General features: G+C 72.7%; 93 protein-coding genes, 4 tRNA genes and 1 pseudogene (1 of these 98 only partly in view). 46 read left to right on the top strand and 52 right to left on the bottom strand.

Features of this window, described 5'->3' with window-relative positions:
* Positions 1-23 precede the first annotated feature (23 nt).
* Positions 24-1,202 (top strand): WxL protein peptidoglycan domain-containing protein, encoded by a 1,179-nt coding sequence (locus ACFWTC_RS07015; RefSeq protein WP_384074090.1) that lies wholly within the window; start codon positions 24-26, stop codon positions 1,200-1,202.
* Between the two features lie 156 nt (positions 1,203-1,358).
* Here the strand turns inward: ACFWTC_RS07015 and ACFWTC_RS07010 are convergent, their stop codons facing one another.
* The 4 genes from ACFWTC_RS07010 to iolC are packed head-to-tail and all read right to left on the bottom strand — an operon-like array spanning position 1,359 to position 6,682.
* Positions 1,359-2,858 carry a CoA-acylating methylmalonate-semialdehyde dehydrogenase gene (locus tag ACFWTC_RS07010; protein WP_383917243.1) on the bottom strand — a complete coding sequence of 500 codons (1,500 nt, stop codon included), beginning with the start codon at positions 2,856-2,858 and terminating at the stop codon, positions 1,359-1,361.
* An 11-nt stretch (positions 2,859-2,869) separates the two neighbouring features.
* Complete coding sequence (gene iolD, locus ACFWTC_RS07005) at positions 2,870-4,744, bottom strand: 3D-(3,5/4)-trihydroxycyclohexane-1,2-dione acylhydrolase (decyclizing) (RefSeq protein ID WP_383917240.1); 1,875 nt, start codon at positions 4,742-4,744, stop codon at positions 2,870-2,872.
* Positions 4,741-5,775, bottom strand: a complete 1,035-nt coding sequence (gene iolB / locus ACFWTC_RS07000; protein ID WP_384027954.1) for a 5-deoxy-glucuronate isomerase — start codon at positions 5,773-5,775, stop codon at positions 4,741-4,743. Before iolB ends, iolD begins: the two co-directional genes overlap by 4 nt.
* Positions 5,759-6,682 (bottom strand): 5-dehydro-2-deoxygluconokinase, encoded by a 924-nt coding sequence (iolC, locus tag ACFWTC_RS06995; RefSeq protein WP_383917324.1) that lies wholly within the window; start codon positions 6,680-6,682, stop codon positions 5,759-5,761. Before iolC ends, iolB begins: the two co-directional genes overlap by 17 nt.
* 309 nt (positions 6,683-6,991) lie before the next feature.
* Here iolC and ACFWTC_RS06990 point away from each other — a divergent pair, with 309 nt between their 5' ends.
* The 3 genes from ACFWTC_RS06990 (at position 6,992) to ACFWTC_RS06980 (ending at position 9,470) form a co-directional block, all read left to right on the top strand.
* Positions 6,992-7,906, top strand: coding sequence for a sugar phosphate isomerase/epimerase family protein (locus ACFWTC_RS06990; protein WP_384027955.1), 915 nt, complete (start codon positions 6,992-6,994; stop codon positions 7,904-7,906).
* Positions 7,907-7,929: 23 nt separating this feature from the next.
* Complete coding sequence (locus ACFWTC_RS06985) at positions 7,930-8,940, top strand: Gfo/Idh/MocA family protein (RefSeq protein ID WP_384027956.1); 1,011 nt, start codon at positions 7,930-7,932, stop codon at positions 8,938-8,940.
* 329 nt (positions 8,941-9,269) lie between these two features.
* The gene (locus ACFWTC_RS06980; protein WP_053674774.1) at positions 9,270-9,470 is read left to right on the top strand and encodes an AlpA family transcriptional regulator; all 201 of its coding nucleotides are present in this window, start codon (positions 9,270-9,272) and stop codon (positions 9,468-9,470) included.
* 103 nt (positions 9,471-9,573) lie between these two features.
* Here the strand turns inward: ACFWTC_RS06980 and ACFWTC_RS06975 are convergent, their stop codons facing one another.
* Positions 9,574-11,859, bottom strand: a complete 2,286-nt coding sequence (locus tag ACFWTC_RS06975) for an MMPL family transporter (protein WP_384027957.1) — start codon at positions 11,857-11,859, stop codon at positions 9,574-9,576.
* Between the two features lie 130 nt (positions 11,860-11,989).
* Here ACFWTC_RS06975 and ACFWTC_RS06970 point away from each other — a divergent pair, with 130 nt between their 5' ends.
* Entirely contained in the window at positions 11,990-12,673 is a 684-nt protein-coding gene (locus ACFWTC_RS06970) for a TetR family transcriptional regulator (protein WP_384027958.1), read from the top strand.
* Here the strand turns inward: ACFWTC_RS06970 and ACFWTC_RS06965 are convergent.
* Positions 12,651-12,989, bottom strand: coding sequence for a hypothetical protein (locus ACFWTC_RS06965; RefSeq protein ID WP_384027959.1), 339 nt, complete (start codon positions 12,987-12,989; stop codon positions 12,651-12,653). The two genes, ACFWTC_RS06970 and ACFWTC_RS06965, sit on opposite strands and share 23 nt — an antisense overlap.
* A 241-nt stretch (positions 12,990-13,230) precedes the next feature.
* On the opposite strand from ACFWTC_RS06965, the gene ACFWTC_RS06960 reads away from it, so the two are divergent.
* Positions 13,231-13,470, top strand: a complete 240-nt coding sequence (locus tag ACFWTC_RS06960) for a heavy-metal-associated domain-containing protein (RefSeq protein WP_383917220.1) — start codon at positions 13,231-13,233, stop codon at positions 13,468-13,470.
* Positions 13,471-13,602: 132 nt separating this feature from the next.
* On the top strand, positions 13,603-15,876 hold the full coding sequence (locus tag ACFWTC_RS06955) for a heavy metal translocating P-type ATPase (protein ID WP_383917217.1): 2,274 nt from the start codon (positions 13,603-13,605) through the stop codon (positions 15,874-15,876).
* 390 nt (positions 15,877-16,266) lie between these two features.
* Here ACFWTC_RS06955 and ACFWTC_RS06950 read toward each other — a convergent pair whose 3' ends face one another.
* Positions 16,267-17,556: a citrate synthase gene (locus ACFWTC_RS06950; protein WP_267718657.1), complete on the bottom strand. Its 1,290-nt coding sequence runs from the start codon at positions 17,554-17,556 to the stop codon at positions 16,267-16,269.
* Between the two features lie 182 nt (positions 17,557-17,738).
* Positions 17,739-19,991: an ATP-dependent RecD-like DNA helicase gene (locus ACFWTC_RS06945; protein ID WP_384027960.1), complete on the bottom strand. Its 2,253-nt coding sequence runs from the start codon at positions 19,989-19,991 to the stop codon at positions 17,739-17,741.
* A 291-nt stretch (positions 19,992-20,282) separates the two neighbouring features.
* Between ACFWTC_RS06945 and ACFWTC_RS06940 the strand changes: the two genes are divergently transcribed.
* Positions 20,283-20,759 (top strand): DUF937 domain-containing protein, encoded by a 477-nt coding sequence (locus ACFWTC_RS06940; RefSeq protein ID WP_384027961.1) that lies wholly within the window; start codon positions 20,283-20,285, stop codon positions 20,757-20,759.
* A 156-nt stretch (positions 20,760-20,915) separates the two neighbouring features.
* Positions 20,916-21,413, top strand: a pseudogene (locus ACFWTC_RS06935) (GNAT family N-acetyltransferase); the annotation flags it as partial.
* On the opposite strand, the gene ACFWTC_RS06930 reads toward ACFWTC_RS06935, so the two are convergent.
* Positions 21,364-22,299, bottom strand: a complete 936-nt coding sequence (locus ACFWTC_RS06930) for an EamA family transporter (protein ID WP_384027962.1) — start codon at positions 22,297-22,299, stop codon at positions 21,364-21,366. The pseudogene ACFWTC_RS06935 and the gene ACFWTC_RS06930 sit on opposite strands and share 50 nt — an antisense overlap.
* A gap of 100 nt (positions 22,300-22,399) precedes the next feature.
* Here ACFWTC_RS06930 and ACFWTC_RS06925 point away from each other — a divergent pair, with 100 nt between their 5' ends.
* Positions 22,400-23,356: a LysR family transcriptional regulator gene (locus tag ACFWTC_RS06925; RefSeq protein WP_384027963.1), complete on the top strand. Its 957-nt coding sequence runs from the start codon at positions 22,400-22,402 to the stop codon at positions 23,354-23,356.
* A gap of 10 nt (positions 23,357-23,366) precedes the next feature.
* A complete protein-coding gene (locus ACFWTC_RS06920; RefSeq protein ID WP_383917201.1) occupies positions 23,367-25,190 on the top strand; it encodes a glycoside hydrolase family 3 protein in 1,824 nt (607 codons plus the stop codon).
* Positions 25,191-25,321: 131 nt separating this feature from the next.
* Here the strand turns inward: ACFWTC_RS06920 and ACFWTC_RS06915 are convergent, their stop codons facing one another.
* Together ACFWTC_RS06915 and ACFWTC_RS06910 are read right to left on the bottom strand one after the other, a co-directional pair.
* Positions 25,322-26,755, bottom strand: a complete 1,434-nt coding sequence (locus ACFWTC_RS06915) for an aminopeptidase (RefSeq protein WP_383917199.1) — start codon at positions 26,753-26,755, stop codon at positions 25,322-25,324.
* A gap of 84 nt (positions 26,756-26,839) precedes the next feature.
* Positions 26,840-27,346, bottom strand: coding sequence for a hypothetical protein (locus tag ACFWTC_RS06910; RefSeq protein ID WP_383917197.1), 507 nt, complete (start codon positions 27,344-27,346; stop codon positions 26,840-26,842).
* A 365-nt stretch (positions 27,347-27,711) separates the two neighbouring features.
* On the opposite strand from ACFWTC_RS06910, the gene ACFWTC_RS06905 reads away from it, so the two are divergent.
* The gene (locus ACFWTC_RS06905; RefSeq protein ID WP_383917194.1) at positions 27,712-28,266 is read left to right on the top strand and encodes an EF-hand domain-containing protein; all 555 of its coding nucleotides are present in this window, start codon (positions 27,712-27,714) and stop codon (positions 28,264-28,266) included.
* A 100-nt stretch (positions 28,267-28,366) separates the two neighbouring features.
* On the opposite strand, the gene ACFWTC_RS06900 is transcribed toward ACFWTC_RS06905, so the two are convergent.
* Positions 28,367-32,224 carry an ABC transporter ATP-binding protein gene (locus tag ACFWTC_RS06900; RefSeq protein WP_384027964.1) on the bottom strand — a complete coding sequence of 1,286 codons (3,858 nt, stop codon included), beginning with the start codon at positions 32,222-32,224 and terminating at the stop codon, positions 28,367-28,369.
* A 181-nt stretch (positions 32,225-32,405) separates the two neighbouring features.
* Between ACFWTC_RS06900 and ACFWTC_RS06895 the strand changes: the two genes are divergently transcribed.
* The gene (locus ACFWTC_RS06895) at positions 32,406-32,597 is read left to right on the top strand and encodes a hypothetical protein (RefSeq protein ID WP_384027965.1); all 192 of its coding nucleotides are present in this window, start codon (positions 32,406-32,408) and stop codon (positions 32,595-32,597) included.
* A gap of 13 nt (positions 32,598-32,610) precedes the next feature.
* Here ACFWTC_RS06895 and ACFWTC_RS06890 read toward each other — a convergent pair whose 3' ends face one another.
* Positions 32,611-33,372 carry a GntR family transcriptional regulator gene (locus tag ACFWTC_RS06890; protein ID WP_384027966.1) on the bottom strand — a complete coding sequence of 254 codons (762 nt, stop codon included), beginning with the start codon at positions 33,370-33,372 and terminating at the stop codon, positions 32,611-32,613.
* Positions 33,373-33,530: 158 nt separating this feature from the next.
* Between ACFWTC_RS06890 and ACFWTC_RS06885 the strand changes: the two genes are divergently transcribed.
* Positions 33,531-33,941 (top strand): ATP-binding protein, encoded by a 411-nt coding sequence (locus ACFWTC_RS06885; protein ID WP_384027967.1) that lies wholly within the window; start codon positions 33,531-33,533, stop codon positions 33,939-33,941.
* Here the strand turns inward: ACFWTC_RS06885 and ACFWTC_RS06880 are convergent.
* The 4 genes from ACFWTC_RS06880 to speB all read right to left on the bottom strand — a co-directional run bounded on the left by ACFWTC_RS06880 (position 33,931) and on the right by speB (position 37,726).
* A complete protein-coding gene (locus ACFWTC_RS06880; RefSeq protein ID WP_383917179.1) occupies positions 33,931-34,575 on the bottom strand; it encodes a hypothetical protein in 645 nt (214 codons plus the stop codon). The two genes, ACFWTC_RS06885 and ACFWTC_RS06880, sit on opposite strands and share 11 nt — an antisense overlap.
* A 1-nt stretch (position 34,576) precedes the next feature.
* Positions 34,577-34,891: a hypothetical protein gene (locus ACFWTC_RS06875; protein ID WP_383917176.1), complete on the bottom strand. Its 315-nt coding sequence runs from the start codon at positions 34,889-34,891 to the stop codon at positions 34,577-34,579.
* A 116-nt stretch (positions 34,892-35,007) separates the two neighbouring features.
* Positions 35,008-36,750, bottom strand: a complete 1,743-nt coding sequence (locus ACFWTC_RS06870; protein WP_383917173.1) for a thiamine pyrophosphate-binding protein — start codon at positions 36,748-36,750, stop codon at positions 35,008-35,010.
* A gap of 4 nt (positions 36,751-36,754) precedes the next feature.
* Entirely contained in the window at positions 36,755-37,726 is a 972-nt protein-coding gene (gene speB / locus ACFWTC_RS06865) for an agmatinase (RefSeq protein ID WP_267718673.1), read from the bottom strand.
* A gap of 116 nt (positions 37,727-37,842) precedes the next feature.
* Between speB and ACFWTC_RS06860 the strand changes: the two genes are divergently transcribed.
* The gene (locus ACFWTC_RS06860) at positions 37,843-39,477 is read left to right on the top strand and encodes a helix-turn-helix domain-containing protein (protein ID WP_383917170.1); all 1,635 of its coding nucleotides are present in this window, start codon (positions 37,843-37,845) and stop codon (positions 39,475-39,477) included.
* Between the two features lie 10 nt (positions 39,478-39,487).
* Here ACFWTC_RS06860 and ACFWTC_RS06855 read toward each other — a convergent pair whose 3' ends face one another.
* The 4 genes from ACFWTC_RS06855 to ACFWTC_RS06840 form a co-directional block, all read right to left on the bottom strand.
* Positions 39,488-40,288, bottom strand: coding sequence for a M48 family metallopeptidase (locus ACFWTC_RS06855; RefSeq protein ID WP_383917167.1), 801 nt, complete (start codon positions 40,286-40,288; stop codon positions 39,488-39,490).
* Between the two features lie 5 nt (positions 40,289-40,293).
* The gene (locus ACFWTC_RS06850) at positions 40,294-43,830 is read right to left on the bottom strand and encodes a type I restriction endonuclease subunit R (protein WP_384027968.1); all 3,537 of its coding nucleotides are present in this window, start codon (positions 43,828-43,830) and stop codon (positions 40,294-40,296) included.
* Between the two features lie 160 nt (positions 43,831-43,990).
* Positions 43,991-44,335 (bottom strand): hypothetical protein, encoded by a 345-nt coding sequence (locus ACFWTC_RS06845; protein WP_384027969.1) that lies wholly within the window; start codon positions 44,333-44,335, stop codon positions 43,991-43,993.
* The gene (locus ACFWTC_RS06840; protein ID WP_384027970.1) at positions 44,332-44,574 is read right to left on the bottom strand and encodes a hypothetical protein; all 243 of its coding nucleotides are present in this window, start codon (positions 44,572-44,574) and stop codon (positions 44,332-44,334) included. The genes ACFWTC_RS06845 and ACFWTC_RS06840 overlap by 4 nt, the downstream gene beginning before the upstream one ends.
* Positions 44,575-44,792: 218 nt before the next feature.
* On the opposite strand from ACFWTC_RS06840, the gene ACFWTC_RS06835 reads away from it, so the two are divergent.
* Both ACFWTC_RS06835 and ACFWTC_RS06830 read left to right on the top strand, forming a co-directional pair.
* The gene (locus ACFWTC_RS06835; protein ID WP_384027971.1) at positions 44,793-45,587 is read left to right on the top strand and encodes a Scr1 family TA system antitoxin-like transcriptional regulator; all 795 of its coding nucleotides are present in this window, start codon (positions 44,793-44,795) and stop codon (positions 45,585-45,587) included.
* The gene (locus ACFWTC_RS06830) at positions 45,580-45,801 is read left to right on the top strand and encodes a DUF397 domain-containing protein (protein ID WP_384027972.1); all 222 of its coding nucleotides are present in this window, start codon (positions 45,580-45,582) and stop codon (positions 45,799-45,801) included. Before ACFWTC_RS06835 ends, ACFWTC_RS06830 begins: the two co-directional genes overlap by 8 nt.
* 41 nt (positions 45,802-45,842) lie before the next feature.
* On the opposite strand, the gene ACFWTC_RS06825 is transcribed toward ACFWTC_RS06830, so the two are convergent.
* The 4 genes from ACFWTC_RS06825 to ACFWTC_RS06810 all read right to left on the bottom strand — a co-directional run bounded on the left by ACFWTC_RS06825 (position 45,843) and on the right by ACFWTC_RS06810 (position 51,684).
* A complete protein-coding gene (locus tag ACFWTC_RS06825) occupies positions 45,843-46,949 on the bottom strand; it encodes a restriction endonuclease subunit S (RefSeq protein ID WP_384028006.1) in 1,107 nt (368 codons plus the stop codon).
* A 94-nt stretch (positions 46,950-47,043) separates the two neighbouring features.
* Positions 47,044-49,647, bottom strand: a complete 2,604-nt coding sequence (locus tag ACFWTC_RS06820; RefSeq protein ID WP_384027973.1) for an N-6 DNA methylase — start codon at positions 49,645-49,647, stop codon at positions 47,044-47,046.
* A 94-nt stretch (positions 49,648-49,741) separates the two neighbouring features.
* Entirely contained in the window at positions 49,742-50,416 is a 675-nt protein-coding gene (locus tag ACFWTC_RS06815) for an RloB family protein (protein WP_383917146.1), read from the bottom strand.
* Complete coding sequence (locus ACFWTC_RS06810) at positions 50,416-51,684, bottom strand: ATP/GTP-binding protein (protein WP_384027974.1); 1,269 nt, start codon at positions 51,682-51,684, stop codon at positions 50,416-50,418. Before ACFWTC_RS06810 ends, ACFWTC_RS06815 begins: the two co-directional genes overlap by 1 nt.
* A gap of 173 nt (positions 51,685-51,857) precedes the next feature.
* On the opposite strand from ACFWTC_RS06810, the gene ACFWTC_RS06805 reads away from it, so the two are divergent.
* Positions 51,858-53,015 (top strand): acyl-CoA dehydrogenase family protein, encoded by a 1,158-nt coding sequence (locus ACFWTC_RS06805; protein WP_267718675.1) that lies wholly within the window; start codon positions 51,858-51,860, stop codon positions 53,013-53,015.
* A 27-nt stretch (positions 53,016-53,042) separates the two neighbouring features.
* Positions 53,043-53,921 carry an acyl-CoA thioesterase gene (locus ACFWTC_RS06800; protein ID WP_384027975.1) on the top strand — a complete coding sequence of 293 codons (879 nt, stop codon included), beginning with the start codon at positions 53,043-53,045 and terminating at the stop codon, positions 53,919-53,921.
* A gap of 30 nt (positions 53,922-53,951) precedes the next feature.
* Here the strand turns inward: ACFWTC_RS06800 and ACFWTC_RS06795 are convergent, their stop codons facing one another.
* The 3 genes from ACFWTC_RS06795 to ACFWTC_RS06785 all read right to left on the bottom strand — a co-directional run bounded on the left by ACFWTC_RS06795 (position 53,952) and on the right by ACFWTC_RS06785 (position 56,413).
* A complete protein-coding gene (locus ACFWTC_RS06795) occupies positions 53,952-54,812 on the bottom strand; it encodes a DUF4253 domain-containing protein (protein ID WP_384027976.1) in 861 nt (286 codons plus the stop codon).
* Between the two features lie 138 nt (positions 54,813-54,950).
* A complete protein-coding gene (locus ACFWTC_RS06790) occupies positions 54,951-55,778 on the bottom strand; it encodes a phosphatase (protein ID WP_383917135.1) in 828 nt (275 codons plus the stop codon).
* Between the two features lie 56 nt (positions 55,779-55,834).
* A complete protein-coding gene (locus ACFWTC_RS06785) occupies positions 55,835-56,413 on the bottom strand; it encodes a TetR/AcrR family transcriptional regulator (protein ID WP_383917132.1) in 579 nt (192 codons plus the stop codon).
* A 99-nt stretch (positions 56,414-56,512) separates the two neighbouring features.
* On the opposite strand from ACFWTC_RS06785, the gene ACFWTC_RS06780 reads away from it, so the two are divergent.
* The 5 genes from ACFWTC_RS06780 to ACFWTC_RS06760 all read left to right on the top strand — a co-directional run bounded on the left by ACFWTC_RS06780 (position 56,513) and on the right by ACFWTC_RS06760 (position 63,596).
* Entirely contained in the window at positions 56,513-58,129 is a 1,617-nt protein-coding gene (locus ACFWTC_RS06780) for a carboxyl transferase domain-containing protein (protein WP_383917129.1), read from the top strand.
* 26 nt (positions 58,130-58,155) lie between these two features.
* Positions 58,156-60,180, top strand: coding sequence for an acetyl/propionyl/methylcrotonyl-CoA carboxylase subunit alpha (locus tag ACFWTC_RS06775; protein WP_384027977.1), 2,025 nt, complete (start codon positions 58,156-58,158; stop codon positions 60,178-60,180).
* A gap of 11 nt (positions 60,181-60,191) precedes the next feature.
* Positions 60,192-61,109, top strand: coding sequence for a hydroxymethylglutaryl-CoA lyase (locus tag ACFWTC_RS06770; RefSeq protein WP_384028007.1), 918 nt, complete (start codon positions 60,192-60,194; stop codon positions 61,107-61,109).
* 7 nt (positions 61,110-61,116) lie between these two features.
* On the top strand, positions 61,117-62,277 hold the full coding sequence (locus tag ACFWTC_RS06765; protein WP_383917124.1) for an acyl-CoA dehydrogenase family protein: 1,161 nt from the start codon (positions 61,117-61,119) through the stop codon (positions 62,275-62,277).
* A gap of 278 nt (positions 62,278-62,555) precedes the next feature.
* Positions 62,556-63,596, top strand: coding sequence for an ABC transporter substrate-binding protein (locus ACFWTC_RS06760; RefSeq protein WP_384027978.1), 1,041 nt, complete (start codon positions 62,556-62,558; stop codon positions 63,594-63,596).
* 78 nt (positions 63,597-63,674) lie between these two features.
* Here ACFWTC_RS06760 and ACFWTC_RS06755 read toward each other — a convergent pair whose 3' ends face one another.
* Complete coding sequence (locus ACFWTC_RS06755) at positions 63,675-65,264, bottom strand: beta-N-acetylhexosaminidase (RefSeq protein ID WP_383917118.1); 1,590 nt, start codon at positions 65,262-65,264, stop codon at positions 63,675-63,677.
* 241 nt (positions 65,265-65,505) lie between these two features.
* On the opposite strand from ACFWTC_RS06755, the gene ACFWTC_RS06750 reads away from it, so the two are divergent.
* A complete protein-coding gene (locus tag ACFWTC_RS06750; RefSeq protein ID WP_383917114.1) occupies positions 65,506-65,781 on the top strand; it encodes a hypothetical protein in 276 nt (91 codons plus the stop codon).
* Positions 65,782-65,816: 35 nt separating this feature from the next.
* Positions 65,817-67,634 carry a glutamine--fructose-6-phosphate transaminase (isomerizing) gene (gene glmS, locus ACFWTC_RS06745; RefSeq protein ID WP_384027979.1) on the top strand — a complete coding sequence of 606 codons (1,818 nt, stop codon included), beginning with the start codon at positions 65,817-65,819 and terminating at the stop codon, positions 67,632-67,634.
* A 138-nt stretch (positions 67,635-67,772) separates the two neighbouring features.
* Here the strand turns inward: glmS and ACFWTC_RS06740 are convergent, their stop codons facing one another.
* Together ACFWTC_RS06740 and ACFWTC_RS06735 are read right to left on the bottom strand one after the other, a co-directional pair.
* Positions 67,773-68,348 carry a GPR1/FUN34/YaaH family transporter gene (locus ACFWTC_RS06740; protein WP_383917108.1) on the bottom strand — a complete coding sequence of 192 codons (576 nt, stop codon included), beginning with the start codon at positions 68,346-68,348 and terminating at the stop codon, positions 67,773-67,775.
* A 97-nt stretch (positions 68,349-68,445) separates the two neighbouring features.
* Positions 68,446-68,979: a universal stress protein gene (locus tag ACFWTC_RS06735; RefSeq protein WP_383917105.1), complete on the bottom strand. Its 534-nt coding sequence runs from the start codon at positions 68,977-68,979 to the stop codon at positions 68,446-68,448.
* A gap of 322 nt (positions 68,980-69,301) precedes the next feature.
* Between ACFWTC_RS06735 and ACFWTC_RS06730 the strand changes: the two genes are divergently transcribed.
* The 4 genes from ACFWTC_RS06730 (at position 69,302) to ACFWTC_RS06715 (ending at position 72,177) form a co-directional block, all read left to right on the top strand.
* Positions 69,302-69,736, top strand: a complete 435-nt coding sequence (locus ACFWTC_RS06730; protein ID WP_383917103.1) for a hypothetical protein — start codon at positions 69,302-69,304, stop codon at positions 69,734-69,736.
* 376 nt (positions 69,737-70,112) lie between these two features.
* Positions 70,113-71,285 (top strand): helix-turn-helix domain-containing protein, encoded by a 1,173-nt coding sequence (locus ACFWTC_RS06725; protein ID WP_383917100.1) that lies wholly within the window; start codon positions 70,113-70,115, stop codon positions 71,283-71,285.
* 106 nt (positions 71,286-71,391) lie between these two features.
* Complete coding sequence (gene orn, locus ACFWTC_RS06720; RefSeq protein WP_383917097.1) at positions 71,392-71,994, top strand: oligoribonuclease; 603 nt, start codon at positions 71,392-71,394, stop codon at positions 71,992-71,994.
* Positions 71,995-72,104: 110 nt separating this feature from the next.
* Positions 72,105-72,177, top strand: a tRNA-His gene (locus tag ACFWTC_RS06715).
* A 114-nt stretch (positions 72,178-72,291) separates the two neighbouring features.
* Here ACFWTC_RS06715 and ACFWTC_RS06710 read toward each other — a convergent pair.
* Positions 72,292-73,359, bottom strand: a complete 1,068-nt coding sequence (locus tag ACFWTC_RS06710) for a LacI family DNA-binding transcriptional regulator (protein WP_383917094.1) — start codon at positions 73,357-73,359, stop codon at positions 72,292-72,294.
* Between the two features lie 102 nt (positions 73,360-73,461).
* Between ACFWTC_RS06710 and ACFWTC_RS06705 the strand changes: the two genes are divergently transcribed.
* The 5 genes from ACFWTC_RS06705 to ACFWTC_RS06685 all read left to right on the top strand — a co-directional run bounded on the left by ACFWTC_RS06705 (position 73,462) and on the right by ACFWTC_RS06685 (position 78,825).
* The gene (locus ACFWTC_RS06705; RefSeq protein WP_383917092.1) at positions 73,462-74,790 is read left to right on the top strand and encodes an ABC transporter substrate-binding protein; all 1,329 of its coding nucleotides are present in this window, start codon (positions 73,462-73,464) and stop codon (positions 74,788-74,790) included.
* 7 nt (positions 74,791-74,797) lie between these two features.
* Positions 74,798-75,790 carry a carbohydrate ABC transporter permease gene (locus ACFWTC_RS06700; RefSeq protein WP_384027980.1) on the top strand — a complete coding sequence of 331 codons (993 nt, stop codon included), beginning with the start codon at positions 74,798-74,800 and terminating at the stop codon, positions 75,788-75,790.
* Positions 75,787-76,611, top strand: a complete 825-nt coding sequence (locus ACFWTC_RS06695) for a carbohydrate ABC transporter permease (protein ID WP_383920458.1) — start codon at positions 75,787-75,789, stop codon at positions 76,609-76,611. Before ACFWTC_RS06700 ends, ACFWTC_RS06695 begins: the two co-directional genes overlap by 4 nt.
* A complete protein-coding gene (locus ACFWTC_RS06690) occupies positions 76,608-77,954 on the top strand; it encodes a GH1 family beta-glucosidase (RefSeq protein WP_384027981.1) in 1,347 nt (448 codons plus the stop codon). Before ACFWTC_RS06695 ends, ACFWTC_RS06690 begins: the two co-directional genes overlap by 4 nt.
* 370 nt (positions 77,955-78,324) lie before the next feature.
* Positions 78,325-78,825, top strand: a complete 501-nt coding sequence (locus ACFWTC_RS06685; protein WP_383920464.1) for a MarR family winged helix-turn-helix transcriptional regulator — start codon at positions 78,325-78,327, stop codon at positions 78,823-78,825.
* A gap of 122 nt (positions 78,826-78,947) precedes the next feature.
* On the opposite strand, the gene ACFWTC_RS06680 is transcribed toward ACFWTC_RS06685, so the two are convergent.
* Positions 78,948-80,336 carry a sensor histidine kinase gene (locus ACFWTC_RS06680; protein WP_383920467.1) on the bottom strand — a complete coding sequence of 463 codons (1,389 nt, stop codon included), beginning with the start codon at positions 80,334-80,336 and terminating at the stop codon, positions 78,948-78,950.
* Positions 80,333-81,019, bottom strand: a complete 687-nt coding sequence (locus ACFWTC_RS06675) for a response regulator transcription factor (RefSeq protein ID WP_383920469.1) — start codon at positions 81,017-81,019, stop codon at positions 80,333-80,335. The genes ACFWTC_RS06680 and ACFWTC_RS06675 overlap by 4 nt, the downstream gene beginning before the upstream one ends.
* A 69-nt stretch (positions 81,020-81,088) precedes the next feature.
* Here ACFWTC_RS06675 and ACFWTC_RS06670 point away from each other — a divergent pair, with 69 nt between their 5' ends.
* Positions 81,089-81,646 (top strand): hypothetical protein, encoded by a 558-nt coding sequence (locus tag ACFWTC_RS06670; RefSeq protein WP_383920472.1) that lies wholly within the window; start codon positions 81,089-81,091, stop codon positions 81,644-81,646.
* Between the two features lie 9 nt (positions 81,647-81,655).
* Here the strand turns inward: ACFWTC_RS06670 and ACFWTC_RS06665 are convergent, their stop codons facing one another.
* From ACFWTC_RS06665 to ACFWTC_RS06655, 3 genes are all read right to left on the bottom strand, one after another.
* Positions 81,656-82,303, bottom strand: coding sequence for a class I SAM-dependent methyltransferase (locus ACFWTC_RS06665; protein WP_383920475.1), 648 nt, complete (start codon positions 82,301-82,303; stop codon positions 81,656-81,658).
* Positions 82,304-82,467: 164 nt separating this feature from the next.
* Positions 82,468-83,346 carry a spermidine synthase gene (locus tag ACFWTC_RS06660; RefSeq protein WP_383920477.1) on the bottom strand — a complete coding sequence of 293 codons (879 nt, stop codon included), beginning with the start codon at positions 83,344-83,346 and terminating at the stop codon, positions 82,468-82,470.
* Positions 83,347-83,380: 34 nt separating this feature from the next.
* Positions 83,381-83,788 (bottom strand): hypothetical protein, encoded by a 408-nt coding sequence (locus ACFWTC_RS06655; RefSeq protein ID WP_383920480.1) that lies wholly within the window; start codon positions 83,786-83,788, stop codon positions 83,381-83,383.
* Between the two features lie 284 nt (positions 83,789-84,072).
* Here ACFWTC_RS06655 and ACFWTC_RS06650 point away from each other — a divergent pair, with 284 nt between their 5' ends.
* Positions 84,073-85,407, top strand: coding sequence for a tetratricopeptide repeat protein (locus tag ACFWTC_RS06650; protein ID WP_384027982.1), 1,335 nt, complete (start codon positions 84,073-84,075; stop codon positions 85,405-85,407).
* 25 nt (positions 85,408-85,432) lie between these two features.
* Here the strand turns inward: ACFWTC_RS06650 and ACFWTC_RS06645 are convergent, their stop codons facing one another.
* The gene (locus ACFWTC_RS06645; protein WP_384027983.1) at positions 85,433-86,029 is read right to left on the bottom strand and encodes a histidine phosphatase family protein; all 597 of its coding nucleotides are present in this window, start codon (positions 86,027-86,029) and stop codon (positions 85,433-85,435) included.
* Positions 86,030-86,209: 180 nt separating this feature from the next.
* On the opposite strand from ACFWTC_RS06645, the gene ACFWTC_RS06640 reads away from it, so the two are divergent.
* The 6 genes from ACFWTC_RS06640 (at position 86,210) to ACFWTC_RS06615 (ending at position 92,066) form a co-directional block, all read left to right on the top strand.
* Positions 86,210-87,403: a hypothetical protein gene (locus ACFWTC_RS06640; RefSeq protein ID WP_384027984.1), complete on the top strand. Its 1,194-nt coding sequence runs from the start codon at positions 86,210-86,212 to the stop codon at positions 87,401-87,403.
* On the top strand, positions 87,400-88,977 hold the full coding sequence (locus tag ACFWTC_RS06635; RefSeq protein WP_383920491.1) for a hypothetical protein: 1,578 nt from the start codon (positions 87,400-87,402) through the stop codon (positions 88,975-88,977). Before ACFWTC_RS06640 ends, ACFWTC_RS06635 begins: the two co-directional genes overlap by 4 nt.
* On the top strand, positions 88,974-90,305 hold the full coding sequence (locus ACFWTC_RS06630) for an AAA domain-containing protein (RefSeq protein WP_383920494.1): 1,332 nt from the start codon (positions 88,974-88,976) through the stop codon (positions 90,303-90,305). Before ACFWTC_RS06635 ends, ACFWTC_RS06630 begins: the two co-directional genes overlap by 4 nt.
* 374 nt (positions 90,306-90,679) lie before the next feature.
* Complete coding sequence (locus ACFWTC_RS06625; protein ID WP_267718705.1) at positions 90,680-91,027, top strand: hypothetical protein; 348 nt, start codon at positions 90,680-90,682, stop codon at positions 91,025-91,027.
* 363 nt (positions 91,028-91,390) lie between these two features.
* A complete protein-coding gene (locus ACFWTC_RS06620; protein ID WP_384027985.1) occupies positions 91,391-92,002 on the top strand; it encodes a bifunctional DNA primase/polymerase in 612 nt (203 codons plus the stop codon).
* Positions 91,993-92,066, top strand: a tRNA-Lys gene (locus tag ACFWTC_RS06615). Before ACFWTC_RS06620 ends, ACFWTC_RS06615 begins: the two co-directional genes overlap by 10 nt.
* Before the next feature lie 62 nt (positions 92,067-92,128).
* On the opposite strand, the gene ACFWTC_RS06610 is transcribed toward ACFWTC_RS06615, so the two are convergent.
* Entirely contained in the window at positions 92,129-93,364 is a 1,236-nt protein-coding gene (locus tag ACFWTC_RS06610) for a M6 family metalloprotease domain-containing protein (RefSeq protein ID WP_383920500.1), read from the bottom strand.
* A gap of 346 nt (positions 93,365-93,710) precedes the next feature.
* Between ACFWTC_RS06610 and ACFWTC_RS06605 the strand changes: the two genes are divergently transcribed.
* Entirely contained in the window at positions 93,711-95,630 is a 1,920-nt protein-coding gene (locus tag ACFWTC_RS06605; RefSeq protein ID WP_384027986.1) for a putative bifunctional diguanylate cyclase/phosphodiesterase, read from the top strand.
* Between the two features lie 42 nt (positions 95,631-95,672).
* On the opposite strand, the gene ACFWTC_RS06600 is transcribed toward ACFWTC_RS06605, so the two are convergent.
* The 4 genes from ACFWTC_RS06600 to ACFWTC_RS06585 form a co-directional block, all read right to left on the bottom strand.
* Positions 95,673-95,933 carry a DUF397 domain-containing protein gene (locus ACFWTC_RS06600; RefSeq protein WP_383920505.1) on the bottom strand — a complete coding sequence of 87 codons (261 nt, stop codon included), beginning with the start codon at positions 95,931-95,933 and terminating at the stop codon, positions 95,673-95,675.
* Complete coding sequence (locus ACFWTC_RS06595) at positions 95,893-96,741, bottom strand: helix-turn-helix domain-containing protein (protein ID WP_383920507.1); 849 nt, start codon at positions 96,739-96,741, stop codon at positions 95,893-95,895. Before ACFWTC_RS06595 ends, ACFWTC_RS06600 begins: the two co-directional genes overlap by 41 nt.
* A gap of 166 nt (positions 96,742-96,907) precedes the next feature.
* Positions 96,908-98,614 (bottom strand): glycosyl hydrolase family 18 protein, encoded by a 1,707-nt coding sequence (locus ACFWTC_RS06590; RefSeq protein WP_383920509.1) that lies wholly within the window; start codon positions 98,612-98,614, stop codon positions 96,908-96,910.
* Between the two features lie 253 nt (positions 98,615-98,867).
* On the bottom strand, positions 98,868-99,995 hold the full coding sequence (locus ACFWTC_RS06585; protein ID WP_383920512.1) for an LLM class flavin-dependent oxidoreductase: 1,128 nt from the start codon (positions 99,993-99,995) through the stop codon (positions 98,868-98,870).
* 251 nt (positions 99,996-100,246) lie between these two features.
* Between ACFWTC_RS06585 and ACFWTC_RS06580 the strand changes: the two genes are divergently transcribed.
* On the top strand, positions 100,247-101,005 hold the full coding sequence (locus ACFWTC_RS06580) for an IclR family transcriptional regulator (protein WP_383920514.1): 759 nt from the start codon (positions 100,247-100,249) through the stop codon (positions 101,003-101,005).
* 87 nt (positions 101,006-101,092) lie between these two features.
* Here the strand turns inward: ACFWTC_RS06580 and ACFWTC_RS06575 are convergent.
* The 5 genes from ACFWTC_RS06575 to ACFWTC_RS06555 all read right to left on the bottom strand — a co-directional run bounded on the left by ACFWTC_RS06575 (position 101,093) and on the right by ACFWTC_RS06555 (position 107,696).
* Positions 101,093-101,166, bottom strand: a tRNA-Lys gene (locus ACFWTC_RS06575).
* Between the two features lie 177 nt (positions 101,167-101,343).
* Positions 101,344-103,053 (bottom strand): AMP-binding protein, encoded by a 1,710-nt coding sequence (locus ACFWTC_RS06570; protein WP_384027987.1) that lies wholly within the window; start codon positions 103,051-103,053, stop codon positions 101,344-101,346.
* A 26-nt stretch (positions 103,054-103,079) separates the two neighbouring features.
* Positions 103,080-103,673, bottom strand: coding sequence for a lytic polysaccharide monooxygenase (locus ACFWTC_RS06565; protein WP_383920655.1), 594 nt, complete (start codon positions 103,671-103,673; stop codon positions 103,080-103,082).
* 214 nt (positions 103,674-103,887) lie between these two features.
* A complete protein-coding gene (locus ACFWTC_RS06560) occupies positions 103,888-105,885 on the bottom strand; it encodes an SPFH domain-containing protein (protein ID WP_384074081.1) in 1,998 nt (665 codons plus the stop codon).
* A 482-nt stretch (positions 105,886-106,367) separates the two neighbouring features.
* Complete coding sequence (locus tag ACFWTC_RS06555; RefSeq protein ID WP_384027989.1) at positions 106,368-107,696, bottom strand: peptidoglycan-binding protein; 1,329 nt, start codon at positions 107,694-107,696, stop codon at positions 106,368-106,370.
* Between the two features lie 219 nt (positions 107,697-107,915).
* On the opposite strand from ACFWTC_RS06555, the gene ACFWTC_RS06550 reads away from it, so the two are divergent.
* Positions 107,916-107,989 (top strand) — tRNA-Lys (locus tag ACFWTC_RS06550).
* A gap of 68 nt (positions 107,990-108,057) precedes the next feature.
* Here ACFWTC_RS06550 and ACFWTC_RS06545 read toward each other — a convergent pair.
* From ACFWTC_RS06545 to ACFWTC_RS06530, 4 genes are all read right to left on the bottom strand, one after another.
* Positions 108,058-108,717: a class F sortase gene (locus tag ACFWTC_RS06545; protein ID WP_384027990.1), complete on the bottom strand. Its 660-nt coding sequence runs from the start codon at positions 108,715-108,717 to the stop codon at positions 108,058-108,060.
* Positions 108,714-109,319 carry a hypothetical protein gene (locus tag ACFWTC_RS06540; protein WP_383920529.1) on the bottom strand — a complete coding sequence of 202 codons (606 nt, stop codon included), beginning with the start codon at positions 109,317-109,319 and terminating at the stop codon, positions 108,714-108,716. Before ACFWTC_RS06540 ends, ACFWTC_RS06545 begins: the two co-directional genes overlap by 4 nt.
* 82 nt (positions 109,320-109,401) lie before the next feature.
* The gene (locus ACFWTC_RS06535; RefSeq protein ID WP_383920532.1) at positions 109,402-110,181 is read right to left on the bottom strand and encodes an HAD-IIA family hydrolase; all 780 of its coding nucleotides are present in this window, start codon (positions 110,179-110,181) and stop codon (positions 109,402-109,404) included.
* Between the two features lie 179 nt (positions 110,182-110,360).
* A protein-coding gene (locus ACFWTC_RS06530; protein ID WP_384027991.1) for an alkaline phosphatase family protein crosses the window boundary here: on the bottom strand, positions 110,361-111,184 show its 3' portion. Its footprint extends 700 nt past the window's final position; only the last 824 of its 1,524 coding nucleotides appear in the window; its start codon lies beyond the right edge, outside the window — the gene reads right to left on this strand; its stop codon occupies positions 110,361-110,363.

Genomic DNA, 111,184 nt, shown 5'->3' with positions numbered 1-111,184 from the left:
GGTTTTCTCCTGCCCCGGCTTTTATGGTCGGCCCACAAAATCGTGGTGTTTTTCACTTCCTCCTTCGCGTCACCGTACGGCCCCGCTCGCTCCTGGGTGGTGCGGCGCTCCGGCGCCGCACCACCTTCGTCCTGTCCGCCGCGACTGGAGACCCGCCCATGCGCACCCGCACCCGCACCCCTCTGTACGGTCTGCTCGTCAGCCTGCTCCTGCTGGGCGCGGGTCTGCTTCTCCCCGCCTCCGCCGCGACGGCGGCGGACAACGGCACCTGGGGGGTCTTCCCGACCCCGCCGGCCGGTGCGGCGATGACCGACCGCGCGTACTTCTTCCACCAGGGCGCGGCCGGGACGACCGTCGCCGACAGTGCGACGATCATCAACTCCTCCGACCGGGAGCTGACGTTCCAGGTCTTCGCCACGGACGCGATGAACACCCCGTCGGGCGGCGCCTTCGCGCTGCTGCCCCTGGAGACGAAGCCCAGGGACGTCGGCACCTGGATCGCCCTGCCGCCGGAGCCGGCGGGCACGGTGACGGTGCCCGCCAAGGGCCGCAAGGACGTCCCGTTCACCGTCAAGGTGCCGGCGGACGCGACGCCCGGCGACCACGTCGGCGGCATCGTGGTCCTGAACACCGCCGTGGAGGGCGTGCAGAAGGAGGGCAAGGTCCAGGTCGGGGTGAAGCGCTCGGTGGGCGCCCGGCTCTACTTCCGGGTCCCCGGGCCGGTGGCCGCGGGGCTGAGCGTGGAGGACGTGCGGGTCAGCCGGTCGGCGCCGCTGCTGCCGTGGATCCAGGACGCCCGCGCCACCGTCACGTACGCCCTGGTCAACCGGGGGAACGTCGTCGTCGAGCCGCGCGTCACGGTCTCCGCCGAGGGGTTGTTCGGGCGCGAGGTGCTGGACCGGCCGGCCCGCGATCTGAAGCTCGTCCTGCTGCCGGGGCAGCGCGTGGAGCTGACGGAGGCCTGGCCGGACGCGCCGCAGTCCGACTGGGTGACGGTCCGCGTCGCCGCGGGCGCGGCGGCCCACCCCGACCTGGCCACGGCGTCCGAGGCGGAGTTCATCGCCGTGCCCTGGCCGGCGGCGGGCGCGCTCCTGGTGCTCGCGGGAGCCGGAACCGCCCTGTGGGCGTTGCGCCGCCGCCGGGCCGCCGCCCGCGACGCGGAACTCCCCGCCTGCGCACCGGACGTGGCCCGGGTGCACTGACGGGACGAGGGACGGGAACGGGGGCTGGACCGGGAACGGGACCGGCGCCGGCGCCGGCGAGGACCGGCGCAGCGGAGACCCCCGGCCGGTGAGGGTGGGCCGGGGGTCCGCGGTTCGGGGTACTCGGTGAGGCGTCAGCGTCGGCGTCGGCTGGCGTCAGTGGTTGCGGGGGAAGCCCAGGTCCACGCCCGCCGGAGCGTCCGAGGGGTCCGGCCAGCGGGTGGTGACGACCTTGCCGCGGGTGTAGAAGTGGATGCCGTCGTTGCCGTAGATGTGGTGGTCGCCGAAGAGCGAGTCCTTCCAGCCCCCGAAGGAGTGGTAGCCCACCGGCACCGGGATCGGCACGTTGACGCCGACCATGCCCGCCTCGACCTCCAGCTGGAAGCGGCGGGCGGCGCCGCCGTCGCGGGTGAAGATCGCGGTGCCGTTGCCGAACGGCGAGGCGTTGATGAGGGCGACGCCCTCCTCGTACGTCTCGGCGCGCAGGACGCACAGGACCGGACCGAAGATCTCATCGCGGTAGGCGTCGGAGTCGGTCTTGACGTTGTCGAGCAGGGAGAGGCCGATCCAGTGGCCGTTCTCGTTGCCCTCCACCGTGTAGCCGGTGCCGTCCAGGATCACGTCCGCGCCCTGGGCGGCCGCGCCCTCGACGTACGAGGCGACCTTGTCCCGGTGGGCGGCGGTGATCAGCGGGCCCATCTCGGAGTCCGGGTCGTTGCCGGGGCCGATCTTGATCTTCTCGGCGCGCTCGCGGATCTTCTCGACGAGGGTGTCGGCGATGGAGCCGACGGCCACGACCGCGGAGATCGCCATGCAGCGCTCGCCGGCCGAGCCGTACGCGGCGGAGACCGCCGCGTCGGCGGCCGCGTCCAGGTCGGCGTCCGGGAGGACGAGCATGTGGTTCTTGGCGCCGCCCAGCGCCTGGACGCGCTTGCCGTTGGCGGAGGCGGTCGTGTGGATGTGGCGGGCGATCGGGGTGGAGCCGACGAAGGAGACGGCCGAGATGCCGGGGTGGGCGAGGAGCGCGTCGACGGCGACCTTGTCGCCGTGGACGACGTTGAGGACGCCCGCCGGCAGACCGGCCTCGGTGGCCAGCTCGGCCAGCTTGTTCGCGGCCGAGGGGTCCTTCTCGCTCGGCTTGAGGATGAAGGTGTTCCCGCAGGCCACGGCCAGCGGGAACATCCACATCGGCACCATCGCCGGGAAGTTGAAGGGGGTGATGCCCGCGACGACGCCCAGCGGCTGGCGGATCGAGGAGACGTCCACGCGGCTGGACACGGACGTCGACAGTTCGCCCTTGAGCTGCGTGGTGATGCCGCAGGCCAGCTCGACGATCTCCAGGCCGCGGGCCACCTCGCCCAGCGCGTCCGAGTGGACCTTGCCGTGCTCGGCGGTGATCAGCTCGGCGATCGCGTCGCGGTTGGCGTCGAGCAGGGCGCGGTAGGCGAACAGCACCTTGGTACGGGCGGCCAGCGAGGACTGGCCCCAGGACGCGAACGCCTCCTGGGCGATCCGTACCGCCGCGTCGACCTCCTCGGCGGAGGCGAGCGCGACCTGGGTCGTGACCTCGCCGGTGGCCGGGTCGGTGACCGGGCCGTAGTTGCCCGACGCGCCCTCGACGGTCTTGCCACCGATCCAGTGGTTGACGGTCTTCATGCCTTGCTCCTTCACAGATGGCGACGTCGCTGCGCGGCTTGCCGGTCGTACGCTTCACGGGCTTCGACCGCCGCCTTGCGGGTCGCGGTCTCGGCCACAGGAACATCCCACCACGCCTGTGCCGGGGGTGGGCCCGACACAGTGTCGGGCGTTCGGGTCTGTACGTAGACACATGTGGGACGCGTCGCCGAACGCGCCTCGGCAAGGGCTTCGCGCAGGTCACGCACGGTGTGGGCGCGGATGACGGCCATCCCGAGGGAGGCCGCGTTCGCCGCGAGGTCCACCGGAAGGGGGTCCCCCGTGTACGAGGCGTCGGGCGCCCGGAAGCGGTACGCGGTGGCGAAGCCCTCGCCGCCGACGGCCCCCGACAGGCCGCCGATGGAGGCGTAGCCGTGGTTGTCGAGGATCACCACCTTGACGGGGACCCCCTCCTGCACGGCGGTGACGAGCTCGGTCGGGTTCATCAGGTACGTCCCGTCGCCGACCAGCGCCCACACGGGCCGGCCGGGCGCGGCGAGGGCCACGCCGAGGGCGGCGGGGATCTCGTAGCCCATGCAGGAGTACCCGTACTCGACGTGGTACTGGTCCGCCGAGCGGGTCCGCCACAGCTTGTGCAGGTCGCCGGGGAGCGAGCCGGCCGCGTTGACCAGGATGTCCGTGCCGTCGACGAGGGCGTCGAGCAGCCCGAGCACCTGGGTCTGGGTGGGCGGGAGGTCCTCGTCCGCGGCGGGTACGGCGTAGGCCTCGTGGACGCGCGCCTCCCACCGGGCCCGGCCCCGCCGGTACGCCTCCTCGTACGCGGGGGCGACGCGGTGGCCGGTGACCGCCTCCCTGAGCTCGTCGAGGCCCTCGCGGGCGTCGGCGACCAGTGGCCGGGCGGCGAGCTTGTGGGCGTCGTACGCGTCCAGGTTGAGGCCGACGAACCGGACGGCCGGGTTCTGGAAGAGGGTCGCCGAAGCGGTGGTGAAGTCCGTCAGCCGGGTCCCGGCGGCGATCACCAGGTCGGCCTCCCGGGCGAGGTCGTCGGCGGCGGCCGTGCCCGTGTGCCCGATGCCGCCCACGTCGGCCGGGTGGCCGTGCGGGAGGGCTCCCTTGCCCGCCTGGGTGGCGGCGACGGGGATGCCGGTGGCCTCGGCGAACGCGGCGAGGGCGGCCCCGGCGCCGCTGTAGCGGATGCCGCCGCCGGCGACGATCAGGGGGCGCGCGGAGCCCCGTACGGCCGCGGCGGCCGCGGCGAGCTCGGACCGGTCGGGCCGGGGCCGGCGCACGCGCCAGACCCGCTCGGCGAAGAACTCCACGGGCCAGTCGTACGCCTGCGCCTGCACGTCCTGCGGCAGCGCGAGGGTGACGGCGCCGGTCTGCACGGGGTCGGTGAGCACCCGTACGGCCTGGAGGGCCGCCGGGATCAGCGCCTCGGGCCGGGTGACGCGGTCGAAGTGGCGGGAGACGGGCCGCAGGGCGTCGTTGACGGTGACGTCCCCCGCGTACGGCACCTCCAGCTGCTGCAGCACCGGGTCGGCGGGACGGGTCGCGAAGGTGTCCCCGGGCAGCAGGAGCACCGGGATCCGGTTGATCGTGGCGAGGGCGGCCCCGGTGACGAGGTTGGTGGCGCCGGGCCCGATGGAGGTGGTGACGGCGTGTGCGGAGAGCCGCCCGCACTGGCGGGCGTACCCGACGGCGGCGTGCACCATGGCCTGCTCGTTGCGTCCCTGGAGGAAGGGCATCGCCTGCGGTCCGGCCTCCAGCAGCGCCTGCCCGATGCCGGCGACGTTGCCGTGGCCGAAGATCCCCCAGGTGGCGGCGATCAGCCGGTGGCGCTGCCCGTCGCGTTCGGTGTACTGGCGGGCGAGGAAGCGGACGAGGGCCTGCGCGACGGTGAGTTTCATCGGGGGGCCTCCGCCTCGGGGAAGGGCGCCCCGGGGAAGGGCAGCCTGGGGTCGGTCTCCGCGCCCGGCCAGGTGGCGCGGATCCAGCCGTGGTCGGGGTGGTCCCGGATGAGCCACTCCCGGGTGCGGCCGGGGCCGGCCATCACGTTCAGGTAGTACATGTCGTGCCCGGGGGCGGCGATGGACGGGCCGTGCCAGCCGTCCGGGATGAGCACGGCGTCACCGGTGCGCACCTCGGCGAGGATGTCGGTCTTCCCGGCCGGGGAGGGGCTGACCCGCTGGTATCCGAGGCCGGGGGTGTCGCCGTGGGGGGCGATCTCGAACCAGTAGATCTCCTCCAGCCGGGACTCCTCGCCGGGACGTTCCTCGTCGTGCTTGTGGGGCGGGTACGAGGACCAGTTGCCGCCGGGGGTGAGCACCTCGACGGCGATGAGCCGGTCGCACGCGAAGGAGTCGGCGGCGGCGAAGTTGTTGACCTGGCGGGAGCAGTTGCCGGCGCCCCGCAGCTCGACGGGGACGCCGGCGGCCGCGCCGTACCGGGCGGGAAGGCGGCGCTCGCAGCGGGCCCCGGCGAGCGCGAACCGGCCGCCCGCGGCGGAGGTGACGGTGGCGTGTGCGTCCCGGGGCAGGTACGCGAAGTCGGTGGGCCCGGCGAACACCCCGGGACGGCCGCGCAGTTCGAAGGCGCACACCCGGCCGCCGGGGCCGGGGGCCTGACCGGGGCCGGAGCCGGACCCGGGGGCGGATCCCGAGGCGGCGCCCGGTCCAGGGCCGAATCCCGAGGCAGGGCCGGGGCCGGGGCCAGACCCGGGGGCGGACCCCGGGGCGGCGCCTGAGTCGGGGCCGGCGCGCGGGGCGAGGCCGGCGCCCGGGGCGGGGCCCGGGTCCCGGCAGTCGACCCGGCAGGACCCTGACAGCGGGAGCACGATCCACTCCGCCTCCCCGCACGGGTGCGCGTACGTCTCCCCCGGTTCGAGGGCGAGCACGAGCAGCCTCGTCCACTCCATCCCCCACTCAGACACCTCCGGCACGGCCGAGCACCTCCTCCACCTCGTCGGGAAACGGCATCGCGGTGGAACAGGCCAGCCGCGTGGCCACGATGGCCCCGGCCGCGTTCGCGAACCGCACCGTCCGCTCCAGGTCCCATCCGGCGAGCAGCCCGTGGCACAGCGCGCCACCGAACGCGTCGCCCGCGCCGAGGCCGTTGACCACCTCCACCGGCACGGGCGGAACGTCGGCCATCGTGCCGTCCCGGTGGACCGCCAGCACGCCGTCCGGGCCCCGTTTGACGACCGCCAGCTCCACGCCGGCGGCGAGCAGCGCCCGCGCCGCCGCGTACGGCTCGGACGCGCCGGTGGCGATCTCGCACTCCTCCTGGTTGCCGACGGCCACCGTGGCCAGGGCCAGGGCCCGTTCGTAGTGCGCCTCCGGCTTCTCCCGCCACAGCGTCGGCCGCCAGTCCAGGTCGAAGACCGTGGTCCCGGCCCCGGCGCGGGCCTCCAGCGCGGCGAGGGTGGCAGAGCGGCTCGGCTCCTCGCTGAGGCCCGTCCCCGTCATCCAGAAGACCCGGGCCGCCCGGACCGCCTCCAGGTCCAGCTCACCGGCGTCGATCTCCAGGTCGGGTGCCTTCGGCACGCGGTAGAAGTAGAGCGGGAAGCGGTCGGGCGGGAAGATCTCGCAGAAGGTGAGCGGGGTGGGGAGCCCCTGGACCTCGGACACCCACCGGTCGTCCACGCCGAGGCGGCGCAGCTCCGCGCGCAGGTACCCGCCGAAGGGGTCCGCGCCGGTGCGGGTGACCACGGCCGTGCGGCGACCGAGCCGGGCGGCCGCGACGGCCACGTTGGCCGGGGAGCCGCCGAGGAACTTGCCGAAGGTGTCGACCGCGGCCAGCGGTACGCCGGTCGTCAGCGGGTAGAGGTCCACCCCGATCCGCCCCATCGTGATCAGGTCGAAGCCCAACGGGTCGCCGGTCACTGTCGGTCCTCCCACTCGCTCGTCCACCTCGTCCACCTCGTCCACCTCGCCCACGTCGTCCACCTCGACCACGCCGTCCCCCTCACCCCGTCGCCTTCCGTTCCGTCCTGCTCCGTTCCGACCACCTGCGCGCCCTCTCCACCGCCTGCCCGCCCCGTGCGCCGTGCCGTGCGCGCCCTACGCCACCCCGCGCTCCGCCCTACACCGTTCTGCGCACCGCCTTCACCGTCCTCTTCACCGCCCCGTCGAGCCTCGCACCCTAAGGTGGCCGCTATGACGTCCTCCCCGCCCGCGTTGACCCGTATCCGCATCGGTTCGGCTCCGGACTCCTGGGGTGTCTGGTTCCCCGAGGACCCCCGCCAGACCCCATGGGAGCGGTTCCTCGACGAGGTCGCCGACGCCGGGTACGAGTGGATCGAACTCGGCCCGTACGGCTACCTGCCCGCCGATCCCGGCCGCCTCACCGAGGAGACGGCCCGGCGCGGGCTGCGCGTCTCGGCGGGAACCGTCTTCACCGGACTCCATCACGGGCCCGCCGTGTGGGAGGACACCTGGGAGCACGTGTCGCGGATCGCCGCGCTCACCCGGGACGTGGGCGCGTCCCATCTCGTGGTCATCCCCTCCTTCTGGCGGGACGACAAGACCGGGGAGGTGCGCGAGGACCGCACCCTCACCGCCGGCCAGTGGCGCGACCTGACCGCCCAGACCGAGCGGCTGGGCCGCGAGGTCCGGGACCGGTACGGGCTGCGGATCGTCGTGCACCCGCACGCCGACACCCACGTCGACACCCCGGAGAACGTGGCCCGGTTCCTGGACGCCACCGATCCCGAGCTGGTCTCCCTGTGCCTGGACACCGGGCACTACGCGTACTGCGGCGGCGACAGCGTCCGGGCCGTCGAGACCTTCGCGGAACGGATCGGCTACCTCCACCTCAAGCAGGTGGATCCGCGCGTCCTCGCCGAAGTCGTCGCGGACGGCGTCCCCTTCGGTCCGGCCGTGGCCCGCGGGGTGATGTGCGAACCTCCGTCGGGGGTGCCGGACCTGGAGCCGGTGCTGGCGGCGGCCCAGCGGCTCGGAGTGGACCTGTTCGCGATCGTGGAGCAGGACATGTACCCCTGCCCGCCCGACCGGCCGCTGCCGATCGCCCGGCGGACCCGGGCCTACCTGCGCTCCTGCGGCGCCCGCTGACCCTCCGGAAGGGACCCAACGACATGAGCACGCTCGGCATCGCCGTCATCGGCACCGGGAAGATGGGCGCGGACCACGTCCGCCGGATCGGCCGGACCGTCGGCGGGGCCAGGGTGGTGGCCCTGGCGGATCCGGACGGGGACCGGGTCAAGGAGCTGGCGGGCACCCTGGACGGGGCGGGCGCGTACACCGACGCGGCGGCGGCGATAGCCGCGCCCGGGGTGGACGCGGTGCTGATCGCCTCGCCGGGACCGGCCCACGAGGAGGCCGTCCTGCGGGCCCTGGAGCGGGGGTTGCCGGTGCTGTGCGAGAAGCCGCTGACCCCGGACCCGGCGGGCGCCGTGCGGATCATGGAGGCCGAACAGCGGCTGGGGCGCCGTCTGGTGCAGGTCGGTTTCATGCGGCGGTACGACACCGAGTACGAGCGGCTGAAGGAGCTGCTGGACGCGGGCGGGATCGGCCGGCCGCTCTTCCTCCACTGCCGGCACCGCAACGCGGCCTCCCCCTCCTTCTTCACCAGCGACATGCTGATCACGGATTCCGTGGTGCACGAGGTGGATGCGGCGCGCTGGCTGCTGGGACAGGAGGTCACGGCGGTGTCCGTGCTCTCCCCCACGCCCTCCTCGGCAGCGCCGGAGGGACTGCGCGACCCCCGGCTGGTGCTGCTGGAGACCTCCGGCGGGGCCGTCGTCGACGTGGAGATCTTCGTCAACTGCGGTGTCGGGTACCAGGTGCGGTGCGAGGCGGTCGGCGAGTCGGGCAGCGCCCTGATCGGCGAGGGGCACGCGATGGTCGTCCAGGCGGCGGGCCGGTGGGGCGGTGAGATCGCGCAGGACTTCACGGTGCGCTTCGCCGACGCCTACGACCGCCAGCTGCGGAGCTGGGTGGCCGCGGCCGCACGGGGCCGGGTGACCGGGCCGGACGCCTGGGACGGGTACGCGGCGTCGGCCGTCTCCGAGGCCGGCCTGGCGGCGGCGCGCAGCGGCGTACGGACCCCGGTCGAGCTGGTGGAACGCCCGCCCCTGTACCGCTGATCCCCCCTCTCCGCCGCCACGGGTGCCGGGAGCCCCGACCTCCTGGTGCCTGTCCGCCCCTTCCCGGCCCCCGGCCTGACCCCTGAGCCCTGACTCCGGCCCCCGGCGACCACCGGGGGGCGGCGTGTTGCATCTGTCACAGGGGTCCCGCTTGTGTCACGCATATCCGCATTACGCGGGTTTTCCGTCACAGGCGGTCGACAGCCCCTCCCCTGCCCTCACCCTGCGTCGTTCCCCGGGCACAACTCGAGTGATCGTCAGTGTCCACGCGCCGGCTCCCCCGACGGCCTCCCGGCCGGCCCCGCGGCGTGGACAAGGAGGTGTCGTGCATGAGCGACCGACAGCTGTGGTCGTACAAGGAGATCGCCGCCCACATCCGGGTCCAGCCGGACACGGTCCGCTCCTACCGCAAGCACGGGCTGCTTCCCGCACCCGACCACGTGGAGGGCGGCAAGCCCTACTGGTACGCCGACACCATCCGCGCCTGGGTGGCCCGCCGCCCCGGCAACCGGGGCCGCCGCGAGGACTGACCGCCCACCCCGACCGTCCCCACCCGGTCGTCACCACCCCCGCCCCGCCCCGGTCCCCGCCGCCGGGGCGGGCGGGCCTACCGGGCCGCCCCCGCGGCCGGGCCTACCGGGCCCCGGCCGGTATCCGCTCCGCCTCTCCGGCCCCCGCCTCCGGTCCCGGACCCGCCTGCGGACCCGTTCCCGGACCGGGCGCCGGGACGGCGGACTCGCCCTCGCTCAGCCCGAACCGCTCGTACAGCCGGCGCAGCGGTCCCGGCGCCCACCAGGTAGCCTTCCCGGTCAGCTTCATGACCGCGGGGACCAGCAGGCTCCGTACGACCATGGCGTCCATCAGGACCGCCAGGGCGATCCCGAGCCCCAGCATCTTGGTATTGGTGACCCGCGAGGTGCCGATGGCCACCATCACCACCGCCAGGATCACGGCCGCCGCGGTGATCAGTCCGCCCGTGCGGGCCAGCCCGGCGCGCACCGCCCCCTCGTGGTCCCCGGTCCGGTCGTACTCCTCCTTGATCCGCGATATGAGGAACACCCCGTAGTCCATGGAGAGTCCGAAGGCGATGCAGAACATCAACACCGGCAGGGTGGTCTCGATGTCACCGGTCGAGGTGAAGGAGAGCAGGCCCGAGAGGTTGCCCTCCTGGAAGACCCACACCACCGCCCCGAACATCGCGGTCAGGCTCAGCGCGTTGAGCAGGATCGCCTGCACCGGTATCAGGACGCTCCCGGTGAGCAGGAACACCAGCAGCAGCGTGGCCAGCACCACCAGGGCCAGGGCCGCGGGCAGTTCCTCCACTATGGCGTCCTGGGCGTCCACGAGCACCGCCGCCTGTCCGGTCACGGACGTCTCGAAGGGTGCGTCCACCTTCCGCACCTCGCCGACGAGGTCCTGCGCCTGCGGGCCCACGGCCTCCCCCTCTGCGGCGACCGAGAAGTAGGCGTACGGCGAGCCGGGTCCGGCGCTCACCGGGCCGTCGATCCGGACCACCCCGGGCAGGGCGTCCACCCGGTCCCGGTACGCGGTCAGGTCAGCGGCCCCCGCCGCCCCCTCGGCGAGCACGATCAGCCCGCCCCCGGGGCTGCCCGGGAAGCCGTCCCGGATCTGCTGCTGAACCACGTGCGACTCGGCGGTGGTCGGCAGTTGCCGGTCGTCCACGGTGCCGAACTTCACCCCGAGGAAGGGCAGGCCGAGCAGCAGCAGCCCCGCCGTAGTGGCCACGGCGAACAGCGGGGCCCGCCGCATCACCAGCGCGGTCGTCCGCGCCCAGCCCCGGCCGGGCTCCCCGGCCTGCCGCGCCCCGTCGGTACGCCGGGCCCGGCGCCACAGCGCGCGCAGGTCCAGGGAGTTGACGCGGTGGCCGAGCAGCACCAGGGCCGCGGGCAGCAGGATCAGCGCGGCGGCCGCCGCCAGCAGGACCACCGCGACCCCGGCGTAGGCGAAGGACCGCAGGAAGTACATCGGGAAGAAGAGCATCGCCGAGAGCGAGACGGCGACGGTCAGCGCCGAGAACAGCACGGTGCGGCCCGCGGTGCGCAGGGTGGCTCCGACGGCGCCGACCGGGTCGCGGCCCGCGGCGAGCTCCTCGCGGAACCTCCGCACGATGAACAGGGCGTAGTCGATGGCGAGTCCGAGCCCGAGGGCGGTGGTCAGGTTCTGGGCGAAGACGGAGACGTCGGTGAACTCGGTGAGCCCGCGCAGCACCGCGTTCGTCCCGAGGACGGCGACGATGCCGACGCCGAGCGGCAGCAGGGCGGCCACCGCGCTGCCGAAGACGAGGACGAGCAGGACGAGCGTCACCGGCAGGGCGATCAGCTCGGCGCGCAGCAGGTCCTCCTGGATCGTTGCGGTCACCTCCCGCTGGACGGCGGCCTGCCCGCCGAGCGAGACCCTGACCGGCCCGTGGTCCCCCTGGTAGTGCGGGGCGATCCGGTCCAGCACGCGGGTGGTGGTCTTCTCGTCACCCGTCACCCGGGCGGCGATCAGCGCCCGCCCGCCGTCCTCGGAGCGCAGCGCGGGCAGTGGCGTGCGCCAGTAGGAGCCGACGCCGGCGACCCCCTGTTCGGCGGCGAGGCGGACCGTCAGACGCTCCGCCTCGGCGGCGACGGCGGGATCGTCGACCCCGGCGGCGCCGTCCCGGGCGTCCACGAGCAGCAGCAGGTTGGGCTGGGAGCCGGGGAACTCGCGTTCCAGCACGGAGGCCGCACGGGTGGACTGCGCGTCCGGGTCCTCCCAGCCGCCGCTGCCCATCCGCTCGGCGACGCCGCCTCCGGCGAACACGGCCAGCGCCGTCACGACCAGGGCCAGCAGCAGCGAGAGCCGCGGCCGGGCCGTGACGATCCGGGTCCACCGGCCGCTCTCCCCGGGCGGCGGCGGATTCTTGACTTCGGACATGACTGGGTGTCCCCTTCACCTGATTGCCAGGCCGAATAGACTGGCAAATACGAGCAGTCGCTCGCGTTCATTTAGAATGCGAGCGACCCCTCGCGTTTGTCAATCGCCCACGGGAAGCAAGGGATTGGACATGCCGGGGACACCCCAGGACAAAACGGCAGAAGAGGCAGGGGAGCCGACGGAATCCGACCGGACCGCGGCCGCCGCTCCCCGGCGCCGCCAGGCCCGCGGGGAGCGGCGGATCAGCCAGCTCCTGGCGGCCGCCTCGGGCGTGTTCTGCCGTACCGGATACGCCGCGGCCAGCACCAACGCGATCGCGCGCGAGGCCGGGGTCTCACCGGGCACGCTCTACCAGTTCTTCCCGAACAAGGAGGCCATCGCGATCGAGCTGGGCGGCCGGCTGCTCCAGCGCGCGCACGAGACGCACGGCCAGGCCTTCCTGCCCGAGAACCTGGACCGCCCCCTGCCCGAGCTGCTGGACGCCGTCCTGGACCCGGTCATCGCGTTCAACTGCGAGAACCCCGCGTTCTGGGCGCTGATGCACGGCCCCGGCGTCCCCGGCATCACGCAGGAGCACGAGGAGCTGCACTGCAACCTGCTCACCCGGATCGAGGCGGTCCTGCACGGCTTCGCCCCCGCCGCCACGGCCGCCGAGCTCACCCACACCTCGAACATGATCCTGGGCATCTTCAAGTCGGCGCTGGACCTGATCCTGGCCCACGAGGGCCCCGAGCGCGCCGCCTACACCGCCGAACTGAAGACCGTCCTGCTCCGCTACCTGGAGCCCATGGTCACCACGGCTCGCTCCCGCTGACCCGGTCCGGGCGCCGGCCGCCCGGCCCCGACCCCCTGCCCGGCCCCGACCCCCTGCCCGACCCGGACTCCTCCCCGGAGCCGGTCCGCAGCCACAGCCACAGCCGCAGCCCCACCAGCGGAAACACCAGCGCGGACAGCATCCCCGCGCCCACGAGCGCCGCCGCCTCTCCCGGCTCGACCCTCCCGTCCCGCACCCCCATCGTGGTGATGTCGACGACCAGCGGCAGCGCGGTGGAGCCGAACAGCGCCAGCGCCGAGCGGTCGCGCCGCCCCAGGTCCCGCGGGGCCGGCAGCCACATCGGCAGCCCCCGCACGCGAGAACCCGTACGCGAGCAGCGGGGCGAGCACGGCGGCGGTCATGATCAGAACGAGGATCCCCCGGTTGATCCATATGCGCCATTCACGTACTGGGCACCCGTATCGTCCACTGCAAAAGAACGGGCGCACATCCTCGCTTCGATACCCCCTAGGGGTATAATCTCGAAGTGTCGGAGGAACAGGCTGGAGATAACCGCCGCCCCCGCGACCGGACCCACCCCTCATGAGGAGAACGACATGACCGCCGAGACGGACACCCAGACCACCACCGTCTACCGCGTGACCGGCATGACCTGCGGGCACTGCGAGGGCGCGGTGACCGCGGAGCTCTCCGCCCTGCCCGGCGTCACCTCGGTCAAGGCCGTCGCCGCGACCGGCGAGGTCACCGTGGTCTCCGCCGCACCGCTGGCGGACGAGGACGTGCGCGCCGCCGTGGACGAGGCGGGTTACGAGTACGCCGGCCCCGCCCAGCCATAACCGGCCCGGCGCCACCACCCCCCACCCCGGGCGGCACCCCGCCCCCGCAGCACCCGCAGCACCCCGCCGGGCGTTGCCGGCCGGCTCATACCGGTTCCGTACCGCCCGGCCCTCCCCCTGGAGCACCGGAACATGACCAGCACAGTGCACGACGGGCCCATAGCGGCGGTCGAGCTCACGATCGGCGGAATGACCTGCGCCTCCTGCGCGGCCCGCATCGAGAAGAAGCTGAACCGGATGGACGGGGTCACCGCGACGGTGAACTACGCCACCGAGAAGGCGAAGGTCTCGTACGCGGGTGACGTCCGGGTCGCCGATCTGATCGCGACCGTCGTGAAGACCGGGTACACCGCCGAGGAACCCCCGCAGCCGGAGCTCGCGCCGGGCGCCCCGGCCGGCCCGGGAACCGGAGCGGACGGGGCCCCGGAGGCAGCCGACCCCGAGTCGGCCGCGCTCCGCACCCGCCTGCTCGTCTCCGCCGTCCTCGCCACCCCCGTCGTGCTCCTCGCGATGGTCCCGGCGCTCCAGTTCGACAACTGGCAGTGGCTCTCCCTGACGCTCGCCGCCCCCGTCGTCGTCTGGGGCGCCCTCCCCTTCCACCGGGCCGCCTGGACCAACGCCCGGCACGGCGCCGCCACCATGGACACCCTGGTCTCGGTCGGCACGCTCGCAGCCTTCACCTGGTCCCTGTGGGCCCTGTTCTTCGGCCACGCGGGCATGCCCGGCATGCGGCACGGATTCGACTTCACCGTCTCCCGGACCGACGGCTCCTCCGCCGTCTACCTGGAGGTCGCGGCCGGCGTCGTCACCTTCATCCTGCTCGGCCGCCACCTGGAGGCGCGCGCCAAGCGGAAGTCGGGCGCGGCCCTCAAGGCCCTGCTGCGGCTGGGCGCCAAGGACGTCGCCGTCCTGCGCGGCGGCGCCGAGGTCCGCGTACCGGTGGGCATGCTCCAGGCCGGTGACCGGTTCGTCGTCCGCCCCGGCGAGAAGATCGCCACCGACGGCACGGTCGTCGAGGGCGAATCCGCCGTGGACGCCTCCATGCTGACCGGTGAGTCGGTGCCGGTCGAGGTGGCCCCGGGGGACGCCGTCACCGGCGCCACCGTCAACACCTCGGGGCGCCTGGTCGTCGAGGCCACCCGGGTGGGCTCCGACACCCAGCTGGCCCGGATCGCGAGGCTCGTCGAGGACGCCCAGAACGGCAAGGCGGAGGTGCAGCGGCTCGCCGACCGGATCTCCGCCGTCTTCGTCCCCGTCGTCCTCGTCCTCGCGCTCGGCACCTGGGTCGGCTGGCTGCTCGCCACCGACAACCCCACCGCCGCCTTCACGGCCGCCGTGGCCGTCCTGATCATCGCCTGCCCGTGCGCCCTGGGCCTGGCCACCCCGACCGCGCTGATGGTCGGCACCGGCCGGGGAGCGCAGCTCGGCATCCTGATCAAGGGCCCCGAGGTGCTGGAGTCCACCCGCCGCGTGGACACCGTCGTCCTGGACAAGACCGGTACGGTCACCACCGGCCGGATGGCGCTGACCGGCGTCCACCCCGCCGGGGGCGTCGACCCCTCGCAGCTGCTCCGCCTCGCCGGTTCACTGGAGCACGCCTCCGAGCACCCGATCGCCCGAGCCGTCGCGGCGGGCGCCGCCGACCTCCCCGGGGGGCTGTCGGTGCCGGAGGACTTCGAGAACCTCGCCGGGCTGGGCGTCCGGGGTTCGGTCGACGGCCACGCCGTCCTGGTGGGCCGCGCCCGGCTGCTGGCCGAACGCTCGATCGAGCTGCCCGGGGCGCTCGCGGCGGCCCTGGCCGACGCCGAGGCGGCGGGCGACACCGCCGTCCTCGTGGCCTGGGACGGGGCGGCGCGCGGGGTGCTGACCGTGGCCGACGCGGTCAAGGAGACCAGCGCCGAGGCGGTCGCCAGGCTGCGCGCGCTGGGCCTGACGCCGGTGCTGCTGACCGGCGACAACAAGGCCGTGGCCGAGACGGTGGCCCGCGCGGTGGGCATCGACGAGGTGATCGCGGAAGTACTGCCGCAGGACAAGGTCGACGTGGTCAAGCGGCTCCAGGCCGAGGGCCGTACGGTCGCCATGGTCGGCGACGGGGTCAACGACGCGGCCGCGCTGGCCCAGGCGGACCTGGGTCTGGCCATGGGCACGGGCACCGACGCCGCCATCGAGGCCGGCGACCTGACCCTCGTACGGGGCGACCTCAGGGTGGCGGCGGACGCGATCCGGCTGTCCCGGCGGACCCTGTCCACGATCAGGGGCAACCTGTTCTGGGCGTTCGGCTACAACGTGGCGGCCCTGCCGCTGGCCGCCGCCGGACTGCTCAACCCGATGATCGCGGGGGCCGCCATGGCCTTCTCCTCGGTCTTCGTGGTGACCAACAGCCTCCGGTTGCGGTCCTTCCGCTAGTGGATCACCTTCGCATCCCCGCCACGCTTTCTTCACGCGAGACGCAGATCACAGTGATCGCAACGTAACCATCCGGGGTCGTCGTGGGTCTAATGGGGCGATGCCAGGGACGTCTTGGGGGACGTCTCACGGACGTCTTGGGGGATGTCCGGGGCATCGGCCGGCCGGGACGCGTGCCCGCGGGAAGCTTTGAGCGGCCCACCCGACCCGAACGGGTCCCGGCAGACACCGACGCCCCGGTCGGATCCCGTGGGGGGAATCCGTACCGGGGAAAGGAAAGCGCCCCGACCGTCGACCCGTGGGGGGATCGACGGCGGGGCGCTTCTCCCTGCCTGTGCGTGCGCGTCGCCGCTCCGCGCCCGGATGCCGCCGCGGCCCGTGGGCCCCGGTTCAGCGGCTCTCTACGGGAACGAAGTCGCGCAGGACCTCGCCGGTGTAGATCTGACGCGGGCGGCCGATGCGGGAACCCGGCTCCTTGATCATCTCGTGCCACTGGGCGATCCAGCCGGGAAGGCGGCCGATCGCGAAGAGCACGGTGAACATCTCGGTCGGGAAGCCCATGGCCCGGTAGATGAGACCGGTGTAGAAGTCCACGTTCGGGTAGAGGTTGCGCGAGACGAAGTACTCGTCGGCCAGCGCGTGCTCTTCCAGCTTGAGCGCGATGTCGAGCAGCTCGTCGCTCTTGCCGAGCGCCGAGAGGACGTCGTGCGCCGCGGCCTTGATGATCTTCGCCCGGGGGTCGAAGCTCTTGTAGACGCGGTGTCCGAAGCCCATGAGGCGGACGCCGTCTTCCTTGTTCTTCACCTTGCGGATGAAGGCGTCGACGTCGCCGCCGTCGTTCTTGATGCCTTCCAGCATCTCGAGGACGGACTGGTTGGCGCCACCGTGCAGCGGCCCCCACAGGGCGGAGATGCCGGCGGAGATCGAGGCGAACATGTTCGCCTGCGAGGAGCCGACCAGACGCACGGTGGAGGTCGAACAGTTCTGCTCGTGGTCCGCGTGCAGGATCAGCAGCTTGTCGAGCGCCGAGACCACGACCGGGTCCAGGTCGTACTCCTGGGCCGGCACGGAGAACGTCATGCGCAGGAAGTTCTCGACGTAGCCGAGGTCGTTGCGCGGGTAGACCACCGGGTGGCCGACCGACTTCTTGTACGCGTAGGCCGCGATCGTCGGCAGCTTGGCCAGCAGGCGGATCGTCGAGAGGTGGCGCTGCTTCTCGTCGAACGGGTTGTGGCTGTCCTGGTAGAACGTCGACAGCGCGCTGACCACGGAGGACAGCATCGCCATCGGGTGCGCGTCGCGCGGGAAGCCGTCGTAGAAGCGCTTCACGTCCTCGTGCAGCAGCGTGTGCTGGGTGATCTCGTTGCGGAACGACGCGAGCTGGTCGACGGTCGGCAGCTCCCCGTTGATCAGCAGGTAAGCGACCTCGATGAAGGTCGAACGCTCGGCCAGCTGCTCGATCGGGTAGCCGCGGTAGCGCAGGATCCCCTGCTCGCCGTCGAGGTAGGTAATCGCGGACTTGTACGCCGCGGTGTTGCCGTAGCCACTGTCCAGCGTGACGAGCCCGGTCTGGGCCCGCAGCTTCGAGATGTCGAAGCCCTGGTCACCGACGGTGCTCTCGACCACCGGGTAGGTGTATTCACCGTCCGCGTACCGGAGTACTACAGAGTTGTCGCTCACGTCATCCCTCACCGACGTAGTGCCTCTTCTTCGAGGTGCCCTGACTGCCTCTACCTTCCCCCATTTGGCGCAGGAGAGTGCACTCGGGGTCGGCATTTGGTCTTGTCGACGGCACTGAGTGCCGCCAAGCTGCTCATCCTGCCCCTTCACACCGGCGCCGGGAACCCCAAATGATCGATCATCTAGGTGATGTTTCCCACCGGTATGCGGCCGGACAGCCTCGGGGCGACCGCCGTGTACCTCCTGCCTGCGGAAACCGTACGCACGGCCTGTCCGAGAGCCTTGCGTGACCCGACGAGGACGACCAGTTTCTTCGCCCTGGTCACCGCCGTGTAGAGCAGGTTCCGCTGGAGCATCATCCAAGCTCCGGTGGTGACGGGGATCACCACGGCCGGATATTCACTCCCCTGGGAGCGGTGGATGGTGACGGCGTACGCGTGGGCCAGCTCGTCGAGTTCGGCGAACTCGTACCCGATCTCCTCGTCCTCGTCCGTCCGTACGGTCAGGCGCTGTTCGTCCGGGTCCAGGGCGGTGACCACGCCGACCGTCCCGTTGAATACGCCGTTGGCGCCCTTCTCGTAGTTGTTCCTGACCTGGGTGACCTTGTCGCCCACCCGGAAGACCCGGCCGCCGAACCGCTTCTCCGGCAGGTTCGGCCGGGCCGGCGTGATGGCCTGCTGGAGCAGGGCGTTGAGGTTCCCGGCGCCGGCGGGTCCGCGGTGCATGGGGGCGAGCACCTGGACGTCCCGGCGCGGGTCGAGCCCGAACCGGGCGGGAATCCTGCGGGCCGCCACGTCCACGGCCAGCGCCCCGGCCGCCTCCGTGTCCTCCTCGGCGAAGAGGAAGAAGTCCGGCAGCCCCTCGGTGATCGGCGGCAGGCCGGTGTTGATCCGGTGGGCGTTGGTGACCACCCCGGACTGCTGGGCCTGCCGGAAGATGCGGGTCAGCCGTACGGCGGGCACCGGGCCGCCCTCGGCCAGCAGGTCCCGGAGCACCTCCCCCGCACCGACCGAGGGGAGCTGGTCGACGTCCCCGACCAGCAGCAGGTGCGCCCCCGGCGCCACCGCCTTGACCAGCTTGTTGGCCAGCAGCAGGTCCAGCATCGAGGCCTCGTCGACCACGACCAGGTCCGCGTCCAGCGGCCGGTCCCGGTCGTACGCCGCGTCCCCGCCCGGCTTGAGCTCCAGCAGCCGGTGCACGGTGGAGGCCTCGGCCCCGGTGAGCTCGGAGAGCCGCTTGGCGGCCCGCCCGGTGGGCGCGGCGAGCACGACCTTGGCCTTCTTCGCCCGGGCCAGTTCGACGATCGAGCGCACGGTGAAGGACTTGCCGCAGCCGGGACCGCCGGTCAGGACGGCGACCCGGCGGGTGAGGGCCAGCTTCACCGCGTCCCGCTGCTCGGGGGCGAGCGAGGCCCCGGTCCGGTCGGCGAGCCAGCCCAGGGCCTTGTCCCAGTCCACGTTGCGGAAGCCGGGCATCCGGTCGTTCTCGGCGTTCAGCAGCCGGCGGACCTGCCCGACCAGCGACAGCTCGGCACGGTGGAAGGGCACCAGGTACACGGCGGTCAGCGGGTCCGGCCCGCCCTGCGGGTCGGGCACGGGCTCCCGTACGACGCCCTCCGGGTCCGCGGCGAGCTCGGCGAGGCAGTCGATGACGAGACCGGTGTCCACCTGGAGCAGCTTGACCCCGTCGGCGATGAGCCGCTCCTCGGGCAGGAAGCAGTGCCCCTGGTCGGTGGACTGCGACAGGGCGTACTGGAGACCGGCCTTGACCCGCTCGGGGCTGTCGTGCGGGATGCCGACGGCCTGGGCGATGCGGTCGGCGGTGAGGAATCCGATGCCCCAGACGTCGGCGGCGAGCCGGTAGGGCTGGTTCCTCACCACCGAGATGGACGCGTCGGCGTACTTCTTGTAGATGCGCACGGCGATGGAGGTGGAGACGCCGACCCCCTGGAGGAAGACCATGACCTCCTTGATGGCCTTCTGCTCCTCCCAGGCGGCGCCGATCAGCTTGGTCCGCTTGGGGCCGAGCCCCGGCACCTCGATGAGCCGCTTCGGCTCGTCCTCGATCACGTCGAGGGTGTCGGTGCCGAAGTGCTCCACGATCCGGTCGGCGATCTTCGGCCCGATGCCCTTGATCAGGCCGGAGCCGAGGTAGCGCCGGATGCCCTGGATGGTGGCGGGGAGCACGGTGCGGTAGTTCTCCACCGTGAACTGCCGTCCGTACTGCGGGTGGGAGCCCCAGCGGCCCTCCATCCGGAGCGACTCGCCGGGCTGCGCGCCGAGGAGCGAGCCGACGACGGTGAGGAGGTCGCCGCTGCCGCGGCCCGTGTCCACCCGGGCGACCGTGTACCCGGTGTCCTCGTTGGCGTAGGTGATGCGTTCGAGCACGCCGTCGACCACCGCCAGTTGTACCGCCGCCGCCCCGTCCGCTGCCATGGACCGAAAGCTACCGTCCGGGGCCGACAGTGCGGCACGCCTGTGGAGAACCGGGGGCGGAGCGGGCCCGGGACACCAGAAGGGGGTCCGGCCTCGCGGCCGGACCCCCTCACGGTTACCCCTCCCGTGTCGGACTTCCCGATCCCCCCAGATCCCCTCCCGAAAGTCCCGACGCACCATACGACCCGCGATTCCCTCGCGGGGTTGCACCGGGATCCGGAGCTTTATCGTTCCGTTACCCACGGAAGAGTCGAGGTGCCGTCAAATCACCGCAGAAGTAGCGTTTCCCGCATGAGCGAACCTTCATTGCAGGACGATGTGCTCCACGAGCTCGGCGACGAGAAGCTGACCGAGATCGCCGGTCTCCTCGGCACGGACACCGACGGCGCCCGCGACACCGTCGCGGAGACGGTCGGCGCCATGACCGGCGGGCTGCAGGAGAAGGCCGCGGCCGACGACGACGACGGCGTCGAGGTCCGCCAGGCCTTCGCCGAGGTGGCGGAGCCCCCGCTGCAGGGCGTGTCCACCCTGGGCGGCGGCCTCGGCGGCATGCTGTCCGGCGGGATGATGGCCGGGGTGCTCGCCAAGGTCAGCAAGCCCGTGGCCGGCGCCGTGTCGAAGAAGACCGGCATCCCCGCACCCACCATCAGCCGGGTCATCGAGCTGCTGATCCCGGTGCTGTTGGCGGTCTTCGCCAAACGCGCGGCCTCCGGCAAGGCCGCGGGCGGCGGGCTCGGGGATGGCCGGATCCTCGGCGGCAAGAGGTGACCCGTACGGCGTAGCACCCGCCGGGGGTGGCGCGGCCGCCCGGAGGGCGGTCCCGGGCGGCAGGAGCCGTCGCCCGGGACCGCCCTCCGCGGCATCCCCCGCCCACCGCCCGCCGCGCTATCCTCGGGCGCCATGGACACGCCCGAGAAGGCACCCGTACGGCTGCGGTCCCCCGAGCCAGGCGACCTGGGCTGGATCGTGCAGCGGCACGGCGCGCTGTACGCCGCGGAGTACGGCTGGAACACCGAGTTCGAGGGCCTGGTGGCCCGGATCGTCGCGGACTTCGCCGAGGACCACGACCCGTACCTGGAACGGGTCTGGATCGCCGAACTGGACGGTCGCCCGGTCGGTTCGGTGATGTGCGTCCGCGAGGACGCCGCGCCCGGCACCGCGCGGCTGCGGCTGCTCCTGGTGGAGCCCGCCGGCCGCGGCCACGGCATCGGCGGCCTCCTCGTCGACGCCGTCGTGGCCTTCGCCCGCTCGGTCGGCTACCGGGAACTCGTCCTGTGGACCAACGACGTGCTGACCTCCGCGCGCTCCCTCTGCCTGCGCGCGGGCTTCACCCTGGTCGCCGAGCGCCCGCACCGCTCGTACGGGGTCGCCCTCACGGGACAGGACTGGCGACTGCCCCTGCAGGAGGGCTCCCCGCGCTGACGTCCGGACCGACCCCCGTACGGTCCGGACGCCGCGCGGGCGTCAGTGAGGTCAGCGCCACCCCGCCGACCAGGAGCACCGCCGCCAGCCAGCGCGTGCCGGAGACGGCCTCGCCCAGCACCAGCGCGGCCGAGGACATCCCGAAGACCGGGACCAGCAGCGAGAAGGGCGCCACCGAGGAGGCCGGGTAGCGCCGCAGCAGGTAGCCCCAGGCGCCGAAGCCGAAGACGGTCGATACCCAGGCGACGTACCCGATGACCGCGGCCCCGGACCAGTCCAGGGCCCGCAGCGCGGCCAGGTCCCGCTCCGGCCCCTCCAGCAGCAGCGAGAGCGCGAACAGCGGCAGCACCGGGACCGCGCACACCCACACCATGAAGTTCAGGGCGTCGGGCGGCGAGGCCCTGCGGGTCAGTACGTTGGAGACGCCCCAGCAGGCGGCGGCCGCGACGACCAGGGCGAAGCCGAGCACCGGCCCCGAGGTCCCCCCGCCGACGGCGGCGACGGCGATCCCGGCGAGCGCGACGCCCATGCCGGCCACCCGCACCCGGCCTGGCCGCTCGCGCAGGACGACGGCGGCGAGGACCGCGGTGAAGACGGCCTGGATCTGGAGCACGAGCGAGGACAGCCCGGCCGGCATCCCGGCGGCCATCCCGGTGAAGAGCAGGCCGAACTTGGCGATGCCCAGGGTCGCCCCGACCCCGAGGATCCACCTCCAGGCGACCTTGGGCCGGCCGACGAAGAACACCGCGGGCAGCGCGGCGGCGAGGAACCGCAGGGCGGACAGGAGCAGGGGCGGGAAGTGGCCGAGCCCGATCTCGATGACGACGAAGTTGACGCCCCAGACGGCGGCGACGAGCACGGCGAGTGCGGTGTGTACGGGACGCATGGTCCGAGCATCGGCGCCGGGAGGATGTAGCACCAGCGCGAGTTCCTTCCGCGATGGATGAAGCGTTGCTACCGAATGGCCGGGGTGTCACGATGGCGGCATGCTCGATCTCGCCCGGCTCCGCGCCCTGCACGCCGTCTCCGTCCACGGCTCGGTCGCGGGCGCGGCGGCCGCCCTCGGCTACACCCCCTCGGCGGTCTCGCAGCAGATCGCCAAACTGGAGCGGGAGACCCGCACCACGCTGCTGGAGCGCCGCGGGCGCGGGGTCGCCCTCACCGAGGAGGCCCGCCATCTGGCCGACACGGCGCAGGAGTTGCTGGCGATCGTGGAGCGGGCGGAGACCACCCTGGAGGAGCGCCGCGGGCAGCCCGGCGGGCTGCTGACGGTGGCCGCGTTCGCCTCGGCGGCGCGCGGGCTGCTGCCGGGGGTGCTGGCCGACCTGGCCGTACGGCACCCGGCGCTCGACGTACGCCTCACGGAGGTGGACCCGCACCTGTCGGTCGACCTGGTGGTCCGGGGCGTCACGGACCTGGCGGTGGCCCACGACTGGGACATCGCCCCGCTGCCGGCGCCCGAGGGGGTCGAGCAGGCGGTGATCGGCGACGACCTCTGCGACCTGGTGGTCCCGGCCGGGCATCCCTTCACCCGCCGCGGGGTGGTCCTGCGCGCGGATCTGGGCGGGGAGCGCTGGGTGTGCCAGCCCCCGGGGCGGGTCTGCCACGACTGGTTGGTGCGGACCCTGCGGACGGCCGGCTTCGAGCCCGACATCGCGCACGTCGCCGAGGAGAACCACACCATCGTCGCCCTGGTCGCGGCCGGGCTCGGCGTGGCCGTCGTCCCCCGCCTGGGCACGGGCGCCCTGCCGCCGGGCGCGGTGGCCGTACCGCTGGAGCCCGGGCCCGTGCGCCGGCTGTACGCCCTGTGGCGGACCGGGGCCGCCCGCCGGCCCGCCATCACCGAGGCCGTACGGACCCTGCGGGAGCACTGGGCCGCGGCGGCGGCCCGTCCGGGGGACCTCCCGAGTGTCCGTCACGCCCCGGCCCCGGCCCGGCAGTAGGGTCCGGCGCGTGTCGAACCACGCCTCCCGCCGGACCCTGCTCGCCGCGGCCGCCCTGGCCGCCGTCACGGTGGCCGGGGCCGCCTCCGCCACCGCGGGGGCCCGCCGCGTCCCGGACGATCCGCGCTCCCCGGACCGCGCCCCCGCCGGGCCGCCGGGCCGCCGGCCCGACCGGGCCCGGCTGCGCGGCCTGGTGGAGGGGATGAGCCTCACTGAGAAGGTCGGGCAGCTCTTCGTGTCCCGGGCGTACGGCCACTCGGCGACCGACCCCGATCCGGCGGACGCCGAGCAGAACCTGGCACTGTTCGGGGTCCGCACCGCCGCCGAGCTGGTCTCCCGCTACCACCTCGGAGGGATCGTCTACTTCGCGTGGGCCCACAACACCCGCGACCCGCGGCAGATCGCGGAGCTGTCCGCCGGCCTCCAGCGGGCCGCCCTGGGCAGCGGCGCGCGGATCCCGCTGCTGCTGTCCACCGACCAGGAGCACGGGGCGGTCGCCCGCATCGGCCGGCCCGCGACCCTGCTGCCGGGGGCGATGGCGCTCGGCGCGGGCGGCTCCCCGGCCGACGCCCGCCGGGCCGCGCGGATCGCGGGCATTGAGCTGGCCGCCATGGGCATCCGCCAGGACTACGCGCCGGTGGCCGACGTCAACGTCAACCCGGCGAACCCGGTGATCGGCGTACGGTCCTTCGGCTCCGATCCGCGCGCCGTGGCCGCCCTGGTCGCCGCACAGGTCCGCGGCTACCAGGGCGCCGGGGTGGCCGCCACCGCCAAGCACTTCCCCGGCCACGGGGACACCGAGACCGACAGCCACGTCGGGCTGCCCGTTATGCGGCACACCCGGGCCGTCTGGGAGGAGCTCGACGAGCCGCCCTTCCGGGCCGCGGTGGAGGCGGGCGTGGACGCGATCATGACGGCGCACATCGTGTTCCCCGCGCTCGACCCCTCCGGGGACCCCGCGACCCTCTCGCGCCCCATCGTCACCGGCATCCTGCGCGAACGCCTGGGCTTCCGCGGGGTCGTGGTCACCGACGCCCTCGACATGGCCGGGGTCCGCCAGAAGTACGGGGACGAGCGGGTGCCGGTCCTGGCCCTGCTCGCGGGCTGCGACCAGCTGCTGAACCCGCCGGACCTGGGGCTCGCGCACCGCAGCGTGCTGGCGGCCGTCGAGGCGGGCGAGCTGGCCGAGGCGCGGATCGACGCGTCGGTGCTGCGCATCCTGGAACTCAAGTCCCGGCGCGGCCTGTTCGGGGCCCCCGGGGCCACCGCCGCGGAGGCGGGTTCCGTCGTCGGCTCCCCGGAGCACCTGGCGGCGGCCGACGCGATCGCGGCCGGCACGACCACGCTGCTGGCCAACCCCGTCGGGCTGCTGCCGCTCGACGCCGCGGCAGCGCCCCGGCTGCTGGTCACCGGGGCCGACCCGGTGTCCCCCACCGGCACCACGGGTCCCCCGACGGCCGTCCTGGCCCGGGAGCTGACCGCGCTGGGCTGCCGGGCCACCGCGGTGGCGCCCGAGCGGGCCGCGGCCGCGGCGCCGGGCCACGCGGCGGTGCTGGTGTGCACGTACAACGTCCCCGAGGGGGACGGCCCCCAGCGCGCCCTGGTGGCGGAACTCGTCGCGTCCGGGGTGCCGGTGATCGCGGTGGCGGTCCGCAACCCGTACGACGCGGCCCGGCTGCCGGCCTGCGCGGCGGAGCTGGCGACGTACTCCTGGACGGACGTGGAGATGCGCGCGGCGGCCCGGGTGATCACCGGTGCGGTACGCCCCGGGGGCCGCCTCCCGGTCCCGGTTCCGGGCCGCTACCCGCTGGGCCACGGACTGGCGTACCCCTGACGGCGGCCGCCAGGCGGCGATCGGCGCCCGGCGGGTGACGTACAGCGACGGGCGACCGGCGAACGGCGGCCCGGACACAGGTGAGGGCGTGTCCGCACCGTGTGCGGACACGCCCCGGGTTCGCCTGCCGGCTACGGCCGCAGCTGCGGCTCGCGCTCCAGGTCGTGCTGGTCGAGCTGCGCGTCCGGCGCCGCCAGCGGCGCCGCCTTGCCCGTGTCGGCGAGCGCGGCGGCCGGGGCCACCCCGGCCCACTGGAGGATCTTCGCGGTGGCCAGCGTCCGCTCGCCGTCCAGGAGTTTGGCGACGTTGGCCCCGTGGTTGGCGCCGGGGGCGGTCATCACGTAGCTGTCGCGCACCCCGTAGCCGAGGCGGAACGGTTCGGCGCCCCACGGGTCGTTCTGCCCGTACACGAACAGCATCTGGTTCGCGTTCGTGCGGACCCAGTGGTCCACGTCCGCCATGGCCCCGGGCTGGAAGGTCATCGGGATCGAGCGGGGCACGAAGTTGCGCGGCGGCTGGTAGCCGTAGCGGCTCAGGCCCTTGAGGTGGGGTTGCTTGATGTCGGGCGAGCCGAGCTGGGTGCCCGCCTGGTAGTAGTACGGCGTGTACGTCTCCAGGCCCTGGTCGGCGTAGGCCGAGAAGCCGGAGATCGCGTCGATGGTGTCCCAGATCTCCTGGTCCGAGGCGGTCGCGGCGGCCGGGATCGTGGAGCAGTCGGCGAGCAGGCTGTACTGCCAGAAGGCCCACACGTAGTCGAGCACGACGGCCTCGTAGGCCTTGTCGAGGTTGCCGACGGTGGTGAAGGTCCAGCCGTTCTCGGCGGCGGCGGCCGCGTACTTGGCCTCCAGCGGCTCGCGGCGCACCAGCGCCTCGCGCTGCACGGCGTTCAGCCGGTCGCGGCACTCCTTGGTGCCGACCTTGCTGAAGAACCGGTCGTAGGCCGAGTCCTCCTGGTCGACCACGTCGTTGGGCGCGACGTACGCGACGATGCCGTCCATGTCGCGCGGGTAGAAGCGCTCGTAGTACGTGGCGGTCATGCCGCCCTTGCTGCCGCCCGTGGCGAGCCAGTTCTTCTTGTAGGTCTTCTTCAGGGCGGTGAAGAGGCGGTGCTGGTCACTGGCGGCCTGCCAGATGTCCAGGTTGGCCCAGTTGGCCGGGTCGGGCCGCGAGGGGGTGAAGAATCGATACTCCAGCGACACCTGGTTGCCGTCGACGATGGTCGTCGGCTCGCTGCGGCGCGGGTTGGTGTTGACGTTGTACCCGGAGGTGAAGAACACCGTGGGCCGGGACACGTCCTTGTGGAGCAGGGTCAGGCGCTGCTTGAAAGTGCCCTTCCACGGCTGCCGGTGGTCGACCGGCTGCTCGTAGTTCAGTACGAAGAAGCGGTAACCGGGGTACGGCTTCTCCTCGATCAGGCTCATCCCCGGGATGCCGAGGATCTGGTCCTTGATGTCCGTGGCGGCGGCCGGCCCCGCGGCGGTGGCCGCTTGTGCCGTGGAGCCCGCAACACCCATGGTGCCGATCAGCACCACGAGTGACAGCAGCCATCCGAGCGTCTTGCGCATGCACCCTCCCCTTGAGTTCACTTCGGTCGCCGTGAACCTAGCGGGGCGAACACGCGTCTGACCAGACCTAGTTGGGTCGCTCCGTCAGCACAGGATCCAGCCGGAATCGACGGATCCGGCCCCCACGCTTCCCCTTACATACACGCAGCGACTGATCGCACCGACCGTGACAGGCCCGGCATACCTGGTGAATCGACCCGCATCGCGGACCGGCGCCCCGCCCCGCGGCTGGATGCTGACCTCCATCGGCCGGCGTTCGCCGGGAACGCGGGCCACCGCCATCGCACAGGCCTGGGTGCGGCTCTTGTAGATCCGCACCTCACCCGTCGAGAAGGCCAGCGTCCGCGCCAGCCGGCCGCCGCAGCCCTCGCTCGCGGCCCGGACCTTCCCGGCCCGCACGGCCCCGGACTGCGCCGCTCCGAACTGCGCTTCCCCGGCGGGTGCGGGTCCGGCGCCCCCGGTCCGCGCCTGCCAGGCCTGCACGGTCCCGGCCTGTACGGTCCCGGCCCGGGCCGTCCCGGCCTCCGCGGGCGTCGCCGTGACCAGCCCGCCGACGCACAACGACAGCGCCGCCGCGAGCACCCCCCGCACGACGGCCCACCGTCCGCACCCCCTCCACACCTGCAACACCCAGTCCCCCGATCGGTCGTACGTACACCGCGCGCACGCACGTACGACGTTCCGACCACCCGGAAGGTTGCAACGCACAAGCATCCGCGGCACGGTGGCCGGTTCGAGCCGGTCCGAACCATGGCGAACCGCCACAATGCACCCGGATCCGGCCCGCCGCGTCCGGCCACCGGACCCGCGCACTCCGGGTCCGTCGGGCCCGGAGGCCCCTCCCCCGTACGAGTGCATCCACAACTTCCCAGCGGGAGAGCGGGAGTTCACGATCACCGAGAAGATTACGCTAGGCGACCGGACGACCGCCCACCGTAGCCGTGAAAGGCCACCGAATGACGAACGACCTGCTCGACCGCAAGCTGGAGCGCGCCTTCACGCACCTGGACGTCAACGACGACCGGGTCATCGACGAGCACGACATCATCGGGCTCGGCTCCCGCCTGCTCACGGCCCTCGACGAGCCGGCGGACTCGCCCAAGGCGGCGAAGGTCATGGCCGGGCTCGTCGACTTCTGGGTCGAGCTGTTCAAGGAGCTGGACGTCGACAAGGACCACAAGCTCACGCAGGCGGAGTACAAGCAGGGCATGACGCGCCTCTTCCAGGACGACGGCGCGGCGTACGACCGGTCCTTGCGCCCGATGGTCCAGGCGATCCTGACGGTCGTCGACACCAATGGCGACGGGCACATCAGCCCGGAGGAGTTCCACAAGGCCCAGCTGGCCTTCGACACGAAGCTGGACCCCGCGGACGCGGAGGCGCTCTTCGCGAAGATCGACAAGAACCACGACGGGTACCTGACCGTGGACGAACTCCTCGACGCCGTGCGCGAGTACTACACCGGCACGGACGAGGACGCCCCCGGCAACCTGCTGTTCGGCGAGCTCTGAGCCCGCACGGCGGCGGTCCGGGCTCCGGGTGCCGCCACCCGGAGCCCGGACCGGCCGGGACCGCGGCCACGGCCTGGGCCGCCGTGTCCGGGGCCTGCGGCTAGGCCGCGGCCGGCTCGTCCTCCCCCACGAAGGTGCGCCACAGGTCGGCGTACCGCCCGCCGCGGCCGAGGAGTTCGGCGTGGGTGCCGTCCTCCACCACCCGGCCCCGGTCCATGACCACCACCCGGTCGGCACGGGCCGCGGTGGTCAGCCGGTGGGCCACCACCAGGGTGGTGCGCTTGCCCGCGAGCCGGTCGGTGGCCTGGTTGACCTGGGCCTCGGTGGCGAGGTCGAGGGCGGCGGTCGCCTCGTCGAGCAGCAGCACGTCGGGGTCGACGAGTTCGGCGCGGGCCAGCGCGATCAGCTGGCGCTGCCCGGCGGAGAGGTTGCGGCCGCGCTCGGAGACGGTGTGCAGGTATCCGCCGTCGAGGGTGGCGATCATGGCGTGGGCGCCGACCGCGCGTGCGGCGGCCTCCACCTCGGCGTCGCTCGCGGCGGGCCGCCCGTAGGCGATGGCGTCGCGGACGGTCCCCGGGAAGAGGTACGGCTCCTGGGGGACGACGCCGAGCCGGTGGCGGTACGCCGTCAGGTCGAGCTCCCGCAGGTCGGCGCCGTCGGCGGTGATCCGTCCGGAGGTCGGGTCGTAGAACCGGGCCACCATCTTGACCAGCGTGGACTTGCCCGCTCCGGTCTCGCCGACGAAGGCCACAGTCTGCCCGGCGGGTATCCGCAGGCTGATTCCGGCCAGCGCCTCCCCCTTGTCGCCCCGCTCCTCGGCCGTGCCGTACTGGAAGCGGACGTCCTCGAAGGCGATCTCCCCGCGCAGCTCCGGCACCTCGCGGGGGTCGGTCGGCCTCGGGGTGGAGGTGGGCTCCCGCAGCAGCCCCTGGATGCGGCCGAGCGAGACGGTGGCCTGCTGGTAGCCGTCGAAGACCTGGGAGAGCTGCTGGACCGGGGCGAAGAACAGGTCGATGTAGAGCAGGTACGCCACCAGCGCGCCGAGGGTGAGCGTGCCGCCGTCCACCCGGCCCGCGCCGACGATGAGCACGGCGGCCGCCGCGCCCGAGGACAGCAGCTGCACGAACGGGAAGTAGACGGATATCAGCCACTGGCCGCGGACCCGGGCCTCGCGGTACGCGTCGCTGCGCTCGGCGAACCGGGCGGCGCCGACGCCCTCACGGCGGAAGGCCTGGACGATGCGCAGCCCGGAGACGGACTCCTGGAGGTCGGCGTTGACCAGGCTGACCCGGTCGCGGGCGAGCTCGTACGCGGCGACCGACTTGCGGCGGAAGTAGACCGTGCCCACCACCAGCAGGGGCAGGGTCGCGAAGACGATCAGCGCCAGCTCGACGTCGAGGACGAGCAGGGCGACGAGGATGCCGAAGAAGGTGAAGACGGAGACGACGGCGGTGACGAGCCCGGTCTGGAGGAACGTGGACAGGGCGTCGACGTCGGTGGTCATCCGCGTCATGATCTTGCCGGTCAGTTCGCGCTCGTAGTAGTCGAGGCCGAGACGCTGGAGCTGGGCGAAGATCTTGACGCGCAGCGCGTACAGCACGCGCTCGCCGGTACGGCCCGTCATCCGGGTCTCGGCGAACTGCGCGGCCCACTGCGCGATCACGATCACGAGGGCGAGCCCGGCGGCCACCCAGACGGCGCCCAGCGCGGCCTGCTCGACGCCCTGGTCGATGCCGTGGCGGATGAGGATGGGCAGCAGCAGTCCGGCGCCCGCGTCGACGGCCACGAGGCCGAGGCTGATCGCGAGCGGCGCCCAGAAGCCCTTGAGGAGGCGGCGCAGACCGTAGCTCTCCTCGGCGGCCGCGGCGCGGGTCTCGTCCACGTCGGGCTCGTCGGCGGCGGGCGGCAGCGCGGCCACCTGGGCGAGCAGCTCGGGGGTGGCGGGCATCCCGGCCACCGCTCCGGCCATGGAGTGCCCGGCCCCGGGGACGCGGATCCCGGCGGAGGCGGCGGGCGCGGCGGCGTTGTCCGCCTCTTCCTGGCGTCGCCACAGCTCGGGGGTGATCCCGCCCGCGACCCGGCGCTTGGCGTTGACGGGCTCGGAGTCGATCTCCGCTTCGAGCTCGATGCCCCGCTCCAGGTCGTCGTCCCGGTCGAGGTCGCGCTCGAACTCCGCCATCGGCGTGTCGGCGGGCGTGCGCGGCGAGCCGGCGCCGAGGGCGTCGGGGTCGGTGAGGAGCCGCCGGTAGAGGGCGGAGCGGCGCTCCAGCTCCTCGTGCGTACCGAGGTCGGCGAGCCGGCCGCGGTCGAGTACGGCGATCCGGTCGGCCAGCGCGAGCGTGGAGCGGCGGTGCGCGATCAGCAGGGTGGTCCGGCCGGCCATGACGGCGCGCAGCGCCTCGTGGATCTCGTGCTCGACGCGGGCGTCGACGGCGGAGGTGGCGTCGTCGAGGAGCAGCAGCCGGGGGTCGGTGAGGATGGCGCGGGCGAGCGCGATGCGCTGGCGCTGGCCGCCGGAGAGGGTGAGCCCCTGTTCGCCGACCGTGGTGTCGTAGCCGGCCGGGAGGGCCTCGATGAAGCCCTCGGCCTGGGCGGCGCGGGCGGCGGCGCGGATCTGCTCGTCGCCGGCCTCGGGGTGCCCGTAGGCGATGTTCGCGCGGATGGTGTCGGAGAAGAGGAAGGAGTCCTCGGGCACCAGGCCGATCGCCGACCTCAGGGACGCGTACGTCAGCTCGCGGACGTCGTGGCCGCCGACGCGGACGGTGCCGCGGTCGGCGTCGTAGAAGCGGGGCAGGAGGAGCGAGACGGTGGACTTGCCGCTGCCGGAGGAGCCGACGAGGGCGATGGTCTCCCCCTCGGCGAGGGAGAGCGAGAACCCGTCGAGCACGGGCCGCTCGCGGTCGTAGCCGAAGGCGACGCCGTCGAACTCGACGGTGGCGGGCGAGTCGGCGGGCAGCTCGGTGGCGCCCTCCCGGATCACGGGCTCGGTGTCGATGAGTTCGAAGACCCGCTCGGCGCCGGCGCGGGCCTGCTGGCCGACGGTGAGGATCATGGCGAGCATGCGGACGGGGCCGACGAGCTGGGCGAGGTAGGTGGAGAAGGCGACGAAGGTGCCGAGGGTGACCTGGCCGTTGGTGGCCATCCAGCCGCCGAGGGCCAGCATGGCGACCTGGGCGAGGGCCGGTACGGCCTGGAGGGCCGGGGTGTAGCGGGAGTTCAGCCGGATGGTCCGCATCCGGCCGGCGAACAGCCGGCGGCCGGCGGCGCGCAGCTTGCCGGTCTCCTGGTCCTCCTGGCCGAAGCCCTTCACGACGCGGACGCCGGTCACGGCCCCGTCGACGACGCCCGCGACGGCGGCGGCCTGGCCCTGGGCCCACCAGGTGGCGGGGAAGAGCTTCTTGCGGCTGCGCTTGGCGATGAACCAGAGGGCCGGTGCCATGAGGAGCGCGACGAGGGTCAGCAGCGGGGACAGCCACAGCATGATGCCGAGGGATATCCCGAAGAGGAGGAAGTTCCCGATGGTCATCGGGAGCATGAAGAGCAGGCCCTGGATCAGCTGGAGGTCGCTGGTGGCCCGCCCGATCACCTGGCCGGTGGACAGCTCGTCCTGCCGCCGGCCGTCGAGGCGGGCGATGCTGTCGTACATGTCGGTGCGCAGGTCGTGCTGCACGTCGAGGGCGAGGCGCCCGCCGTAGTACCTGCGGATGTAGGTGAGCACGTACACGAGGAGGGCGGCGGCTATGAGCATGCCGGCCCAGGGCGCCATGTCCTTGGTCTTGCCCCCGATGACGTCGTCGATGATCACCTTGGTGACCAGCGGTACGAGCGCCATGACGGCCATGCCGGCCAGGGAGGACCCGAGCGCGAGGAGCACGTTGACCTTGTAGCGCCAGGTGTAGGCGGTCAGCCTCCTGCCCCAGCCCTGTTTTTCCCCGCCCGCCGTCTTCGCCGCCGTCACGTGATGCCTCCCCGTAGCTCCTGCCCTGCCGCCTCCCCCAACGCGCCGACCGGCGGATTTCATCCCTCCGCAACAATCGAACGGGTTTACGCGCTGTTCGGCGAGCCGTCCTGAGCCGTACGGGTCAGGGGGGTGCGGGGGCAGCGGGAGCCGCCGGGAGGCGCCCGGCGATACTCGGCCCATGACGATCAAGGACACCGAAGCCGACCCGGACCCGGCCCCGTGGGTCCGCGCCTCGGCCCCGGCGGCCGCGGCCCGGCCCCTCCCCGCGCCGCTCCCGGCTGCGGACGCGGACGCGGACCGCGAACCGGACCACGACCCGGACCGCGAAGAGGACGACCTCCTCCTGTCGGGCTGGTTCGCCCCGGCGTAGTCCGTATCCGTCCCTAGCCGGCGTCGAACTCGTACTCCAGGACGTAGGCGGAGGAGTCGAGGACCATCTCGTTCACCTCGACCACCTTCCCCTCGGCGGTGTAGGCCGTACGGCAGACCAGCACCACCGGGGTCCCCGCGGCCAGCCCGAGCCGGGCGGCCTCGTCCGGGCCCGGCATCCGCGACCGGATCTCCTCCCGAAACCGTGCGGGCCCGTACCCCAGCTCGGCGAGCCGGGCGTAGATCCCGCCGGGCCCGCTGTCGGGCTCCGCGACGGGCGTGCCGGCCACGAGGGCGGCGTCGAGGTAGGAAGTGGCGAGCATGACGGGCTTCCCGTCGAGCAGGAACCTCCGCCGCCGCACACAGGCCGCCGCCCCGAGCCCGAGCCCAAGCACGGCGGCGACGGCATCCGGCGCCACCTCGTCCCCAACCGACAGGAATTCGACGACGGGCTCCCGGTCCTCGGTGTCGGCGGCCCAGATCGACCGCCCGTCGCCCCAGATGTCCGAAGCCAACCGCTGAACCCCGCGTCTGCGGATGAGCCGGAACTCCCGCACGAAGACGCCCGCACCCTTGCGCGCCTCCGTCAGCCCCTCCGACTGGAGGACACCGAGCGCCTGGCGTGCCGTCATCCGGGCGACCTCGTACGTAGCCATCAGATCGTTCTCGCCGGGAAGCCGGTCCCCCGGACCGTAATCGCCGGACTCAATGGCGGCTTTCAGCTCGGCAGCGATGCGCTGGTACTTGGGCTGCCGCACGGCGCCACCACTCGGCATTCGAACCTCCCTGATCATCCCTAGACATCCTAGGCACGCCTTGCGGCCAAGCAGACGGCACGTTCCTCCGAACGCACATCCCCCGCGCACATCTCTAGAGAAGCATTGACCAGCCCGCACCTGCACGATTGACTGGGTTATCTCTAGAGAGGTGGCTCATGACGGACTCGTCCGACGAAGTCTTCTGGATCGTGCCGCGCGGCCCCCGCGCCCCCGGCCGGGCCCGGATGCTGCTGCGCGCGCAGCTCGCCACGTGGAAGGTCGATGCGGAGTACGCGGGAACGGCCGAGCTGGTCCTGTCCGAGCTGGTCACCAACGCCGTACGCCACGCCCGCGCCCCGCACGGCCGGGACATCGGGGTACGGCTGGTCCGCTGCCGCGGCACGCTCCGCGTGGAGGTGGCCGACGCGGGTCCCCCCGTCGAGCTCGCCGTGCGGGAGGCGGCGGAAGGGGACAAGCGGGGGCGCGGCCTCGCGATCGTGGCGGCGCTGGCCGAGCGGTGGGGCTGCCGGCCCCGGCCCCACGGCATCGGCAAGGCCGTCTGGGCCGAGGTGGGCCTCAGGGAGTAGGCAGCGGCTTCACGACGGGGGGCGCGGCGAGGGGCTTGTTCTCGCAGCCGAGGGCATCGGTGACCCGGCGGGCCATCAGATAGGTGAGAGTCATCCGCCTGTCCTTGGCCGCTTGATCCACGACCGGCCCGTCCGGCCGGGAGAACATGGCGTCCGCCGAGAGCCGCACGTTTCGCGACTGTCCCCCGAGCTCGCCGGGCAGATCGCACTGGACGAGCAGCGTGGACTGGCCGGCGCTCGCCACGCCTCCCGCACCGTTCAACTCGTACGACGCGCCATTGTGGGATGGGGACACCTCGGAAGTCGCCCGGGGGGACCAGCCGAACGAGAAGATCGCGTATCCACGATGCTGCTGGTCATCCTCGTACCGGCACGCAGTGTTGAAGTACGAATCCTTGCCCGGCCGCATTTGCTGCACCGCCGCTTTCATCTTGTCCACCAGAACGCTCGTGGACTTGTAGGCCCTCGTCTCGTAGCCCTCGGTAACGAGGATCTCCCGCACGAGCGCCTCCTCCTCCGAAGAGGCGATCCCGCACAGGTTCGCAGCCTTCCCCTCGGAGTCGCCCGAAGCGCACGACGCCAGCGTCAGCACACAGACGAGCGCAGCCGTCGAGCTCCCGATGGTCTTGATCACGTCACGGCCTGAGATGTGCACGAGCAGCTTCCCGTCCCGAGGTGTATCCCTCGCCCGCCTCGTTCTTGGCGTGATCGAACGCAGGATCATCGCTGATCTTCCACTCGCGTCCCCACGCGTCCAACAGATTGTTGGTTCCCTCGACACCAGCCGCGTAGTTGTTGCTGGAATCCTTCTTGCTCTGCTCCTCGGCCGCTTCTTTGACGCCCTCAACCCACTCGTACTTGGCCGAGTCGATCAGTGAGCCGCCGACCGTGCCGACGACCGGGATTTCGCCGATGAGCCCGTTCGCGACGGCGGCCGTGTGCTCGGACACGCCCTCCGCCCACGTGACCCGGTCCTATTCCTTGTCCTTGTAGACATCGGCCCCGATGCCGTTCAGGGCACCCGTTGCGGCCCCGATGTCGTGCGCACGGTTGTCCCAGTCAGCGCTCACGCCGTGCGGGGAGTCGGCCTTGTACGGGGCGGCGGTCGCGAGCTGTTCCGCCGAGTAGGAACGTGCGTCGGGGCGAACATCTTGAGGGTCGTCGGGAGAACCAGGACCGAAGGGCCCGGTTCCGCGAGGGACTTGGCCAGGTCCTCGCGCAGGGCCTCCGGGGTGGTGGTGGCCGCCGCGACGCCGAAGGACGACGCCAGGGCGACGAAGTCGGGGCGGGTCAGCTCCGTGCCCGTGGCCCGGCCGAAGGACGCCGTCATGTACTCGCGCAGGATGCCGTAGCCGCCGTCGTCCACGATCAGCCAGGTGACGTCGAGGTCGTGCTGGCGGGCCGTGGCCAGGTCCGCGAGCGAGTACATCGCGCCGCCGTCGCCGGACACGGCCAGGACGGGCGTGCCCGGTTCCGCGACGCAGGCGCCCAGGGCCGCGGGGAACGCGTAGCCGAGGCCGCCCGCGCCCTGCGCCGAGTGCATGGTGTTGGGGTGCTTCGGGTCGAAGGCCGACCAGGCCCAGTAGGACAGCATCGTCATGTCCCAGAAGGACGGGGAGCGCGCCGGGAGCGCCGCCCGGACGGACCGCAGGAGGTCCTGCTCCAGGCCGACGTCCTGGGTGGACAGCCGGGCCGCGATGTCCGCGAGGACCATGCGGACGCGCTCGGGCGCGGTCGGGTCCTCGCGGGCGGGAACGGTCTCCAGCAGGGCCTGGAGCGCGAGGCGGGCGTCCGCGTGGATGCCGAGGGCCGCGTGGTTGGACTCCAGCTTGCCGAGGTCCGCCTCGATCTGGACGACCCGGCCCGAGGGGAAGAACGTGTGGTAGTTCGACGAGAGTTCGCCGAGGCCCGAGCCGACGACCAGCAGGACGTCGGCGTCCTCCAGGAAGTCGGTCATGTGGCGGTCCTCCAGCCAGGACTGGAGGGAGAGCGGATGCGTCCAGGGGAAGGCGCCCTTGCCGCCGAAGGTGGTGACCACGGGCGCGTTGATCCGCTCCGCCAGCTGCCGCAGCTTGCCCGCCGCGTCGGAGCGGATGACGCCGCCGCCCGCGATGATCACCGGGCGGGCGGCCCGCGCCAGCCAGTGGGCCGCCAGCGCCGTCAGCTCGGGTCGCGGGACCAGTTCGTGCGGGGTCGCGTCCATGCCCGTGACCTGCGGGACGATCGTTTCCGCGCGGAGCACGTCCTCCGGGATCTCCACCCAGACCGGACCGTGCGGGGTGGTCAGGGCCGACTCCCAGGCCTCGGCCACCACCGACGGGATCTGGGAGGGGGTGCGCGCGGTGTGCACGGACTTCACCACGTCCCGGAAGGACGCGGACTGGTCGCGCAGCTCGTGCAGGTGGCCGCGCCGGCCGCCGCCCAGGCCCGCGGCCGGCACCTGCGAGGAGATCGCGAGGACCGGCGCGGACGCGGCCGCCGCCTCCGCGAGGGCGGGCAGGGCCATGAGCGCGCCCGGCCCCGTGGAGAGCAGCAGCGGGACCGCCTCCCCGGTGATCCGGCCGTACGCGTCGGCCGCGAAGGCGGCGTTGTTCTCCGTACGGAGGCCGATCAGCCGCAGGTCGGAGCGGCCGACCGCGTCGAAGAGGCCCAGCGCGTGCTGGCCGGGCAGTCCGAAGACGGTCGTCGTGCCGAGCGAGCGCAGCGTCTCCACGACCAGGTCCCCGCCCGTGCGCCCCGGCGGCGGTGCGAGGGCGGCGGCCGTCTGGGCCTCGGTGGGACGGAGTACCAGGTCGTGGTCGTGCGTCACGTGCTCAGTTGCCCTTCGCCTTCGCCGCAGCGATCTGCCGGCTCATGATCGTGGTCAGCTCGTACGCGGTGTGCGAGGCCGCGACCGAGGTGATCTCCGCGTGATCGTACGCCGGGGCGACCTCGACGACGTCGGCGGAAACGAGGTTGCACGAGGACAGCCCGCGGATGATCTCCAGCAGCTCGCGGGAGGTCATGCCGCCCGCCTCCGGGGTGCCGGTGCCGGGGGCGTGCGCCGGGTCGAGCACGTCGATGTCGATGGAGATGTAGAGCGGGCGGTCGCCGATGCGCTGGCGCAGCTGGTCGGCGACCTCGTCGGCGCCGCGCCGGTAGACGTCGGCCGAGGTGACGATGCCGAAGCCCATCTTGGCGTCGTCGGTCAGGTCCTGCTTGCCGTACAGCGGGCCGCGGGTGCCGACGTGGGAGAGCGCCTCGGTGTCGAGGATGCCCTCCTCGACGGCGCGGCGGAACGGGGTGCCGTGGGTGTACTCGGCGCCGAAGTAGGTGTCCCAGGTGTCCAGGTGCGCGTCGAAGTGCAGCAGCGCGACCGGGCCGTGCTTCTTGGCGACCGAGCGCAGCAGCGGGAGCGCGATGGTGTGGTCGCCGCCGAGGGTCATCAGGCGGGAGCCGGCGCCGAGGAGCTCGTCGGCGGCGGCCTCGACCTGGTCGACGGCCTCGTTGATGTTGAAGGGGTTCACCGCGATGTCACCGGCGTCGGCGACCTGCGCCAGGGCGAACGGGGAGGCGTCCTGGGCGGGGTTGTACGGACGCAGCAGGCGCGAGGCCTCGCGGATGGCGTTGCCGCCGAAGCGGGCGCCGGGGCGGTAGGAGACGCCGGAGTCGAAGGGGACGCCCACGACGGCGACGTCCGCGGAGCCGCCGACCTCGTCCAGGCGGGGCAGGCGGGCGAAGGTCGCGGGGCCCGCGTAGCGCGGGATGCGGGAGGAGTCGACGGGTCCGCGCGGCTGCGTGCTCATGGGGGGTGCCCTTCTGGAGGTCCTGCTGGTGCGGTGATTCGAGCGTAAACGGACACCCGTGAGGGACGAAGTGTACGTTTCATCCACTACGGCCCCTCGATGTGTACGGAGTATCCATGGAAGCTGCCCCTCCCACCCCGCCGGTTTCCCTGGCGCGGCTCCTCGCCGACCCCGAGCTGGGCCTCCGGCTCCTGGCCGGGCCCGCCGGTGCCGAAGTGCACGGGGTGCACGCCTCCGAGATGGCGGACCCGTCGCCGTACCTGTTGGGCGGAGAGCTGCTGCTGACGGCGGGCGCCGAGCTGGGGGCGGATCCCGACCGGTACGCGGCCCGGCTCGTCGCGGCGGGCGCGGCGGCGCTCGGCTTCGGCGTGGCGCCCGTGCACGAGGCGGTGCCGCCCGGCCTCGCCGAGGCGTGCGGCCGACACGGGCTGCCGCTGCTGGAGGTCCCGCCGGGGACCCCCTTCACGGCGGTGGCCCGTACGGTGTGGCGGCTGATGGAGCAGGCCCGTACGGGGGAGCTGCGCCGGGTCACCGAGGCCCAGCAGTCCCTCGCGGCGGCGGCCGCCCGGCCCGACCCGGTCCCGGCGGTGCTGCGGCGGCTCGCGGCGAGCCTCGGCGGCCGCGTCGAGCTGGCCCCGGACGGCCGGTCGGCGGGCGGGCCGGTGCCCGCCGGTGCCGCCGGTGCGCTGGCCGCGCTGCTGGCCCGGGTGGGGCGGGCGGGCGGCCCGGCGACGGCCACCGACGAGTCCGGGGGCTGGCACCTCGCGGCGTACGCACTGTCCCGGCACCCGGAACCGCCGCCGGCCCCCGCGGCACCCGGGCCGGCGGCGCCACGGCCCGCGGCACCCGGGCCGGCGGCACCCGGCCCCGCGCTGCCCGGCCCCGCGCTGCCCGGCTCCACGGCGCCGCCCGGTACCCCGGCCCCCGGCCCCGCGCCCGCCGGAGCGGCCGGAGCCGCTGCCGACCCGCACGGAACCCCGGGCACGCCCCCGCACGGAACCCCGGCCGCACCCCCGCCCGGAACCCCCGCAACCCCCACCGCCCCCGCCCGGGCCCTCGGGACCGCCACGCCCGGGCGGGCCCCCGGTGACCACACGATCGCCTCGGTGGCGGCGGTCCTGCTGGCGCTGCTCACGGCCGACCGGCCCGCCGGGGACGAGGCCGCCGCGCTGACCCGGCTGCTGCTCGGCGGCTCCCCCGCCGGGTCGCTGGCCGGGCCGGGCCCCTGGTACGCCGTCCACGCCCGGAGCACAGGCGGCGGCGACCCCCGGACCCTCGCCGCGGCGCTGGGCACCGTACTGCTGGACCCGCACGGGGAGGCCGTACGCCTGCTCGCCGACCGGGAGCCCGGCCCGCAGCCGGGATGGCGGCTGGGGGTCAGCGCCCCGGCGGCGGCCGAGGGGCTCACGACCGCCGACGCGCAGGCCCGGCGGGCCCTGGAGCGCGCCGAGGCGGCCCGGACCCCGCTGGCGCGGCACACGGCCGGGGGCCTGGGGGCCCTGCTCGACCCCGCCGAGGCCCGCGCGCACGCCGAGGCCCTGCTGGCCCCGCTGAACGGGGCCCAGGCCGCCACCCTGCGCGCGTGGCTGGCCCACCACGGCAGCTGGGACCGGACCGCCGCCGCCCTCGGCGTGCACCGCAACACGGTCCGCCAGCGCATCGCCCGCACCGCCGCGCTCCTGGACCGGGACCTGGACGACACGGACACCCGCATGGAGCTGTGGTTTGCGCTCCGCTCGCTGTCGGAGTGATGGAAGAGGACTACGCGATCTCGCCCATCCAGATTCGCCGCCCCAGTTCGTCGAGCTCGGTCCGGCGCTCCTCGTACTCGGGCAGCGCCTGCCCCAGCAGCCGCCAGAAGTCGGCTTGATGCCCGGGCACCCGGACGTGGGCGAGCTCGTGAGCGACCACGTAGTCCACCAGGTGCATGGGGAGCTGGAAGAGCGGCCATCCGAGGCTCATCCGGCCGGGCCCGCGCTCGCTCTGGCCGGGACGGTAGCGCCCCCAGCGACTGCCCAGGTCACAGACATCCAGTACGGGCTCGGCGACCGCCATGCGCGCGGCCCAGGGCTGGAGCCGCCCGGCTGCCCAGTTGCGCCCTGCCCGGCAGTACCAGTCGACCAGCGCGGCCCGCCCCCTGTCCGGGTCCTCGGCCTGTTCCCGGCTGATGACCAGGCGTCCGGCGATCAGCCGGACCCTGCCGAACTCGGACTCGGACTCGCGCTCGTCCTCGACGACCGCCAGACGATAGGTCCGCCCCAGGTAGCGGAAGACCTCGCCGTCCGCCAACCGCTTGGCCGGATTCAGCGGTCGGGTGCGCTCGCGCACCGCGACCTTGGTCACCACCCAGGACCGGTGGGCGCGGACGAAGTCCTCCGCGTCGGCCACCGGACGTCCCTGGGGAGCGTGCAGGGTCAGTCCGGCATCCGGCTCCACGGTCAGCGCGAACCGCTTGCGGCGCCCGCTCACCCGCACGCGGAGCGCCAGCCCGTCGACCGTGAGCAGGTTCCCCTCGGCAAGGGCCGGAGGGATGCGGTCATCGGCGGGAGCGGTCACAGTCACCCGGCCTATTCTCCCCGGTACCTGGCCAGGAACTGTCGTTTGTTGTCCGCCGCGTACGCCGCGAGGCCTTGTGCGATGCCGTTCAGCGGAGCCCAGTCCGTGGCGGCCGGCCGCAGGCCGCCACGGAGCAGCTGGGCGTGAATGACCTTCGCCAGTGCGCTGAGGTCCTGGTGCTGTCCCTGGTAGGACGCCTTGCCCATGGTCCGCGCCGCCGTGTCGCACACCGCACCGACCAGGGTCCGGGTGTCCGCCACCTGCCGGACGACTCCCGGGTTGGCCTCCAGCAGTTGGTCCAGCAGCCGGAACACCTTCTGCTCCACCGGGGTGAGCCCCGCGAGTGCCGGGTCTTCCTCGTCTTCCTGCCGGGCCTGCTCGAACAGCGGGCCGAACTCCTTGATCTGGTCCTCGAAGCGTCCGGGCAGGTCCCGCAGGATCTCCTCCAGCCGCTCGGAGAGCCGGGTGTACTTCTCCGGGTCCTCCCGCTTGATCCGCTCCTCCAGGTGGAAACGGAGCGCGTGCCCCATCTCCGCGGCGGCCTCTCGGGGCGGCATGGCGCGCACCGCGTCGTCGAAGACGGGTGAGGCGAGCGAGACGGGCGCGATGACCTGCTCGATCTCCGGGCCCTCCAGGTGGTCGGCGATCATCGCGCGGACCTTGCGGCCGTAGCGGCGCAGCGTGAACGTCCCGCCCGGCGCGTCGCGGTAGAGCCTGCGGACGCGCTTCTGGAGCATCCCCCACCGGCGGGCGTCCGGCACGTGGGCCAGGCCGTCCTCGTGCGGCAGTACGCGTTCCAGTACCCGGAGGAACTCGTGCAGCACCTCGTCGTACCCGAACCGCACCGACTCGGGTTCGAAGACCTGCGCGGCCGATCCCAGGGTGGCGGGATCGGCGAGGTCCGCGTCCGTGATCCCGTGCGCACGCAGGTAGGCGCGTACCTTCTCGGCGGCCGGCGCCAGCCCTCCGATCTCCTTCGACAGGCTCAGCATGGTGTCGTCGACGTCGGCCTGCCGGTACTCGGCCAGCGCGCCCGTCAGGTGCTCAAAGACGCCGTAGTAGTCGACGACGTAGCCGATCTCCTTGCCCCGCATCGGCCGGTTGACACGGGCGACGGCCTGGAGGAGCTCGGCGTCGCGGATCGGCCGGTCGAGGTAGAGCGCCTGTTCACGCGGGGCGTCGAAACCGGTGAGCAGCATGGACTTGACGATGAGGAAGGCGACGGGGCTGTCCGGGTGCACGGGGTCCGGAACAGGCGCCGACTGCCCCTGCCTCGGCGCGGCGGCCTCCTGGGACCAGGGGTGGTCACCGGCGGCGGCTGCCGCCGCCACGTCCTGCGCCGCCGTGTGGAAGGGCGTGGTGGTGACCCAGTCCGGCTCGGCCGGCAGATGCGGGAACGCCTGGTGGAAGCGCGCGATGTACGCCTTCTGCCGCTCCTTGTCCGTCCAGTGCAGCCACTCGCGGCGCTTGCGCTCCTCGCCCGGGGAGATCACCGGCACGAAGTCGATCCGGCGCAGCAGGGAACGGTACTGGTGGGCCTGGTAGAGGTAGCGCTCCCGCCGGGGCAGCTCCTCCAGCGGGGTCCCGGTCACCGACTCCGGATCGAACGCGGCCAATTCGATCATGAGCGCGTCACGGGCTTCGCGCAGCGCGCGGTGGTACGCGACGGCCGCCTTCCGGCTGACGGCTGCGACCTGGGCCTTGAAGCCACCGCCCGGCAGCACCCAGGTGACCCAGTGCTCCAGCATGTCCTCGGCCTTGGCCCGGATCATCGGCAGGGACTCAGCCACATCGCGCTCGGTGGGCCAGCGCCGCATCAGCGCCCTGCGCTCCTCGTCGGTACGGCCCTGGATCAGGTCCGCGAAGTTGCGGTCCAGGCCCTCCTTGTCGAAGACCTTGCCCTCGCCGGTGCGCCCTTCGTAGCGGATGCGTACGACCACGCCGTCGTGCTCGGCCTCCGCCATCCGGTAGGTGTCGAGGAACCCGCCGAAGATGCGGCGGGTGTCCTCGGTCCGGCCGGTCATGATCGGCGTACCCGTGAAACCGATCTTCGCGGCGTTGGGGATGGCCCTGCGCAGGGCGGCGTGCAGCACGCTGGTGTGCGAGCGGTGGGCCTCGTCGACCAGGACGAGGATGTCGGAGGAGGTGTTGCACTCCGGGAAGTCCGGCTCGGCCGGCTGCGCCGCGGCCCGGTGCTCCTTCCGGTCCCGCTCGGCGGCCTCGTACTCGCCCGCCAGGTTCCGGTCGTCCCCGTCCCCGTCGCCTCCGTCCGCGGCGAACGCGCCCCCGGTCCCGTACTTCTGGATCATCGCGAAGACGACCCGCCGACCGCCGTCGCGCAGCAGTCCTTCCATCTGGGTGCGGGTCTCGGCCGTCTCCACGTCGGACTCGCTCAGCTTCAGGGTCCGGGAGAGCTGGTCCTGCAACTGCGTGCGGTCGGTGACCACGACGACGGTGAACTCGCTGAGCCGGTGGTGCAGATGGATCCGGCGGACGAGGAAGGTCATGGTCAGGCTCTTGCCGGAGCCCTGGGTGTGCCAGATGACCCCGCCGCGCTCGTCGGCGGCGACGAGTGCGCCACGGGTCCGGCCGGTGAGCAGCTTGCGTACGGCCTTCTCGCCCGCCCGGTACTGCTGGTGCCGGGCGGCGGCCTTGACCGTTCGAGTGCCGCCGGCTTCCGTCTCGACGGGGAGCGGGATGACGTAGTGGCGAATGAAGCTCAGGAGCGCGGCGGGCCGCAGGACGACGCCGACGAGCTTGTGCCGCTCGTTGAGTCTGCCGACCTCGTCCGGCAGCTCGGATCGGAGCGTCGCTTCCTTCTCCGGCTCGATGCTGCGCCAGGGGTGGAAGTGGTCGGGCGTGGAGGTGACCGTGCCGAGATAGGCGGTCTCGCCGGTCGCCGCGACCAGCAGCTGCACGGTGCGGAAGAGCTCCGGGACGCCGGCGGGCACGGGGAGGTCGGTGTTGTCGCGCTCGTCGTCCACGGGGTCGCCCGCGTAGTGCCGCAGGTCGAGTACGGCGCTGCGGATCGGGTCGGCGGCATCGGGGCTCTTGCACTCGACGGCGACGAGCGGGATGCCGTTCACGAAGAGCACGATGTCGAGTATCGACACGTCCCCGGAGCGGCTGCGGACGCGGAGCTGATCGACGACGGTGAACTCGTTGAGCCCGCCGCGCTCCTCGTGCCACTCGATGTACTGGACGGTGGCGGAGGCCCCACCGTGCGCGGCGGACGGGCCGCCCAGCACGTAGCCGCTGAGCAGCAGGTCGGTGGCGGCGAAGTTGGCGTGCGCGACGCCCTTCCCGAGGGGGACGGCCGCAAGCTCCGCGATGCTGCGCCGGACGTCGCTCTCGTCCATCCACGGCTCGCCGTCGGAGGCCCGGGTGTTGATACGGCCCAGGGCTTCGCCCAGCCGGTCGACGAGCAGCGGTGTATCGGCGTCGAGCGTGCCGATCTCCTTGCCCGGGACGTGCGTCCAACCCATCGCCTCAAGCTGCGCGACGATCGGCCGCTCCACCTCGTCCCGCTCGACCTGCTGCGCCGCCATGCCCCCGCACCTTCCGCCCCGCCGCACCACTGTGCCTGCTCAGGTGATCCATTCTGCGTCCTGAGGGGGTGGGATGGGAGGGTTCCGGCCGCGCGGGGCAGGGCGGAGCCCGGCGACGTACCGGACAACTGGGGTACGTCACCGGGTCGGGCGGGATGGTTCAGGCCCCCGACGAGGGCTCGCCGCTCTCACCGGAGCCGTCAGGGGCGGGTGCACCAGGTACGGGGAGGCGGGCGCCCCGGCTCAGCGCGATCCGGTGGACGTCGCGCAGGGACTCGGTCATACGGGCCGCGAGGTAGCGGAGCTGAGGGGTGGTGACCTTGCGGTCGGCGAGCATGTCGGTTGCATGGTCGAGCAGTTCGGCGGCCATGCCGAGCTGGACGCTCTCGATGTTGTCGGCGACCCGGGAGAGGTATCCCGTGCCGTCACCGATGAGGTAACAGGGCTTGTCGTCCGTGCCGGTCCACGGCAACAGCCGCGCCCCGCCCGCCGTCTCGCTGATCACGCGGTCACCACCCTGCCGTGAATGAGACGTGGCCCGATGTCGATCCCGTGCACGGCCAGCCACAGCGCGCGCCGGCGGGCCCGCTGGCGCCGGGCCTCCGCTCGCTGTTCGCGCGTCTGGCCGAGCGGACGGTACGGGCGGACGCGCGGGCCGGGCCCGGGCGGCGCGGCGGGGCAGCTCGGGGCGGGCTCCAGGAACCGCAGCAGCGGCTCAAGGATGCGGGCGATACAGTGCGACACGTCGTCAACTCCGTTGAGGTTGATGGCCACGCCCCCGGGCCGTTCACGCGGTCGCGGGGGTCCTCCATGTCCGGCGGAATCCAGCCGGGCCCGTCGCTACGGCATCAGCCGACGCACGGACATCGCTGTGTAGCGATCCATTCACAGAGTGAGACCGCGCGGGCTAGGCTCGCCAGGGGGTTGAGCGTGACGAATGCTTTGTCACACGGGAGTTGACCATGAGCAACATCTATGGGGACTGGCTGAAGGAACAACGCGTGGCGGCCGGCCTGACCCAACAGGAACTGGCCAACGCGGCCGTCATGACCCGTTCGCACATCTCACACATCGAGGCGGGCCGCCGCATCCCGTCGAAGGAGGACGCGCGGCGGCTGGACAGGGCCCTGAACACGGGGAACGTACTGAGCAGCTTCCTACCGGATGAGAACGCGGCGGTTGCCGATTACTTCGAGGCTGCCCTGCAGCTCGAACAGCAGGCGACCATGATCCGGGAGTTCGCGCTGTCGTTCATCCCTGGCATCCTGCAGACCGAAAGGTACGCGCGTGCGGTTCTGAGCACGTCGTTCCCTCCTGTGAGTGAAGAGGAATGTGACAGGCTCGTTGTCACACGGCTTGGGCGGGCGAAGGTGCTCGACGATCCGGTACAGCCGGTAGTTTGGGCGCTGCTGGACGAGGCGGTGCTGCGTCGCGCGGTCGGTGGCCCGGACGTCATGGCGGAGCAGATCATGCACATCGTCCGCTTGGTCGAGGCTGAGCGCATCCGCGTACATATGATGCCGTTCGCCCTCGGATTTCACCCACTGATGGAAAGCATGCTCACGCTGCTGTGGTTCGAGGATCAACCGCCTGTGGCGTACAGCGAGGGCCTGCGTATGGGCAAGGTGCATGACTCCCCGTCCGTGGTTCAGGAGTTGCAAGGCCGCTACGATCTTGCGCTGAGCGACGCACTGCCGCTGAAGGAGTCATTGGCCCTGCTGAGGGCGACCGCAAAGGACTACAGACACCATGACTGAACACACCATCCCGAACGCTTCCTCACTGACCGGCTGGCGCAAGTCAACCTACAGTGGCAGCGAAGGCGGCAGCTGCGTCGAGGTCCTGGACGGTTACCCGTCAGGCATGCCGGTCCGCGACTCTAAGACCCCGCACGGCCCCGCGCTGATATTCCCGGCGGTCAGCTGGTCATCGTTCGTCGCGGCCGTCAAAGGCGGCGAGTTCCCCACCTGAGCCCCGGGCCAAACGGCCCCTGTCTCATTACGGAAGCGTTGTCATTTCGACAGCTCGCCAGCACGGACCTCATCACCTGCAAGTAGCCCACCAACCAGTCCCTGCTTGAGCTTCCACAGCTTACCCAGTTGTTCCTCATCCACCGCGATCTCACGCAGCGGTGCGGCAGCGAGCCGCACGAGCCTCTCCTGTTCTTCGCACGGCGGAACTGGGATCTTAAATCCAAGCACATCCGACTTGGTGATGTTCGGGTCCTTCCGAGTGCTAGCCGCGAATCGACGCCACCCATGTCGACCATGCTGCAGCGCGAGCAAGAGATATTCAGGATTGAGGTCGCGGCGCGCTTCGAGGACCGAAACCGCCTGGTTCACCGCAGCTGGAACTCCAAGGATGGCAGTACGACCGATCTGCTCCCACCCTCCATACATTGCGACCAACACCGATTGGACCGGGAACCGGCGCAGCCGGAGTTCAGACATAGCCACGTCAGTCAGCGATTCATCCGTGACCAAAATTGATCCTTCATTGAGGTCCAGCGTCTTCACCCACGGCGTGCCAGCTTTGGCGAAGTACCGGGACCCCGCTGCTCTACTAGGGGTTGAACCGGAGCTGACATGACACAAGTCACCAATACTCCTGAGCGGCCACGGTTCGCCATCCCGGAAGGCGCGGTCCAGGAGTCCGCTCCTCACCATCCGCATCTTAGAAATCTCGGCACGGATTTCCCGCTCTTGCACAGAAGCAGCATCAAGAACGGCGACCACTCTTCGCTGCTCCGCGAGAGGGCAAACGGGGATCGCCAGCTCCTTAATCATTGCGCTGGAAATCTTGACCATGCTTTCAGATGTCCCTTGCGCCAATGCAGCGATACGCCGCCTGGTTCCTGGCGCACGAAGGACAATTTCAAGAAACTCCGGAAGGCATCTCTCGGAAGTCCGCAACCTCATCATCAGATCCGGGTATACACAGGGAACACCCACATCTCGATAGATCCCGGCCAGCCCCACTAGATTACGAGTGTTTGCGCGACTAACAAGAAGATCACCGTCACGCAACACCGCGACATGCTCAGCAAACGAGGAAGACGGGGCATTCTTGAGTTGAAGCGGCTGAAATCCATGTTGCGTGAGGCAGCCGAGGCCCAGCATCTTCACACCAGTCCATGTTTGGCTTTCCACTGGTGAGATACCATTCCGAATCGGTTCAGCAAGGACCGAGCCCAGGGGAACCCTCTGCCAGCCCTCAGACCACATAGCCCAGCTCCTCCAGGAGGCCATCCAGCGCCGCCGCCGCCCTCTCCCGCTCAGCCCGGATCTGCCGCAGCGATAGTGCGTACTTGGACTCCCACCCCTCGAAGGCGTCCGCCAACTCCCTCCGCTGGCACACCACATGGTCGTTCAATTTGCCTGCCAAGTCGTCCCGCAACAATGCCAGCACTACCCGACGCTCCCCCATCGGACCCAACGCCTGCCGCGCCCGGATCAACCTCGGCGCTTCCTCCCCCAGCTTGGGAGGGTCACTCGGCCAGGGGAACCAGAACTCCGCCTCAAGGCGCTTGATCAGCGCGGCCGCCTTGGGGCGCCCCTTCTCCACCTGGGTGAGCTCAGCCAACTGCTCGACAGTCAGGGCTACTTGCTCACATGTGAGGCCCTCGCCGTCCTCCGCGTCACCGCCCTCGCTGTCCTCCAGCGGCTCCGGCTCCGCGTTGAGTTCCTTCCACCGTGCGTCCAGCTCTGCCTTCCGCGCGTCCGCCGCCGCCAGCTCCTCCAGGAAGTCCGGAGCGATCTCGGCAACCACCCCCTTGTGGTCATACGCCTGACGTCGCTCAGGGGGCTTCCGATTCCTCAGTTTCCGTGTCTTCGGGTCCTGTTCGGGCGCGAGCATCGTCTCAACCTGCTCAACCCAGCCATCCAGGACTCCCCCGAATCCGTTCTCCGACAGCGCGAGGAGGTCATACTTGGCCTCGTACCACCAGCCGGCCACCGCGCCCGCGAGCGCGTACCGGTCGAGCAGGCCGACCCCACCCAGCCGTTCCACAAACGATTCCATCAGCGATCCCCGCACTGCCATCATCGCGACCTTGCGCTCCGAGGGCGTCAGGTCGGCGAGGCGCTCCGGAGTCGCTGCCACTGCCTCCAAGTGTCGGGCTTCCTCCTCCCACCACTTCGCAAAGGCGGCCCACAGGTCGTCCTCGCGCGGACGTGCCAGCTCCGCCAGCCGGACCGCGTCCGGGCGCTGATCCCCCGGGAGGAAGCCCACGTACGACGGGTCCACCGGGTCGAGCTCGGCGAAGAGGTCGGTCAGCTCCAACCCATACCCGCCCAGCAGTTCCTTCTTCGCTTCGATCTCTGCGCGCGGCACACCGCCCACCAAGTGCGCCCGCACGTCCTGCGGCTCCGGCGGAGGAGTGTTGTCCACGTAGCGGCGGATGCTGAGGTTGTACTCGTTCTCGCTTAGCTCCTCGCTGGTCACGATCCTTGAGAATCCCGGCACTTCCGCGTACGCGTGGTAGGTAGAGGTGATCTTCTCCGCGTGTTCGGGCAGAAGGACGTTCTGCGCCGACTCTTTCCGGTACTCCCTGTCCGCGTTGATGAACAGCACCTTGCCCGCCCGCGCCGGATCCTTCTTGCCCGGTGGGCGCAGCACCAGGATGCAGGCAGGGATATTGGTGCCATAGAAAAGGTTCGGGGCCAGGCCGATGACAGCCTCGACCGCGTCCTCGTCGAGGAGCTTCCTTCGGATCTTCTCCTCACCGCCCACGCGGAAGAGCACCCCATGCGGCATGACCGTGATGACCATGCCGCCGCGCCCTTCCCGCTTGGTCTCCCAGAGCATGTGCTGGAGGAACATCAGGTCGGCATTGCCACTCCCGGTCGTCGTCCCGTACGTCGTGCGCTCCGCGCCGTGCGCGAGGTCGGCGAGCGCGTAGTCCATGGAGAACGGCGGGTTGCTCAGCACACCGTCGAAGCGGTCCGCGTCCGTCCTCGGTACGTGCGCCGGCTCGGCCAGGGTGTCGCCGGTACGCAGGTCGAAGCGGCGGACGCCGTGCAGGACCATGTTCATCGTGGACATGATCCATGAGCCGCTGTTGGCGTCCTGGCCCGCGAAGAACATGTCCGAGGTGTCGCCGCCGTGCTCCTCCACGTACTCCTTGGCGTGGATGAGCATGCCGCCCGAGCCGACGCAGGGGTCGTAGATGCGCATGCCCTGCTTGGGGCCGAGCAGCTCGACCATCATGCGGACCACCGCGCGCGGGGTGTAGAACTCGCCGCCCTTGCGGCCCGCCGAGTCCGCGAATTCCTTGATCAGGTACTCGTACGCGGCGCCGATCAGGTCGGGGAACTCGAAGTCGTCCGTCCGCAGCCTGACGCGCCCGAAGTGCGCGATGAGCAGCTTCAGCCGCTGATCGGCGAGCTTGGCCGCGCCGGCCGCCGCGCCGGAGCCGCCGATGCGGTTGAAGTCGAGGTGGTCGAAGAGCCCCTTCAGCTTGTCGTTCTGACCTTCCAGCGCCTGGAGGGCCGGGCGCAGGCGGTCCTCGTTGATGTTGTGGGTGGCCGAGGAGATCCACTTCCAGCGGGCGTTTCTCGGTACGAACAGCACATCGCGGTCGCCGTACGCGGACTCCTGCTCCAGGAAGCTCTCCAGCATCTCCCCGTCGAGGTCCAGCTCCTTGGCCGCGTACTCCCTGATGTGGTCCCGGGCGGCCTCGAACTCGTCATTGGCCCGCTTCAGAAAGAGCAGGCCGAAGATGTAGTCCTTGTACTCGGAGGCGTCCATCGTGCCGCGGAGGATGTCCGCGGCGGCGAACAGATGCCGCTCCAACTGCGCGAGCGTGAGCTTGGCCACGAATACGACTCCCTACGACCCCGGTATGACGTAGGAACCCTACGGCGGCGGCGGGGTCCGGCGAAAACCGTTCCCCGAACTGGGGCCGGTCCCGTCAGTACGAGGCGATTCCGAGCCCGTCCTCGACGAAGGCGAAGACGTCGGTGTACGGATCGCGCTTGACCAGCGGTACATGATCACCGTGCGCGGCGTTCATCTGCAGGGCGCGCTTCTTGGCCTCCGCGAAACTGCCCCGTGCGATCTGCTCCGGCAGCACGCTCTTGATGTTCGCCGCGTCCTTGGCGAACGGCAGCCGGTTCGTCACCTGGCCGCAGACCCCGCCGAAGGTGCCGGTCACCGGCTTGTGGTGGAGCAGCCGCCACACCTCGAAGCAGGGGTGCGAGAACGCGACCCGTACGTCCCCGTCCCGGGCCTGCTTCAGCGCCACATCGATGGACTCGTGCTCGTCGCGGTCGAACAGGCACCAGACCTGGGGCCAGAACTCTTTCTTCAGGCCGCTGCGCTTAGCGTCGCGGGCTTCGTCACGCATGAGCCGCACCGCCGCCTCGACCAGCTTGATCGGCTTGCGCTGGGAACCGGGCGCGCTCGCGTTCGCGATCCGTACCTCGACCGCCAGGGACGGGTCGGCGCAGACACCCTTGTCGCGGATGATCCGGATGTAGTCGGGCTCGGTGACCTTGCCCTCTGTGAAGACGTACACGACCCGGCGACGCCGCCCGCGGTCCTGCTTCGCCGGGCCCAGCGAGTCCTTCCCCCTCGTACGCGCCATCAGCTCAGCTCCGCCCCGTGCCCACGATCCCGTTCACGTTCTTGTCCTGTGGCGGCCAGCAGTCGCCGGGCGATCTGGCCCTCCATGAGGTCGGGGACCGCGCCGAAGGCCCCGGCCAGGTAGGACTTCATCAGGTCCTCACCCTCTCCCGGGGAGGCGGCGCTCAGGGGGTACAGATCGGTGGCCCCGTCCTTGTCCTTCTCCGTCAGCCACACCTGCCCCGGCTCCAGCAGGCGCCCACCGCTCGGGGTGGTCAGCACTGAGGGATCGTGCGAGGTGAAGACGAGCTGTGCGCCCTTCGGGTTGGCGTCCGGGTCGTGGAAGAGCCGGATGACCTCGGCGGCGAAGCGCGGGTGCAGGCTCGCGTCCAGCTCGTCGACCAGCAGTACGGCGCCCTCGTCGAGCGCCAGCAGAAGGGGGCCGAGCAGGGCGTACCAGGAGCGGGTGCCGTAGGACTCCTGGCCCCAGTCGAAGGCCACATCACCGGCGACCGAGCGGTGGGTGAGCTTCACCGCCACCCCGTCCTTGCCATCCGGGACGACTTCCGCGCCAGTAATGCCCAGGTCCGCGACCTGCAAGAGTTCCTTGATCCGGAGGGCGCGGCCACCGGACAGCTCCCGGGTGGTAAATCCCGCCCGCTCCGCCCGCTCGTCCTCCGGGTTGATCAGCCACAGATTGCGGCGGAACCAGTGGAAGAGCGGCGAGAGCTGCGGGTGGTTGTCCGTGCCGGCGGTGGACAGCAGCAGGGCGTTCGCGCGAGTGCGCCGCGCCAGGTGGAGGCGGTCCTTGACCCGGGCGCCCGGCCATTCATAGACCTCGGACCGCGAGGCGTCCCGGTCCAACCAGACCTGGCGGTGGCCTCGGGGGTAGCTGTGCAGCCATTCGGCCTCGACCCGGGCCGCCCCGAGCTCGAAGCCGTATGTCCAGCGCACGCCGTCGATCACGAGGTCGGCCTCGAAGAAGCTCGGCTCGCCCTCTGCCTTGGCGTCCAGCGCGAAGGCGCGGCGCGGGATGGTGTCGTATGAGGCCCAGCGGGCGTAGGAATTGAGGACGGCCGTCCTCATGTCCGTCATGGCGGCGAGAACGTTCGACTTGCCCGAGGCGTTCGCCCCGAAGATGCCGATGAGCGGTAGAACCCCCAGCGAGCCGCTGCCTGCGAGCTCCAGCGGGCGGGCGGGCTCGCTCGGCTCGCCCTCGGGTACGACGAAGGACAGTTCCTGCTCGTCACGCAGGGACCGTACGTTCGCGGTGCGGAACCTCAGCAGCATGCTGCCCCCTCTCCGCGGTCAGGGTAATGGCACGGGGTGACATCGGCGCGCTCCCGGGTGGCATCGGACGTGCTGCGTCTCACTCTGGACACCACCGACAACTCGCCGGTAACTTTATCTGAGCAAGCGCTTAGCTATAGGCGGCGGGCCGCCGCGACGAAGGGAGTCCGGCGATGCGCCGTACCGTTTTCAACGAGGACCACGAGGCGTTCCGCGAGACCATCCGCGCCTTCATCGAGGCCGAGGTCGTCCCCGTCTACGACGAGTGGTTCCAGGCCGGCCAGGCGCCCCGCGACTTCTACTACAAGCTCGGCGAGCTGGGCGTCTTCGGCATCAACGTCCCCGAGGAGTTCGGCGGCGCGGGCCTGGACACGCACAAGTTCGAGGCCGTCCTCTACGAGGAGACCTCCCGCGCGGGCGTGAACTTCGGCGGCTCCGGCGTGCACGTGCTGCTCGCCCTCCCGTACATCAAGATGCTCTCCACCGACGAGCAGAAGAAGCGCTACCTGCCGAAGTTCGTCACCGGCGAGGAGATGTGGGCGCTCGCCATGACCGAGCCGGGCACCGGCTCCGACGTCGCGGGCATGAAGACCACCGCCAAGCTCTCCGAGGACGGCACCCACTACGTCCTCAACGGCTCCAAGACCTTCATCACCGGCGGTGTGCACGCCGACCGGGTGATCGTCTGCGCCCGCACCTCCGCCCCGCGCGAGGACGACCGCCGCTTCGGCATCTCCCTCTTCGCCGTGGACACCAAGTCCGAGGGCTACTCGATCGGCCGCAAGCTCGACAAGCTCGGCCTGCGCACCTCCGACACGGCCGAGCTGGCCTTCGTCGACGTGAAGGTCCCGGTCGAGGACCTGATGGGCGAGGAGAACAAGGGCTTCTACTACCTCGGCGCCAACCTGCCGTCCGAGCGCTGGGGCATCGCCTTCGGCGCCTACGCGCAGGCCAAGGCCGCCGTCCGGTTCGCCCAGCAGTACGTGACGGACCGCACCGTCTTCGGCAAGCCCGTCGCCCACTTCCAGAACACCAAGTTCGAACTGGCCTCCTGCCAGGCCGAGGTGGACGCAGCCGAGGCGGTCGCCGACCGCGCCCTGGAGGCCCTGGACGCCGGTGAGCTGACCGCCGCCGAGGCCGCTTCCGCGAAGCTGTTCTGCACCGAGGTCGCGCACCGCGTCATCGACAAGTGCCTCCAGCTGCACGGCGGTTACGGCTACATGAACGAGTACCCGATCGCCCGTCTGTACGCCGACAACCGCGTGAACCGCATCTACGGCGGCACCAGCGAGGTCATGAAGTCCATCATCGCCAAGTCCATGGGCCTGTAAGGGATTCGGGACACCTACCCTTCCCCCATGAACGAGGCACTGACGACGCTCCTCGACCTGCTCGACCTGGAGCAGATCGAGGAGAACATCTTCCGCGGTACCAGCCGTTCGGCGCTGGTACCGCGCGTGTTCGGCGGCCAGGTCGCGGCCCAGGCCCTGGTCGCGGCCGGGCGGACCGTTCCCGAGGACCGCACCGCGCACTCGCTGCACTCGTACTTCCTGCGCGCCGGGGACCCGGGCGCGCCCATCGTCTACTCGGTGGACCGGATCCGCGACGGCCGCTCCTTCACCACGCGCCGGGTCGTCGCCGTCCAGCACGGCCAGCCGATCTTCCACCTCTCCGCGTCGTTCCAGACGTACGAGGACGGGCTCGACCACCAGGCCGCCATGCCGGCCGCCCCGGACCCGGAGACCCTGCCCACCGCCGCCGAGGCCCTGCCCGCCCACCGGTCCGCCTTCCGCGATCCGGGCACCGTGGAGCGGTTGATCGACGCGCGCGCCGCCGTGGACCTGCGCTACGCGACGGTCCCGCCCTGGGGCAGTGTCGGCGAGCCGGTGGAGCCCCGGTCCCAGGTGTGGTTCCGTACGTCCGGGAAGCTGGAGAGCGACGATGCCCTGCTGCACACCTGCCTGGCCACGTACGTCTCGGACATGACGCTGCTGGACTCGGTGCTGCTCGCCCACGGGCGGGGCGGCTGGGCGGTCGGCGACGTGGTGGGTGCCTCGCTGGACCACGCCATGTGGTTCCACCGGCCGTTCCGCGCGGACGAGTGGCTGCTGTACGACCAGGAGTCGCCGTCGGCGGCCGCCGGCCGGGGCCTCGGCCAGGCCCGGATCTGGACCCAGGACGGGCGCCTGGCGGTGACGGTCATCCAGGAGGGCGTCGTCCGCGTCCCGCGTGCGTGACGGGCACCCCGGCGGGCCACCCCGGCGACCTCAGTCCCACCAGAAGCCCCAGTGGCGGGTGCCGGTGACCCCCTCGTCCGCGTAGGCGCGGATGCTGCCGGAGCCCTGCCAGACGTTGTCGGGGCAGAACGCGAAGTGCTCCGCCGCGACGGGGAGCGCCCGGGCGGTCGTCCGCGGCGGGGCCGCCACGGACACCTGGAGTTCGTCGAAGCCGAGGGCGACGACCCGGGCGCCGAAGCGGTCCTCCCAGGAGCGCAGGACCGCGCTGACGAGGGCGGTGTCGTTCTCGTGGTTCGTCGGTCCGCACCAGCCCGCCGCGGCGGGTACGTCGGCCGAACGGCCCGCGGGGACCAGCGCGAGCCGCGGGCTCGGCAGGAAGCCGCTCGCGATCAGCTCGTCGGCGAGCGCGCGGGCGGCGGCCTCCGCCTCGGCCGCGTCCGGCGAGCCCTCCGGTCCCGGCGGCGCGAGGCCCGGCCAGTCCCTGCCGAACGGGGCGATGAGCTCCTCGCCCTCCGCCCCCTCCTCGGGATCGGGGACCACCCCGGTCCAGAACGCGCGCAGCACCGGCTCGGCGTGGTGGTCGTCGGGGTCGGACATCCGCTGCGGCGCGAACTCCCGTTCGTGCCACCACCGTTCCAGCCCCGGGCGGCCTTGGAACAGCACCGCCTGGAGCCCGGCGGACGCCGTCGCGGGGGTGCGGTACGCGGCGAGCCCGCCGGCGCCCACGGCCCCGTCGGAGACCCACAGCAGCGGCTCGGGAGCACTGCCCCACCTCCGTCGGCCGGGCGTGTCGATGACCGTACCGGGGGGCAGATCCAGCCCCAGGGAGCGTCCCCGGGGGTCGTCGGCCAGGACGGACAGCGGGTTGCGGGCGCGCGGCGGCTTCGGCATGGGGCCGACCGTAACGGCCGCCAGTGACAGCGGGCGCCGAGGCAACGGGCGCCCCGGGCACCGGCGCCCGGACGGCCGGAGCCGCGGGCCGCGGGCCGCGGCAGCCGCTGACGGCCGGCGCCGCGGGGGCCGCCGGCCCTACGCCTCCAGCAGGCCCGCCGCGTCCAGCAGGTACGCCACCATCGGGTCGTAGTGGCGCGGGTCGCGCACGTGGTCGTCCAGGGGGATCGCCACCTGGAGGGTGCCCTCGGCCTCGGCGAGGAACAGCGCCGGGTCGTTGCAGTCGGCGTAGCCCACCGCGTCCAGGCCCCGCTGGGCCGCGCACCCCGCCCAGCCGTGGTCGGCGACGACGAGGTCCGGCTGCGGGCGGTTCGACGCCGCCAGGCCGTCCAGGATCGCGGCCATCGGTTCCGGCGAATGGGTGTGCCACAACGTCGCGCCCCGCTCCAGGACGGCGATGTCGGCGAACTGCCACACCGAGCCCTCGTCGGCGTGCAGCCCGGCCGGGATGACCACGATCTCGCAGCCCGCCGCCCGCAGCGCGGCCGCCGTCGCCCGGTGGACGTCCAGCAGCCCGCCCGGGTGCCCGGTGGCCAGCAGCACGCTCTGCCGGTCCAGGGCGGCCTTGCGCAGCCGCGCCGCCAGCCGGTCCAGGCCGGCCACGGTCAGCTCCGGGTCGATGGTGTCCTGCCCGTACCGGTGCTCGGCGTCGTCCACGACACCGCAGCGCTCCGCCATCACCGCGAGGACGTCCTGCTCGTCGGTCCAGCGGTCGCCCAGCTCCAGGCCGAGCCAGTAGTGCCGGTCGCCGTTGGCGAGCTTGCGGTAGTGGGAGAGGTTGTTCTCGCGCGGCGTCGCGACCTGCCCCGCGATGCGGGTGCGCACCAGGTGGTCGATGAGCTCGGCGCGGCTCGGCGGTTCAACAGATCGGTCGGGCGTCTCTATCGGCTTCGGCATACGGCCCATTCTGCCGCCGCCCGGGCGGAGGCGTCCCGTCCATCTCGGTCGCCGGACGCGCCCGCTCACACGGACAGCGCCCCGAACGCCCCGTGGGCGAGCCGGCGCAGCAGCGACTCCGTCGCCTCCCGGCCCAGCGCGGCCAGGTGCGGAGTGGAGTTCAGCAGGCCGAAGACGGCGTGCACGGAGACCCGTACCTCGGCCTCGCCCACCTCGGGGTGCAGTTCCCGTACGACGTCCACCCACAGCTCGACGTACTGGCGCTGGAGCTGCCGCACGAGCTTGCGGTCGGCGTCCCGGAGCCGGTCGAGCTCCCGGTCGTGCACGGTGATCAGCGCGCGGTCGTCGAGCGCGAAGTCGATGTGCCCGTCGATGAGGGAGGACAGGACCCCCGGCGGGTCGCCGGCCGCCTCCGCCACCCGGTGGCGGCCGCCGGTGAGCAGCCGTTCGCTGATGCCCACGAGGAGTTCGGCGAGCATCGCGTCCTTGCCCGCGAAGTGCCGGTACAGGCCGGGGCCGCTGATGCCCACCGCGGCCCCTATCTCGTCGACGCCGACCCCGTGGAACCCACGCGCGGCGAAGAGACGAGCGGCCTCACTGAGGATCTGCTCGCGACGGGTGGGGGCGGCCGCTCTGGTGCTCATGGGAAACCATTCTAGACAGGGCCGTTAGCGGTCGTTAACCTAAGCCCCACAAGCGTTAACGCTCATTAACACCGTGCACCGAGCAAGGGAGCTCGACCGATGCAGCAGGCACCAGTGCTGACGAGCGCCGCGGACCCGGCGTCCGAGGCCTGGCGGGCCAACGAGGCCGCCCACCGCGAGCTGGCCGAGGGCCTGCGCGCCCGGCTGGAGACAGCCCGGCTCGGCGGCGGCGAGAAGGCCCGCGCCCGCCACACCGCGCGCGGCAAGCTCCTCCCGCGCGACCGCGTGGACGCCCTCCTGGATCCCGGCTCGCCTTTCCTGGAGCTGGCCCCGCTGGCCGCCGAGGGCATGTACGGGGGCTCGGCCCCCGCCGCCGGTGTAATCGCGGGCATCGGCCGGGTCAGCGGCCGCGAGTGCGTGATCGTCGCGAACGACGCCACCGTCAAGGGCGGCACCTACTACCCGATGACCGTCAAGAAGCACCTGCGCGCCCAGGAAGTGGCCCTGGAGAACCGTCTCCCCTGCCTCTACCTGGTCGACTCGGGCGGCGCCTTCCTCCCCATGCAGGACGAGGTCTTCCCCGACCGGGAGCACTTCGGTCGCATCTTCTACAACCAGGCGCGCATGTCGGGGGCCGGCATCCCGCAGATCGCCGCCGTCCTCGGCTCGTGCACGGCCGGCGGCGCGTACGTGCCGGCGATGAGCGACGAGGCCGTCATCGTCCGCGGCCAGGGCACGATCTTCCTCGGCGGCCCGCCGCTGGTGAAGGCCGCCACCGGCGAGGTGGTCACGGCCGAGGAGCTGGGCGGCGGCGAGGTCCACTCCCGCGTCTCCGGGGTGACCGACCACCTCGCGGAGGACGACGCGCACGCGCTGCGGATCGTACGGAACATCGTGGCGACCCTCCCCGAGCGCGGGGCCCTGCCCTGGTCGGTCGAGGCGCCGGAAGAGCCCAAGGTGGACCCGTACGGGCTCTACGGCGCGGTCCCCGTCGACTCGCGCACCCCGTACGACGCCCGCGAGATCATCGCGCGGATCGTGGACGGCTCCCGCTTCCAGGAGTTCAAGGCGGAGTTCGGGCAGACGCTGGTCACCGGCTTCGCCCGGATCCACGGCCACCCGGTCGGGATCATCGCCAACAACGGCATCCTCTTCTCCGAATCCGCCCAGAAGGGCGCGCACTTCATCGAGCTGTGCGACCAGCGCGGGATCCCGCTGCTGTTCCTCCAGAACATCTCGGGCTTCATGGTCGGCCGCGACTACGAGGCGGGCGGCATCGCCAAGCACGGCGCCAAGATGGTCACGGCCGTGGCCTGCGCCCGGGTGCCGAAGCTGACCGTGGTCGTCGGCGGTTCGTACGGCGCGGGCAACTACTCGATGTGCGGGCGCGCCTACTCGCCCCGCTTCCTGTGGATGTGGCCCAACGCCAAGATCTCCGTGATGGGCGGCGAGCAGGCGGCCTCGGTCCTGGCCACCGTCAAGCGGGACCAGATCGAGGGCGCCGGCCAGGACTGGCCGGCCGGGGACGAGGAGGCCTTCAAGGCCCCGGTCCGCGCCCAGTACGAGGAGCAGGGCAACGCGTACTACGCGACCGCCCGGCTGTGGGACGACGGGGTCATCGACCCCATGGAGACCCGGCAGGTGCTGGGACTGGCCCTGACCGCGTGCGCGAACGCCCCGCTGGGCGACTCCGCTTTCGGCATCTTCCGTATGTGACGTGATGTGACGTGAGGACCTCTTCGATGTTCAGCACTGTTCTGGTCGCGAACCGGGGCGAGATCGCGGTACGGGTCATCCGCACGCTGCGGCAGCTCGGCATCCGCTCCGTGGCCGTCTTCAGCGACGCGGACGCGGACGCCCGGCACGTACGGGAGGCCGACACGGCCGTCCGGATCGGCCCGGCGGCGGCCGCGGAGAGCTACCTGTCGGTGGAGCGGCTGCTGGAGGCGGCCCGCCGCACCGGCGCCGAGGCCGTCCACCCCGGCTACGGCTTCCTCGCGGAGAACGCGGCCTTCGCGGCGGCGTGCGCCGACGCCGGACTGGCCTTCATCGGGCCGCCCGCCTCGGCGATCTCCCTGATGGGCGACAAGATCCGCGCCAAGGAGACGGTGAAGGCGGCCGGGGTCCCGGTCGTCCCGGGCTCCTCGGGCAGCGGGCTCTCGGACGCCGAGCTGGTCGCCGCCTCGCGGGAGATCGGCATGCCGGTGCTGCTCAAGCCCTCGGCGGGCGGCGGCGGCAAGGGCATGCGGCTGGTGCGCGACGAGGCGGTGCTGGCCGAGGAGATCGCGGCCGCCCGCCGCGAGGCCCGCTCCTCGTTCGGCGACGACACCCTGCTGGTCGAGCGGTGGATCGACCGGCCGCGGCACATCGAGATCCAGGTGCTGGCGGACTCCCACGGGAACGTGGTCCACCTCGGCGAGCGGGAGTGCTCCCTCCAGCGGCGCCACCAGAAGGTGATCGAGGAGGCCCCGTCGGTCCTGCTGACGCCGGAGCTGCGGGCGTCGATGGGCGCGGCGGCCGTGGAGGCCGCCCGCTCGTGCGGGTACGTCGGCGCGGGCACGGTGGAGTTCATCGTCCCGGGCGGGGACCCGTCCTCGTACTACTTCATGGAGATGAACACCCGGCTCCAGGTCGAGCACCCGGTGACCGAGCTGGTCACCGGCCTGGACCTGGTGGAACAGCAGCTGCGGGTCGCGGCGGGCGGCGCCCTGGGCCTCGACCAGGCCGACGTCGTGCTGACCGGCCACGCGATCGAGGCCCGCGTCTGCGCGGAGGACCCGGCCCGCGGGTTCCTGCCGTCGGGCGGTACGGTCCTGGCCCTCGCGGAGCCGTCGGGCGGCCCGGTCCGCACGGACTCCGGCCTGCTGGCGGGCGTCCCGGTGGGCTCCACGTACGACCCGATGCTGTCCAAGGTCATCGCGTACGGCCCGGACCGGGCCACCGCCCTGCGGGTGCTGCGGGGCGCGCTCGCCGACACCGTGATCCTGGGCGTCCAGACCAACACCGGGTTCCTGCGGCGGCTCCTCGCCCACCCGGACGTGGTCTCGGGCAACCTGGACACCGGCCTGGTCGAGCGGGACCTCCCCTCGCTCCTCCCGGACGGCGTTCCGCCGGAGGTGTACGCGGCGGCCGCGCTGCTGTCCCGGCCGCCCGCCCCCGCGGGCGGCGGCTGGAGCGACCCCTTCGACGCGCCGAACGGCTGGCGCCTGGGCGGCACCCCCGCCTGGACGGTCCACCACTTCCGCCTCCCGGGCCAGGACCCGGTACGGGTCGAGACCCGGCCGGCCGGGACGGATCCGGCCTCGCCGGCGTTCGAGACGCGGGGTCCGGGGCAGAGCGGCGGCGCACCCGCCCGCGCCCGGATCGCGGCCCGCACCCCCGACACCGTCACGGTCGAGCTGGACGGCGTCACCCACCGGTTCAGCCACGCCGCCTCCCCGGAGGGGACTTGGCTGGGCCGCGACGGCGACAGCTGGCACGTCCAGGACCACGACCCCGTGGCGGCGGCGCTCGGCGGCCGGGGCCAGGGCGGCGCCGGAACCCTCGCCGCGCCCATGCCGGGCACCGTCACCGTCGTCAAGGTGGCCGTCGGGGACGAGGTCGTGGCCGGTCAGAGCCTGCTCGTCGTGGAGGCGATGAAGATGGAGCACGTCATCTCCGCCCCGCACGCCGGCACCGTCACCGAACTCGACGTCACCCCCGGCACCACCGTCGCCATGGACCAGGTCCTGGCCGTGGTGACCCCGGACGAGGAGGAGGGCCGGTGAACGGGCTCCCCATGAAGGTCCCCGCCCCCGGCCTCCCGGCCCGGGTGCGCATCCACGAGGTGGGTGCCCGCGACGGCCTGCAGAACGAGAAGGCGGCCGTACCCACCGCCGTCAAGGCGGAGTTCGTCCACCGCCTCGCCGCGGCCGGCCTGACCACCATCGAGGCCACCAGCTTCGTGCACCCCAGGTGGGTGCCCCAGCTCGCCGACGCCGAGGAGCTCTTCCCGCTCCTGGCGGACGTGGACGCGGCGCTCCCCGTCCTGGTCCCCAACGAGCGCGGGCTGGACCGCGCGCTCGCCCTCGGGGCCACCCGCATCGCGGTGTTCGGCTCGGCCACCGAGACCTTCGCGTCCCGCAACCTCAACCGCACGGTCGCCGAGTCCCTCGCCATGTTCGAGCCCGTCGTGGCCCGGGCCCGTCAGGACGGCGCCCACGTCCGCGGCTACCTCTCGATGTGCTTCGGCGACCCGTGGGAGGGGCCGGTCCCGCTCCCCCAGGTCGTCTCCGTCGCCAAGGCCCTCCTGGACCTCGGCTGCGACGAGCTGAGCCTCGGCGACACCATCGGCGTCGCGACCCCGGGCCACGTCCAGGCGCTGCTGGAGGGCCTGAACGACGCGGGCGTCGCCACCGACCGGATCGGCGTGCACTTCCACGACACCTACGGCCAGGCCCTGTCCAACACCCTCGCCGCGCTCCGGCACGGCGTGACCACCGTCGACGCGTCCGCCGGAGGCCTCGGCGGATGCCCGTACGCGAAGAGCGCCACCGGGAACCTCGCCACCGAGGACCTGGTGTGGATGCTCGACGGCCTCGGCATCGAAACCGGGGTCGATCTGGCCGCCCTCACCGCCACGAGCGTGTGGATGGCCGAACAGCTGGGCCGGCCCAGCCCCTCCCGCACCGTCCGCGCCCTCTCCCACAAGGAGTAGCCACACCATGCCCCTCGACCACCGGCTCACCCCCGAGCACGAGGAACTCCGCCGCACCGTCGAAGAGTTCGCGCACGACGTCGTCGCGCCGAAGATCGGCGACCTGTACGAACGGCACGAGTTCCCGTACGAGATCGTCCGCGAGATGGGCCGCATGGGCCTGTTCGGCCTGCCCTTCCCGGAGGAGTACGGCGGCATGGGCGGCGACTACCTCGCCCTCGGCATCGCCTTGGAGGAGCTCGCCCGCGTCGACTCCTCCGTCGCCATCACCCTGGAGGCCGGGGTCTCGCTCGGCGCCATGCCCCTCTACCTCTTCGGCTCCGAGGAGCAGAAGACCCAGTGGCTGCCGAAGCTGTGCTCCGGCGAGGTCCTGGGCGCCTTCGGGCTGACCGAGCCGGGGGCGGGCAGCGACGCCGGCGGCACCCGCACCACGGCGGTGCGCGACGGCGACGAGTGGGTGATCAACGGCTCCAAGTGCTTCATCACCAACTCCGGTACGGACATCACGGGCCTGGTCACCGTGACGGCCGTGACCGGCCGTACGGCGGACGGCCGCCCCGAGATCTCCTCGATCATCGTCCCGTCCGGCACCCCGGGCTTCACGGTCGCCGCCCCGTACTCCAAGGTCGGCTGGAACTCCTCGGACACCCGTGAGCTGTCCTTCGCCGACGTACGGGTGCCCCTGGCCAACCTGGTCGGCGCGGAGGGCCGCGGCTACGCGCAGTTCCTGCGGATCCTCGACGAGGGCCGCATCGCCATCTCCGCCCTGGCGACGGGCCTCGCCCAGGGCTGCGTGGACGAGTCGGTGAAGTACGCCAGGGAGCGGCACGCGTTCGGCAAGGCCATCGGCGACAACCAGGCCATCCAGTTCAAGCTCGCGGACATGGAGATGCGCGCCCACATGGCCCGCGTCGGCTGGCGCGACGCGGCCTCCCGGCTGGTGGCGGGCGAGCCGTTCAAGAAGGAGGCGGCCATCGCGAAGCTGTACTCCTCGACGGTGGCCGTGGACAACGCCCGCGAGGCCACCCAGATCCACGGCGGCTACGGGTTCATGAACGAGTACCCGGTGGCCCGCATGTGGCGCGACTCCAAGATCCTGGAGATCGGCGAGGGCACCAGCGAGGTCCAGCGCATGCTGATCGCCCGCGAGCTGGGCTTCTCCGCCTGACCGCGCCCCGATCCGCCCTCTCCCCCGATCCGCGTGCGGACCGGGGGAGAGCCGTTTCCGGGACCCTCGGCCCGCCGTTTCCAGGGCCCTCGACCGTCCGTTTCCGGGGCCCTCGACCGGTCGTCTCCGCGATCCTCGACCGGTCGCGGCCGGGCCTTCGCGCCCGCCAGGAGGTCCGCCGGGAGGCCCGCCCCCCTTCACCTAGTCCAGCAAAGGTTAGGCTAACCTTCCCTCCAAACGGCCAGCGGCCGCCCTGACGCACGAAAGCGGACATCGACATGCCCAAGTCGCGGACCTCCCCCCTCACCCGTCGCGGCTTCATCGCCGCCGGTGGCGCCCTCGGCCTCGTCGCGGCGCTCGCCGCGTGCGGCGGCAACGACTCGGCGAAGGGCGGCGGCGGCAAGGACAAGGGCGCGACCGCCTCGGGCCCCTGGACGTTCAAGGACGACCTCGGGGTGGACGTGAGCACCAAGTCCACGCCGAAGAGCATCGTCGCCTTCACCGGCACCGCCGCCGCGCTCCACGACTACGGCGTCCCGGTCAAGGGCGTCTTCGGCCCGACCAAGACCGCCGACGGCAAGCCGGACGTCCAGGCCGGCTCGCTGGACATATCCCAGGTCGAGATCCTCGGGAACGTCTACGACCAGTTCAACGTCGAGAAGTACGCCTCCCTCCAGCCCGACCTCCTCGTCACCAACACCTGGGACGGCAGCTACTGGTACGTCCCGGAGGCCTCCAAGGACAAGATCATGAAGCTGGCCCCGGCCGCCGCGATCAGCGTCGGCAAGGACGCCACCATGGACAAGGCCCTCCAGCGCACCGCCGACCTCGCCAAGTCCCTCGGCGCGGACATGGAGGCCGGGAAGACGGTCGACGCGAAGGCCCGCTTCGAGGCCGCCGCCGAGAAGGTCCGCCAGGCCACCAAGGCCAACCCGGGCATCAAGGTGCTGGCCGGTTCCGGCTACCCGCAGGTCTTCTACGCCTCCACCCCGAAGACCTCCGCCGACCTGAGCTACTTCCAGCAGCTCGGCGTCGAGTTCATCGTCCCGGACAAGCTGGACGAGGGCGACTTCTTCGAGAGCCTCAGCTGGGAGAACGCCGGCAAGTACAAGGCCGACGTCATCCTGCTCGACAACCGCAGCAGCGCCCTGCAGCCCGAGACCCTGGGCAAGGAGAAGCCCACCTGGGCCGAGCTCCCCGCGGTCAAGGCCGGCCAGGTCGCCCCCCGCGTGACCGAGCCGATCTACTCGTACGACAAGTGCGCCCAGATCCTGGAGGACCTCGCGAAGTCCATCCAGAGCGCCAAGAAGGTCAGCTGACCTCCCCTCCGTTCGGGCCGGCGTCCCGGCAGGCGCCGACGCGTTCCTCCTGTACGAGGCCGTCGGCGCCCGCCGGGCTCAGCTCCAGGGCACGCCCGGCGCCCGGTGGAAGTTCACCTCCTGCGCGTCCAGCCGGGGCCCCTGCGCCGCGAGCCGCCGCCGGTAGTCGTCCCAGCCGAGCGACCCGGCCTGCGACCACCCCAGCTCGGCCAGCCCGAGCACCCGCGGGAACGCCATGTACTCCCAGTCCGCCCGGGTCGCGATGGTCTCCGTCCAGAGCGGGGCCTCCACCCCCAGCACCGCGGACTCCGGCACCCCGGCCAGGTAGGCGCCCGGGTTCCAGGAGTACGCCCGCTCGACCGGCACGTGGCCGGCCCACGCCAGGCCGGGCTTCGTCGCCGCGTCGTACTTCATGTCCAGGTACAGCCGGTCCGCCGGCGACAGGATCACCGGGTGGCCCGCCTTCGCGGCCGCCACCACCCCCGCCTTCTCCGCCGCCGGCGTCTTGTCGTGGCCCCAGTACTGGAGGACCGCCCCCTCGGCGGGCCGGGCCGCCGCCAGCTGGTGCCAGGCGACCACCGTCTTGCCGTGCTTGGCGACCACCGCCTGGGCCCGGTCCATGAAGGCCGCGTAGTCCGCCGCCGGCGTCGTGTGCGCCTCGTCGCCGCCGATGTGCAGGTAGCGCCCGGGCGTCAGCTCCGCCAGCTCGCCGAGCACCTCGTCGACGAACTCGTACGTCCGCTCCCGGGCCACGCACAGCGAGCTGAAGCCGACCTTGATCCCGGTGTACCGCTCGGGGGCCTTGCCGTCGCAGTTCAGCTCCGGGTACGAGGACAGTGCCGCGTTCACGTGCCCCGGCATGTCGATCTCCGGGACCACGTCCACATACCGCTCCCCCGCGTACGCCACCAGCTCGCGGTACTCCTCCTTGGTCCAGTACCCGCCGGGCCCGCCGCCGACCTCGCTGCCGCCGCCGTGCTCCGCGAGCCGCGGCCAGGAGTCGACCGCCAGGCGCCACCCCTGGTCGTCGGTCAGGTGCACGTGCAGGGTGTTGACCTTGTACTGGGCGAGCTGGTCGACGTACCGCTTCACCTGCTCCACCGTGAAGAAGTGCCGGGCGATGTCGATCATGGCCCCTCGGTACGCGAACCTCGGCCGGTCCTCGACCGTCCCGCCCGGCACCGTGCCGGGCCCGGCCGCCGGGACCAGTTGCCGCAGCGTCTGCCCCGCGTGGAAGAGCCCGGCGGGGGTCCGCGCGGTGAGGGTGATCCCCTCGGGGGCGGATTCCAGGCGGTAGCCCTCGTCCCCCACCCCCTCCGCCTCCTCGTCGAGCCGGAGCCGGATGCCGTCCCCGGCCGCCCCGTCGACCACGGGCAGCGGCAGCCCGCTCGGGCCGCGCAGTTGCTCCGCCAGGAGCTCGCCGAGCTGCCGGACCTCCTCGTCGGGGGCCGGTCCGGTACGGATCACCGTGCCGGCCCCGAAGGCGTACCCGGGACCTTGGGCGCGGGCGGAGGCGGGCGCCGGCAACAGCCGTTCGAAGGGGGCGAGGACGACGGGGGGATCGTCGCCGGGCCGGGCGTCGTCACCGCGGGCGGCGGTGCAGGAGACCGCGGCGCCGAACGTGCCGAGGACGAGGAGGGTGCCGAGCGTGCGTCGCAGGACTCTCATGCAGCCAGGTATAGGCCAAGTGGGCCGCGCCGGCCGGTACAGGAATCCCCGGAGGGCGGAAATCATCCAGAAGGACCGCACGGCGAAGTCGCCGTCCCACTGCGCGCGGCGAACACCCGGCAGTCCGTTTTGCGGCGTTTCTGGCCGGATCCATCCATTCCGCTGGTACAGACCAGAGGGATCCTGCCCGATTCCGGGCAGGATTTTTGCATTCACTTTCACGAGACGCCACTATCTACGAGTGCTCGATCGCCGTCCGTCGCACGACGACCTCGTCGACCACCTGGTGCGCAGCACCGCGCTCCAGCGCGGCGAGGCCGCCCGGGTGGTACTCGACGTACTCGCGTACTTCGACGAGACGACCGAGGAGTTCGTCCGCCGCCGCCACCGGGAACTGCAGTCCGGCGGAGCGGTGAACGCGGAGATCTTCGAGCGGATCGCGACGGAACTGCCGTACCGCGCCGTGGCGCCGCCGGAGCTCTCGCTCCGGCAACTGCGCCGCATCGTCTACGGCTGAGCACGGACACCGGACTTCAGGAGGGGCAACACCGTATGTGCGGAATCGTGGGATACATCGGCAAGCGTGACGTGGCACCGCTGCTGCTGGAGGGTCTGCAGCGGCTGGAATACCGCGGATACGACTCGGCGGGCATCGTGGTCAACAGCCCGAAGGCCAGCACCCTGAAGGTCGTCAAGGCCAAGGGCCGGGTCCGCGAGCTGGAGTCCCGCGTGCCCAAGCGCTTCGCCGGCACCACCGGCATCGCCCACACCCGCTGGGCCACGCACGGCGCCCCGAGCGACATCAACTCCCACCCGCACCTGGACCCGGAGAACAAGGTCGCCGTCGTCCACAACGGCATCGTCGACAACGCCTCCGAGCTGCGCGCGAAGCTGGAGGGCGAGGGCGTGGTCTTCGTCTCGGAGACCGACACCGAGGTCATCGTCCACCTGGTCGCCCGCTCGCAGGCGGACTCCCTGGAGGAGAAGGTCCGCGAGGCGCTGAAGGTCATCGAGGGCACCTACGGCATCGCCGTCATGCACTCCGACTTCGCCGACCGGATCGTCGTCGCCCGCAACGGCTCCCCGGTCGTCCTCGGCATCGGCGAGAAGGAGATGTTCGTCGCGTCGGACGTAGCCGCGCTGGTCGCCCACACCCGCCAGGTCGTCACCCTCGGCGACGGCGAGATGGCCACCCTGAAGGCCGACGACTTCCGCACCTACACGACGACCGGCACGACCACGACCGCCACCCCGGAGACCGTGGAGTGGGAGGCCGCCTCGTACGACATGGGCGGCCACGACACGTACATGCACAAGGAGATCTCCGAGCAGCCCGATGCGGTCGACCGCGTGCTGCGCGGCCGGATCGACGACCGCTTCTCCACCGTCCACCTCGGCGGCTTGAACCTGGACCCGCGCGAGGCGCGCGGCATCCGCCGGGTCAAGATCCTGGGCTGCGGCACCTCCTACCACGCCGGCATGATCGGCGCCGGTCTGATCGAGGGCATGGCCCGGATCCCCGCGGACGCCGAGCCGGCCTCCGAGTTCCGCTACCGCAACCCGGTCGTGGACCCCGACACCCTCTACATCGCGGTCTCGCAGTCCGGTGAGACGTACGACGTCCTCGCGGCCGTGCAGGAGCTCAAGCGCAAGGGCGCCCGCGTCCTCGGCGTGGTCAACGTCGTCGGTTCCGCGATCGCCCGCGAGGCGGACGGCGGCGTGTACGTGCACGCCGGCCCCGAGGTCTGCGTCGTCTCCACCAAGTGCTTCACCAACACGGTGGTGGCCTTCGCGCTGCTCGCCGTGCACCTGGGCCGCATCCGCGACCTGTCGGTCACCGACGGCAAGCGGATCATCGAGGGCCTGCGCAAGCTGCCCGCGCAGATCCAGGAGGTCCTCGAGGGCGAGGAGGAGATCAAGAAGCTGGCGGCCGAGTACGCCGAGGCCAAGTCGATGATGTTCATCGGCCGGGTGCGCGGCTACCCCGTGGCCCTGGAGGCCTCGCTGAAGCTCAAGGAGATCTCCTACATCCACGCCGAGGCCTACCCGGCCTCCGAGCTCAAGCACGGGCCGCTCGCGCTCATCGAGCCGGCGATGCCGACCGTCGCGATCGTCCCCGACGACGACCTGCTGGACAAGAACCGCGCGGCGCTGGAGGAGATCAAGGCCCGCAGCGGCCGGATCCTGGCGGTCGCCCACCGCGAGCAGGAGAAGGCCGACCACACGATCCTCGTGCCCAAGAACGAGGACGAGCTGGACCCGATCCTGATGGGCATCCCGCTCCAACTGCTCGCCTACCACACCGCCCTGGCCCTGGGCCGGGACATCGACAAGCCGCGCAACCTGGCGAAGTCCGTCACCGTCGAGTAGCCACCGCACCGGCCGGGCGGGGCGCGCGAGCGCGCCGATCAGGCCGGGCGGGCACGACGCAGGGAACGGCCCCCGGGACACCCCGGGGGCCGTTCCGCGTTCCGGGCCGTCGCGCCCGCCCGGCCGGTGCCGCTCCGCTCAGCTCGCGGCGACCGCGCTCCGGTTCGCGGCCCTGCCCCGGCCGACCGCCATCGGCCAGTGCGCCAGGGCCGCGGTGGCCCCGTACCAGGCCAGCAGCCCGGCGACCGCCGCCACCCAGCCGGCGGCCTTGCCCAGCACGCCGATGTCCGCGAAAGCGCCGATCGCCAGGAGCAGCAGCGAGAGGGTGAACAGGCCGTACACGCCCTGCCCGAACAGCCCGCTCGCGGCGCCCACGGTGAGGGTGATGCCCAGCAGCACGAACAGGAGCAGGAACGTTCCGGCCGCGTCCGCCGAAACCTTCCCGTCCGCTCCCGCGGCCCAGGTGAACCAGAAGGCTCCGAGGCCCGCGAACGCCGTACCGTTGAAGCCGTCGCCGCCGCGGAACTCGAGGATTCCGAGGACGAACAGGGCGAGACCGCCGACGTACGTCGCGAGCGACACGGAGCCGGCGGCGGTCACACCGTCGATGACGCCGGTGTGACCGATGCCGAATGCCAGAAGGGTGAGACCCAGGGCGATGTGCCCGAGGGTCGAAGTCGAGGCCGTGCTTCCCGCAGAGACACCGTTGTCCACGGCGGGCTCCCTTCGATCTGCAGTTGTTTGCTGCGTCCCAGCGGCATTTATCTACCCTTTACATGGACGCACAACCACACAAGCGCCGTACAACCGGTTACGGAATGACAACGACCGGTCGCTGTGCGCGCTTGGCCAGCCGGCCCGCCACCGATCCGAAGATCCGGCCGACGATCCCGTGCGTGGAGCCGACCACGATGGCGTCGGCCGAATACTCCCGGCCGACCTCCTCCAGCTCATGGCAGATGTCCCCACCGCGCTCGACCAGGATCCATGGCACTTCCGCCAGGTAGTCCGCGCAGGCGAGCTCCAGCCCGAGCACCTCGGTGCGGTGGTCGGGTACGTCCACGAAGACGGGCGGCTCGCAGCCGGCCCACACGGTGGTGGGCAGCCGGTTGGCCACGTGGACGATGATCAGGCCGGATCCGGAACGTCTCGCCATGCCGATGGCGTAAGCGAGCGCGCGTTCACTGGACGTGGAGCCGTCGAATCCCACGACGACCCCGTGCCGGAAGGCCGGATCACAGGGAAGGCGCGTCTGTTCCACCGCGCGCACATCGGCGGCCGACGCGGGGTCGGCGAGGCGTTTGCGCTTGCGGTCCGCGGGTTCGGAGAATTCGTGACCGGCCATGGGTGTCTCGGCGAGGAGGTCCTTGGAGGAAGCGACAGGGGGAAAGTGGCGACACTGTGTGACGGAGCTCTGTCCGGGAAGCATCTTCCCAAGCCCATACCCACCAGGGTACGGCGACACCCTGATCCTGCACAGGGCTTGCCGCCCCTGGAGAGCGTCCCAGGGAGCATGCCGGAGCGAGCGCTCCTTGGCAATGACCGCTGTCCCCTACAGCCAGTGACGAGTTGGGGCGGAGCCACCCGTGCGACGCAGTGACCGAGGCCCGTCGCGACGCGTTGGACATGCGTCCGACCGTCCAGGAAGAGCCCGCAGGGAGTACGCCGTGCCCGGCCATCCGGTTCACCCCGTCCAGCCCGCCCGGCGGACGCAGTCCGCCCCGTTCGCCGACACGACCCCACCTTCCGCCCCCGCCCCGCGATCCCCCCTCCACCCGTCCGCGCACCGCCCCGGACACCCCCACGACGACCCCGCGGGCGACGTCGTGCGCTGGGCCGCCTTCAGCTGCCTGCTCGTCCCGGTGGTGCTCGTCGTCTACGGGACCTCTTACGGCGGGGCCGCCGCCGCGACCCTCGGGCTGCTCGTCGTCACGGCCGCGTGCCGGGCGATGCTGCGCTACTCGGAGAAGGCGGACCGGGCCGCGGCGCGGGTCCTGGCGGAGGCGCGCACGCCGTCCGTCCACCGCGGCCGGCACTCCCGCTCCGGGACGGGAAGCCACCGCGGCTGCCACGGTTCCGACACGGTGCCCCCGCAGGACTGACTCATTCGTACATCCACACCCGCATGTTTTAAGCCAACTTCCCCGCAGGGTCCCCCCCTTGCCGGAATGTCCCCCCGTTCCCCCTACCACCAGCGACGACGGAGCCCGGGGGGCGCCGTGACCGTACGGGTACTGGCCATGGCCGGACAGCGCGCTTCCCACCCGGGTAGCGGAGTGGAACGCTTCCTGATCGAATGCTTTTCGCCAAGTTGCCAAGTCGACATAGCGCTGCGTGCTGAACTTGTCACGCCGACACCACGGGACGCAGTAGATTCGATCATGTATTTACGGCGGGGGATCCACGTGCAAGGCCGAGGGGAAACGTGCAGGTGCGACCAGACCAAGGAGTCGCGACACCCAAGGGGGGCTTAGCGCCATGAGCCAGGATTCCACCGCCGTCGTCGCAGACGCCGGCCGGAAGCTCGCGGGGCGTCGCCGCAGGGAGATCGTCGCGGTGCTGCTCTTCAGCGGCGGACCGATCTTCGAGAGCTCCATTCCACTTTCCGTGTTCGGCATCGACCGGCAGGACGCGGGAGTTCCACGCTACCGACTGCTCGTGTGCGCCGGTGAGGACGGTCCGCTCAGGACCACCGGCGGACTCGAACTGACCGCGCCATACGGGTTGGAGGCGATCGCCCGGGCAGGCACGGTCGTCGTGCCCGCCTGGCGTTCCATCACCTCACCGCCGCCGCCCGAGGCGCTCGACGCGCTGCGTCTGGCGCACGAGGAGGGGGCCCGGATCGTCGGACTGTGCACGGGGGCCTTCGTGCTCGCCGCCGCCGGTCTGCTGGACGGCCGGCCCGCGACGACGCACTGGATGTACGCGCCGACGCTGGCCAAGCGGTACCCGTCCGTGCACGTCGATCCGCGCGAACTGTTCGTCGACGACGGCGACGTGCTCACGTCCGCGGGCACGGCGGCCGGAATCGACCTCTGCCTGCACATCGTGCGCACGGACCACGGCAGCGAGGCGGCCGGGGCCCTGGCCCGCAGGCTCGTCGTGCCGCCGCGCCGGACGGGCGGCCAGGAACGCTACCTCGACCGGTCGCTGCCGGAGGAGATCGGCGCCGACCCGCTGGCCGAGGTCGTCGCCTGGGCGCTGGAGCACCTCCACGAGCAGTTCGACGTGGAAACCCTGGCGGCCCGGGCCTACATGAGCCGGCGCACGTTCGACCGGCGCTTCCGCTCGCTGACCGGCAGCGCGCCGCTGCAGTGGCTGATCACCCAGCGGGTGCTCCAGGCACAGCGGCTGCTGGAGACGTCCGACTACTCGGTCGACGAGGTCGCCGGGCGCTGCGGGTTCCGCTCGCCGGTCGCCCTGCGCGGTCACTTCCGGCGGCAGCTGGGGTCCTCCCCGGCCGCCTACCGCTCCGCCTACCGGGCACGCCGCCCGCAGGCGGAGGTGGCGCAGGTCTCCGACATCTCGGGGGGACCCCTGCCGCACCAGCGCACTCCGCAGCCCCAGCGGGCGGCGGCGGCCCTGGCCGCCGCGGGCCCGACGGTGACGGAGCTGTACGCCCCGGGCCGCGTCCTGCGGGAACACGCGTAACCCCCACCACGGGTACGTGAGGCGAAGGTCCTCCGTCGGTCACTGCCGACGGGGGACCTTCCGCTTGTGCGGTTCCGGCCCGGAGGGACCGCATAAGGTGGGACACATGAACGATCGCATGGTGTGGATCGACTGCGAGATGACCGGGCTCTCGTTGACGGACGACGCACTTATCGAGGTGGCCGCACTGGTCACCGACTCGGAGCTCAACGTGCTCGGCGACGGCGTGGACATCGTGATCCGCCCGCCGGACGCCGCACTGGAGACCATGCCCGACGTGGTGCGCGCGATGCACACCTCCTCCGGACTGCTCGACGAGCTGGCCGGCGGGACCACCCTCGCGGATGCCGAGGCGCAGGTCCTGGCCTACGTACGGGAACACGTGAAGGAGCCGCGCAAGGCGCCCCTCTGCGGGAACTCGGTCGGCACGGACCGCGGTTTCCTGCTGCGCGACATGGCCGCGCTGGAGGGCTACATGCACTACCGGATCGTGGACGTGTCCTCGGTCAAGGAGCTGGCGCGCCGCTGGTACCCCAGGGCCTACTTCAACAGTCCGCCGAAGAACGGCAACCACCGGGCGCTCGCGGACATCAAGGACTCGATCGCCGAGCTGCGCTACTACCGCGAGGCGGTCTTCGTGCCGCAGCCCGGGCCGGACTCGGACACGGCGAAGTCCATCGCCGCCAAGCACGTCGTGCCGGGGCTGTAGGGCCGCACCGGCGGGGCCCACCGGAGGCGGGCGCGGGAAAAGGGTGGAGCGAGCACCCTCCCGGACCCTGTACGCTTTTCTTCGGCCGGTCGGTTATCCGACCGGACATGGTGGGTGTAGCTCAGTTGGTAGAGCACCTGGTTGTGGTCCAGGTGGCCGCGGGTTCAAGTCCCGTCACTCACCCTGTGGGAAGGCCCCGGTACGCGAAAGCGGACCGGGGCCTTCCGCGTGCCCGGTCCGGGGTCCGTGCCCGGTCCGGGGTCCGTGCCCGGTCCGGGGTCCGTGCCCGGTACCGCGTCAGGATGACTCCCGGACGACGAGGCTGTTCGGCAGCACGACCGCGGTCACGCCCGGGCCGTCCCCGTCCGTCGCGCCCGGTTCCCCCGTGGGCCGCGGCCTCCCCGCGATGCGGTCCAGCAGCAGCCGCGTCATGGTCCGGCCCATCTCCTCGATCGGCTGCCGGACGCTGGTCAGCGGCGGGTCCATGTGGCGGGCCACCACCGAGTCGTCGAAGCCGACCAGCGCCACGTCCTGCGGGATCCGGCGGCCGGCGGCGCGCAGCTCGAACCGGGCCCCCGCCGCCATGACGTCGGAGGCGGCGAAGACGGCGTCGAGGGCGGGCCTGCGGTCCAGGAGCTCGCGCATGGCCCGGCGGCCGCCGTCCTCGGTGAAGTCGCCGACCGAGACCAGTTCCGCGTCGACGGGGTGTCCGGCGGCCGCCAGGGCCTGCCGGTAGCCGTCCAGGCGGCACTGGGCCCCGTACACGTCCAGCGGGCCGGTGATCGTGGCGATCGCGCGGCGGCCCCGCCCGAGGAGGTGGCGTACGGCCTCGGCGGCGCCCGCGAGGTTGTCGGAGTCCACGCTCGGCAGCGTCTCGTCGGCCGAGCGGCGGCCGCTGATCACGGTGGGGATGCCCAGCTCGGCCAGCAGCTCGGGCAGCGGGTCGCCGGCGTGGACGGAGACGAGCAGCACCCCGTCGACGCGGTGGCCGGAAAGGTACTGCGCCAGGCGGCGCCGCTCGCGATCGCTGCCGGCCAGGGTGAGCACGAGCTGCACGTCGGTCTCTGCGAGGGCGGCGCCGACCCCGCGGACCACGTCGGAGAAGTACGGCTCGGCGAAGAAGCGGGCCTCGGGCTCGGGGATCACGAGGGCGATGGCGTCGGTGCGGTTGGCCGCGAGGGCCCGGGCCGCGCGGTTGGGTACGTACGCCAGCTCGGCCACGGCCGCCTCCACGGCGGCCCTGGTGTGCTCGCTGACCTTGGAGGATCCGTTGATCACCCGGGAGACCGTGCCGCGCCCGACTCCGGCGCGCGCCGCGACCTCCTCCAGGGTCGGCCGTCCCCCACTGCGCCCGTGCCCGTTCATGGCTTCCTCCCGGTTGTGAATCTACCCCTTGACGACTGTGGGAGCGCTCCCACACTGTGTCACACGACACCCGGCACGTTTCGTCCTTCAGGGAGGATGCACATGGGAGCCCACACCCGAGCCCGAAGAACCCTTTGCACGGCAGGCACCGCGTTGGGGGCGGCGGCCCTGCTGCTCGCGGGGTGTGCGCAGGACCCGGCCGAGAAGCCCGAGCCGGGAGCCCCGGCCGACGGCAAGACGAAGACGACACTGACCGTCGGGGTCTTCGGGGCCTTCGGGCTCCAGGAGGCCGGTCTCTACGACGAGTACACGGCGCAGAACCCCGGCATCCGCATCGAGCAGACCTCCATCGAGCGGAACGAGAACTACTACCCGCAGCTCCTCACCCACCTGGGCACCGGGAGCGGGCTCGCCGACATCCAGGCCGTCGAGGTCAACAACATCGCCGAGATCACCGCCACCCAGGCGGACAAGCTGGTGGACCTGGGCAAGGCGGCGGGCGTGGACAAGTCCGCGTACCTGCCGTGGAAGTGGGCCCAGGGCACGGCGAAGGGCGGGTCGACGGTCGCCCTCGGGACGGACATCGGCCCGCAGGGCATCTGCTACCGCAAGGACCTCTTCGCGGCGGCCGGGCTGCCCACCGACCGGGCGGCGGTCGGGGCGCTGTGGGCGGGCGACTGGAACAAGTACCTGGAGGCGGGCAAGGCCTACAAGGCGAAGGCCGGCGAGGGCAAGGCGTTCGTCGACTCGGCGTCGGGCGTGATGGCGGCGGTGACGGGAAGCAGCGCGCAGCGGTACTACGACGAGCAGGGCAAGGTCGTCTACAAGACCAACCCGGCGGTGCGCGGCGCGTTCGACCTCGCTGCCTCCTTCGCGACCGAGGGGCTCAGCGCCAAGCTCCAGCAGTTCACCCCGTCCTGGGACCAGGGCTTCTCCAACGGCAACTTCGCGACGGTCTCCTGCCCGGCCTGGATGCTCGGCTACATCCAGGACAAGGCCGGTCCGGCCGGGAAGGACAAGTGGGACGTGGCGCCGGCGCCGAAACCGAGCAACTGGGGCGGCTCCTTCCTCGTGGTGCCCAAGGCGGGCAAGCACGCCGAGGAGGCGGCGAAGCTCGCGGCCTGGCTGACGGCTCCCGCGCAGCAGGCGAAGCTGTTCGAGAAGCGGGGCAGTTTCCCGAGCGCGAGCGCCGCGTACAAGCTCCCGGTGGTGTCGGGCGCGCAGCACGCGTACTTCGGGGGCGCCCCGATCGGCGAGATCTTCGCGCGGGCGGCGGAGGGCGTGCCGGTGACGGTGATCGGTCCGAAGGACCTGGTGATCGCGCAGAACCTGGCGGACATCGGGATGCTCCAGGTCGACCAGAAGGGCCGCAGCCCGCAGGAAGGCTGGGAGGCCGCGGTGAAGGCGATCGACAACGCCCTGGAGCAGTGAGGCTGCGGTGACGGACGATACGGCTGTCCTGTCCCCCTCCCCCTCCGCCGCCGGCGCGAAGTCGCCGGCGGCGGAGGGGGGCCGCCGGGGGCAGGTGTGGCGCTCGCGGTGCTACCGGTGGGACCTGCGGTGGAGCCCGTACGCCTTCGTGGCCCCCTTCTTCCTGTTCTTCGCCGCCTTCGGGCTGTTCCCGCTGCTGTACACGGGCTGGGCGGCGCTGCACCAGGTGGAGCTGACCGATCCGGACGCCATGACGTGGGTGGGGCTGCGCAACTTCACCCGGCTGTGGGGCGACGAGTTCTTCTGGAACGCCCTGCGCAACACGCTCACCATCGGGCTGCTGTCCACGGTGCCGCAGCTGGCGATCGCGCTCGGCCTGGCCCACCTGCTGAACTACAAGCTGCGGGGGTCGGCCTTCTTCCGGGTCGCGGTGCTCACCCCGTACGCGACCTCGGTGGCGGCCGCCACCCTCGTCTTCGTGCTGCTCTTCGGGCGGGACTACGGGATGGTCAACTGGGCGCTGTCGGTGGTCGGCTTCGAGGCGGTGGACTGGCAGAACGACACCCTCGCCTCCCAGCTGGCGGTCTCCACCATCGTGATCTGGCGGTGGACCGGCTACAACGCGCTGATCTATCTGGCGGCCATGCAGGCCGTACCGGGCGAGCTGTACGAGTCGGCCGCCCTGGACGGGGCCTCGCGCTGGCAGCAGTTCGTCCACGTGACCGTGCCCTCGCTGCGGCCGACGATCCTCTTCACCTGCGTGGTGTCGACGATCGGGGCGACCCAGTTGTTCGGGGAGCCGCTGCTGTTCAACGGCGGGGCGGGCGCCACGGGCGGCTCGGACCACCAGTTCCAGACGCTCGGGCTGTACCTCTACGAGCAGGGCTGGGTGAACCTGCACCTCGGCCGGGCCTCGGCGATCGCGTGGGCGATGTTCCTGATCCTGCTGCTGATCGCGGGCGCGGCGCGGCTGCTGCGCGGACGGGGGGACTCCCGATGAGGGCACTGCGCGCGGGCCGGCTCACGTACGTGGTGCTCGTCCTGTTCACCGCCGGGTCGCTCTTCCCGCTGGTGTGGACGGCGATCGCGGCCTCGCGGAGCAATACGCGCCTGGCCCAGACACCGCCGCCGTTCTGGTTCGGCGGGAACCTGTGGCGCAACCTCCAGGTCGCGTGGACGGACGCCCACATGGGCACGGCCCTGCTGAACACGGTGGTCGTGGCGGGCACGGTCGCCGCCGGCACGGTGGCGTTCTCGACGCTGGCCGGTTTCGCCTTCGCCAAACTGCGCTTCCGCGGCCGCAGTCTGCTGATGACGCTGGTGGTCGGGACGATGCTGATCCCGCCGCAGCTGAGCGTGGTCCCGCTGTACATGCTGATCGCTGAGCTGTCGTGGACGGACCGGCTCCAGGCGGTGATCCTGCCGACGCTGGTCTCCGCCTTCGGGGTGTTCTTCATGCGCCAGTACCTGTTGCAGGCGCTGCCCACCGAGCTGATCGAGGCGGCGCGGACGGACGGGGCGAGTTCGCTGCGGGTCGTGTGGCACGTGGTGTTCCCGGCGGCCCGCCCCGCGATGGCGGTCCTGGGGATGCTGACGTTCGTGATGGCGTGGAACGACTTCTTCTGGCCGATCGTCGCGCTGACCCAGAGCGGCAGCCCGACGGTGCAGGTGGCCCTGACCGGGCTGGGCCGGGGCTACATCCCGGACCAGTCGGTGATCATGGCGGGCGCGCTGCTGGGCACGCTCCCGCTGCTGCTGGTGTTCCTGGTCTTCGGCCGACAGATCGTCGGCGGCATCATGCAAGGGGCGGTGAAGGGATGACGGACACGGATGCCGGACCTCGGTTCCCGGAGGGCTTCCTCTGGGGCGCGGCCACGGCGGCCTTCCAGATCGAGGGCGGCGCGGCACTGCGCGGGCCGTCCATCTGGGACACGTTCTGCCGTACGCCTGGCAAGGTGTACGGCGGCCACACCGGCGAGGTGGCGGTGGACCACCTGCGGCTGTGGCGGGAGGACGTCCGGCTGATGGCCGGGCTGGGGCTGGGGGCGTACCGGTTCTCGGTGTCCTGGCCGCGGGTGCTCTCCGGTGGGATCGGCTTCTACGACGCGCTGGTCGACGAGCTGCTCTCGTACGGGATCCGGCCCTGCCTGACCCTGTACCACTGGGACCTGCCGCAGGAACTCGAAGCCGCGGGCGGCTGGCCGGAGCGGGAGACGGCCTACGCCTTCGCCGCGTACGCCGCACAGGTCGCGGAGGCGCTGGGCGACCGGGTGGAGCTGTGGACCACCCTCAACGAGCCGTGGTGCAGCGCCTTCCTCGGCTACGCCTCCGGGGTCCACGCCCCCGGCCGCACCTCCCCCGCCGACTCGCTGCGCGCCGCGCACCACCTCAACCTGGCGCACGGCCTGGCCGCGGCCGTCCTGCCGTCCACGGCGCGGGTCGGCATCGCGCTGAACCTGAGCGCGGTGCGGCCGCTGACCGGTTCGGTGGCCGACCTGGACGCACAGCGCCGGATCGACGCCCTGGCCAACCGGATCTTCACGGAGCCGCTGCTGCACGGCGCGTACCCGCAGGACCTGCTGGAGGACACCGCCTCCGTGACGGACTGGTCCTTCGTGCGCTCCGGCGACGAGGCGCTGATCCACCAGCCGTTGGGCTTCCTCGGCGTGAACTACTACACCCCGGCGGTGGTCTCGTCGGCCCCGGGCCGCGTGGGGCCGCGCGCCGACGGCCACGGGGCCACGGCCCACTCCCCCTGGCCGGCCGCGGACGACGTCGCCTTCCACCAGCCTCCGGGCGAACGGACCGACATGGACTGGTCGATCGACCCGACCGGCCTGTACGACCTGCTGCTGCGCTTCGCCGGCGAAGCGCCGGGCCTGCCGCTCATGGTCACCGAGAACGGGGCGGCCTACGCCCCGGAACTGCACGACCCGGCGCGCATCGGCTACCTGGAGGCCCATCTCGCCGCGGTCCACCGCGCCCTGGAGGACGGCGCCCCGGTGGAGGGCTACTTCCTCTGGTCGCTGCTGGACAACTTCGAGTGGTCCTACGGCTACAGCAAGCGGTTCGGCATCGTCCACGTCGACTACGACACCCAGGTCCGCACCCCCCGCTCCAGCGCCCGCTGGTACGCCCGGCTGGCCCGGACGGGAGCCTTGTGACCTCCGGCGCCTTGCCGGCGGCCGTATAGGACCGGCCGGCGAGGCCGGGGCGGTCAGCACCGCGGGGCCGGCCTCCGCGAGGTCGGCCCCGCGGACCGGATCACAGGAGGCCCCGGGGTACGGCGGCGCCCGGGGCGGCCGGATGCGAGCGACCGGGACCAGCCGCGGGCGTTGCCCGCGAAGGAGCCGGGACGCAGCAGGGTGGTGCGCGCAGGCGCCGCCGTCAGGGCCCCGCGGGCAGCGATGCCGTGGCAGCCGGTGACAAGGATCGACATGACCGCTTCCCTTTCCATAGGATGAACATGTGGCACAGATTCTGCGTGACGCACTTCCTGCGTCACGCAGATAAATTTGGAGCATGGAGAAGCCGATGTCAACGGAAGTCCCCCGCACGGGTGAGGCATGGAGCCGCGCCGAGCTGCTCGCGCGCATCGTCACCGAGAGCCAGCGGCACTACGCCGACTACTCGCTCTTCAGCCAGGCGATGGCCGACCACGTCGGCCTGCACCCCACCGACCTCCAGTGCGTCGCGCTCCTCGACATGGAGCCGGGTCCGGTCAGCACCGGCGACATCGCCCGCCTCACCGGCCTGACCTCGGGCTCCGCCACCCGCCTCGTCGACCGCATGGTCAAGGCGGGCATCGTCGAGCGGCACGCCGACCCGAACGACCGCCGGCGCTCACTCGTCTCCCTCGCGCCCGAGGCCCGCGAACGCATCGGCGCGGCCTGGGACGTCCCCGGCCGCGCCTTCGGCGCTGTACTGGAGGGCTACTCCGACGCCGAACTCAGCGTCATCGCCGACTACCTGCACCGCGCCGCGGAGGTCGGCCGCGCCCAGGCCGTGCGCCTGAACGCGGGCGACACCGACTGACGGTCCGGACGCCCCGGCCCTGACACCCCGGCCCCACCGCCCCGGACGCCCGGACGCCCCGGCCCCGACGCCCCGGCCCCGACGCCCCGGGCCGGCCCCGGACGCCCGCCGCCCCCGTGACGTCAGGTGCCGCGCCGCTTGCGCCGGCCGCGCCGGACCCGCGGGCCGCCCGGGCCGCCCCGGGTCCGCCCGTCCAGCGCGATCCACACCCGGATCTCGGTCCCGCCGAGCACCGAGCGCCCCAGCCGCACGTCGCCCCCGGTCGACTCCGCGACCCGGCGCACGATGTCGAGGCCGAGCCCCGTCGAGCCGTCGCGGCCGCCGTCGTTGCCGCGGCGCAGCGCGGCGTCCGGGTCGGCGATGCCGGGTCCCGCGTCCGAGACGAGCACGATGACTGCGTCCGGGGTGTCGTGGACGTCCACCGCGAAGGGGGTGCCCTCGGGGGTGTGCCGGAAGACGTTGCCGAGCATGGCGTCGAGGGCGGCGGCCAGTTCGGGCCGCGCGACGGGAATCCGTACCGTACGGTCCACCCCCGCCAGCCGCACCTCGCGGCCCTCGTCCTCCGCCAGCGCCGACCAGAAGGCCATCCGGTCGCGGATCACCTCCGAGGCGTCGCACCCGGCGCCCGCGCCCGGCCCGGCCGGGCCGGTGGCCGGGCGCTGTTCGCGGGCCGTACGGATGATGGTGTCGACCTCCCGCTCCAGCTGCTCCACGGCCGCCCGGGTCTGCTCGGCGGCCGGACCGTCGCCGAGCGAGGCCGTGTTGAGCCGCAGCACCGTCAGCGGCGTCCGCAGCCGGTGCGAGAGGTCGGCGGCCAGCTCCCGCTCGTTGGCGAGGAGTTGCACCACCTGGTCCGCCATGGCGTTGAACGCGACGGCCGCCGAGCGGAGTTCCTTCGGCCCGTCCTCCGGGACCCGCGCCCCGAGCCGCCCCTCACCCAGCTGGTGCGCCGCGTCCGCGAGCCGCTCGGCGGGGCGGACCAGCCGGGCGCCGAGCCGGTCGGCGACGCCCACCGAGCCCACGATCAGGGCCAGTCCGACGCCCGCGAGGACCGCCCAGGCGGTGGTGACCCCGTTGCTGACCTCGCTCTCCGGCACGAGGATCTCCACCACCGCGATGTCCCCGGACCCGAGCGCGGTGGGCTGGAGCAGCGCCGATCCTCCGCCGGGCACCGACGCCGTCGTGGCCCGGCCCATGCGGCGGGTCTCGGCGACGACCCGCTCGCCCGCCCAGCCGTCGCCGATGTCCGCGGGCGGACTGTCGCCGATCGCGGGCAGGTGTACGGCCATCCGCCCGGCGGCGCCCATCTGCGTGGTCTCCACCGCCTTGCGCAGCTGCGCCGGGTCGGTGGTGATGGACAGGGTCGGCCCGATGGTGGCGGCCTGCCGTTCGGCGTTGGAGAACGCCCGGTCGCTGGCCATCTCCTGGACCACCAGCCCCAGCGGTACGGCGAAGGCCACGACCACCATGGCGGTGACCGCGAGGCACACCTTGACCAGCGCCCATCTCACCGGGGCGGCTCCAGCTTGACCCCCACGCCCCGCAGCGTGTGCAGGTACCGCGGGCGGGCCGCGGTCTCGCCGAGCTTGCGGCGCAGCCAGGACAGGTGCACGTCGATGGTCTGGTCGTCCCCGTACGACTGCTGCCAGACCTCGGCGAGCAGCTCCCGGCGGGCCACGACCACCCCGGGCCGCCCGGCGAGGAACGCCAGCAGGTCGAACTCGCGGCGGGTCAGGTCCAGTACGGCCCCGTCCAGCTCGGCCTGGCGGCGCAGCGGGTCGATGGCCAGGCCGCCGACGCGCAGCACCCGCGAGGGCGGTTCGGCGGCGGCCGCCTGCGAGCGGCGCAGTACGGCGGCCATCCGGGCGGAGAGGTGCTCCACGGAGAAGGGCTTGGTCAGGTAGTCGTCGGCGCCGTCGTTGAGCAGCCGGACGATCTCCGCCTCGTCGTCGCGCGCGGTCGCGATGATCACCGGGACGTCGGTGATGCCGCGCAGCATCTTCAGGGCCTCCGACCCGTCCAGGTCGGGCAGACCGAGGTCGAGGATGACCACGTCGAAGCGGTGGTGGGCGACCTCGCGCAGGGCCTCCAGGGCGGTGCCGACGCTGCGCACGGTGTGCGAGGCCTCGCTCAGGTGCCGGATGAGGGCGGAACGTACGAACTGGTCGTCCTCGACCACGAGCACACTTGCCATGGCCCGCACCGTAGTCCATTCGGGGGACCCCGGGAGGTGCCGGGCGCCTCTCGGGGCGGGTGGTGCAGTATGTGCTCGATGCTACGAGGACTTGTACATGCCATGGCGTGGACGCTGGCGACCGGGGCCGCGGTGACCCTGTCGTGGTGGGGCGTGCACACCGTCATGTCGGGTACGGCCTACGATCCGCCGCTCGCGGTGCCGCTGACCACGCAGCCGCTGTCCTCGTCCACGCACCGGGACCAGCCCGACCCGCCGTCCCCGCAGCCGTCGCCCTCCCCCACGCCCTCGCCGTCCCCCAGCGCGTCCGCGTCGGCCGCGCCGGGCGCCGCGGCGTCCTCTCCGGGCAAGCCGTCCCCGAAACCGCCGGGCGGCCGGCAGCCGCGGCAGACGGACGGAGAGGACGGCACGGTGAAGTCGTACACCGTCTCCGGCGGCCGGGTCGTCTTCGACCTCGGGCCCTCTTCGGCCGAACTGGTCTCCGCGACACCGGCGGCCGGCTGGCGCATGCAGGTGTGGAAGCAGGACCTGTGGATGCGGGTCACCTTCACCCGGGACGGCCGCGAGGTGTCGGTGTTCTGCACCTGGCACGACCATCCCCCACTGGTCGAGCTCGTCGACCCCTAGCGGGTGTCGTCAGGACGCCGCCCCGGCGGCCGGAAGGGTGCCCACCAGCACGAACTCGTTGTACGGGAAGACCTTCCCCATCGGTCGGCCGAAGGGGAACGAGTAGGTGCGCCGGACGGAGAGGCCGACCCGGTCCGCGTGGTGGCGCAGCTCCTCGAAGCCGACCCAGCGGACGTGGGTGGCATCGGTCCGGAAGCCGACCTCCTGCGGGGTGATCATGACGACCTTCCCGCCGGGCGCCACGAGCGGAAGGTACTGCTCCAGCAACGCCGAGGCGGTGTCCTCGTCGACGTGCTCCAGCACGTGCGCGATGAGCAGGCTGTCGAAGGAGCCCGCGCCACAGTCGGGGGCCGCCGCCAGCTCGTCGGGGGTGTAGGCGTTCAGGCCGCGCTCGCGGCAGGCCTGCACCGAGTGCGGGTTGTGGTCCACGCCGACGCTGTCCGGGCCCAGGTTGAGGAGGTTGCGCCCGAGGCCGCAGCCGACGTCGAGCACCCGCCCCAGCCGAAGCCTGCGCAGGTTCCACTGGTAGGGCACCTGGGTGGGCAGCAGACGCTTGATCCCCGACTGCTCCAGGCGGGCCAGCCGCTGCGTGTAGTCGGGGGTGGCGGTGCTGGGCGCGGATGCAGGCGAACCGGGCTCAGCGGGCAATTCAGACATCGGCGGCCGTCTCCTGACGGGTCGTAGAGGGGCACCCCTCCGAGGTTCCAAGGCTACGCGCGATCGGGCCTGAGTCGATATGCGGCGAACCGAGGCCGTCCAAGACGCTGCTTCCACGCCGGTGCGAGACGGAGCAGGACACAACGAACGACCGGCCGATTCTACTATCGGAACACCGAAGGCGGCGGCTCCGGCGAGGCTACCGCCGAGGCGTCCCGTACCGGAAGGGCTCCACCCGCGAAGTCAGCGAGGGCGCGCCCGTGCTCGACCCGCCCCGGGTGCGGATCGCTCGCCACCCGGCGGGTGAACTCCGCGACGGGCAGCTCCCGGTCACAGGCCACGAGCACGGCGTTGCCGAAGCGCTTCCCGCGCCACACCACGGGGTCGGCGGCCAGCGCCAGCCGCCCGAACCGGGACGCGGCCGTCGCGATCTGGCCCCGCAGGTGCGCAAGCGGCGGACCGTCCGCGAGGTTCGCCACGTACCACCCGCCGGGCGCCAGCGCGCGGCGCACCTCGTCCAGGAACTCGGCGCTCGTCAGGTGCGCCGGGGTGCGCGCACCGCTGAACACGTCTGCGATCACCAGGTCCGCCCAGCCGTCCGGCACCTTGGCCAGCCCCGCCCGCGCGTCCGCCGAGCGGACCCGGATCCGCGCCTGCGGGTCCAGCGGCAGGTGTTCCCGCACGAAGGCCGTCAGGGCCGCGTCGATCTCCACGACCTGCTGGCCGGAGCGGGGGCGGGAGGCGGCCGTGTAGCGGGCGAGCGTGAAGGCGCCGCCGCCCAGGTGCACCACGTTCAGCGGCTGCCGGGCCGGCGCGCAGAGGTCGACCAGGTGGCCGATCCGCCGCTGGTAGGAGAAGTCCAGGTACCCGGGGTCGCCGAGGTCCACGTGGGACTGCGGGGCCCCGTCGATCAGCAGGGTCCAGCCGTCCGCGCGCTCCCGGTCGGGCTCCAGCCGGGCCAGGCCGCCGTCGACCTGCCCGACGACCGCCTCGCCGCCGCCGCGTCCGCGCTGCCTGCCCTTGCCCTTTTCCTTGCCTGCCACCCCGCCATTGTGACGGGGCGGCGGACGGGCCCGGTCAGCGGCAGTTGTCCGCGGCCTCGATCAGCCGGGCCGCCTCGCCGAGCGCCGCGCGCAGCACCGCGGGATCGGTCACCGGGCCGACGGCCTCCGGGGGGAGCAGCCAGCCCGTGCCGCCCGCGGTGGGCGAGGCGGCCTCGCCGAAGCGCATCCCCCGGCCGTTGGTCTGCGTGCACGCGCTGCCCGGCAGGTCCCAGGCGTCGGCGGTGCCGGGCGGGACGAGGAAGCCGAGGGTGTCGCCCGACCCGTCGTGCAGGACCGGCCCGACGCCGTCGGCCCGGCAGGCGGCCCGGCGGATGATGTCCACCGCCTCCAGCCCCTGCCGGGTCGGCACGGTGACCAGGTCCGGCTCACCGCCCGGACCGGCACCGGGCCCGGGCGCGGTGTGCGTTCCAGTGCTCTCCATGCCGGCCTCCACCAAGGGAACCCCTCCTCGATCCGCGTACGAGCCGGGAGCGGGGAGTCGCCTCCCACTCCGCACGGGTTCAACGCACGGGAACGTCAACGGGTGCGGCGCCAAGACGCCGCAAAGGATGGCAGTTCATGGCGGATCACGGGTGAGATATCCGTTTTGTAGCCAAACACCGTGTGAACACCTCGTCACTGACGGTACGTTCATGCGCGCCGGGCCACCCCCACCACAGGCGGGGCGGGCACGGCGCTGCGTCCCTCGCCAGAGAGGCCACGTCCATGGCGGCGTCCCCCCACTCCCCCAACTCCACGTTCCGGCGGCTGCGCGGACAGCGCTCCCCGGCCGAGTTCGCGGCCCTGGTGCGCCGGGCGGCGAAGGAGATCGGAGAAACGGTTTCCTGCGACGCCCGCTACATCGGCAGGGTCGAGTCCGGCGAGATCCGCTGTCCCAACTACGCGTACGAGCGGGTCTTCCTCCACATGTTCCCCGGCCGCACCCTGGCCGACCTCGGTTTCCCGCCGCGCGAGGCCGTCCGGGGGCGCGCAGCGCACCGCGACCCCTTCTCCGCGAACGCCGCCACCCCCGTCCCCGCCCACCACCGTCCCGGTCCCAGTCCCAAGGAGAGCGACGTGCTGCGTCGCGCGTTCATGGCGGGAGGCTCCGCGACCGTGGCGGCCGCCACCCTCGGTCTCACCGGCGACACCCGCCGCGTCCCCGCCCGCGCGGGCGAGTCCGAGGCCGCCGCCGTCGAGGACGCCGTACGGCAGATCCGGTTGCTGGACGACCGGCACGGCGCGGACGCCCTGTACCGCAGGGCCGCCGAACCCCTGCGCACCGCGTACGCGCTGCTCGACGCGGGGGCCGCCCGGCAGTCCACCGAGGACCGGTTGCACGCGGGCGCGGGCGAGCTGGCCGTCTCGGTCGGCTGGCTGGCCCACGACTCCGGCCGCTTCGACGACGCCCGCTCGCACTACGCGGAGGCCCTGGCGACGGCCCGGGTCTCGGGGGACGCGGGCCTGGAGGCGCACGCGTTCAGCAACATGGCGTTCCTGGCGCGGGACTGCGGCCGCTCCCGCGAGTCCGTACGGGCGGCCCAGGCTGGCCGGCGCGCGGCCCGCTCCCTGGGCTCCCCGCGGCTGCTGTCGCTGCTCGCGCTGCGCGAGGCGGGGGGCTGGGCGGGGCTGGCCGACCGCAAGGCCTGCGAGGAGGCGCTGGCCCGCGCCCACACGGAGTTCTCCCGGGGCGAGGGGGACACGGACCCCGAGTGGATGTCCTTCTTCGGCGAGGCCGAGCTGGAGTTCCTGGAGGCCCGCTGCTGGGCGGCGCTCGGGGAGTACGCCCGCGCGGCCCGGCACGCCCGCCGGGCCGCCGACCTCCAGGACCCGCACTTCGCCCGGAACGTGGCCCTCTACACCGCCGAGCTGGCCGGCGACCTGGCCCGCGCGGGCGCCCCGGACGAGGCCGCCTGGGCGGGCGGCCGGGTGCTGGACCTGCTCGCCGAGGTGCAGTCGACGCGGATCCGGTCGATGCTCTCCGGGACCGCCCGGGCCCTGGTCCCGCACCAGCGCTCCCCGCGCGTCGGCGCGTTCCTGACCCGGCACGCGGCGGTCTGAGTCCGGTGGCCGCGGGGGAACCGCGTCAGCCGTCCAGGTGCCCGGTGTCGTTCCAGCGCTCCAGCGCGGGGGCCCCGTACGCCCACCCGAGGACGGACAGCGAGGTGGGCTCCAGGCGGATGCGGGCGCCGAAGGAGGCCTCGAAGCCGAGCCAGCGGGCGGCGAGGGTGCGCAGGACGTGCCCGTGCGCGAAGACCAGGACGTCGCGCTCCGCGGAGCGCGCCCAGGCGACCACCTCGTCGGCGCGGGCGGCGACGTCGGCCACCGATTCGCCGCCCGGCACCCCGTCGCGCCAGATCAGCCAGCCGGGGCGGACCGCCTGGATCTCGGCCGGGGTCATGCCCTCGTAGTCGCCGTAGTCCCACTCCATGAGCGCGTCCCACGGCTCGGCCCGGACGCCGAAGCCCGCGAGGTCGCAGCTCTCGCTCGCGCGCACGAGCGGGCTGGTGCGGACCTCCAGGCCGTGCAGGCCCGCCCACGGGTCCCGGGCCAGCCGCTCGCCGAGCAGCTTCGCTCCGCGCCTGCCCTCCTCCAGCAGGGGCACGTCCGTGCGTCCGGTGTGCTTGCCGAGCTGGGACCACGCCGTCTGGCCGTGGCGGGCCAGCAGGATGCGGGGGGCCATGTGATTTCTCCCGATATCTGAGAGTTCGCGCGTTTTACGGTGCTTCTGTCGCCCGACCATCATCCATCACTCGAACAGCAGGTCGCCCACCCCGTCCGCCCCACGGGCCACCCGCTCCCCCGGCCACCGGTTTCCGCCGTAAGTCCACGATTGTCAGTGGCGGATGGGACACTTCCGCCCGTGAGCTCCTACCCGCCCAGCGTCCCTCCGCAGAGCAGCGCGCAGCAGCCCCCGCAGCCGGCGGTCCCCCAGCCCGGAATCCCCCAGCCGGCGGTCCCGCGCCCGGCGACCCTGCGGCAGCGGCTCGCCGGCCTGCGCGGCCCCGCCGTGCCGCCCCGCCCGCTCGACGCCCGCGCGCTGGCGGCCCTCGCCGCCAACCCCGGCTGCGGCAGACGCGCCTTGCTCGACGGCGCCGGAGTGGACAAGACCGCGCTGGCCTCGGCGCTCGGCTCCCCCGCCGCCTTCGGACAGTCGCAGTTCGCCATCGTCCGCGGGAACTCCTTCGAGGCCAAGGTCAAGGGCGACGGCGGAGCCGTGCTGCTGCGGCTGGTCCACGAGCACCTCGGCGCCGGCGCCGAGGCGCCCGGGCCGGACGCGCTCGTCCCCGACCTCACCGCCGCCGGGCCCGAGGGCCGCGCCGCCCGCACCGCGCTGGCCCTGCGGGAGGCCACCGCCGCCGCGGCCTGGACGCTGCTCGACCACCCGATGCTGGCCCTGGAGGTGGCGGGCACGCCCGCCTACCTGGAGCCGGACGCCGTCGTGGTGCACCCCGACGGCCGCTGGACCGTCGTGGAGATCAAGTCGTTCCCGATGATCGACGGCGCCGCCGACGCCGCGAAGGTCGGCGCCGCGGCCCGGCAGTCCGCCGTGTACGTCCTCGCCCTGGAGAAGACCGCCGAGAAGCTGCCGGGCGCCGAGGCCGGGCACACCGTGCTGCTGGTCTGCCCGAAGGACTTCTCCAACCTGCCCACCGCGGCGCCGGTCGACGTCCGCCGCGAGCGGGCCGTCACCCGGCGCCAGCTCGACCGGCTGACGCGGGTCGAGGAGCTGGCCGGGGCACTGCCCGAGGGGCTCACCTTCGACCCTGCGCGGACCGCCGACGAGCTGGCCGAGGCCGTGGGCGCGGTGGACGCCTCGTACGCCCCCGAGTGCCTGGCCGCCTGCGAGCTGGCCTTCCACTGCCGGGAGAAGGCCCGCGCCGCCGACGAGCTGACCTCGCTGGGCCGCTCCGTACGGGGCGAGCTGGGCGCGCTGACCACCGTCGAGGCGGCCCTCGCCGCGGCCGTCGGCGGCGGCTGCGCCGACGATCCCGCGTCGGCGGCGCTGCACCACGCGGCCCGCCTGCGCGCCGAGGCGCTGGAGAGCACCGGATGAGCCTGCTGAACACCCTCGCGCGGCTGCAGGCCGTCCGGGCGGGCCGGGCCCAGCCGCTCGCGACCGTCCGGCACCGGCACCTCGCCGCGGGCCCGCTGGTCCTCGTGCCGCTGACGACGGCCGGTGAGGCCGGGGCCCCGCTGGGCGCGCTGGTGGGCACCGATCCGGCGGAGCCGAGGCTGCTGGTCGTGCCGCAGCCGCGCGACCGGGACCTGCGCTGGGCCTTCCTGGCCGACCTCGCGGACGTGGTCCTGCCGTACGTGGACGCGTACGCGGACGACGTGGAGTTCGTGGAGCGCAGCGAGACCGACCCGGAGACCGGCCGCAAGACCAAGGTCGAGGCCGAGCTGTGCCGGGACGCTCCGCAGCTGATCGTGCCGAGCCGGGCGGGCGTGGAGTACGTACGGCTGCTGGGGCGCTCTATGCGGTTCCGGCGGACGGCCGAGGAGGATCCGGAGAACCCCTACCCGGCGCCCGCGCGGGTGCCGCTGCTGGGGCGCTGGTTCACGCACCTCGGCGAGCGCGCGCGGGTGCCCGGCTCCTCGATGCTGGTCTCGGCGACGGACCTGCTCTCCCGGCACTGGGCGAGCGGCCAGAGCAACCTGGAGGACCAGCACCTGGGCGCGCTGCTCGCCTGGATAGCGCCCCCGCGGGGCGCGTCCGGCGCGCAGGAGGCGTTGCGGGCGGAGCTCGGCCGCGACGGGGACGGGCAGCTGCTGGTCCCGCCCGCGGGCCCGGCCACCGACCCGGCGTTCGACAACCGGGTGCTGGCGCCGGCGATGGCCCGCTACGACGCGGCGCGCACGGCGGAGCCCCCGGACGGGGCGGCGCTCGCCCGCGCCGAGGAGCACGTACGGGCACTGGTGGAGGCGCAGATGCGGCCCGCCTGGGACGCGGTGTGGCGCTCCGTGGAGCTGCTGCGCGCGCTGCCGGCCGGTGAGCGGGCCGAGGAGCGCTGGACCCGCGACCGCTGGTCGTACACCGGCCACCGGGACCGCGTACGGGCGGGCGAGCCGCCGCAGCCGCGCCGCGACGACGCGGTGACGGCGGCTCAGAAGCTGGCCACCCGGGAGACCGAGCAGGTACGGCTCGACGCCCAGGAGGCGCTGGACGACCCGCTGGTGATGGCGGGCCGGCGGCTCGCGGGCGAGGCCTTCGCCGGCGAGGTCACCGAGGTGGTGATGGAGTGGACGGAGACGAAGCGGCCGAGTCCGCGCCCGCTGGTGACGGTGGCCACGGAGGACCGGCCGCAGCTGGCCGAGGAGGGCGGGACGAAGGTGTTCCGCTCGCTCGACGGCCGCCCGCAGTCGGCGCGCTTCGTCCGGTTCGACGAGGACGGGCGGCTCGTGCTGCGGCTGCTGGACAAGATGGGCCGCGGCCGGGACCCGGAGCCGGGTTCGGTGCCGGAGAAGGGCGACCGGGTGTGCTGGACGCTGTTCGAGCACGACGCCCGCGGCGGCCCGAAGCTCCCGGACCCGGAGCGGACCCCGTGGACCCACGGCGGCCCGCCCGCACACCTGGCCTCCCCGACCGCCCCCGCGCCCGACGCCGTGACCGACGAGGACCTCCTGTGACCGCATTCGACCCGGGTGCGGCGGCCGCGCGGGCCACCGCCGCGATCCTCCACGACACGCTGCACGGGACCGAGCGGGGCGTCGTCGTCGACTCCCCGCCCGGCGCCGGCAAGTCCACGCTCGTGGTGCGGGCGGCGCGGGAACTGGCCGCGGCCGGGCGCCGGCTGATGGTGGTCGCGCAGACGAACGCGCAGGTCGACGACCTGGTGCTGCGGCTCGCCGAGAAGGACCCGGGGCTCAAGGTCGGCCGACTGCACAGCAGCGACGGCGAGGCGTACGATCCGGCGCTCCGCGAGCTGCCGTCCGTGACGCTCTCCGCCAAGCCCGGGGACCTCGCCGAGCTGCCGGTGACCGTCTCCACGGCGGCGAAGTGGGCGTACGTCAAGGACGCCGAGCCCTGGGAGCACGCGATCGTCGACGAGGCGTACCAGATGCGCTCCGACGCGCTGCTGGCCGTGGCCGGGCTGTTCGAACGGGCCCTGTTCGTGGGCGACCCGGGGCAGCTGGACCCGTTCAGCGTGGTCGGCGCCGAGCAGTGGGCGGGCCTGTCGTACGACCCCTCCGCGTCGGCGGTCTCCACCCTGCTGGCCCACAATCCGCAGCTCCCGCAGCACCGGCTCCCCGTGTCCTGGCGGCTCCCGGCGACGGCCGCGCCGCTGGTCTCCCGGGCGTTCTACCCGTACACGCAGTTCCGCAGCGGTACGGGGCCGGGCGAGCGCACCCTCGCGTACGGGGTCCCCTCGGACGGCTCGGGCCCGGACCGGGTGCTGGACGAGGCGGCCGAGTCGGGCTGGGGCCTGCTGGAGCTCCCGGCGCGGCACACCCCGCGCACCGACCCGGAGGCGGTCCGGGCGGTGGCCGCGGTGGTCCGGCGCGCCCTGGACCGGGGGGCGGTGACCTCCGACGAGCGGGGCCGGGGCCCGGCCCCGCTCACCGCCGAACGCATCGCGGTGGGTACGGCGCACCGCGACCAGGCGGCCGCGGTCCGCTCGGCGCTGGCCGGGCTCGGGGTCACGGGGGTCACCGTGGACACCGCGAACCGGCTCCAGGGCCGGGAGTACGACCTCACGGTGGTCCTCCACCCGCTGTCGGGCCGCCCGGACGCGACGGCGTTCCACCTGGAGACGGGCCGGCTGTGCGTGCTGGCGTCCCGGCACCGGCACGCGTGCGTCGTGGTGGCCCGGGCGGGCATAGCGGAGCTGCTGGACGACCACCCCTCGACGGAGCCGGTGCAGCTCGGGGTGACGGTGAAGTTCCCGGACGGATGGGAGGCGAATCACTCCGTTCTGGCGCACCTCGCCGAACACCGGGTGTCCTGGCGGCCGTAGCGCGGGCCATCGGACGCCACCCCTACCGCTTGCGGGTGACGTCCATTCGCGCGCGGAGGACCTCGGGCGGCCTCCGCCCGGGGAGCCCTGCGGCTGACGGCTGGTCAGCACGGTCCCGGGCGGCCGGGCCGACAGGGTCCCGGTCAGCCGGGTCCCGGGCGGCCCGGGCGGCCGGGAACGCGGCGCCCGCGGGGGCGCCGGCCGCTCACCTGCTCGACTCGTGCGCCACGGGACAGGCCGGCTTCCCCGTGCGCCCCACCGGTCGTACGGGCGTTCCCGCCGCCCGCGGTCCGCAGCGGTGCACTCTTGCGCGGCGTTGGACAATGGACGGTGGCCCGGAAGCATTTCGCACGCGCAGCAGCTGGAGGACACGCATGGCAGAGCCCGAGCGGACCGAGCGGAGGCTGCGGCCCGCGCCGCTGCTCTTCGAGCCGTCGGACGCCGCCACGGACCCGGAGCACTTCTTCGATCTGGAGTCGATCGACGACCCGCGCGAGCTCCTGGTCCGCGCGACGGAACTGACACTGGCCTTCCGGGCGGCACAGGAGCGCGCGGTGGAGTTCCAGGCCGTGGCGGCGGCGCAGCTGGCGGACCCGCGGCGGTTCGACCGCCTCTCGCCCGCGGCGATCGCCGAGCAGGCGGACTGGACCGAGGACTACGCCCGCAAGATGATCGAGTTCGGCGAGACCCTCCAGCGTGACGCCGGCCCCGAGGGCCCCTGACCGCACGCGCCGGTCCGGCCGGCAGGCCGGACCGCACCGACCGCACCCCACCGACCGCCGCCACCCGACCGCGCCCCACCGACCGACCGGACCGCACCGACCGCACCGCCCGGCAAGGGCTCCGACCGGGGGCCCTCACCGCGGGCTCCCGGGACCCGTACGCACATCTCCGCCGGGGTCCGCGCGGCCCCTCCCGACCCGTCGGGGCCCCGGGCTCCGCGGTACCGCCCCGAGCCGGTCCGCCGACCGCCGCGCGCGGCACCTGGCATATGCGGGGCGCAACATACCGCAGCACGGCCCGCCCTGTCCCCGATTCCGGTAACTCCCGGGAACCGGACCGCTACGGCCGGTAGACCTGGGCCCATGACGACCCTGACGACGGTACCCGGTTGCTCCGCCCTCGACGTCCGCGTCGCGCCCGCCACCCACGTCACCCCGCAGGGCGCCGCCTGGCTCGCCTCCGCATCCGCCTCCCCGCGGACCACCCTCGCGCTGTGGCAGGCGCGGCCCGCCGCGACCGCCGTGCTCCCGTGCGGGACCGCCTTCGACGTCGTCAACGTCCCCGTCATCCTCGGCCGCCGCGTCCTGGACCTGCTCTGGGCCGAGGGTCCCGGCTGCGGGCCGGTCGCCGTGCACCGCGGCAGGCTGCTGCTCTTCACCGCCCCCGGCACCGCCCACCGGCTGCCCGCCCTGCTGGCGTGGGAGGAGTGGGGCGGCTCCCGTACGGCGCCGGCCCCCCTGTGCCACGGCCGCGGCGACGCGGTCACCGTGCCGCCGCTGGCCGCCGCGCCCGGCCCCTCCCGGTGGCTCGTGGCCCCCGGGACCCGGTCGCCGTGGCTGCCCGGCCCCGAGGCGCTGCTGTGGGCTTTCGTCCGCGCCGCCCGTACCGCCGGGCCCACCACCGACCTGGGGATATCGATTTTTCCTTCCGCGGATCAGGATGCTAATGTCTGCGATGTCAGCACGCGCCGCTAGCTCAGTTGGTTAGAGCAGCTGACTCTTAATCAGCGGGTCCGGGGTTCGAGTCCCTGGCGGCGCACAGACGACAAGAAGGCCCCCACGCGAGTGGGGGCCTTCTTCGTGTCGTGCCGCGGGCGCCGCTCAGGTGGTGATCTTGACCGTGTAGGCGCCCGACTGGGTCCGGTCCGCCACCTCGATCGTGATCCGCTCGCCGGGCACGGTGAACGTCTCGCCCACCTCCAGCGGCGCGTCCGCGAGCGGCGGGTACACCGAGCGGTCCCAGCAGGCCTCCGTCCGCGGGTGCCCGTCGAGCACCTCGATCGGTCCGCCGCCCGACGCCGCCTCGTTGCGCACCCGGTAGACGAGGACCCCTTCCGTGCAGGTGTCCCCGTCGTTCCCGGAGGAGCCGCGCGCCTCCACGGCGATCGCGCTGCCGGCGCCGGTACGGATCACCGCGAGCCGGGTGCCGCCCGTGCCACCGGTCGGCGGGGTCTGCGCGAGCGGCTGGAGCGTGTGCATCGAGGAACCGGACTGCACGCAGTCCACCTGGGAGGACTCCAGCCAGCCCAGCTTCCACTTGTGCCAGGCGAAGAGGTCGGGTGCCATCCCGAACTGGCTGCCCATGACGTCCCAGTCCCCGACGTACGTGTCCCAGTCGCCCTTGCCGTCCGTCGGCCGGTGGTAGAGGTCGGGGAGGTCGAAGACGTGCCCGGTCTCGTGGGCGAGGACGTTGCGGTCCGGCGGGTGCCGCTCGAAGACGGTGACGATCCGGCGCAGGTCGGTGCCGTCCGCGCGGATCGGCCGGTCGAAGTTGACGACCTTCGTGGCGTCGGAGTCCACCCCGGGTGCGTCCGGGTCGGCGACGAAGTACACGACGTCGTACCGCGAGAAGTCCACCCGGGCGTCGGCGGTGGCGACCGCGTCCCGGACGTAGGCCGCCCGGTCCTCGGGGGCCCAGTCGCGCTGTATGCCGTACGCGGTCGACGGCCGGGGCATCCGGGCCCACTGCCGCTGCGGGTGCGGGACGAGGCGGAAGCGGCCGTAGGAGGCGCGCTCGAAGAACTCGCTCGTCGCGGGGAAGTAGTCGCCGGTGACCTCCTGCGGCGTCACGGCGGGCCGGTGGTCGGGGAAGGAGAGGAAGACCATGACCGCGTCGAGGGTGCGCTCGGGGCGGGGGTAGGCGCCGTTCCAGCTGTCCAGGCCCAGCGAGTGGTGCGCCGCCGTACGGGTCAGCGCGCAGGGGCCGGCCCCTGGTTCGGCGACGGCGGGACCCGCGACGAGCGACATGGCGGCGAGCGCCGTCAGGGAGGTGAGCACGGCCCCGGCACTCCGGACGCGGGAGCGGTCCACTCCCCCGGGTGTCTGCTGTCGCGGCACATCGACCTCCGGTGGTGGATTGGTCCCATCTCGTCCACCTTGAGGCGATTGTCTTACTAATGCCCTGTTCCACTGCCCCACACGAGTGAGCGGTACGGCAACCCGGTGACCTCGGGGCTTGACGCGTCCACCTACAGAACGTCACGATCGGTCATGTGAGATCAGCAGAGGTCTCCGCGTGTTCAGAGCCGCGCAGAAACGATCGCCCGACCTTTGGCCGACGATTCGTCATCACCGTGAACTACCCTGCTCCGCACGGCGATGCCGCTGGATAGCCCCTCCCGTCAGCCTCTATGATCGGCACACTTTCCTGCACGGACACTCACGAGCACTGCGGGAGCCAACGGTGAGCGGAACCTCAGAGGGAACCGGTTCGGCGGCCGACAGCATCCGATCGGCCATCACGGAGCGTCACCCCGTCGTACCGGCAGCCCAGTCGGCGCCGGCCACCCCGTCCGCCACGGATCCGTCGTCCCGCGCACGGTCCGAGCTGCGCGACTACCGGGCCGCCTTCAACGCGGCCCACCTTGCCATGGCCGTCGTGGACCGCGACGGCTTCGTCCTCACCGCCAACCAGGCCCTCGCCGGGCTGCTGGGCACCGAGCCGCACGCCCTCACCCACCAGTGCGCCGCCGACCTGGTCGACCTGGCCGCCGAGGCCCGGACCTGGGCGGCGTACCAGGAGGTCCTCCGCGGCCGGCAGGCCCGGCTGCGCTGCACCCGCCGGCTCAAGCACCCCGACGGGCACTCGCTGTGGACCGAGGTCACGCTGGGGCCCGTACCGGGCACCGGGGACGTGCTGCTGTCCGTCGCCGACATCAGCGACCGGCGCGACCTCCAGGCCCGGCTGCGGCACCTCCAGATGCACGACCCGGTCACCCGGCTGCCCAACCGGGCCCTGTTCTTCGAGCGGCTCTCGACCGCCCTGGAGGTGTCCTCGTACGAACGCGGCGGCGGGACCGGCCGGATCGGGCTCTGCTACCTGGACCTCGACGGCTTCAAGGCGGTCAACGACACCCTCGGCCACCGGGTCGGCGACCGGCTGCTCGCCGCCGTCGCGGCCCGGCTGACCCAGTGCGCCGACCGGACCGGGTACGGGCGCACGGGCGGGCACCTGGTGGCACGGCTCGGCGGAGACGAGTTCGCCCTGCTGGTCGAGGACTCCACGGGCACCGAGCAGCTCGCGGACCTCGCGCGGAGCGTGCTGGCCGCCGTACAGGAGCCGTTCGACCTGGCCGGGCAGCGGCTGTCGGTCTCGGCGTCGATCGGCGTGGTAGAGCGGGTGGCCGCCGGGACCTCGGCGACCGGGCTGATGCAGGCCGCCGACACGACCCTGTACTGGGCGAAGGCGGACGGCAAGGCCCGCTGGACCCTCTTCGACCCGGAGCGCAACGCCCACCGCATGACACGCCAGGCCCTGTCCTCGACGCTCCGGCCGGCCGTGGAGCGAGACGAATTCGCGCTGGAGTACCAGCCGTTGGTGGACCTGGAGAGCGGCGCGGTGCGCGGGGTGGAGGCGCTGGTGCGCTGGAAACACCCGCAGTTCGGCACCCTGACGCCGAACCGGTTCATCGGCATCGCCGAAGAGGACGGCTCCATCGTGCAGTTGGGACGGTGGGTGCTGCGCACCGCCTGCCGCCAGGCCCGGCGCTGGCAGCTCGACCACCCCAGCGACACGCCGGTCTTCGTGTCGGTCAACGTCGCGGTACGCCAGGTGTGGGACTCCGACCTGGTGGGCGACGTCGCGGAGATCCTCGCCGAGACGGGGCTGGCCCCGCAGTTGCTCCAGCTGGAGCTGACCGAGTCGGCGGTGATGGGCTCCGCCGGCCGCCCGCTCCAGGCCCTCCAGGCGCTGAGCGACATGGGGGTGCGGATCGCGATCGACGACTTCGGCACCGGGTACTCGAACCTGGCCTACCTCAGCCGGCTGCCGGTCTCGGTCCTGAAGCTGGACGGCTCCTTCGTCCGCGGCTTCCGCTACGACGAGGGCGCGCACCCCAACCCGGCCGACGAGACCATCGTCGAGGCGCTGGTCCAGCTCGCGCACCGGCTGGGCCTGACGGTGACGGCGGAATGCGTGGAGACCGCCGGGCAGGCGGCCCGGCTGCGCGGCGTGGGCTGCGACACCGGCCAGGGCTGGCTGTACTCGCGGGCCGTGCCCCCGGACGTGATCGCCCGCATGATCCGCCGCCAGGCCGCCGCCGAGGGCGCCCCCGCCTTCGCGGCCCCGGCCGCCGACGGGCCCGCCCCGCACCCCCGGGTCTGAGGGGTACGGGGCGGGCCCGGCCCCGCCGGGCCGGGCGTACGGTCAGAGACTCCGGACGAACGCCCCGAACGCCTCCGACGCCACGGTGAAGGCGGGCCCGTCGGGCCGCTTGGAGTCCCGAACGGCGACCCGGCAGGGCTGCGCGGCCACCTCGACGCACTCGCCGCCGCTGCTACCGCTGTGCGAGGCCTTGCGCCAGGCCGCCTCGCCCAGGGGGGCGCACTCGACGCAATCGCCGCCGTTGGTGCTGCTGTACGTCGACTTACGCCACTGCACGCTCGTCAGGTCCACACTGGTCCCCATAGCGTTCCTCCATTAGGCGTGCGATCAGAAGGGCCGATTCCCCCGGCGAGAGGGCGTCGGCTTGCAGTCGAGCGTAGCCGACAGAACGCTCCCTGATCACTTGTGGATTGGCCGTCATATGGCCCGAGTCATAGCTCTCCGTGTAGAAGAGATCGGGATCGCCATCGAAGCGGAGAAGGTTGAACGATCCGGTCATGCCCGCGTGTTCACCTGCACAGAAGGGCATCACCTGGATCTGGATCCACGGATGCTCAACGAATTCCAACAGATGAGCCAGTTGGTCTCGCATCACCCCTCGGCTGCCGACCTCGCGATGCAGCAGCGCCTCGTCCAGCACGACGAGCAGGACGGGCGGGGTTTCGCGCGACAGTATGCGTTGGCGTTCCATACGGGCGGCTGCGAGGTCATTGGCCTTACCTGGGAACTCCACCCGCAGCAAGGCCTTCGCGTACGCCTCCGTCTGGAGCAGCCCGTACACAACCTGCGCCTGGAACGTCGAGATGTACGCCGCATTGGCCTCCATCTCCGCGTACGCCTGGAACCACGTCGGCAGCTGGCTCCTCAGCACCAGCCCCACCAAGCGGGAGAACAGCCCGCCGGTCCCCAGCGCCGCGTCCAGCCGTTCGGAGAAGTCGCGGGTCGGGACCTTCCGGGCCGTCTCGATCTGGCCGATCAGGGAGCCCGTGCAGTAGATGATCTCGCCCAACTGGCCCTGTTTCAGCTTCGCGTCCTCCCTCAACCTGCGCAGTTCGAAGCCGTAGTAGTCCAGCGGCGAGGCGCTGGGGTCGAGGTCGCGGATGTTGACCACGGGACGGTCACCCCCATGAAGACGCGGGTCGGATGCAGCCGTGGCCGAGCGTAGCGAGACCGGTACGCAGCGGTGTCGGGAATCCGGTAACCACGTGACACACCTCCGCCCCGCACCCGGGAAACAGGGTGCGGGGCGGAGTGTCGCTCGGCGCGGGGTGGGGGGATCAGCAGGCGCCGAGGTCCTTCCAGACACCCCATTCACCGGTGGTGCCGGGCACCTCGTTCTGCGTCCACCACTGGGCCTTGTACTTGCGGCCGTTGTGGGAGACCTCGGTTCCGCCGGTGTAGACGGTTCCCGCGACGTAGGCCGGGACGGAACCGCAGCCGGTGGTCGGCGGGGTCGTCGGCGGCGTGGTCGGGGGCGTCGTCGGCGGCGTGGTCGGAGGCGTCGTCGGCGGGGTCGTCGGCGGCACCGTGGTCCCGCCGAGGGCGTCCGAGATCTGGTTCAGCAGCGTGGTGTTGTTGTCCAGGCCGAGCAGCGAGTACATCATCGCGCCGGCCAGGCCGCGCTGCTTGCCGTAGTCGACCCGGGCCTGGATGGACTTCTGGTTCAGGCCGGTGAAGAACTCGCCGTCCTTGTAGAAGTACGAGGCCTTGGCCTGGTCGTCCCAGAAGGTGCTCGCCGGGTTGTCGACGATGCCGCCGAGCTCCTTGTAGTTCGCGATGCCGGCCTGCTGGCTGGTGGGCCGGGCGCCGGAGGCGCCGGTCGCGGACTGGGCGAGGCCGTTGTTCGCCCCTGCCGGGACGCCCTTCCAGCCGCGGTAGTAGAACTCGTAGCCCAGGGTCAGCTTGTTGGCGGGGAAGCCGCCGGTGATGCCGTAGGCCGGGTTGCCGTCGATCCAGGAGTCGATGGCGTTGTCGATGCTGTACTTCTGCGTGCCCGGGGCGATCGGGTCGGTCGGGTCGCCGGCCGGGGAGTAGAGCGGGGACTGGTGGTACGTCGGCCCGTCGCTGTCCCACGCGCCGTGCATGTCGTACGTCATGATGTTCGCGTAGTCGAGGTACGCGCCGATCTTGTCCGTCTCGATGTACTTGATCTTGTCCTGGCCGGCCGGGAGGGCCGAGGTCAGCAGGTACTTCTTGCCGCCGTTGGCCGCGCCGTGGGCGTCGAGCTGCTGGCGGAACTCCTTGAGCAGGAGCGTGAAGTTCTGCTTGTCCTCGGGGGCGTAGTGGTTGCCGAGGTGGCCGCCGGACGAGCCCGGGTACTCCCAGTCGATGTCGATGCCGTCGAAGATCCCGACCGCCGCGCCGACGCCGCCGTAGCCGCCCTCGACCGGCAGGTTGCCCTTGATGTACTGGTCGATGCAGGAGGACACGAGCTTCTTGCGGGAGGCGTCGGTCTTCGCCGCGTCGCTGAAGTACTTCGAGTACGTCCAGCCACCGAGCGAGATGTTGATCTTCAGGTGGGGGTACTTGGCCTTCAGCTGCTTGAACTGGTTGAAGACGCCCACGATCGGCTGGTCCCACTTGTCGGCGACACCGCTGACGCTGTCGGCCGCGCTGAAGGACTTCTGGTAGTCGGCGTACGAGTCGCCCGCACCGTCACCGGCGTTGGGGTTGTTGTCGTCGCCCGCCGCCTTGTTCGCCTCGAAACAGGTGAGGTTGGTGGGGTGGATGTTGCCGAACGAGTAGTTGATGACGTCCAGCTTGCCCGCTATGCCGCGGGTGTCGAGGTGCTTGGGGTAGAAGGCGCTCCCGTACACGCTCCACTGGTCGTAGTAGGCGATGCGGACGCCGCCGGCCGCGGCTGCCGCGGCGGCGGGGGTCGCGCCGGCCGCCTGGGCGGTGCTGAGCCCCGCGAAGGAGGCCAGCGCTCCGGCGGCCAGCGCCGCCGTGGCGGCGGCGGCGATGAGCGGTTTACGGATGTGCATGAACTGCCTCCGGGGGGTGGGAGGGAAGAGCAAGAAGTTCAGGTGGGAGATTGATAGCGATCACCGGAGGCCCGAGTCAATGGTTTGGACCAAACAAGGACTAGACCACTCCCAGCGCAAATCCCCTCGTCAGAGACCTGAGCGCACATCAGAAACCGCTCGCCACCTAGGGTGACGAGCGGTTTAAGGCTGCCTTGAGCCATGTCCCGGCAAGGTTTCGGCAACAAACCAGCCAAACTCCGTTTGTGTACGGTCAGCCCGCTGCGGGCGCCTCCACCGGCAGGCCGTACGCATCTGCGATGAGCCCGTACGAGCGCAACCGCACCGGTCCGCCGTGGGCGTTGGCGGTCAGCATGAGCTCGTCGGCGCCGGTCCGCTTGGCCAGGTCGTCGAGTCCGCTGCGGACCTCGTCCGGCGTGCCGTGGACGATGTCCACGAGCCGCGCCTCGACGAACTCCCGCTCCAGCGGGGAGTACGGATACGCGGCGGCCTCCTGCGGCGTCGGGATCAGCCCGGGCCGCCCGCTGCGCAGCCGGAGCATCGACAGAGCCCCGGTGAGCACCTCGGCACGGGCCTGCGCCGCGGTGTCGGCGGCGAGCGCGGCGACCCCGATGACCGCGTACGGGGCGTCGAGCACGGCCGAGGGCCGGAAGCTCTGCCGGTACAGGTCGAGGGCGGGCAGGGTGCCGGCCGCGGAGAAGTGGTGGGCGTAGGCGAAGGGCAGGCCGAGCTCGCCGGCGAGGCGGGCGCTGAAGCCGGAGGATCCCAGCAGCCAGATCGGCGGTCGCCCGGCGGGCCCCTGGACCGGCCCCGGCACGGCGTGCACACGGGCGTAGGGGTGCCCGTGGGGGAAGTCGTCGTCGAGGAAGCGGATGAGCTCGGAGAGGCTGCGGGGGAACTCGTCGGCGGCTCCGTCCAGGCGCCCGGCCCCGCGCAGCGCGGCCGCGGTCCGCGGATCGGTGCCGGGGGCCCGGCCGAGCCCGAGGTCGATCCGCCCGGGCGCGAGCGCCTCCAGGGTGCCGAACTGCTCGGCGACGGCGAGCGGGGCGTGGTTGGGCAGCATGACGCCGCCCGAACCGAGCCGGATGCGGGAGGTGTGCGCGGCGAGGTGGGCGAGGATCACGGCCGGCGAGGAGCTGGCGACGCCCGGCATGGAGTGGTGCTCGGCGACCCAGTGGCGGTGGTAACCGCGGGATTCGGCCAGCCGGGCGATCTCCACACTGGTGCGCAGGGCCTCGCGGGCCGTGCTGCCCGCGCCCACGGTGACGAGGTCCAGCACGGACAGCGGCACGGGCGCCTGACCTTGTGCGGTCCCGCGGATCCCGTCGCGGATGCCGCCCCGGCCACCCTCGGGCCGGCCGGCGTCCCCGGTGTCACTCATCGTCGCTCCCGTCTCGTTTTTCACATCCGTACGACATCCATACGACAGACGTACCAAGAACGTGAACCCCGGACGCGGCCGGGGCATTCCCGGCGCACCGGGGCAGGGTCATGACAGAGGCATATGCCACTGGAGTAGCTACAGGCGGGACGACATGATTGAGCCATCAATCTCTCCAACAGCCGCTCCACGGCCGCCTCTTGATGGTTACTGTGTTAGGGCAAGCGGTAACAACCTGCTAGGGGGAAACCGTGGCGCTGAAGCCCGAGCCGACCGCGCCGTTCCACTCGGCGCAGTACGCACTGCGCGTACTCGAAACGATCGCACGGCACGCCGGTGGCGTGACCGACGTGCAGATCGCGCGTGAATCCGGCCTGCCCGCAGTCCATCTCGCCCCGATGCTGCTCATGCTGCGCCGGGAGGGGTACGTCCTGCAGGTCGCCGACGGCGCCTATGCCATAGGGGACTCGCTCGTCCTCCTCGGCTCCGGCGCCGACCGCCAGCAGGCCCTGTCGGACAAGCTCCAGGACACCCTGGACCAGCTCCGGGACTCGGTCGGCGCGGCCGTCTACATCAGCCGGTACGTGGACGGCGAGGTCCGGATCACGCAGTTCGCGGACAGTCCCCGCACCCCGAAGGTGCACGAGTGGGTCGACTTCCGCTCCGCCGCGCACGCCAGCGCGGTCGGGAAGTGCCTGCTGACGCAGCTCGACCTGGACGGGCGCCGCGACCACCTGTCCCGGCACAAGATCGCCCGGCTCACCTCGAAGACGATCGTGAACGAGCGGATCCTGTTCTCCAAGCTGGACGCGCAGCCGGCCACCGTGCCCGTGCTGGACCTGCAGGAGTACGCCGTGGGCACCGTCTGCGCGGCCGTCCCGATCACGGCCGGGAACGCGGTGGGCTGCCTGGCCCTGTCGATGCCCGTGGAGCACGCGCACCGGCTGCGGGCCGCGGCCGACGCCCTGAACCGGAAGGCCGGGCCGCTGCTGCTGTCGCTCACCCTGTGAGCGGGGGCGTGGTGCGCGGAGGCGCGGTAAGGGGCGGAAAACACTTCGGGCGGTTCCCGGTGAACCGGAAACCGCCCGAAGGACAGGTGCGCCGCCAGGGACTCGAACCCCGGACCCGCTGATTAAGAGTCAGCTGCTCTAACCAACTGAGCTAGCGGCGCCTGCTGACAGAGAAAATACTACCCGGTCCCGAGGGGTGCTCAAAACCATTGGCCGTGCGCCGCCTGCGGGCCGGGGTGCCGCTGCGCGGGGCCTGCCCCTGTCCGCCTTCCGCCGTTCCCCGGGGCTCCGCCCCGGACCCCGCGCCTCAAACGCCGCCGGGGCTGAATCTGCCCGGCCTAGGGGTGGAGGAGGTGGGTGCGGTTCTGGGCCGCGTACCTCGACAGGAGGGCGGCTAGGGCCGGTGCGTCCAACGGGCGGTACTCCCCGTCGGGGGTGCGCTGCCAGACCCGGCCCGGGTGGCCCGGGGAGCCGTCCGGGAGCGGCCGGGTGAGGAAGGCGGCTCGGCGGAGGGCGACTCGGTGGATCTTGTTCGTGGCCGTGACCGGCATCGACGGGACCACCCGGACGTACCGCGGCGGCATCTTCGTGCCCAGGTCCGGCTGCGCGGCCAGGAACTCCGCGAAGGCGCCCGGCGCGAACTCCGCGCCCTCGTTCAGGGCCAGCGCCGCCATCACCTGGTCCCCCGCCACCTCGTCCGGCACGGCGTAGACGGCTACCGCCGCCGCCCGCGGCCACCGGGCCAGGATGTTCTCGATCACTGCCGCCGCCAGGTTCTCGCTGTCGACCCGGAGCCGGTCGTCCGTACGTCCGGCGAAGTAGAGGAAGCCGGCCGCGTCGCGGAAGAAGAGGTCCCCCGTCCAGTACCAGCCGTCCCGGGTGCGGGCGGCTTCCGCTCCGGGGTTGCGCCAGTAGCCCTCGAAGAGGCTGCGGCCCCGGTTGACCAGCTCGCCGATGGCCTCGTCGCCGTTCAGCAGGCGGCCGTCCCCGTCGAAGACCGCCGGCGGGCAGGTACGGCCCGTCTCCGGGTCGATCACCGCCAGATCGTCGCCCGCGCCCGCCCGCCCCAGGGCGCCCGGCGGGGTGTCCGGGGTGCGCTGGACGGAGGCCCCGCCCTCGGTGGCCCCGTACCCCTCCACCAGCCGGACCCCGAAGCGCTCGGCGAAGCGGGCCGCGTCCACCGCCCCGGCCTCGGTGCCGAAGCCGAGCCGCAGGGTGTGCTCGCGGTCGTCGGGGCGCGGGTCGGTGGCGAGGAGGTACTGGACGGCCCGGCCGACGTAGGTGAAGTACGTCGCCCCGTACGCCCGGACGTCGTCCAGGAAGGCCGAGGCCGAGAAGCGGCGGCGCAGCGCCACGGACGCGTCCCCGGCCAGGGCGGGCAGCCAGTCGGCGATGACGGCGTTGCCGTGGAAGAGCGGCATGCAGACGTAGTGCACGTCGTCCGGCGTCACGGAGAACTGGCGGGCCAGCGCCGACCCGGCGGCGGCCAGCCGGCCCTGGGTGCAGATGGCGGCCTTGGGGGCGCCGGTGGAGCCGGAGGTGAAGTAGAGGAGCAGCCGGGAGGCGGGCCCGGGAGTGCCCAGCGTCGCCTCGCCGGGCTTGGCGGCCGCGTACGGGGCGAGCAGTGCCTCGTACTCCTCGGTGCCGGTGACGAGGAGGCGGACGCCGGGCAGGTCCAGGCCGCGCAGCAGCGGCAGGTGGGCGCGCTCGGTCACCAGCAGGCGGCAGTCGGTGTGCAGGATGTCGCGCGCGAGCTCGGGACCGCGACGGGTCGGGTTGATCCCGGCGACGGCGGCCCCCGCGAGGGCCGCCGCGCCGAGCCAGAACGGGAACTCGGGGGTGTTGTCGAGCAGCACCCCCAGGTGCGGTTCGGCCTCCGGCGGCATGAGGTCGACGAGGAGCGCGGCGCGCGCGGCGGACTCCTGGGCGGTCCGGTGGCGGGTGAGGACGCGGCGCTCGCCGTCCTCGTACAGCAGCCCGGGCCGGTGGTCGCCCCATTGGCGCGCTATGAGCTCCGCGACGGTTTCGGGTCCAGTCGACGTCCGCATGCGGCCGGAGAGTAGCTGACGTTACGTCAGAATTGAACGTCGGAGCAGGAGTAGAAGGCCATCGGGGTGTCGTTGACCGTCCAGACCGCGAGGATCATGTGGCGACCCGACTTGCCGCTCGGCATGGCCCCCTGGTGGACGGTGGTCATGGAGGGCCGGGCGCCGTTGTAGGCGACGGTGAGGAAGGGCTGGGGGTCGAGAGACGCGCGGGTGAGGGGCTTGGTGGGGTCCCAGCCGTTCTTGGTGACGTAGTACTTGAAGTCGGTGGTCGAGTGGTTGGCGGTGAACTGCCACCGGAAGGAGTAGCCCTGTCCGCTGGTCACACGGGTGGTGGGCCAGGTGCCGCCACGCTGGTCGTCGAGCTCGGAGAACTGGGCGTTGCCGCCGGCGCATATCTTGCCGTCGGCGGGGCCGGCGGCCGGGAAGCCCTTGAAGCCCTCGACGCTCTGCGGCTCCCACTGGATGGCGCCGCAGTTGGACACGGTCCTGTTGGCACAGAGCTTCTGGCGGCTGATGGCGGTGTCGGTGTAGCCGTGGCTGCTCGCGCTGGGGGCACTGAGCAGGGTGATCCCGGCAACGAGGCCGAGGCCGAGCGCGGCGGCGCCGGCCCGTCCGGGCATGCGGAAGTGACGCATGATGCTCCTTGAACGTGGGGGGAGTTCGGCGAGAGCGTGCGCACGCGTGGGGATGAAGTGATGGGCCCTGGATCGCCGTACGGATTTCAGGTCTAGACCAACTCCCAGATTATTGACGAGAGTTGTCCATGTCCATACCAAAGGGGGAACGGGTGGTCCGGTCCAACCGGCCACCCGTTCCCCACCGCTGCGGAACCCGCTATTCCGACCGGCCCGTGTAGAAGGCGACCGTGAGGTCCTTCACGAGGGCCTTGCGCTCGTAGTCGTCCAGCTCGACGATCCCGCGCGAGGTCAGCCGGTGGACGGTGTCGTCCACCGCGTCCACGACCGAGGTCAGCACGGTGTCGCGGTGCTTGGCGTCGATCGCCGCGACCCGGCGGCGACGCATCGCCTCGGCGACCTCGGGGGCGTACTCGATCCTCGTCGGCTGGGCCGAGAAGACCTCGACGCCCACGGCCTCGGTCTCCGCCGCCAGCATCCGGGTCAGCGCGTCGCCGACGGCCTCGGCGTCGCGCAGGGTCGGGGCGGCCTCGTGGAAGGCGTCGGCCGGGAGCTGGGACAGGACGCGGGCCATGGCCGACTCGACCTGTTCGGCGAGGTACTCGGTGTGGTCGGCGACGGCGAGCGTGGCGCGGGCCGTGTCCTTGACCTGCCAGACGACGTGGACGACGACCTGGAGGGCGAGACCGCTCGAGTCCACGGCGGGCATCGGGTCGCTGCGCCAGTGGCGCAGCCGCACGTCGACCCGGCGGCGCAGCAGCAGCGGACTGACCCAGGTCAGACCGGTGCGCCGGACCGTGCCCCGGTAGCGGCCGAAGAGGGTGAGCACCCAGGCGTGGCCGGTCCGGGCGCGGCCGAGGCCGCCGAGCGCCAGGAGCGCGACGATGCCGAGGAAGGCGAGCGGCGGCCAGTGGGTGGCGCGCAGCCCCTCGTAGGCGCGGGGGGCCGCGCCGAACGCCGCCACCAGGGACGCCGGGACGACCCCGGCCCGCCAGAGCACGGCGACGCAGCCGGCGAGGGCCAGGCCGCCGACGGCCACGCCGATCCAGCCGGGCAGCACCGGTCCGCGGTGCTCCCGGAGCCGGTCGTCGCCCCGGGGGACGCGGCGGCCGGGGGCGGGGCGCACCGACGCCGACGCCGAGCCGGGCGCGGGCCGGGTCCGGGCGGCCCGGTCCGGGTCCGCGGCGGGGGGTCGGGGGCCGGCGCGGAACGGCAGGTGGAGCGGTACCTCGGTGACCGCCGTGCCGCGGATCGGCGCGGTGGGGGGAACGAGGAGCAGGTCCTGGGTGTCGTCCTCTTCCCGCTCCATCCCCCGGGCCACAGCCCGGGCGACGATCTCGGCCACCCCGGGCCCGGGCACGCCGGCGTGCGGGGTGCGGGGGTCGGCGGCGTGCGGCTCCGGGTCGGCGGCGGTGCCGGGCTCCGGGTCGGCGGCCGCTTCGGTGACCGGGTCGGTGGCCGCCTCGGTGACCGGGGCGGCGCCGTCGTGCGGCGGCTCGGGCTCCGGGTTCGGGTGTGGGTACGGCTCCGGGTGCGGGTCGGGGTCCGGGTACGGGGCCGCCGGCGGCTCCCCCTCGGGCTCGGTCCGCACGCGGGCGGCGGGGACCGGGGCCTCGGCGGAGACCCGGGCCTCGGCGGGGCGGGCGTCCTGCTCCGCAGCACCGCCGCGCGGACCCGTGAGCACCGCGCCCGGGGGCTCGTACGGCGGCGCGGACGCGGGCTCCGGTTCCTCGGCGGCCGGGGTCGAGCGGGTGTGCGGCAGGGCGGAGACGGCCCCCGCCCGGCGGGCCGGGGCCTCCTGGCGTGCGGGACCGCCCTCCGGGGCGGCCTCGGCGGGCCCGAACGGCGACACCGGCCCGGGCTCGCGCACCGCCGCGGCCTCCGCCGGGCGGGAGTGCGACACCTCCCCGGCGTCCGGCGCCGGCGGCCAGGGCCAGGGCTCCACCGGGCGGGCGGGCGGCGCGGCCGCCGGGGCCTGCTCCCCCGCCGACGGGGCGGCTGCGAGGACGGCATCGGCCCGCGCCGCCGGTACGGCTTCCGCCGGGCTCGGAACCGGCACCGGCACCGGTTCGGGACGTCCGTACGGCGCCACCGGACCCTGCGGCTCGGCCGGCGGGCCGTCGACCCGGGCGGCGGGAACCGCCTCGACCGGAGCCGAGGCCGGAACCGGAACCGCGACCGGCGCGGATACGGACACGGACACGGGGACGGAAACCCGGACCGGGACCGGAACCGGCGCCCGAGTCGGGGCCCGGAACGGCTCCGGAGCCGGCACCTGAGCCGCGACCGGAACCGGGACCGGAGCCGGCGCCTGCACCGCCACCGGGACCGAGACCGGAGCCTGGAACGGCTCCGGAGCCGGCACCTGAGCCGCGACCGGAACCGGGACCGGAGTCGGGGCCGCGACCGGAACCGGAACCGGCGCAGGTGCCGCGTACGGCGCGGAACCCGTGTGGGGCGCCGCCGGGGAGGCCACGGTCCAGGCCGTCGGGGCCATCGGCGCCGGGGTCATCGGCGCCGGGGTCATCGGTACGGCCGGGGCCGTCGGTGCCATCGGAGCGGCCGGTCCCGCCGGGGCTTCGGCGAGAAGGGCCGGGCGGACCGGCCGGGCGGCCACCGGGGGGATCCGGAAGGTGCCCGTGGTCGAAGTGGTGCGCGTGGGGTACATCGTTGCCTCCGTCATGCGAACAGCCGGCGCCAGGTTTCCGGGCCCGGGTAACCGTTGGCCGCGGCGCCGCGCCAGCCCTGCGCGCGCTGGAACGCCTCGACGTTGCGGCGGTCGGCCTCGCCCCAGCGGGGTCCGGGGCCGGAGGTGTAGTGCTTGCCGAAGCCCTTCTTCACCAGCTGGCGGCCCAGCGCCGCCACGGCCTCGTGGGACACGCCCGGGCGGAACACCGCCGCGCCCGGGTAGGCCCGTACGCCGCCGGGGCCCGGCGAGCCCGTAGCCGACGGCGGGATGTCCTTGCCCTGGTGCTCGACCAGCAGGCGCCAGGTCTGCGCGCCCGGCAGGCCGTCCGCCTCGGTGCCCGTCCAGCCCTGGGCGCGCTGGAAGGCCTGGGTGGCCAGCCGGTCGGCGTCGGTATAGGTGCGGCTCGGGCCCTTCGGGTAGAAGCGGGCGCCGCGCTCGACCAGCATCCGGCCCAGGTGCTCGACGTACTCGTTCGAGGCGCCCGGCCCGAACTTCGCCGCCCCCGGGAAGGCCGTCGGGACCGTCGGCTTCGGTCCGGCGGCCGGGGCCTCCGGCGTGATCCCGCCGGTGATGCCGTTGTACCGGTACGGCAGGTACTTGGTGGAATTGGTCCAGTAGCCGTAGGGCGTCGTCTGTTTCCGCGTCGTCGGCTTCGTCTGCTCGTACGCGATGTAGTGCGTCCGGGTCTGGTCCGCCCAGCCGCCGAAGAGGACCACGTGGGAGCCCTTGTTGGGGTCCGCCGGGTTGTGGAAGAGCAGCATGTCCCCCGGGAGCAGCTCGTCCTTGGTGATCTTCGTGGCGAAGGTGTCGAGGCTGCCGGTCCACTCGTTCGTGCCGAGGTTCCAGGCCATGGAGACGTAGCCCGAGCAGTCCTGCCGGTACCCGTCCGTCCAGTACTCGGTCATGCTGTACGGCACCTTCGCGTCCAGCCACAGCTTCGCGCGGTTGATGATCGTCGCCCGGTCGATCCGCTTCACCGCGCCGGGGGCCGTCGGGGCGGCCGGGGTGCCGGGCTTGCCGCCCTTCGGCCCGTGCAGCGGGGCCCGGCCGCCCTGCGGGGAGCCGGGCGGGTCCTCGTCCGCGGTCACCGCGCCGGCGGCCGGTGCGGCCGCCGCCGCCGCGGCCGCACCTCCGCCGCCGAGGACCACGCCCGCGGCGGTGGCCAGGACGAGCGCGCGGCGCGCGCCGCGCGCCGCGGGGTGCCCCCCGTCCCGGAGCGGTATGGCCCGCGCACGGGCGAGGGAGCGACGGCGCTGGGCGCAGCCCTGGCACGCGCAGTCGCCCGCTGGCTCGTACTCCTGGAAAACGGGCATCGACATCGGCCCATGCGGCGTCGGAGGCTGCATCGTCATGCGGTTCCGTCCACTCCCCTGCTCGTCCACTGGTCGGACCGTGCCGTATCTGGCGGGGCATCAGATGTGGCACGACCAAGACATATCGTGCACGATGAACCACCCAAACATGGGTTAATCGGACAAGGCGGGCGTGGCTGGTCATGAGCACCAGCGGGAGTGGGGTAGAGTTTTCCCTGTCACCAAGCGCCGCTAGCTCAGTTGGTTAGAGCAGCTGACTCTTAATCAGCGGGTCCGGGGTTCGAGTCCCTGGCGGCGCACAGACGACAAGAAGGCCCCCACGCGAGTGGGGGCCTTCTTCGTGTCGTGCCGCGGGCGCGCGGGAGCCCTACGCCGCCGTTCCCGGGCGGACGCCCGCACCCGTCAGGTAGGCGGAGACCACCACGTTGGCCGTGTACTCCTTGGACGCCTTGTCGTACGAACCGCCGCAGGTGACCAGCCGCAGTTCCGCCCGGCCCGCGACCCGCTGGCCGTACGCCTTGTGCGGGTCGAAGCCCGCCCGCTCGTAGACCCGTACGTCCTCGATCGTGAACTCGGCCACCGACCCGTCGGCCCGCACCACCCGTACCTTCTCGCCCGGCTGCGCCGAGCTCAGGCCGAAGAACACCGCAGGCTTCGACTTGGTGTCCACGTGCCCCACCATCAGTGCCGTCCCGGCGGCACCCGGCTGGGTGCCCGCGCCCCACCAGCCCACCGTGCCCGGGCTGCCGTACGGGGGCGGCTCGATCGCACCGTCCTTGTCCAGGCCCCGGGAGATCACCGGGGCCTGGACGCCTATGGAGGGCACGTCGACCCGTTCGGGCGAGGACCCCGGCAGCGGGGCGTGCGCGGCCGGCATGCCCGGACCCACCTTCCCGCCGCCCTGGCCGGCGAGGGGCGAGGGTATCCCGGTCAGCTGGCGGCCCCACAGCCACAGGCCGAGGACCAGTACGGACCAGGCGACGAAGGTCAGCAGCCGGCTGCCGGCGGTCGCCCCGGCCTTGCTCACTCGCCGCTTCGGCGGCGGCGCAGGGTCAGCGCGCGTCCGGCAACGGCCAGCGTGGCCACGGCGGCGAGCACGGCGCCGATCACCGTGTGCGGCACCCCCGGGCCACCGCTCTCCTGCTCCTTGGCCGCGGCGGCGAGCCGGGACGTCTCCGCGAGCTCGGCGGACATGCCGCCGCCTCCCGCGTGGACCGGCCAGACCGGCGAGGGGTGGTGGGTCGGGCGGTGGTGGTGGTGGGCGATCTCAATGGAGCCGCGGACCTTGTCGTGCCCGTCGCAGGTCACCCGGATGGAGTGCCAGCCGGGCGAGGCGTGCGAGCTGATCATCGCCTCGCCGTAGAGCGGGCTGCGGCCGCTGTCGCGGCCGTACAGGTCGGCGTCCGCCACGAAGACGGCGGACTTGGCCGCCCCCCGGGTGCCGTCACAGCCCTGGACGCGCAGCTTGACCTGCGATCCGGGGTGGGCCGGGTTCGGATCGACCGAGATGCTCTCGCGGCCGCCGCGTTCCTCCTCGCCCGCGAGGGCGGTGGGCGCGGTCACCGCGGCGAACGCCGTCAGGGCGACGGCCACACCGGTGACACGGAGTGCGATGGAAATGCTGCGCATGGTGAACCTCCTCAACAAGGAGATTCACGCGCGGCGCGCCGCCCCGCATCCGGAGCGGCGCCGTACGTGTCAGCCGTACGCGCTACACGAGGTCGATCAGGTCGGCGATCGAGTCGACCGTCTTGGTCGGGCGGTAGGGGAACTTCTCGGTGTCGGCGACCGAGGTCAGGCCGGTGAGGACGAGGAAGGTCTGCATGCCCGCCTCCAGTCCGGCCAGGACGTCGGTGTCCATCCGGTCGCCGATCATCGCGCTGCTCTCGGAGTGCGCGCCGATGGCGTTCAGCCCGGTCCGCATCATCAGCGGGTTGGGCTTGCCGGCGAAGTACGGCTTCTTGCCGGTCGCCTTGGTGATCAGCGCGGCGACGGCGCCGGTCGCCGGGAGCGGGCCCTCGGCGGAGGGGCCGGTCTCGTCGGGGTTCGTGCAGATGAAGCGGGCGCCCGCGTTGATCAGGCGGACCGCCTTCGTCATCGCCTCGAAGCTGTAGGTGCGGGTCTCGCCCAGGACCACGTAGTCGGGCTCGTGGTCGGTCAGGATGTAGCCGATGTCGTGCAGGGCGGTGGTCAGGCCGGCCTCGCCGATGACGTACGCCGTGCCGCCCGGACGCTGGTCGTCGAGGAACTTCGCGGTGGCCAGCGCCGAGGTCCAGATGTTCTCGACGGGGACGTCGAGGCCCATGCGGCTCAGGCGGGCCTGCAGGTCGCGGGGGGTGTAGATGGAGTTGTTGGTCAGCACCAGGAAGGGCTTGCCGGAATCGCGCAGCCGCTTGATGAAGGCGTCGGCACCGGGGATCGGCGTGCCCTCGTGGATGAGGACCCCGTCCATGTCGGTCAGCCAGGATTCGATCGGCTTGCGCTCTGCCACGGGACTGTTCTCCGCTCTGCGGGGCCTCTGACCTCGGGGGCCTCTGATCTTTACCACCCTATCCGGGCCGGGCCGCGGACGCGGAGGGCGTCCACGGCCCGGACAGGCGGGCCCGGACAGCGGGCCCCGCAAGGAGCCGGCCGGGTCGGTCGGCGGACCGGACCGGCCGGCGTCCCCGGTCAGCCGAGGCGGACGTCGTCGACGGTCCAGTACCAGTTGTTGTTGCCGCTGTAGCGGAAGCGGACCTGGACGTCGGTGGCACCGGCCGGGACCTGGAGGGCGATCGACTCGGCCTTCGCGACCGCGTCGGCGGTGTAGCTCTTCACGACGGCCGGGGCGCCGCCGTTGTAGGACACCAGGACCTGGGCGGTCTGCCCGGCCTCCTGGCGGTAGTGGGTCTGGAAGGACAGGGTCCGGGTGGAGCCGCCCGCGACCGGCCACTTGGGGGTGACCAGCGTGGAGTCGAAGGTGCCGGTGTGGCTCTTGTCGTCCCACTCGTCGGAGTCGGCGACGGCGAAGACGTCACGGGAGCGGACGTTCAGCTCGCGCCACTGGTCGCGCTGCGACTGGCTCCAGAACTCGTCGGTGGCGAAGGTCCAGCCGGCCCATTCGGTGACGCCGCCGGTGCCCATCTTCGAGTTGTCCACGGACCAGCCCGCCGGCGGGGTGCGGGTGAAACCCTTGGTGCCGGCCGGGATCCCGGTCTCGTCCACGCGGGCCTGGAGGGCCGGGCGCAGGGTGTCGAAGGGGTCGCTGTCGGGGGCGTTCAGCGGGACGCCGTCGAGGCCGGCGGCGCTGACGCCGACGTGGGCGAGGGCGGTCGCGGCGACGTCGACCAGGCGCACGTCCTCCCGTACCGAACCGGCCGGGATGCCCGCGCCGCGGGCGATGACGAAGGTGCCGCGCTCGGCGATGCTGGAGCCGCCGTGGCCGCCGCCGTTGGTGTGGCCGTGGTCGGTGGTGACCAGGACCTTCCAGTTCTCCTGGGCGTACGTCGGACGGT

Origin of the sequence: Streptomyces sp. NPDC058619, assembly GCF_042717785.1 — a bacterium.
Classification (GTDB): domain Bacteria; phylum Actinomycetota; class Actinomycetes; order Streptomycetales; family Streptomycetaceae; genus Streptomyces.
The sequence above is the reverse complement of the archived record's forward strand: the minus strand, read 5'-3'. Positions and strand labels throughout refer to the sequence as shown.

Excerpts from the sequence above, each read along its gene's own strand:
- ACFWTC_RS06775 (WP_384027977.1), top strand. The coding sequence starts at position 58,156 with ATGTTCAGCACTGTTCTGGTCGCGAACCGGGGCGAGATCGCGGTACGG.
- ACFWTC_RS06600 (WP_383920505.1), bottom strand. The coding sequence starts at position 95,933 with ATGGGGACCAGTGTGGACCTGACGAGCGTGCAGTGGCGTAAGTCGACG.
- ACFWTC_RS06635 (WP_383920491.1), top strand. The coding sequence starts at position 87,400 with ATGAGCCTGCTGAACACCCTCGCGCGGCTGCAGGCCGTCCGGGCGGGC.
- ACFWTC_RS06765 (WP_383917124.1), top strand. The coding sequence starts at position 61,117 with ATGCCCCTCGACCACCGGCTCACCCCCGAGCACGAGGAACTCCGCCGC.
- ACFWTC_RS06590 (WP_383920509.1), bottom strand. The coding sequence starts at position 98,614 with ATGCACATCCGTAAACCGCTCATCGCCGCCGCCGCCACGGCGGCGCTG.
- ACFWTC_RS06860 (WP_383917170.1), top strand. The coding sequence starts at position 37,843 with ATGGAAGCTGCCCCTCCCACCCCGCCGGTTTCCCTGGCGCGGCTCCTC.
- ACFWTC_RS06925 (WP_384027963.1), top strand. The coding sequence starts at position 22,400 with ATGCTCGATCTCGCCCGGCTCCGCGCCCTGCACGCCGTCTCCGTCCAC.
- ACFWTC_RS06555 (WP_384027989.1), bottom strand. The coding sequence starts at position 107,696 with ATGTCGATGCCCGTTTTCCAGGAGTACGAGCCAGCGGGCGACTGCGCG.
- ACFWTC_RS06955 (WP_383917217.1), top strand. The coding sequence starts at position 13,603 with ATGACCAGCACAGTGCACGACGGGCCCATAGCGGCGGTCGAGCTCACG.
- ACFWTC_RS06985 (WP_384027956.1), top strand. The coding sequence starts at position 7,930 with ATGAGCACGCTCGGCATCGCCGTCATCGGCACCGGGAAGATGGGCGCG.
- ACFWTC_RS06825 (WP_384028006.1), bottom strand. The coding sequence starts at position 46,949 with ATGCTGGGCCTCGGCTGCCTCACGCAACATGGATTTCAGCCGCTTCAA.
- ACFWTC_RS06945 (WP_384027960.1), bottom strand. The coding sequence starts at position 19,991 with ATGGCAGCGGACGGGGCGGCGGCGGTACAACTGGCGGTGGTCGACGGC.
- ACFWTC_RS06915 (WP_383917199.1), bottom strand. The coding sequence starts at position 26,755 with ATGCGCAAGACGCTCGGATGGCTGCTGTCACTCGTGGTGCTGATCGGC.
- ACFWTC_RS06665 (WP_383920475.1), bottom strand. The coding sequence starts at position 82,303 with ATGTCTGAATTGCCCGCTGAGCCCGGTTCGCCTGCATCCGCGCCCAGC.
- ACFWTC_RS07015 (WP_384074090.1), top strand. The coding sequence starts at position 24 with ATGGTCGGCCCACAAAATCGTGGTGTTTTTCACTTCCTCCTTCGCGTC.
- orn (WP_383917097.1), top strand. The coding sequence starts at position 71,392 with ATGAACGATCGCATGGTGTGGATCGACTGCGAGATGACCGGGCTCTCG.
- ACFWTC_RS06850 (WP_384027968.1), bottom strand. The coding sequence starts at position 43,830 with ATGGCGGCGCAGCAGGTCGAGCGGGACGAGGTGGAGCGGCCGATCGTC.
- ACFWTC_RS06690 (WP_384027981.1), top strand. The coding sequence starts at position 76,608 with ATGACGGACACGGATGCCGGACCTCGGTTCCCGGAGGGCTTCCTCTGG.
- ACFWTC_RS06890 (WP_384027966.1), bottom strand. The coding sequence starts at position 33,372 with ATGCCGAGTGGTGGCGCCGTGCGGCAGCCCAAGTACCAGCGCATCGCT.
- ACFWTC_RS07010 (WP_383917243.1), bottom strand. The coding sequence starts at position 2,858 with ATGAAGACCGTCAACCACTGGATCGGTGGCAAGACCGTCGAGGGCGCG.
- ACFWTC_RS06810 (WP_384027974.1), bottom strand. The coding sequence starts at position 51,684 with ATGCTGCTGAGGTTCCGCACCGCGAACGTACGGTCCCTGCGTGACGAG.
- ACFWTC_RS06685 (WP_383920464.1), top strand. The coding sequence starts at position 78,325 with ATGTCAACGGAAGTCCCCCGCACGGGTGAGGCATGGAGCCGCGCCGAG.
- ACFWTC_RS06885 (WP_384027967.1), top strand. The coding sequence starts at position 33,531 with ATGACGGACTCGTCCGACGAAGTCTTCTGGATCGTGCCGCGCGGCCCC.
- ACFWTC_RS06625 (WP_267718705.1), top strand. The coding sequence starts at position 90,680 with ATGGCAGAGCCCGAGCGGACCGAGCGGAGGCTGCGGCCCGCGCCGCTG.
- ACFWTC_RS06670 (WP_383920472.1), top strand. The coding sequence starts at position 81,089 with ATGTGCTCGATGCTACGAGGACTTGTACATGCCATGGCGTGGACGCTG.
- ACFWTC_RS06565 (WP_383920655.1), bottom strand. The coding sequence starts at position 103,673 with ATGCCCGGACGGGCCGGCGCCGCCGCGCTCGGCCTCGGCCTCGTTGCC.
- ACFWTC_RS06980 (WP_053674774.1), top strand. The coding sequence starts at position 9,270 with ATGAGCGACCGACAGCTGTGGTCGTACAAGGAGATCGCCGCCCACATC.
- ACFWTC_RS06645 (WP_384027983.1), bottom strand. The coding sequence starts at position 86,029 with ATGGCCCCCCGCATCCTGCTGGCCCGCCACGGCCAGACGGCGTGGTCC.
- ACFWTC_RS06835 (WP_384027971.1), top strand. The coding sequence starts at position 44,793 with ATGAGCAACATCTATGGGGACTGGCTGAAGGAACAACGCGTGGCGGCC.
- ACFWTC_RS06790 (WP_383917135.1), bottom strand. The coding sequence starts at position 55,778 with ATGGGCCGTATGCCGAAGCCGATAGAGACGCCCGACCGATCTGTTGAA.
- ACFWTC_RS06540 (WP_383920529.1), bottom strand. The coding sequence starts at position 109,319 with ATGCGCAGCATTTCCATCGCACTCCGTGTCACCGGTGTGGCCGTCGCC.
- ACFWTC_RS06570 (WP_384027987.1), bottom strand. The coding sequence starts at position 103,053 with ATGCGGACGTCGACTGGACCCGAAACCGTCGCGGAGCTCATAGCGCGC.
- ACFWTC_RS06990 (WP_384027955.1), top strand. The coding sequence starts at position 6,992 with ATGACGTCCTCCCCGCCCGCGTTGACCCGTATCCGCATCGGTTCGGCT.
- ACFWTC_RS06785 (WP_383917132.1), bottom strand. The coding sequence starts at position 56,413 with ATGAGCACCAGAGCGGCCGCCCCCACCCGTCGCGAGCAGATCCTCAGT.
- ACFWTC_RS06710 (WP_383917094.1), bottom strand. The coding sequence starts at position 73,359 with ATGAACGGGCACGGGCGCAGTGGGGGACGGCCGACCCTGGAGGAGGTC.
- iolD (WP_383917240.1), bottom strand. The coding sequence starts at position 4,744 with ATGAAACTCACCGTCGCGCAGGCCCTCGTCCGCTTCCTCGCCCGCCAG.
- ACFWTC_RS06800 (WP_384027975.1), top strand. The coding sequence starts at position 53,043 with ATGAACGAGGCACTGACGACGCTCCTCGACCTGCTCGACCTGGAGCAG.
- ACFWTC_RS06695 (WP_383920458.1), top strand. The coding sequence starts at position 75,787 with ATGAGGGCACTGCGCGCGGGCCGGCTCACGTACGTGGTGCTCGTCCTG.
- glmS (WP_384027979.1), top strand. The coding sequence starts at position 65,817 with ATGTGCGGAATCGTGGGATACATCGGCAAGCGTGACGTGGCACCGCTG.
- ACFWTC_RS06675 (WP_383920469.1), bottom strand. The coding sequence starts at position 81,019 with ATGGCAAGTGTGCTCGTGGTCGAGGACGACCAGTTCGTACGTTCCGCC.
- ACFWTC_RS06805 (WP_267718675.1), top strand. The coding sequence starts at position 51,858 with ATGCGCCGTACCGTTTTCAACGAGGACCACGAGGCGTTCCGCGAGACC.
- ACFWTC_RS06780 (WP_383917129.1), top strand. The coding sequence starts at position 56,513 with ATGCAGCAGGCACCAGTGCTGACGAGCGCCGCGGACCCGGCGTCCGAG.
- ACFWTC_RS06970 (WP_384027958.1), top strand. The coding sequence starts at position 11,990 with ATGCCGGGGACACCCCAGGACAAAACGGCAGAAGAGGCAGGGGAGCCG.
- ACFWTC_RS06960 (WP_383917220.1), top strand. The coding sequence starts at position 13,231 with ATGACCGCCGAGACGGACACCCAGACCACCACCGTCTACCGCGTGACC.
- ACFWTC_RS06650 (WP_384027982.1), top strand. The coding sequence starts at position 84,073 with ATGGCGGCGTCCCCCCACTCCCCCAACTCCACGTTCCGGCGGCTGCGC.
- ACFWTC_RS06770 (WP_384028007.1), top strand. The coding sequence starts at position 60,192 with ATGAAGGTCCCCGCCCCCGGCCTCCCGGCCCGGGTGCGCATCCACGAG.
- ACFWTC_RS06705 (WP_383917092.1), top strand. The coding sequence starts at position 73,462 with ATGGGAGCCCACACCCGAGCCCGAAGAACCCTTTGCACGGCAGGCACC.
- ACFWTC_RS06725 (WP_383917100.1), top strand. The coding sequence starts at position 70,113 with ATGAGCCAGGATTCCACCGCCGTCGTCGCAGACGCCGGCCGGAAGCTC.
- ACFWTC_RS06760 (WP_384027978.1), top strand. The coding sequence starts at position 62,556 with ATGCCCAAGTCGCGGACCTCCCCCCTCACCCGTCGCGGCTTCATCGCC.
- ACFWTC_RS06895 (WP_384027965.1), top strand. The coding sequence starts at position 32,406 with ATGACGATCAAGGACACCGAAGCCGACCCGGACCCGGCCCCGTGGGTC.
- ACFWTC_RS06655 (WP_383920480.1), bottom strand. The coding sequence starts at position 83,788 with ATGGAGAGCACTGGAACGCACACCGCGCCCGGGCCCGGTGCCGGTCCG.
- ACFWTC_RS06795 (WP_384027976.1), bottom strand. The coding sequence starts at position 54,812 with ATGCCGAAGCCGCCGCGCGCCCGCAACCCGCTGTCCGTCCTGGCCGAC.
- ACFWTC_RS06905 (WP_383917194.1), top strand. The coding sequence starts at position 27,712 with ATGACGAACGACCTGCTCGACCGCAAGCTGGAGCGCGCCTTCACGCAC.
- ACFWTC_RS06620 (WP_384027985.1), top strand. The coding sequence starts at position 91,391 with ATGACGACCCTGACGACGGTACCCGGTTGCTCCGCCCTCGACGTCCGC.
- ACFWTC_RS06585 (WP_383920512.1), bottom strand. The coding sequence starts at position 99,995 with ATGAGTGACACCGGGGACGCCGGCCGGCCCGAGGGTGGCCGGGGCGGC.
- ACFWTC_RS06735 (WP_383917105.1), bottom strand. The coding sequence starts at position 68,979 with ATGGCCGGTCACGAATTCTCCGAACCCGCGGACCGCAAGCGCAAACGC.
- ACFWTC_RS06940 (WP_384027961.1), top strand. The coding sequence starts at position 20,283 with ATGAGCGAACCTTCATTGCAGGACGATGTGCTCCACGAGCTCGGCGAC.
- ACFWTC_RS06755 (WP_383917118.1), bottom strand. The coding sequence starts at position 65,264 with ATGAGAGTCCTGCGACGCACGCTCGGCACCCTCCTCGTCCTCGGCACG.
- ACFWTC_RS06975 (WP_384027957.1), bottom strand. The coding sequence starts at position 11,859 with ATGTCCGAAGTCAAGAATCCGCCGCCGCCCGGGGAGAGCGGCCGGTGG.
- speB (WP_267718673.1), bottom strand. The coding sequence starts at position 37,726 with ATGAGCACGCAGCCGCGCGGACCCGTCGACTCCTCCCGCATCCCGCGC.
- ACFWTC_RS06815 (WP_383917146.1), bottom strand. The coding sequence starts at position 50,416 with ATGGCGCGTACGAGGGGGAAGGACTCGCTGGGCCCGGCGAAGCAGGAC.
- ACFWTC_RS06830 (WP_384027972.1), top strand. The coding sequence starts at position 45,580 with ATGACTGAACACACCATCCCGAACGCTTCCTCACTGACCGGCTGGCGC.
- iolC (WP_383917324.1), bottom strand. The coding sequence starts at position 6,682 with ATGGGGCGGATCGGGGTGGACCTCTACCCGCTGACGACCGGCGTACCG.
- ACFWTC_RS06930 (WP_384027962.1), bottom strand. The coding sequence starts at position 22,299 with ATGCGTCCCGTACACACCGCACTCGCCGTGCTCGTCGCCGCCGTCTGG.